A 108948-nucleotide genomic window follows, 5' to 3' on the forward strand; every position below is an offset into this window, starting at 1 on the left:
TGCCGGAGGCTGCTATTGCCTTAGGCGGGGAGCGCTTCGCTGCCGTGATACGGCAGACAACTCTTAGAGCGGCATAAAATTGCGTCATTTCAGATCGTTAATTAACTTCTCGAAAATAGATGATGTGTATTCAGCAGCATGGGAGCGAGTTCGTATCGCTAAGGGGGCGGGCCTTGAAAAGGGAACGCTGCAATGATTGCCAGACACAAGAACGTTTCAAGCCTGATCGCCATTTCCCGGCTGATGGGCCCGATGGCTGTCGCCGGGTGCGGCCTGGCCATTTGCGCGCCGGCGGCCGCCCAGACCATCTGCCTTCCGATTGCCGGGACGACCATCAATTGCCCAGGGGGCGGCGCCCCCGCCGACCCCGCCACGCCGGTGCTCAATCTTCCGCCGATAGCCGGTCCTGTCACGGTCGATCTGGGCGACGGCTTCCAGTCTCCGCAAACGGTAGTGCTTTCCACAGTCGGACCGGACGCCGACGTGACGATAAATGCCCTCGGTTCTGCGGTGATCAACACCCTCAATCAGCCGGGGCTGAACGTCAACTCAGCCGGAAATATCACCGCCCGGGTTAGTGAAATCACCACTACCGGGAACGGTTCGACCGGCGCCGTCCTGCGTGCCGTCGACGGCATCGTCTTTACCACGGACGATCTGGTTTCGACCGTAGGCAACAATGCGCCCGGCCTGGATATCCAGGGCAGCAACGTCACGTTGAACGGGAACATCATCCGCACTGCCGGGAGTGACTCGAACGGCGTACAACTGGTCTCGCTGGACGGACCTACCAACCTCAATGCGAACCTTATCGACACCCAGGGCGATCGCTCCACCGCGGCGCTCCTGCGTTCGGCAGGCGACGTCAACGTCAATGTCGGCGTGCTGCGCACCCAGGGCGGGCAGGCGCTCGGCCTGGACATCGCGACAGACCCAGCGGCCTGCGTGCTGCTCGGCACCGGTGGCTGCGACGTGACCGCCGCCGCCGATCAGATCACTACGAATGGCTTCGGCGGTATTGGCGCGCTGGTTTCGGCCGCGACCGGGACGACGAGTGTCAGCGTCGACGCTCTCCAGACCGGGGGTGACGAAGCAGCGGGCCTCGATCTGTCCACGAACCCAGTGGTGTGCGCTACGCTTGGCGCAGGCGCCTGCGATCAGGGCTTCGATGTCGGAACCCTGACCACGCAAGGCGATGGTTCGCCAGGAGCGCTGGTAACGGCGGCGGGCAACGTCACCGGGAACGTCAATGTCCTGACTACCAACGGCAATGACGCCGCCGGTCTGGATCTGACCTCCGCCCCCGGGGCATGCGTGCTGCTCGGCGCGGGAAATTGCGGGACGTCGTTCAACATCGGCCAACTGACCACGACCGGCGATGGCTCGACTGGCGTCCTCGCGCGGATCGCCGGTCCAACGACCGGCCGTATCGGCGTGCTCGGCACCAGCGGCGCGGGTTCGGACGGCGTCAATATCGTCGGCGACCCGACCGCCTGTGTCCTCATCGGCAGCGGCGCGTGTGACGTCGATCTTGCCGCAAATCAGGTCACGACCCAGGGCGATGGCGCCGCCGGCGTGCTGATCAACGCGCCAGCGAACATCCTCGCCAATCTCGGCCGCATCTCGACCGCCGGCGACGACGCGACAGGCCTGGGTATCGTCACCGATCCTGCCGCATGCCTGGTACTCGGGCCGGGATCGTGCGGCATCACTGTCGTGACCGGTCCGGTCGATACCGGCAGCGACAATTCGCCGGGGATCGAGATCGTCGGCAGTGACGATCCCATCGTCGTGACCCCCGGACCGGTTACCACGGCAGGCGACAATTCACCCGGCGTGGATGTGACAGGCAATGGGCCGATTACCGTGGTCACGACCGGGCCCGTCACCACGAGCGGCGACAATTCCCCCGCCATCGATATCAACGGCGGCGCCGGCCCGGTGATCGTCGATACCACGGCCGGCCCGGTCACGACCGGCGGCGCCAATTCCAACGGGGTCGACGTATCGACGACAACCGGCTCGCAGACCATCACCACCGGTCCGGTAACGGTGACCGGTCCGGGCTCGAGCGGCATCGTTGCGACCAGTCCGGGATGCAGCACGATCAACATCACCGCGACGGGTCCAGTGAGCGCGGCACAGGGTACGGGCATCCTCGCATCGAGCGCCTGTACCGTAAGCGTGACGACATTGGCTGGCGCTCCCGTCTCCGGGCAGGCAGCGGGTATCGATGTCACGTCGGGCACCGGTGCGACGATCACGATCGGCGACAGTCTTTCGAGCAGCGCCGGGCCGACGCTCGACGTCGATGGCGCTGCAGCTCAGGTGACGATTACGCCGACCGGCACCGTCAACGGTTATGTCGACCTCACCCCGGGTGACGACGTTGTCGTGAACAACGGCACGTTCAATGCAACCGCGAACAGTGACTTCGGCGCCGGAAACGACCGGTTCGTGAACACGCGCCGGTTCGCCGTGCGCACGGGTGCGACAGCGCCCGGAGCGATAACCCTGGCAGGGCTGGAAAGCTTCGAGAACAGCGGCACGGTGGATCTTGGCAACGGAATTGCCGGTGACACGCTGACATTGCCCGGCAATTTTGTCGGCACCGGCGCCAGCACGCTCGTCCTCGACGTGGCGACACCGGCGAGCGGCGCGGTGGCCGATCGCCTCGTGATCGGCGGAGCCGCCACCGGCAGCACGGCAATTGCGATCAATTCGCTCGGGCCCAATGCAGGTGTGCTGGTGAACAATCTGGTGCTGGTCGATGCGGGCACAGGTACCTCAGCGACGGCATTTTCGCTCGCCGGGGCGACCAGCCAGGGGCTGGTGGGTTACCGACTGGCCTATGATCCGGCTACCTCGAACTTCGCATTGTATGGGACGCCCAATATACAGGCCTACGAACTCATCAAGGCGAGCGAGGGCGCACGGCAGATTTTCTATCGTGGCAATGATGCCTGGAGTTCGCACATGCAGAGCCTGCGGGATGCGACCTCCGGAATGACGGATGAGTCGCCGCGCCGAGGCTCGGCGCTCTGGGGCCAGGCATTCGGCTCGCTCGACATCAGTCGTTCGCGTCAGGATGCCACGGCTTTCGGACAGGTCCAGGACTTCGCGCTCGACAACCGCCAGGACTTTTTCGGCGGACAGATCGGCTATGATTTCGGCGGGATCTCGGACAGCGACGCTGCAGTATTCGGCGTGACGGGAGGCTATTCCAGCTCGGCGCTGACCTTCCGCGGCAATGCCGATCGCTTCAACTATGATGCGGTCAACGGCGGCGCCTATGCGGGCTTCCATATCGGGCCGTTCTTCGCGAATGCGCTGGCCAAGTACGAACATTATTGGCTCGCCGCGCGCCTTCCCAGCGCGGCGATCAGCCAGAGGCTCGACGGCAATGCCTGGGGCGGAAAAGCAGAAGTCGGCTTGCGGCTTGGCGACCGCTTCTTCGTCGAGCCTGCAGTGGCAGTCGAATATGTCCGCACCGACCTCAGCGCGCTGACCGCCGGTCCATCGACCGTGGACTTCGAGGACGCGGAAGGCTTGCGCGGCAGCGCCGGTCTTCGGATCGGCACCAACCTTAGCTCGGGTGCCACCCGCACGGCACTATATATCGGCGGCAAGGCGGTGCATGAGTTCCGTGGCGGCGCTGGCTTGGACTTCGCCAATGGCGGCCAGACACTCGACCTCAACAACCAGCGGATCGGCACCTACGGCCAAGGCGTGATCGGCTTCAACATTGCATCCGGCAACCGCGTCAGCGGCTTCATCGAGGCAACCGGCGACTACAGCAAGGCGTACAAGGGCGGCGGTGGTCGCGCCGGACTAAGCCTTCGATTCTGACTTCCGCGAAGCTCGGGCACCAAGGCGATATTGTCGTCTTGAGCCCGAGCTACACCGAAGGGAGACAGGCCGGCGCGGAAATAAATTCATCTTCTCCTATGGCGATGAGTTCCCAACTAAGCTCGAGCCGTTGCTGGCGCAGAAACCGCCTTACCCTGTCAACCTATTTGCACCGGCTTTATCGGCATCCGGAGCGCTGTTTTTCGGCAATCGTTACGGCAATCCGATTTCCGACATGACTATGGGATGCGTATCTGCCGTTCGACGCGCGTGGCTCCCGAAGTTCCTTCCGCGACTGGCGGCCGAGCAAATGCCGGAAATTCCCTATCCGATCGCCGAGGCTGCGCTATCGCATTCTGTAGCGGACGACGTCGTACGGGCGTTCAAGCCGACGAGCTTCATCGCGCTGCGGCGAACCTTGTTGCGCGCTTGGGGAGAATTCTTGACGGAGCCAACGCGCCAGCGTCCCCCTCAGCGTAAGTCGATTGGGCTCACCTTATACCGAGGCGGTGGTCTTCATCAGTTCCCGGGGCGCCCCGGGGCACATAGGGCGACGGGCAGCCAGTTGGCCGCCAGCATATGCCGGCCGCCAGATTGCGTCATGCCGCATCGACGAGCACGATCTCGCTATCCTCGATCGCTGTTACCGTGAGCGTGTCGACATCGCTGATCGCTGCGCCGTCCCGTGCATTGACCCGTGTTCCGTTGATTTCAACGGTACCGATGGCCGGCACGAGGTAACCGCGGCGATCCGCGCCGAGCTTGTATTCCGCCGTCTCGCCCGCTTTCAGTGTCGCGCCGACGACCCGGGCATTCGTGCGGATCGGCAGCGCGTCATTGTCAGCGTCGAAGCCGCTTGCCAGTACCACGAACTGCCCGGACCGCTCGCCCCTGGGGAAAGGCCGCGCTCCCCAGCCGGGCTTTTCGCCGGTGCGCGTGGGCTGGATCCAGATCTGGAAAATCCGGGTCGTGATGTCCTCGCGATTATATTCGGAATGGGCGATGCCCGTCCCCGCGCTCATCACCTGAACGTCGCCGGCTTCGGTGCGACCCCTATTGCCGAGATTGTCCTCATGGGTGATGGCGCCCTCGCGAACGTAGGTAATGATCTCCATGTCGCGATGCGGGTGCGGCGGAAAGCCAGTATGCGGCGCGATGGCGTCATCGTTCCACACCCGCAGATTGCCCCACTCCATCCGATCCGGATCGTAGTAGTTGGCAAACGAGAAGTGATGCTTGGCATCGAGCCATCCGTGATTGGCACCGCCAAGGCTCGAAAAGGGTCGAAGTTCGATCATCGCTGTTACTCCGCTGGGCTGGGGAGGAGGTCTACCGCTGCCGTCGAAGCACTATGTAGAGGCGCTCGACTTGTTCGATCAGCTGGATAAAAAGCGATGAACTTTTCGAGAAAGCTGAAATGAATAACCCCGGCACCCCGACCTTCGATCAGCTGCGGATCTTCCTTGCCATCGTGGACACGGGAAGCTTCGCGGCTGCCGGCCGGCAAATGAATCGCGCCGTCTCGGTGATCAGCTATGGAATCTCCAATCTGGAGTTACAGCTGGGCGTGACGCTGTTCGAACGCGAAGGCACGCGCAAGCCGAAGCTGACGGAGGCAGGACGCGCCGTGCTGGCGGAGGCGCGCAGCGTTGCCCAAGGTCTCGATGGACTTCGCGCCAAGGTGAAAGGCTTGCTGGATGGCCTTGAGGCGGAAGTGCATCTTGCCGTCGATGTAATGCTGCCGGCCCGGAGGCTGGGCGAACTGCTTCGGGCGTTTGCAACGGAATTTCCGACCGTAACGCTTCGATTGCATGTCGAGGCACTTGGCGCCGTAACTGCGCTCGTACTGGATGGCCGTGCGGTCCTGGGCATTTCCGGACCGCTCTCTGCCGGCGTCGAGGGAATTGATGCCAAGCCGGCAGGTGCGGTGGAAATGGTACCGGTGGCGGCACCGGATCATCCGCTCGCGCGCATGGCGACGATCCCGCCCGGGACCGGGCGCGACTATGTGCAACTCGTCCTGACCGATCGTTCGCCACTTACAGAGGGGCGCGACTATTCGGTGGTCAGCCCGAGGACCTGGCGCTTGGCGGACCTTGGCGCCAAGCATTCTCTGCTGCGGGAGGGCATCGGTTGGGGCAATATGCCGCTTCCCCTCATCGAACCCGACCTGTTTTCGGGAACGCTGGTACGGCTCGCCTTGCCTGAGCAACCCGGCGGCATGTACCGCTTCTCCGGTATCTGGCGTCGGGATGCGCCGCCGGGGCCGGCGGCATCCTGGCTTCTCGAACAATTTGTATCGCGGGCCGGTGTGGATAGCGAAACCTCCGGGATGGTCGATCTCTAGACCTGCCAGGTATCGACGCTTCCGCTTCCGGCCTGACCAGCGCCGGTGTCCTCCTGCCCAACCATGTCTTGCAGCGGTGATTCCGATGCCTGGCTGCTACGCCCGGCGGATGCGGATCGCCGGGACGGGCGCTAGCGGGCGCAGGCCCGTCCCGGCGATCATCTCAGGCGGGGGCATACCTGAGGCTGGGCTCTAACGCCCGACACCGGTCCGGTGCCCGCGCGGTACGGTCAAAGCGAGAGCAGCGCGATGGCCTCGATCTGGGCCCTGCTGAACCCGTGCGCCGTCAGGCTCCCGGCAAGTTCCTCCGCAGGCCTGCGGCGTCTGCGGGTCATGCACACGAAGCGGCGGATGGCCTCGAGGCGCGCATCCGATAGAGGCAGCGGTGTCCGGGATCCGTAGAGAAGATACGAGAGGCGCCGAAGAGGGCTCACGCGTTCGTCGTCCGAAATCACACCGCAATCTTGCAATCCCGCATCCTGCAGCGCGATCGCCACCGTCGACCATTCGACCTGGGTAAGATTCAAATCCGGTGTTGCCATCTGTTCCTCCCGCATTTGCAGCGGCCCGATGCAACCAGACGCGCCGGGGGTAAATGCGTAAAGTCTCGACGAATGCGTTCGAGATTCTCGAACCCGTCTTGACCTGCGTCTTAAGCCAAGGCGTGGGCGCGAAATTGCACATTCCTAGCGCGATCGGCAAATTCCTGCGGCCGCGAGGCTTTTGGCCATTTCAACAAAATAGAACAATCCGAACGATTTTATTCGGCTGGTTGGGTTGCGGTGCTGCCGCCACCTTAGGGCTCACAACGGCGTACCACCGCCGAAAGGAGACTGTTCATGGCTACGCTACCTCTCGATGCGACCACCAGGTCGTCCAGTTCCGCTGCCGCGCTTCCGCTTATCGGCCGCATCGGCATCGCCGCCATTTTCCTTCTGAGCGGCATCTCGAAGCTTGCGGCCCCGGCCGCGACGATTGGGTATATCGGCTCGGTCGGCCTGCCTCTTCCCGAGGTCGGCCTCGCGATCGCACTTCTTGTCGAGCTCCTTGGCGGCGCGGCCCTTATCCTGGGCTACCGCACCCGTGCCGTCGCGGCGATCCTGGCGGTGTTCTCGATCGCTACCGCGCTCGCCTTCCACAGCGCGCTGGGTGACCAGAACCAGTTCATCCACTTCTTCAAGAACGTGGCGATCGCGGGCGGGCTGCTCAACATCGTCGCCTTTGGTGGCGGGGCACTGAGCCTCGATGCCCGCCGCAAATAAGCAGGGCCTGGAAACGCACGATCGACCGGGTGGCCCTCCGCCCGGTCGTTTCGTGCAATTCGCGTCCGCTACCTTCTATGGTGGGTGCGTCGCGCATGGCATCGCCGTCCGGGAGGAGACAGCAATGCCCATGATTTCAGACCCGAGCGAACCGCAGATTGACGCCGACGATCACGAAGATGCGTTGATCGACGAAGCGCTGGAAGAGAGCTTTCCAGCCAGCGATCCGCCCGCGCCGCCTGTTTTCGACTGATCAGAAGGTAATCTGCGTTCTCGCGCCAATCGTGCTTCCCGTGTCGGAGCCGGGCCGGGCACCGGCGTGATCGACGACGTGCAGCGGATATAGTTGATCATCACGCGCACGAATCCGTTCAGATACCAATTGGCACCCAGCGTCCGGCGTCGCCTTTTGCCCCCGCTCGCCAGATGGGCATAGCCGAGATGCTCATGGCGCGCGGCGATCTCGATCGCGCCCGGCCCGCCGGCGAAGAGCGGCCGCGACTATCATGGCTTGGATCCCCATGGGGCCTTCGGACGATCCGGACAGCGGCTCGGCCGGGGCAGATCCGCGACGGGGCGCCGGCACGGATCGATTGAACACGAACCGGATATGCAGTCAGGGGTGCCACTCGATTGTATGCGCGTATCATTCCTGGTGCTTTTCGAACCAACGCCCTGCTCCCCTGGCCGGGATGGGCGGCGCTACGGGTCAGAACCCGCCAAATCGCCGCGCCTTTCTACAATTTCGCGCGCGGCTGAGCCGCTAGGAGGACTTCAAGCAATCCGGTCCAGCCCGGATCCACAGGAGCCCTGAACCATGACCGACTCTTCTTCGACCAAGCCGACCGTCGTTCTCGTGCACGGCGCCTGGGCAGACGGCTCCAGCTGGCAGCGCGTCATCCCGCTTCTCCTGGCAAAGGACATTGCGGTTGTCGCGGTGCAGAATCCCAACACCTCGCTCGCCGATGACGTGGCCGCCACGCAGCGCGCGCTGAACGCGATCGACGGACCGGTCGTGCTTGTGGGGCATAGTTGGGGCGGTGCCGTCATCACCGAGGCAGGCAACGATCCCAAGGTGAAGGCACTTGTCTATGTCGCCGCTTTCGCCCCCAAAGCGGGTGAGACGGTCGGCGAGCTGGTCAACGCCCACCCATCGCCGCCGGGCCTGGCGCAGGTGCGTGACGACGGGACCGGCTTCCTCAAGCTGACCGCCGAGGGTTGGATCGGCGATGTCGGCCAGGACCTGCCCGAGGCCGAAGCGCGCCTTCTCGCCGTACTGCAGCCGCCGCTCGCCGCCAGCACTTTCGGCGACAAGATCACCAAAGCTGCGTGGGAGAGCCGCCCCAGCTGGTATATCGTCTCGGCGAACGACCGTATCGTCAGTGTGGCGCTCGAGCGTGCGCATGCTGCCGCGATGAATGCCAGGACGAGCGAACTCGAGGCGAGCCATCTCTCCCTGCTCTCGCAGCCCGAGGCCGTTACGGACGTGATCCTCGACGCCTACACCACCGTCGCCGCCGCGTGACCGAAAGAGCGGCGCGCGGGCGTCCGCGCGCCGCTCTTTTGCCGGTCTTGCGGAAGGCCGCCATTGAAGGATTCACCATGAAAACCTCTCTTCTCGCATCGGCGGCGCTGATGCTCGTGCTGTCCCCTGCGGCTTCCGCGCTGGCGCGGCCTGACAGACCCTCGCGTCCAACGCCGCAGGCCGCTACGAACGCCGCTGCCGTTTACAAGATGCGACTGGGTGCCTTCACCATCGTCGCGATCGGCGACGGCATCTTCGAGCTGCCGACGGATCAGCTGTTGGTCGATGCCAGACCCGGTGAAATCAGCGCGCTGCTCGCGGCAGCGAACCAACCCGTCGTGCAGCCAACCTCGGTCAACGCCTATCTCATCGATACCGGCAAGAAGCGCATTCTGGTCGACACCGGCGGCGGGAATTTCTTCGGTCCGGCGCTCGGAAAGTTCATGGCCGGCCTAACGGCTGCAGGCTACAAGCCCGAGGAGATCGACGAGATCCTGATCACGCACCTTCACCCCGATCATGTCGGCGGGCTTGCGATCGACGGGAAGAGGGTCTTCCCCCACGCGACGCTCCACATCGAGGAGAGCGAGCGGAACTTCTGGCTGGACAAGGCCAATGTCGACAAGGTCGATCCGTCTGTGAAGGCAAGCTTCGACGCAGCGGCCCTGTCGCTTGCCCCGTATCAGGCGGCCGGACGGTTGCAGACCTTCAGGCTTGGCGCCGCGCTCGCGCCCGGCGTCCATGCGGTCGCGCTCGCCGGCCACACGCCTGGCCACACCGCCTACAAGGTGGAGAGCGGCGGCAGGACATTGCTGATCTGGGGCGATGTCATGCACGTCGCACCGGTTCAGCTCATCGATCCGGCGATCACGATCCGGTTCGACTATCGGCCGGAAGAGGCATGGCACAGCCGCCAGCGGATTCTCGCCGAAGCGGCAAAGCGGCACTATCTCGTCGCGGGAGCCCATCTCGCATTCCCGGGCATCGGGACATTCCGCCAGGAGGCGCATCAATGGCGGTGGCTACCGGTGACGCGGTCCGGCAACAAGTGAAATGCCCGCCCGGTTGACGCGCTGAATTCCGCGCCCTGATATCATCAGGGCGCAGATTTCCGGAAAGTGATGCGGAGCGCTTGAACGGTCTGAGCCCACTCCTGGGAAATTGCGCTACCGGCAGCAGTTCGTCGTCAAAGTGCCAGGAGCGCGCGATCCTCGTCGCTCAATTTGCCGGCCATGCCGGGAACCTCGTCGAGTTGGCGCAGCGCGGTGAATCGGCCGCGTTCCTGACGATACCGTGCAATCTCGAAGCCATGTCCCGCGAGCGCGGGCAGGGAATCCAGTTCCTCGGGCGTCGCTTCGTTCACGCCCAGTTTCGCCACCATCGAGTTAGGCACCTTTCCGCCTGGGCTTCGGTTCGGGTTGCGGCGCCGGCTTCGCGCGCCCGCTGCCCGCCAGCGTGCTTTTCACTGCCTTGACCATCTTGGTGACCACATCCTCCTCAGCCGCCTCGGCTTCCGCCTTCGTCCTGTGCTTTACACCCCGGTCTTCCGCCGGGGGCGCATAGACGGAGAAGAGCTTGAGGGGCGTCGTCCCCTTGTTGATGATGTTGTGCTTCGTCCCCCGAGGGATGACGATCATGTGGTTGGCCGTCACCTTCGTGCTACGACCATCCAGGACGGCGCTGCCGCTGCCCTCGACGAAATAGGTCGTCTGGTCGGCGCGGTGGGTTTCCTCGCCGATATCCTCGCCTAGCTTCAGGCTCATCAGGACGATCTGGACATTCCTGTCGAGATACACCTCTTTCTGGAAGAAGCTGTTGGCTTTGGCCAGCGTCACCATGTCCTTGTTGAACGGGGCCATCGCTTGCTCCTTCCGCCTCAACGCCTGCCGCGCAGCGTGTGGAGAATGGCGAGGCCGACCACGCCGGCCAGCGCCGCCGAGGCCCAGGGCTTCTCGCGCGCGAATTGCTTCGCCTTGTCGAAGATCGGCGTGCCTTCGGTGGCGAGCGCATCGCGCGCCGCGCCGAAGACTTTCCGGGCCTTGCCGCTCAGCTGATCCGCGAGCCCTTCGCCCTGCAGCGATGGGTCGCCCGCGACGTCGCCGACTGTTTCCTTGACCTTGCCCGCGATGTCGCGGCCTTCTCCTCTCAGCATGTCTTCATTCATCGCTCGCCTCCAGCAACCGGTGCTTTGTGTGGACAACGAGCAAACAGCCGAAAAGACTCGCGGCCAGCCCCGCGCGCATGAATGCCCGGACGGATCGCCAGGCGGCTTGAATACGGCCTCGCAATGGTTGGCACCGACCAAAGCGGGACGCGTTAATACCCCGAAAATGGAGGTAAATCGGGTCATGCCTGACACCCGGGTCGTCGCGATCGGACTGTTGACGAGAAGCGATCTCGATCGCCTCGGCAGCACATTTCATAGCGCCATTCCCATCGACGGGGATGATGGAATCTTCGCGGATATTCTGCGGCAACTCGACCAGATTGAATCGAGCAATTCGGCAGGGGAATTGTTATCCGCCCCGATCTGAAGGCTTGAGGGCGCAAGTAATCGCCGCTCACCTGGCCTGTTCGGGCCATGTCCCCCATGCGCACGAAAAGGAGCACAGCGATCGCTGTGCTCCTCTGTCGCTGGTGAAGTTCAGCCCCGGACGAACGCAAGCAGGTCGGGGTTGATCACATCGGCATGGGTGGTCAGCATGCCGTGGGGATAGCCCTTATAGACCTTGAGCTGCGCATTCCTGACGAGCTTTGCCGAGAGCAGGCCGGAATCGGCGATGGGAACGACCTGGTCGTCGTCCCCATGGAGCACCAGCGTCGGCACGGTGATCGCCTTGAGATCCTCGGTCTGGTCGGTCTCGGAAAAGGCTTTGATGCCGAGATAATGCGCGTTGGCAGCGCCCATCATGCCCTGGCGCCACCAATTGTCGATCGTACCTTGAACAGGGGTCACACCCGGGCGGTTGAAGCCGTAGAAGGGGCCGCTGGCGACGTCGCGGAAGAATTGCGATCGGTTGGCGGCAAGCGCCGAGCGAAAGCCGTCGAACACCTCGATTGGGGTGCCGCCGGGATTCTTGTCCGACTTGACCATGATCGGCGGCACCGCGCTTACCAGGACCGCCTTGGCGACACGGCCTGCGCCGTATCGCGCGACATAGCGCGCGACTTCGCCGCCGCCGGTCGAGTGGCCGATATGCACGGCATTGCGAAGGTCGAGGGCGTCCGCAACTGCCGCGGCATCGCGCGCATAGGTGTCCATGTCGTGTCCGTTGGTGACCTGCGCGGAGCGGCCATGGCCGCGGCGGTCATGTGCGACGACGCGGTAGCCGTGCAGCAGGAAGAACAGCATCTGCGCGTCCCAGTCGTCCGAGGAAAGCGGCCAGCCGTGATGGAACACGATGGGCTGGGCATCCCTGGGGCCCCAGTCCTTGTAGAAGATTTCGGTTCCGTCCTTGGTCGTGATCGTACCCATGCGATGATCTCCATGCTCGATAGGGAAAAGGGGCGCGGCACTACCGGCTAGCGGCAGCCCGGCACCGGCGATGAGCCCTGTCGCCGTCATGGCGAACAGGAGCTCGCGACGGCTCGGGTCAATCCTGAGGGGCGAATCGTCTTGCACGCTGTGGCTCCTGTCGGGGGCGATAGGGCATCCGATCCGGCCCGTGAGGGGAGGTCAATGCCGCCGCCCATGCTAGTCTGCCGATCCGCCGCGATGCTCTACCATACGCAGGTATGCCCGGCCCTTCCGTTGGTTGAGCCGCCAGGGCCGGACAGTCGGCTTCCCTGCCGTCCCGGACGCGTGTGCCGGCGCGGTTCCGGCGGGCCTTATGCATCCCAAATGCTGCCCCGCCGAGACTTGCGTATGGTTTCGCGCTCCCGTGGGTCCCGTCAAAACGCCGCCCACAGGACAAGGGAGGCACGCATGATCGCCAAGGACATTCGCGACCCGGACGCCGTGACGGCGGTCCTGCCGCCGGTGACGGTCATGGCACACCAGGAAATCGACCACCGTGTCGCCAACGGGCTCCAGCTGGTTTCCGCACTGCTCGGCGCACAGGCGCGCGGCACCGACGATCCCGATATACGCGATGCGCTGACCGCCGCCATGCAGCGCGTCGCGGCGATCGCCGGCGTCCACCGGCAACTCTATCGATCCGGCGATGCGCACACCGTCGATATCGCCGCCTATCTGGCCGAGCTCGCCGCAGAACTCGAGGCGGCGTACACGACCGGTACCGCACGAAAGCGCATTTGCGTTCACACGCCCCGGCGGTCCGTTCCGGCCGGCTATGCCAGTGTGCTGGGAATCCTGATCACCGAGCTGGTGCTGAACGCATGCAAGCACGCTTATGCGCTCGAGGAGCCCGGCGAGATCGATGTCTGTCTCTTCTTCCCGGCGGCGTGCGAATTCTGGCTGGAGGTTCGCGACTATGGCGGTCCCGTGGGGGCTGTACAGGTCGTGAAGGCGGTGGGATTCGGCAGCCGGCTCATCGACGCGATGAGCCACAGGCTCCAGGGAACCTATGCCTATATTCCTGACAAGGTGGGCACGCGCTTCGTGCTGACGGGCAGGATACCGCCCTTATGAACGGCGGGAGGAAATCCGGAGAGCGCGTGCCGGGCCGGCTATCCCGTCTTCAGATGGGCCTCCACGGCCTGCGCGAACATCCGCACCTTGGGCGGTACCAGCCGTGCGCTCGGATGTACCGCCCAGACCGCGAACGTGTCGGCACTGGCATCCTCGAGCGAAATCTCGACGACCGCGCCGGTTCTCAGGTCCGGCTCGACGATCCAGCGGGAAAGCTGGGCAATCCCCAGTCCGCCGCGGCAGGCTTCGTAGACTCCTTCGACCGAACTGGCGTTGAAACGTCCGGTGACCCGCTGGCGTAACAGCCTCGCCTGCGGTCCCCGAAGCTCCCAGTGGCTCACGCCGGTCACGGTCAGGCATTCGTGCTGGGCGAGTTCAGTGGTCCGGCTGGGTGTGCCATGCTCGGCGAGATAGGCCGGCGTGGCGTAGAGGCCCAACGGATTGTCCGCCAGCCGACGGGCTACCAGGCTGCTGTCCCGCAGCTTCGCTATGCGGATCGCAAGATCGATGCCCTGGGCGACGATATCGACGATGTCGTCCGTCATCAGCAGTTCGACCCGCACCTCGGGATTGGCCCGGATGAAATCGGGGATGATCGGCGCGAGCACACGCCGCCCGAACGGAAAGGAGCTGGTGACCCGCAACAGGCCCGCGGCCCCCGCTCCCGCCGGCCGGAGCGCGGCGCGCGCATCCCGTTCCTCCTCCAGCATCGCGCGTGCATGGGGAAGGAAATTATCGCCCTCGGGCGTCAGCGAGAGCGTGCGCGTCGACCGGTGGAACAGCCGGACGCCCAGGTCCGTCTCGAGACCGGCCAGCCGCCGCGAAGCGGCCATCGCACCGATACCGAGGCGACGGCCCGCAGCGGCGAGGCTGCCATTCGCAACGGCCTCGACGAACACCGCGACATTCCCAAGATCCATAACGATACTCGTTATACCGACATAACCATTTGGCAGGATAATAACGAAAATAAAGATGATCTACATGTTTTGGCGATGAACGGCCCGCATCGAGGCGGACCGGTTTCCAGGAGGCGAAGATGAACGCCATGAGTGAAATCCAGTCTGCCGGCAGCGCGGTCGAGGACGGCCACCGGCTCAGCCGCGGGCTGACCTTTTCGATGGCCGTCGCCGCGGGCGTGGCCGTCGCCAATATCTATTACAACCAGCCGATGCTCGGCGTGATCGAGCGGGACCTGCCAGGCAGGCTGGGTGGGCTCATCCCCACCGCGACCCAGCTCGGATATGCAGCCGGCCTCTTCCTGTTGGTGCCGCTCGGCGATCTTCTCGAGCGCAAGCGGCTCATCGTGACGCAGTTCCTGCTGCTGGCCGCGGCGCTCGTCGCAGCCGCCTTCGCGCCGAGTGCCGGATTGATGCTGATGGCATCGCTGGTCGTGGGCGTCGCGTCGACCGTGGCGCAGCAGATCGTCCCGCTCGCCGCGCACCTCTCCGCACCCGAACGGCGCGGTGCGACCGTGGGGACGGTGATGTCCGGCGTGCTTTGCGGCATTCTCCTCAGCCGTACGCTCGCCGGCTTCGTCGCCACCCATGCCGGTTGGCGCGAGATGTTCCTGCTGGGCGTTCCGATGGCCCTTGGCGCCGCGGCGCTCATGGCGGTCAGGCTGCCGACCAGCCGGCCGGACAGCACGCTCGGCTATGGCGCGCTCCTGTCGTCTCTCACCCATCTCTGGCACGAATTCGGTGCCCTGCGCCTGGCGGCGATCACCCAGGCGCTGCTGTTCGCGGCTTTCACTGCCTTCTGGACTATCCTCGCGCTCCAGCTTCAGACGCCGCGTTATGCGCTCGGCGCGGACGTCGCCGGCCTGTTCGGTATTGTCGGGGCAGTCGGCATCCTGGCCGCTCCCCTGGCCGGCCGCGTCGCGGACCGCAGCGGGCCGCGCCCGGTCGTGGCGCTGGGCGCGCTGCTGACGGTCGCGGCCTGGCTTCTCTTCGGCTTCTGGCAATCGATCGCCGGGCTGATCGTCGGCGTCATCCTGCTCGACTTCGCCGTGCAAAGCGCGCTCGTTTCCAACCAGCACCTTGTCTATGCGCTGCGGCCCGCGGCCCGGGCGCGGCTCAACACGATCTTCATGGGCTCGATGTTTCTTGGTGGTGCCGGCGGGTCGGCGGCGGCGACCGCGGCGTGGAGCCTGGGTGGCTGGTCGGCGGTCTCGGTCATGGCAATCCTGGTATCGGGTATCGCCGCGGCGCTCCAGCTGCGCAGCCTGATCCGGGCGCGCTGATCCTGTCCCCTGCCTTGCTCTCCCGGGCCGGTACACAAGGGTTCGGGCGAGCGGAGCCTGACGTCACCATCCCTGTCCGCGGTCGCCCCGGCGACCTTCCATCAGAGTTTCTGTGAGCGCCAGCCGGCTGCGCATCCGCGGGGCCGTGTCGGACCGGACCCCCAACCAATGTTGGGGTAGCGGCATCCCAATGCGTTAGCCCGGACAACCCGCGGCTGATTTCGACCGGCGCCGCGCCCGCACAGAATGCTCGCATCATCCTGACCGGAGTGAGCGATGTTACAGCAAGTCCAAAGCGCCCAAGCCTTCGCCGAAGCCATGCCGTGGCGGGTCGAAGACGATGCGCGCACTTCCGACGCGGTACAGGCCCTTATCTCGAACGCGCGACGCTCGCTCGAGGAGGATCCGCATCTTGCGCGCAACCTTCTCGACAAGGCGCTCGCGCTGTTCACCCGGCCGATCCTCGTCGACGATATCCCCCATACGCTGCAGTCGAAGACGGCGGTGCCGCCGGCAACGCGCGGGGGCCTAGCCACCTGGCAATTGCGCAAGGCTACCGAGCATATCGAAAAGGCGCTGGGCGGCAGCATCCCCGTGGAGGAACTGGCGGACATCGCCAAGCTGAGCGTCGGCCATTTCTGCCGGGCGTTCAAGGTGAGCACGGGCGAGGCGCCGCATGCGTTCATCATCCGCGAACGGCTTCGGCGGGCCCAGTTCCTTATGCTGGAATCCGGGGAGTCGCTGTCGCGCATCGCGATCGCCTGCGGCTTCACCGACCAAGCGCACCTCACCCGGCTCTTTCGCCGGGAGGTCGGGACGACGCCGCTCGCATGGCGGCGCATCTGGCGAAAGGCATGATGGCGCCGGAAGAGGCGCGAATCCTCCTGGTCGCATCAGGAAGCTGCAAGAACGCCGGCACGCAGGCGGCGAGGATCGGCGCGGAAATCCTCCGCGCAACGCCGGATAACCTTTCGATTTCCGCGAACGAACCGGCGGATTTTATCCAACTATTCCTGCCCATAGCGTCGATCTAGCCATTGGGCATCGTGAAGGCACAACAGAAGGAACAAGGCATGACGATCACCGCTACACCGGCAGCCGGAACGAATCTGCTGTCCCCGACCGACCACACCCTTATCCTGATCGACTTCCAGTCGCAGATGGCGTTCGCGACCAAGTCGATCGACGGCGCGCTGCTGCGGAACAATGCCGCGCTGGTATCCCGCGCGGCCGCCGCCTTCTCGGTTCCGACGATCCTGACCACGGTCGCCGAGAAAAGCTTCTCGGGACCGATGTTCGACGAGATCAAGGAAGCTTTTCCGGGCCAGGCGATGCTGGACCGCACCACCATGAACACCTGGGAAGATGCGGCGGTGATCGCGGAGGTCAACCGGATCGGCAAGGGGCGGATCGTTTTCGCGGGCCTTTGGACCGGCGTCTGCATCGTCGGACCCGTCGCCTCCGCGATCGAGCAGGGCTTCGAGGCTTATTTCATCTCGGATGCTTGCGGCGACGTCTCGCCCGAGGCCCATGAACGCGCGGTCCAGCGCATGATCCAGCTCGGTGCCGTGCCGATGACCTCGCTCCAATATCTGCTCGAGCTGCAGCGCGACTGGGCGCGGGCCGACACCTATGATGCGACGACCGGCATCGCGAAGAAATGGGGCGGCGCCTATGGTCTTGGCGTCACCTACGCCAAGACGATGTTCGGCGCCTCCGAAGGCGGACACTGAGACGATGCGACCGTACCTGGTCTCGCTCGCGGCGGGCCTGCTCGTCGGCGTCATCTACGCGTTCCTCAAGGTACGGTCGCCCGCCCCGCCGGCGATCGCCCTGATCGGGCTGCTCGGCATCCTGCTCGGCGAACAGGCCGTGCCGCTTGCCCGCAGCCTGTGGGCGAGCAAGGCCCGGGCCGCGGCAATCCGCACCGGCTGCGCCGAGCATGTCTTCGGGCAGTTGCCGGGCAACGGCGATGGAGAGGGAAAGGCATGACCTTCACCAGGCGCGAGACCCTTCTCGGCGGCGCGGCGGCAACGCTCGCGCCGCTGCTTTCCGGCAATGCGAGAGCCCCGATGACCTCCAATGACCTGATCCTCGTCAACGCCCGCATCACCACGCTCGACCGGGAAAATCCCGAGGCCGAGGCTATCGCGATTCGCGACGGCAGGTTCCTGGCAGTCGGCAGCGAGCAGGAGGTCCGCGCCGCGGCGCCTGGAGCGCATGTGATCGACGCGCATGGCCGCCGCGTGATTCCCGGGCTGATCGACAGCCACATGCATGTCATTCGCGGCGGACTGAACTACAATATGGAGCTGCGCTGGGACGGGGTCCCGAGCCTGGCGGAGGCGATGGCGATGCTCAAGCGTCAGGTCGACAATACGCCCGCCCCGCAATGGGTGCGCATCGTCGGCGGCTTCACCGAGCACCAGTTCGCCGAGAAGCGCCTGCCGACGATCGCCGAGCTGAATGCCGTGGCACCGGACACGCCTGTCTTCATCCTCCATCTCTACGACCGCGCGCTGCTGAATGCCGCCGCGCTGCGCGTCGTCGGCTACACCAGGGACACGCCGAACCCGCCGGGCGGCGAGATCGTGCGCGATGCGGCCGGCAACCCGACCGGCCTCCTGCTCGCGCAGCCCAATGCCACGATCCTCTATGCGACGCTCGCCAAGGGGCCGAAGCTGCCGCCCGAATATCAGCTCAACTCGACCCGGCACTTCATGCGCGAGATGAACGCGCTCGGCGTGACTGGGGTGATCGATGCGGGCGGGGGGTTCCAGAACTATCCCGACGACTATCAGATCATTGAGAAGCTGCATGCCGACGGCCAGCTCACCCTGCGCATCAGCTACAATCTGTTCACCCAGAAGCCGAAGGAAGAGCTGGCGGACTTCTCGGGCTGGGTGAAGCAGGTGTCGCCGGGCCAGGGCGACGACAGCTATCGCCACAATGGCGCCGGCGAGATGCTGGTCTATTCGGCAGCCGATTTCGAGGATTTCCGCATGCCGCGGCCGGACATGCCGCCGACCATGGAAGCCGATCTCGAGCCCGTGGTGCGTCTCCTCGCCGAGCATCGCTGGCCCTGGCGGCTCCATGCCACCTACGACCAGACGATCGGGCGTGCGCTGGACGTGTTCGAAAAGGTGAATCGCGACATCCCGCTGGAGGGGATTCACTGGTTCTTCGACCATGCCGAGACGATCAGCGACCGCAATATCGACCGGATCGCCGCATTGGGCGGCGGCATCGCCGTCCAGCATCGCATGGCCTATCAGGGGGAGTATTTCGTCGAGCGATACGGCGCCCGCGCTGCCGAGCGCACGCCACCGATCGCCAGGATGCTCGCAGCCGGCTTGCCCGTGGGTGCGGGCACCGATGCGACCCGGGTCGCGAGTTACAATCCCTGGGTGTCGCTCAACTGGCTGGTGACCGGCCGCACCGTCGGCGGCCTGGGCCTCTATCCCGGCGCGAACCGGATGAGCCGGGAGAAGGCGCTGCGCATGTGGACGCACGAAAACACCTGGTTCTCCAGCGAGGAGGGCAAGAAAGGTCAGATCAAGGCGGGCCAGCTCGCCGACCTGGCCGTGCTGTCGGGCGACTATTTCAGCGTGCCCGAGAGCGAGATCCCACATCTGCGGTCGGTCCTGACCCTGCTCGGCGGCAAGGTGGTCTATGGCGAGGGCGACTATGCGCCTCTCGCGCCGGCGCTGCCACGACCCATGCCCGACTGGTCGCCCGTCGCGACCTTTGGCGGCTACCACCGCGATCGCGGGGCCGATGCGAAGCTCGCCCATGCCTGCGGCTGCGCCTCGGCATGCACTGTCCATGGCCATGACCATGCCGCGTCCCTGGGCGCGAACGTGCCCGCGGCCGACGTGCAGAGCTTCTGGGGCGCGCTTGGCTGCGGTTGCTGGGCGGTCTGACCGGACTTTGGAGGAGACTGACGATGAAGCGTTTCGCCTTCCTGCTTGCTGCGGCCCTGGTCGCCGCGAGCCCCGCCGCGCCCGGTCTCGCCCGGCAAGCGGCGGCGAGCGCCGACTATGCCGTCGGACCGCAATATGACACGACCCATGTCTATGTCGCGCCGGACGATTTCGACCGGTTCGTCGCGAGCTTGGTTGCGACCTTCGGCGGCACCGCGTCGAAGAAGGGCGCCTTCCAGGTGACGCCGGCCAGCAGCAAGACGCTGTCCCAGCTCGTGCTGACGCCGGCGGGGTCGCTCTCCGTCTTCGGCTTCCTGACCCCCGTCCCCTATCCGTTCGGCGAGGAGCGGACCGGCTATCTCGTCAACGACATCGACAAGGCGGTGGATTCCGCGCTCAGCTATGGCGCGACGCGGCGGGTGACGACCTTCCCCGATCCGATCGGCCGCGACGTCGTCGTGCAATGGCCGGGCGGCGTGAACATGCAACTCTACTGGCACACGACCAGACCTGCCTACGCCCCGGTCGCCACCGTGCCCGAGAACCGCATCTATCTGACCGCCGACGCGGCGCCCGCCTTCCTCAAGGCCTGGGGCGGCTATGCGCATGCCAGGATCGTCTCGGACGACAAGGCGGCACCCGGCATGGAGATCGGCGAGCCGGGCAGGACCTATCGCCGTATCCGTCTGACCTCGGGCTATGGCCGCATGACCGTGATCGTCTCGGACGGACAGCTGCCCTGGCCCTATGGCCGCGAGCTGACGGGATATGAGGTCGCCGATCTCGGCGCGACGCTTGCCAGGGCGCAGGCTGCCGGGGTCGAGATCCTGGTCCCTGCGCATGCCGAGCAGGGCCGTCAGGCCGCAATCGTGCGTTTCCCCGGCGGCTATATCGCCGAGATCCATGCGCCGGCGGCGAACTGAACCATGGCCGGCCCGCGCGATCCCCGTTTCGTCGATGCCGTCCTCGACTGGCGCCCGACCTGGTTTCTCGCCAGGCTGGCGCTCGTCGGCGCCTATCTGCTTGGCGGCCTGGTCAAGCTGAGCGACTGGCCCGCGGCCGTCGCGGAGCAGGCGCATTTCGGGACCAGCCCGCCTGCGCTCTGGGCCGCGCTCACCATCGGGGTCGAGCTGATCGGGCCGATCCTGATCCTGTCGGGACGCCTCGTCTGGCTGGGAGCCGGCATGCTCGGCATATTCACCGTCTTCGCCGCCTTCGTCGCCAACGACTTCTGGAACCTGCACGGCCAGGAGCGCTTCATGGCAACCAACGCCTTTTTCGAGCATATCGGTCTCCTCGGCGGCTTCGTTCTGGCTGCCCTGGTCGCAGAGCTCGAACAGCGGCGTGCATAGGCTCGCGCTCCTCAGTCTGCTGCTGGCGGAGCCGGCGGCGGCCCAGACCGAGGCCTGGGAACCGCCGGTGCTGACAATCACGCGGTACGACGAGGACTGGTCCAGCCTCTCGGATCCCGCAAGGCGGGACGAGCACTGGACGGGCAGATTCAAATATATCCCGGTCGCGGCCGATACCTATCTCACCACCGGCATCGAGCTGCGTCTGCGCAGCGAGATGTACCGCGACAATCTCTGGGGCGACGACCCCAATGACGGCTATGTCTGGCTACGGGCATTGCCATATGCCGACCTGCATGTCGGCCGCGGCCGCGCCTTCGTGCAGCCCATCCTCGCTTATGCGACCGGCATCGCGCCGGCTCCCGGGCCGGTCGACCAGACCCGCGTCGATCTGCTCCAGGCCTTTGCCGATATTCCGCTCGGCCCCGCGACGCTGCGGCTCGGCCGGCAGATGCTGTCGCTCGGATCGGAGCGGCTGGTCGGAACGCGCTACGGCCCGAACGTTCCGCTCGCCTTTGACGGGGTGCGCGGGATCGCCAGGCGCGGCAGCGCCGCGCTCAGCGTCTTCGCCGTCCGTCCGGTCGCGCCCGGAGCCCATAGCCTCGACGACCGGGGCTCGCCCGCCAAGGCGCTATGGGGCGGCTATGCGACGATACCAGGGCTCGATCTCTATTATCTCGGCTATCGCAATCGCGCGGCGCATTTCGGCGGCATAGCAGGCCGCGAGTTGCGCCACAGCATCGGCGCCCGCTGGTTCGGCACGGCCAGAGGATGGCACTGGAACGTCGAGGGCGTCGCCCAGTTCGGCCATTTCGCAGGCAAGAGGATCGCCGCCTGGACGATCGGCAGCGAGGTCGGCCATCGCTTCGAGCGGCTGCCGCTCCAGCTCGATGCGACGCTGCGGTTCAATATCGTCAGCGGCGACCGCGATGCCGGCGACGGCACGACCGGAACCTTCAATGCGCTGTTTCCCAAGGGCAAATATTTCGGCGAGCTGTCGCCGATCGGTCCGACCAACATCGTCAGCCTCAACCCGCGCATAGCGGCGACGCTGGGCCATGGGATCTCGGCCAGCATCGCCGGCATGGCCTATTGGCGCTACGCGCTTGCGGACGGGGTCTATGACATACCCGGCAACCTGATCCGCGCACCGGGCAGCGCACAGGCGCGCTTCATCGGCAAGGAAGCCGAGGCGACCCTCGCCTGGCAGGCGACCCCCGAGCTCGAGCTGTCGACCTCGCTTTCCGCCTTCGCGCCGGGCGCCTTCATCCGCGAGACCGGTACGGCGAAGACGATCGTCATGCTCGGACTCGAGACCAATTTCCGCTTCTAGAGGAGGTTTCCCCATGGCCACGCGATCGCCGACCCCATCGCCGCTCCCCGGCCTCCTGCTGTTCCTGTCCGCGACGACCGGGCTCGTCGATGCCGCCAGCGTTCTCGGCCTGGGCAAGGTCTTCACGGCGAACATGACCGGAAACATCGTGTTCCTGGGGTTCGCGGCGGCGGGCACGCCGGGATTCGCGGTGGCGCCCTTCGTCGTCGCGATATTGACCTTCATGCTGGGCGCGCTGATCGCCGGGCGCATCGGCAAGGCGCATGTCGATCGGCCGCTTGGTCAATGGCTGACGCGCGCCGCGCTGCTCGAGGCAGGCCTTTTGTGGATCGCCGCGGCGGTAGCGCTCGGCTTCGACGTGCCCGGCCAGGCGCCGCGCCTCTCGCTGTTCGCGATCATCGCGCTGACCGCCATCGCCATGGGCTTTCGCAACGCGACGGTACGCCAGCTCAAGGTGCCCGATCTCACCACCACGGTGCTAACGCTCACCATCACCGGGATCGCCGCGGACTCCCGGCTCGCGGGCGGTGCGGGCGCCGGCCTGGGGCGAAGGCTGGGCGCCATCGCCTCGATCTTCGCGGGTGCCGCGGTAGGCGCCGTGCTGGTGATGCGCACCGGCCTCGCCGCGCCGCTGGCTCTGGCAGGTGCGATGGTGTTGATCGGCACGCTCGCCTGTGCCCGCCATCCCAGTGCGGCGGTTCCCCGGCGCCCCTGAGCGCGCCAAGGGTACGGGCCCGGACGGTGCGACGGGTGCGATACCGACAAAAATTGCCGGACTTCGCCAATTCGGAAAGCGTGCCGGTCGGCCAAAGCTGCTTCATGCTGGCGGAGCGATGCCGGTCGCTCATATTGTGAGGACCTGATGATCGCGCTCGCCAACCATAGCGTCACGGCCAATGGCATCCGCCAGAACTATATCGACGCCGGCCAGGGCGCGCCGGTCGTGCTGCTCCACGGCTTTCCCGAAACCAACTATGCCTGGCGGCATCAGGTCCCGGAGCTTGGCGAGCTCTATCGGATCATCGCGCCCGACCTGCGCGGCTATGGCGAGACCGAGAAGCCGGCGGCCGGATATGACAAGCGCACCATGGCCAGGGACCTGGCGGCACTGCTCGATCATCTCGGAATCGACCGGATCGCCCTGGTCGGTCATGACCGCGGCGCGCGCGTGGCGACGCGCTTCGCCAAGGACTTTCCGGACCGGATCGATCGGCTGGTGGTGATGGACAATGTCCCGACGCGCATCGTCGCGCGGGATCTCAACGCCGAGATCGCCAAGGCCTATTGGTTTTTCCTGTTCCATCTCGTTCCCGATCTCCCCGAGACGCTGATCGCCGGGAAGGAGGAGCAGTGGCTTCGCTGGTTCTTCTCCGACTGGGCCTATGACCCCTCGGCGATCTCGGGCGAGGCGTTCGACACCTATGTCCGGGCCTATCGCGCGCCCGGCGCCGTGCGCGGTGCGATGGCGGACTACCGCGCCAATGCCGAGGATGTCGCGCAGGACAAGGCGGATGCCGACGTGAAGATCGCCTGCCCGACCCTGGCGCTCTGGGGCGCCGATTTCGGCGCCGTCGGCAAGATGTTCGACATGCCCAAAGTGTGGGCAGAGATGGCGGACGATCTGCGCGCCGTCGCGATCCCGCGTTGCGGGCACCTGCCGCACGAGGAGCGTCCCGAAGCGGTGAACGCCCTGCTCCTCGAATTCCTGCAGGGCTGGGAGGGCTGAACCCCCAACGCCGTTCGACTGCAATGCTCCCATGGAGGATTTTCCGATGAAGCTTTTTCCCCTCGCCGCCCTTATGCTCGCCACCACCACCGCCGGCGCCGCTCCCAGGCATCGGGCTGTACCGGCGGAGACCGCACAGGCGGCTCCGACCGTCGTGCTCGTCCATGGCGCCTGGGCGGACGCCTCGAGCTGGAACCGGGTGATCCCGCTGCTGCGCGCCAGGGGCATCCGCGTGCTGACGGTACAGAATCCGCTGACCAGCCTCGCCGACGATGTCGCGGCGACCCGGCGCGTGCTCGCCGACCTGAAGGGTCCGGTCGTGCTGGTGGGGCATAGCTGGGGCGGGACGGTGATCACCCAGGCCGGCAACGATCCCAAGGTCGCCGCGCTGGTCTATGTCTCGGCCTTCGCCAATGCCGAGGGCCAGACAGGGCAGGAACTGATCGCCGCCTATCCCAAGCCGCCCGCACTCTCGACGGTGGAGGCGGATTCGCAAGGCTATGTGCGCCAGAGCGAGCAGGGCATGATCGACAATTTCGCGCCGGACCTGCCGCGCGACGAGGCCAGCCTGCTGTTCGTCACCCAGGGCCCGCTGGCCGCCTCGACGTTCGGCGACAAGGTGACCAAGGCGGCATGGCGCGACCGCCCGACCTGGTTCATCGTGTCGGCGAACGACCGCGTGATCGCGCCGCAGATGGAGCGCGACTTCGCCGCGCGGATGAAGGCCAGGACCACCGTACTGGCGGCGAGCCATGTCGCGCTCCTGTCCAGGCCGCGCGAAGTCGCCGCGGTGATCGAGGACGCCGTGGCGACGGTTTCGAAGCAGCGTTAGTCCCGTGCTCGAAAGTGTCTCGCCCGCGCGGAGTGTCCGGGGGGAATCCGGTACTGCCGGATTCCTCGCCGACCTGCGCCGGCTGGTCGGGTCCGCGCATCTTCTGCGTGGTGCGCGCAGCATGCGCGGCTACACGACCGGCTTTCGTTTCGGCGGCGGCCCGGCCCTGGCGGTGGTCCGGCCGGGCTCGCTCGTCGAGCTCTGGCGGGTCGTCCAGCGCTGCGCCGCGGCGGGCGTGATCGTCATCATGCAGGCGGCGAATACCGGCCTGACCGGGGGCTCCACTCCCGACGGCGACGATTATGATCGTCCGGTCGTGATCGTCAGCACGCGCCGGCTCGCGGGCATCCGCCTGATCCGCGAAGGGCGCCAGGTGGTCTGCCATCCCGGCGCGACGCTCTACGCGCTCGAGGATCTGGTCGCCAGCGTCGGACGCCAGCCGCATTCGCGGATCGGCTCGTCCTGCATCGGCGCCTCCGTCCTGGGCGGCGTGTGCAACAATTCGGGCGGTGCGCTGATTCATCGCGGCCCCGCCTTCACCCAGATGGCGCTCTACGCCCGCATCGACGAGGCGGGCAGGGTCGAGCTCGTCAATCATCTCGGGATCGCATTGGGAGACACGCCCGAGGCCATGCTCGCGCGTCTCGATGCCGGTGATTTCGACGAGGACGCGATCGCCGACGATGCGCACCGGCATTGCTCCGATCCCGACTATCAGGACCATATCCGCGCGCTCGATGCGGATACGCCGGCACGGTTCAACAACGATCCGCGCCGGCTCTACGAGGCGTCGGGCAGCGGCGGGCATGTCGTCGTCTTCGCGGTGCGCCTCGATACCTTCCCGCTCGATGACGCGGTGGTGGATTTCTATGTCGGGACGAACGACCCGGCGGAGCTGGAAGCGATTCGCTCGCGCATGCTGGGCGAGTTCCCGGAGTTGCCGATCCAGGGCGAATATATCCATCGCTCCGCCTTCGAGCTGACCGAGCGCTACGGCAAGGATACCTTCCTTGCGATCAGATATCTCGGCGCGAAATGGTTGCCGCGCCTGTTCGCCGTGAAGGCCCGTATCGACGCGCTCGCCGTCCGGCTTCCTTTCGTGTCCGACAGTCTGACCGATCGGGTGATGCAAGGCGTCGCAGGGCTATTCCCCAGGCATCTGCCGGCGCGCCTCTATGCCTATAATGCGCGCTACGAGCATCATCTGATCCTGCGCATGGGCGGGGCGGGCGTGGTTCCCGCCCGCGCCTTGCTCGCCGGGATGTTTCCCTCGGCGAGCGGCGATTGCTTCGAATGCACCAGGGACGAGGGCGAGCGCGCCTTCCTGCATCGCTTCGCGGTGGCCGGCGCCTCGATACGCTACCGCGCGCTGCACCGGCGCGAGATCGAGGATATCGTGGCACTCGATATCGGCCTCCGCCGCAACGACCAGGACTGGAACGAGCAGCTGCCGCCCGAGCTCGCCGGGCAGATCGTAGGGGTGAGCTATTGCGCGCATTTCTTCTGCCGGGTGTTCCACCGCGACTATCTGGTGAAGCGGGGCCGCGACCCGGTGGCGTTCGAGCATGCGATGTGGAAGCTGCTCGACGCACGCGGGGCGGAATATCCCGCCGAGCATAATGTCGGGCACCTGTACCGCGCCAAGCCGGCGCTCCGGGCGCATTATCAGGCGCTGGACCCCACCAACACCTTCAATCCGGGAACCGGCCACACCTCGAAAAGAGCACATTGGCAATGACCGCCGGCGCTTCATACGGAGACGAGCATGACGCAGATCGTTCGCTTCACCAACGCCCGGGGCGCCGGCCTCGCCGCCAATCGCGGCGATGGCTACCGCGCCATATGGGCTGACCAGGACGCATGGCCCGGTGACTTGCCCGAGCTCATCGCTGTAGGTGCCGACCTGCCGGCGGTGATCGACCAGCTGCACGCCGGGGTCCCGCTCGACATCGACGCGGTGACGGTGCTGCCGCCGCTCCCGGCGCCGGGGAAGATCCTCGCGGTTGGGCTCAATTATGTCGATCACGCGAAGGAGGGGAATTTCGACATTCCCGCCTATCCGACGGTGTTCGGGCGTTTTGCCTCGGGACTGGTCGGGCACGGCGCGCCGATCATCAGCCCGAATGTCTCGGACCAGCTCGATTATGAGGCGGAGCTCGCAGTGATCATCGGCCTGCGCGGGCGCGCGATCCCCGAAGAGGAGGCGCTCCTGCATGTCGCGGGCTATTCGATCTTCAACGACGGCTCGATCCGCGACTATCAGTTCAAGTCCTCACAATGGACGCTGGGAAAGAATTTCGACCAGACCGGTGCCTTTGGCCCCTGCTTCGTGCCGGCCTCGGCTCTGCCTGCTGGCGCGGCCGACCTGCGAATCCAGGCGCGGCTGAACGGCGTGGTCGTGCAGGATTCCTCGACCGGCGAGATGATCTTCAGCGTCGCGAAGCTGGTGTCGCTGCTGAGCGAGGTGATGACCCTGGAGCCCGGCGACGTCATCATCACCGGGACACCGGCTGGCGTGGGCTTCGCGCGCATGCCGCCGCTCTGGATGAAGCCCGGCGATATCTGCGAGGTCGAGATCGAAGGGATCGGTATCCTGCGCAATCCGGTCGTCCAGCAGTCTGAACCTGCCGCCGGCCGGCGTCGCGAAGAAATTCTCGCCTATCGCTAGACGGTGATGATGCCACGCTTGGTGGCGATCGTAACCGCGTGGGTCCGGTCGGAGGCGCCGAGCTTGGAGAAGATCGCTTTCATATAGCCCTTGATCGTGTCCTCCGAGAGGGCGAGCCGGGCGGCGATCTGCTTATTGGAATTGCCCGCAGCGGCAAGGCTGAGCACTTCGCGTTCCCGGGCGCTGAGCCCGTCGCTGTCGATATGCAGCGCGATTTCGCGCGCGACCGCGGCATTCAGATGCCTGCCGCCCTTGTGGACGGCACGGATCGCATCGAGGAGCTCAGTACGCACGCTGCTCTTCAGCACATATCCCGCGGCGCCCATGCGGAGGGCTTGCGCCGCCTGGGCGTCGCCGGAAAAGGTGGTCAGCACGATCACCGCCGCGTTCGGAAATTCCCGGCGAAGCCGCACGAGCGTTTCGCCGCCATCAAGCACCGGCATCTGCAGATCCAGCAGCACGATATCCGGCCGCAGCGTCCGATATGCCTCGATCCCTTCCCGGCCATTTTCCGCTTCTCCGACGACCTCCATGTCGGCCTGCGCCGAAATGACCGCGTTGACGCCCTCTCGCAAAAGCTGGTGATCGTCGATCGTCAGGATACGAATGGCCACGGGGTCGGACATGTACGAACAGCTCCAGAGGCCGGCGCGCTATCAGCCGGGCGTTCATCGATCAGGGCCCGCGCCGGAGTCGCTGGTCCGCCAGATCGCCGGACCATGCATGACTTGCGGCGCGCAATCGCAGGATAATGGCCTGAATGGCGGGGGCTTGCCACACACTAAAGGGGGAATTGCCTGAACCATCCGATTCGGTGGAACATAGCTGCCGGCAAGTGCAAATCGACAAGGGTGTAGCCGCCATGCAAGATTCGGACATGGGCACGGTGCTGATCGTGGACGACGATCCCGTCATCAGGAAGACGCTCGAGGCGTTGCTGCATTCCGTCGGCGTGTACGCGCGAACCTTTGCCAGCGCGCAGGCGCTGCTGGAGTCGAGCCTTCCCAAAACCACCTCGTGCCTGGTCTCGGACGTCCGGATGCCGAGAATCGGCGGTCTGGAGTTGCTGGAACGCCTGCGCCTGCGCGGGCAAGTCCTTCCGGTCGTCTTCATGTCCGAACATGCGGATGTCACCACCACGGTTCGCGCGATGAAGGCGGGCGCGGTGGATTTTCTTGCCAAGCCGTTTCGCGAGCAGGAAATGCTCGATGCGGTGAACGAGGCATTGGACCAGGATCGCGAGCGCCGCGCGAGGGAAGGCCATCGCAGTGCCGAGCTCGAGCGGTTTGGCCGGCTGACGCTGCGCGAGCGCGAAGTAATGGCGGGGATTGTGCGCGGACTGATGAACAAGCAGATCGCCTGGGAGCTCGGCATCAGCGAGATTACCGTGAAGCTCCATCGCTCCAGCTTGATGAAGAAGGTCGGGATGCGGAATGTCCCGGACCTGGTGCGCCTGGCCCAGTCGGTCGATCGGTCCGTCGCGGCTTGATGGCGGGACGCCAGCCTGTCCGATCGAAATGGTTTTTGCTGGTCGCGATGCGGCGAGCCCAGCACATTCGATGCGTGGGGAAGCTGGCGGGGGTGCTCATTGCGTTGGGAGTGACTGCGGCGACTTATCCGGCTGTCACGATCCCGCCCTCAGCAGGCACCGCGGTCAACCGACCCGCAGCTTCGTCCGGCCCCCGCCTCGCCGATTTCAAGCATGATCGGTGGACGCAGGAGGACGGCGCCCCGACCGATATCCGGACGATCAATCAGACGCCGGACGGCTATCTCTGGCTGGCTGCGCCTTCCGGGTTGGTGCGTTTCGATGGAACTTCCTTCGAGACTATCCCGCCGCCAGTCAACTCGGCGATAAACGGTGCTCCAGCCGCATCCCTGCTCGTCACCCGCCGTGGTGAACTCTGGGCCGGCTTTGCCAATTATGGCGGAGTCGCCGTCTACCGAAACGGGCGATTGCTCGATCTTAGAATGCCAGATCCTCCCAGGATGGTCACCGACCTGTTCGAGGATCGCGATGGCTCGATCCTAGCCGTCTGGGGAGGAGCATCGAAGCGGCTGTTCCGCTTCGATGGACGTAGATGGGAGCAGATCGACAGGACGACGGGGCTTCCACCTGGCTATATCATGAATGTCGCGGTGGCGCGGGATGGCACGCTATGGGCCGCGATGGTCGGTATGGACCAACGCGTCGGGTTTGTCGCGCAGCTCGCTCCCGGAGCGCGGGCGTTCAAGGCACTGGACGATAGGTTCAAAAGGCCGGTTTTCCTGACAGATCCCACAGGTAATCTATGGATATCGGATCCGGGATCGCTGCGCCTTTTCCGGAAAGCCGATGGCAGTCTTCCCGCTCCGGGTCGAATAGAGACGCTGCCGGATCCCGTGATACAGCGCCGCCTGGTGTTCGATCGCTGGCATGGGCTGTGGGGAGGCCTGAGCCACGGAGGCGTTTTCAGGATTGCTCATTTCGGCACAACCGGGAGGCGTGGGGGCCAAGTGGACACCGTGCCACCCGGTGAAATTCTCGAGGGCGAGACGACGGCGTCCGCCCTCGCGGACCATGAGGGCGCGATCTGGGTTGTCGGGAATACCGGACTGCAGCGATTCCGCTTCCGGAACATCACGGCAAATCCGGGATTCCCGGGCGACGCGACCGACGGAATCAAATTGGCCAGGGCCAGTGACGGAAGCGTCTATGTTGCGGCGAACCGGCGACTCTACCGGATCGCTTCCGGCGAGCCGCCACGGGCGCTGACGGGGGTCACCCGCTTCTTTGGAATTTGTGCCGCCAATGCGGGCGGGGTCTGGGTTACCCATCCCTTAGGGCTTTCTCATCTCGAAGCGGATGGCAATCTCGCGCCCTCCGGCGCTTTGCCGACGATCACCAAAATGTGTGCCGAGGACGGGCAGGGCCGACTTTGGGTGCGGGGCATGCGAAACGATATATGGTGGCGGGATGCCGGCGGGTGGCATGCCGTGCGGGGAATTCCCACTACCTCCGATGGCGAGCTCGTCGAGTTTGCGCGTGACCGCTCGGGCAACATCGCCATGGCCCTCGACACCTCCACTGTCGCGATCATTTCCGGAAACCGGATCGTCCGGATGAATCTGGCACGCATCGGCGTGGGGGCCATTACCGCGATTGCGCCCGGACCCGGCGGCTTCCTGATATCGAGTGGATCTGGCTTGGGATGGATCGACGGCACGCGTGCGCGCAAGCTGGATTCGGCCGCGTTCCCATGGACGAGATCGCTGGAAACGGTGGTCGTCGACGACACCGGAAACACCTGGCTGCACGGCGAGGACGGGATTTCCCGCGTTGCGACGGCCGATCTGATACGGACCTTCCAGCATCCCAGCACGCCGCTGGCCCGGCGCCTCTTTGATTATCGCGACGGGGTGGTCGGCCACCTGCAACGCGTCGGGCTGAACGGGATTCGCGGCCTGCGGGGAGGCGATGGCCGCCTGTGGTTCGTGGGGACCGGTGGCTTGATGACCATCGACCCTTCCCGAATGTTCGATAGTCCCTTTCCTCCCCGTGTCGCGATCCGCAGCGCCACGACGCTCGCCAGCCATTTTGACGATCCCAGGGATCTGGAGCTTCCTGCTGGAACGCGCTCGATACGGCTCGTCTATGCCGCCATGGGGCTTGCCGATCCCGATCGGGTACAGGTGCGCTACCGACTGGAAGGCGTTGATCCGGACTGGGTCGATCCGGGCGGCCGCCGGGCGATCAGCTATTCCAACCTTGGACCAGGCACCTATCATTTTCGGGTGATCGCCGCGAGTGCATCCGGGGTCTGGAACCGGCAAGGCGCCGATCTTCCGATCCGCATACCGCCGCTGTTCGTGGAAAGCTGGCTGTTCAGGCTTCTCTGCCTTCTCGCTTTGGCGCTCCTCGTCTGGCTGCTGTTCCAGCTGCGTCTGCGCGTGGCGGCCGGCCAGATTCAGGCAAGGCTGGCCGAGCGGCACGACGAACGCGAGAGGATCGCCCGGGAACTCCATGATACGCTGCTTCAGTCGGTCCAGGCCCTAATCCTGCGCTTTCAGCTGGGTACGGAAAGCCTTCCGGAGGATCTTCCGGCCCGGCAGGATCTCGAGCGGACATTGACCCATGCCGAGCGGATATTGGCAGAGGGTCGCGAACGCGTACGCGACCTGAGGCCCGCATCGATCGCCGATACGCTGGAACCGGCGATTCTCAAGGCAGCCCAGGATCGCGGGTTCGTGCCGTCGGACAGCCTGTTCGTCACGACCTCCGGGCGCGCGCGTGCCGTCAACGCGATCGCAGCGAGCGAGATCGTGCGGATCTGCGAGGAAGCGCTGTTCAACATCGCACGGCACGCGCGCGCGACGGCGGTTGATATCATGATCGAATATCGTCCCCAGGCGCTGCAGATCACGATCCGCGATAATGGCGTCGGTATCGATCCCGCCGTGTTGCGCGAGGGGCGCCGCGAAGGCCATTTCGGATTGGAGGGCATGCGCGAACGTGCCCGCAAGCTGAAGGGCGACATGATGTTCGACGTGGCGGCGGGCGGAGGCGCGGAAGTGATTTTGATGGTCCCGGCCAGGATCGCCTATAACCGGCCCGCGCCCTGGTGGCGGCACAAGCCTTTCCGCGCGCGCTCCAAGCGATAGTTCGCTCCCGCGCGGCGCGGATGGAGATCCTGTCCGCGTCAGCGGTTCAAGGAGTAGTTCGCCGGAACCCAGGCATAGCGGCCCTGTCCGAGCGCGGCGACATGGCCGATGCCGGGAAAGGAGATATGCGCGCCGGCTACCCACCAGCCCTTTGCGGCGGCTTGGGCGAAGATGGCTTCGCGGGAATGGACGGCCTGGGTGACCGAGAGATCATATTTGAGCGCGATCCCCGGCCGGGGAAACTGGACCGGCGCCATGTGCACCGTGTCGCCCCAAATCACGAGGATCTGGCCTTCGCTCGAGACGATATAGAAGCTGTGGCCGGGCGTATGGCCGGGGGCCGGAACTGCGCGAATGCCGTCGGACAGCACCGGCGCACCGTCGAACGGCCGGAACCTGCCCTCCGCGATATAAGGCTTGAGCACCTGCTCCGCGCCATCGAACATCGGCCCCAGCACGGTAGGCACCTTGCTGCGGTTCGCACCGTCGAGCCAGAAGTCCGAGTCCGTGCGCGATACCCGGACCAGCGCCTTGGGGAAGACGGCCTTGCCGCCGAGCATCAGGCCGCCGACATGGTCGCGGTGCAGATGGGTGAGGTAGATCTCGTCGATCTGATCGGGGCTGTAGCCGGCAGCCCTCAGATTTCCGATCAGAAGCCCGCCATCCTTGCCGTAGAGATCCCCCGCACCGGTATCGATCAGGATCAGGCGCGCGCCGGTGTTGACCAGGAAGGCGTTGATCATGCCCTCCGTCGGCGAAGCGAGATATTGCCTGGCGAGAAGGGCGGCCACCTCATTGGGTTTCGCGTTCACCGCGAGTTGCCGTGCCTGGAACGGGTGGGTGCCGTCCAGTAGCGCCGTCACTTCGAACCTGCCCAGAAGGAAGCGGTAATAGCCCGGGGCCTGGGTGGCCGCACCATTGGTAGTCGGCACAGTTTGCCGCGGGGCGCTCTGGGGGAGCGCCCCGCCGGGAAGCAGCAAGAGGGCGGCAAGCGAAGCTGCGGCCGGGGCAAGGCGTGGCAAGCGTGACGGCATGCTATCCTCCACGGCACCGGCGCAGGTCGCGCGGGTGGCGATATCTGTGCGTTTCGGAGAAGCGCCGTGCCTCGAAGCCTGCCGGCATTCTTGGCCGATCCGAACGTCATTTGGACCGGATGCGCGCCTTCTGCAGGCAGCGTAGGCCGCTCGCATCGTTGAAAGGCAGTTTTACCTTGTCTGCGGGCCGCGAGTATCCGGTATGGATCAACCGCGGACAACATTCGCCCCCGTGCGCGCTGTGTTCGCATTGGGCTTTGCCGACGCCCTCGAGAAAATTCTTCGAGCGCTCCCCGTAATTGGCGATGCGCCGCGTCAATGCCTCCAACGCCGGAAAACCGGCGCTTGGGAGGGACTATGATGACGATCTCGAAAAAGGCCTTTTGTGCAGCGCTGCTCGCCAGCGCGTTCCCCGCCGGCATGGTCGTCCTGCCGGCCTGCGCGCAGGAAGCGCAGGTTGCGTTCGCGCTGCCTGCGCAGGACCTCGCCACCACGCTGCGCGAGATCGCCCGCCAGGGGAGCCGCGAGGTCCTGTTCGCGGACGAGGAGGTGCGTGGCCGGCGGTCGCCCGCGTTGCGGGGAAGCTTTACTGTCGAGGAGGCAGTACGGCTGGCCATCGGCGGCAGCGGCCTGGTCGTCGAGGAGCAGGCCGGGGCGCTGGTCATCCGGGGGCGTCGGCAGGCAATCGAGGCAGATGCCGGGGACACGGCGATCACGGTAACCGGCACGCGCATCCGCGGTACCAGCGGCTCGTCGCCGGTCGTCGTGATGACGCGCCGGGGACTGGAGGAACAGGGCGTGCCCGACATGGCAAGCGTCTCGCGGATCATCCCGCAGAATTTCACCGGAGGGCAAAACCCCGGGGTCGCGGGGGGCGGTGACCAGGGCGGCTACAACAACATCAACAACGCGACGACGCTCAACCTTCGCGGGCTAGGCTCGGACGCGACGCTGACGCTCATCAACGGTCACCGCCTTCCTTACGACGCCGTCAATCAGGGCGTCGACATCTCGATCATCCCGCTGGCGGCGCTCGACCGCATCGAAGTGATCACCGACGGCGCCTCGGCGCTCTACGGCTCGGATGCCGTGGGCGGCGTCGCCAACCTGATCCTGCGCCGCGACTATGACGGGTTCCAGACGAGTGCGCGTGTCGGCGCCTCCACCGAGGGCGGCAATGTCCAGCAGCAATATTCCGGGGTCGGTGGTGCGCGCTGGGCCGGCGGCGGCTTCATGGCAGCGCTCGACTATAGCAAGACGACCCCGATCTACGCCGACCAGCGCGACTACTCGCGCACCCTTCACCCCTCGCAGATGATCGGGACCGGCGGACGGCAGGTTAGCGGCGTCCTCGCAGGGCATCAGGACCTTGCGAGCTGGGTATCGCTGGAGCTGGACGCCCAGCTCGCCGATCGCCGCGCGCGCAAGACCAACGCATTCTCGGTGACCGACCCGGCAACCTATTTCGGGCAGGTCAACCTGCCGGTCGTGCGCTCCTATGCGATCACGCCGTCGCTGCATCTGCGGCCCGGCGGCGGCTGGGAGGCGACGCTCGAGGCGACGCAGGGGGAGAGCTCCACCGTCAGCACCGCGATGCGTTACACGGGCGGCGCCCTGCTGGTCGGCCGAACCGCCTATGACAACTATCTCACCAATTTCGAGGCGAGCGCCGAAGGACCCCTCGTCCGCCTGGCCGGCGGCGACGTGCGCCTCGCTTTGGGTGGCGGATATCGGCGCTTCCGGCTCGCGTTCAACGTCCGGGCGACCAGCGGCGGCGTCACCCAGGTGATGCGCGACGCAGTCGAGCGGCGCGAGAGCCGCTTCGCCTATGGCGAGCTGTCGGTGCCGCTGGTCGGCGCCGACAATCGCATGCCGCTCCTGGAGGCACTGCGCCTCAGCGCCGCCGTACGCTACGAGGACTATAAGGGCATCGACGCCGTCGCGACGCCGAAACTCGGCCTGGTCTATGCGCCGCATCCCGACATTACGCTCAAATATAGCTGGGGCCGCTCCTTCAAGATCCCGACCTTGCAGCAGGTCAACCAGTCGCGCGAAGCCATCCTGCTGGACGAGAGCGAGTTCTCGCCACAGCCCGTCCCGGCGCTGCCCGCAGGATCGACCGTGCTGCTCCTGGCGGGCGGCAATCCCGACCTGCGCGCCGAGCGGGCAACCAGCTCGACCCTGTCGATCGAGTTCAAGCCACGCTTCCTCAAGGGCCTGCGCATCGAGGCGAGCTGGTTCGACATCGACTATCGCGGCCGGATCGCCGAGGCGGTCAGCGATTTTACGACGGCGCTGACCAACCCGGTCGCCGCGGACTTCGTCGTCTTCGCCCCCAGCCCGGCCCTGCTGCAGGGGCTGATCGCGCAGGCGCCGCTGGGCCTCGATAACCAGAGCAGCGTGGCCTATGACCCGGCGCAGGTCGCGGCGGTGGTGGACTCAAGCCTGCGCAACACCGCACGCGAGCATGCCCGCGGCGTCGATCTCGCGATCGACTACAGCGCCACGCTCAAGGGCGGGAGTCAGCTCCAGCTTGCCGCGTCGGGCAGCTATCTCGACGGCAAACGCCAGCCGGTCGCCGGCCAGCCCTATGAGGGCCGTGCGGGCCTGATCTTCACCCCGCCGCATTTCCGGGCCCATGGCTCGGCAAGCTGGCAGGGCCGGGAATATCAGGTCTCGGCCTCGGTGAACTATGTCGGCAGTACGCTGGACAACCGCTTCCCCCAGCAAGAGACGATCGGTGCCTTCACCACGCTCGACCTGAGCGGGGCGTTCCGCCCGGCCATCGCGCATGGGCCGCTCGCCAACCTCGAGTTCCGGCTCAACCTGCAGAACCTGCTGGGCGAGGAGCCCGATCCGATCCGCAATTCGTCGGCGTCGTCGATTCCGTTCGATTCGACCAACCAGTCGCCGATCGGGCGCTTCGTCAGCTTCTCGGTGACAAAGCAATGGTGAGCCTTCGCATGACGCTCGCCGTCGCCGCCTCGCTCCTAGCGCCAGCGGCGGCATGGGCCTCCCCGGACTGCACCGACCTGGTGCCGTCGGGGGCAAGCTTCCCCGCCCGCAACCTCGTGCCGGAGGATCTGGTCCGCCTGCGCGACATCGGGCCGGTCGACCCCAACCAGCAAGACGAGGGGCTGTTCTCGGTATCGCCGGACGGCCGACACGCCGCGTTCCAGCTCCGGCGCGGCGATCCCGCCACCAACGGCTTCTGCCTGGCGATGCTGGTGGTGGACCTTCGTACCGGTGCCGTGCGCGTGGTCGATCGCGGCGGGGACTTCATCCGGCTTCGCTTCGATGCGCGCGGCGTCGCGAGCTTCCCGAGCGGGTTCGCCGACCCGATCACGCCGCGCTGGTCGCCCGACGGCAAATGGATCGTCCATCGCCGCCGCGACCGCGGCGCCGTGCAGCTATGGCGGGCCCGGACGGACGGTAGCGGCAGCGAAGCGATCACCGACAGCGTCGACGACGTGGACGACTTCCGGATCACCGCCGATGGCCTGGGGCTTGTCTACGCCACCAAGCCGGGCCTGCGCGACGCGTCGGCCGCGATCGACAAGGAAGGACTGTCGGGCTTCCACTATGACGACCGCTTCGTGCCGGCGGCGAGCAGTCGTCCGTTCCCACTCGCACCGATCGCGCGCGCGGCCTGGCATCTCGACTTGGCGAGCCGCGCGGTGCGAACGGCGACGCCCGAGGAAGCCGCGCTGCTCGACAAGGGCTCGATGCTGGAAGGCGGCTGGAGCGAGGCGACCTCCGCAGCGGGCGACCGCGCATGGCTGGAGGTGCAGGCCGGGACGCCTTATTCCTCGCGGGGGCGGCTGATCGTGACGACGCATGGGCGCACGCTGCCATGCGGCGCGGCCGAATGCGCCGACGCGAACCAGCCCTGGTGGGTCGAGGGCAAGGTCCGCTTCGTGCGCCGCGAAGGCTGGGCCAACAGCGTCACCGCGATCTATGAGTGGAAGCCGGGGACGTCCCGCGTGCGCCGCCTCTACGCGACCGAGGACCTGTTCCTCGGCTGCGTGCCGACGGGCACGACGCTCATTTGCCTGCGCGAGGGATCGCTCCAGCCCCGGCGGCTCGAGCAGCTCGACCCGGTCAGCGGGAAGCGGAGGCTGCTGTTCGACCCGAACCCCGAATTCGCGAATCTCAATCTGGGCCAGGTCGAACGCCTGCGCTCGCGCAACAGCTTCGGCATGGACTCCTTCGCCGACCTCGTCCTGCCGGTCGGCTATGTACCCGGGCGGCGCTATCCGCTGGTTGTCGTGCAATACAACTCGCGCGGGTTCCTGCGCGGGGGGACCGGCGACGACTATCCGATCCAGGCGTTTGCCAACCAGGGCTTCGCAGTGCTGAGCTTCAACCGGCCGCGCGACGTCGGCGTCAAGTCCACCACGGACAATCTCGAAGCGGACAGGATCAACCTCAAGGACTTCGCCGACCGGCGCAGCGTACTCGAGGCGATAGAGAGCCCGGTGCGGACGGCGATCGAGCGCGGGATCGCCGATCCCGCGCGGATCGGGATCACCGGACTGAGCGATGGCGCTTCGACCGTCCAGTATGCGATGCTGCACAGCAAGCTGTTCTCGGCCTTTGCGATGAGCAGCTGCTGCTGGGACACCAGCCTGCCGCTTCGGGTCGGGCCGATGGCGGCCCGGCAATTCTACCATATGGGCTATCCCAGGACGGTCGACGACGACGCGGCCGCTCGGGCCTTTTGGCGCGGGTTCTCCGTCTCCCGGAACGCACAGGACATCCACGCGCCGCTCCTCGCTCAGGTATCGGACGACGAAGTTTGGGTCGCGCTGCAGAGCGTCACCGCACTGCGCGAGCTGGACCGGCCTGTCGACCTCTACGTCTTTCCGGATGAGCACCACGTCAAATGGCAGCCAGCACACCGGCTCGCGGTCTACACTCGGGCGATCGACTGGTTCGACTTTTGGCTGAACGGCGTGAAGGCGCCCGGTCGGGAGGAGGAGGTCGATCGCTGGGAGGCGATGCGAAAGAGGATCGGCACCATGGAAAGGTAAGACCGCCGGGGCGCGAGCTACGGGTACCTAGGACGCGCTGGGGGACGGCGGCCAGCCTGGTCGGCCCTCCTCGATCGTGGTCGGCCCGGTCTAGCTACTACTTGGGGGCGATTGGCAAGGTGTCGGTGAAGGACATGCCGTGGAGCAAGCCGAGCCCGAACCATCTGTCGAGGATCCACCCCACCGCGATCAGCAAAGGGCCCCCGATCAAGGGCGGGGCGAGCACAATGTAGAGCTTGAAGCCGAGCTCGCCCCGCCGCGTCCGGTTCCACTCGCGCTTGAGATGCGGCCCCGACATCTCGACGATCTCTTTCGTCAGTCTGTCGATGTCGGTGCTCGTTGGTGGGGTAGCCGTGACGGCGGTTTCCAGCGCATCGACCTTTGGCATCACATCGGCCCATTCGCGATGGAAGATGGGGAACCAAGTCTTCCACCATTTCAGCTTAGGATTACGGCGAAGCCGGATGCGGACGATCGCGGCGTCGAATGCCAGCCACGCTTCCTGCAGTTTGTCATCGGTGATCGCCCGCGAAATGCGCTTGGACGCGGCGATCATTGTCGCAATATCGTCTCGCTGAGCGTTGATCCAAGCCTGCCGGAACTCGGTTATCTTGGTGCCGCGCACTACCACGACGCCAAGAATCGCCAACGCCGTCGCAATAGGCGCGGCGATCGTCAGCGCGAACTGATAAGCTGTCACAAATGCCTTACCCCTGAACCGGATTGCGACAAGAATAAAGATGATGAGCTTTATCGAGCGCGATCCTTGAGCATTCGTTCTTTTTGACGAGCGGGCGCCAGAGGCGCCCGCTCGTCTCTTGTCAGTCGTCGTGCAGGCCGGTGGGCTTCATCCACCCGAACTCGTGATCGGAAATGCCCATCACGGCTCCGCGGGTGTCGGCGCTGACGCTGCCGAGCTCGACGATCTTCGTTTCTTCGCAACGCATCTTGAGTCTCCTGTTTGCAGGTGCAGTCATTGGTGCTCGAGGCGGCCAGGCATTCCGGGGCGATGGGACGACCAGGCGGTCGCCCATGCTTCGACATTGACCAGTTCGAGCAGGCGCACATTCTGCTCGCTGGCGGTCGGTCGCCCGGGCCGGAGAGCCTCCTCGATCGCGCCCGGATCGAGAATTCCATGGGCAGCGAGCTGCCCGTCCATCAGCCGCTCGCGCAGTTCGTCGCGCCTGCGTCGGACGATCTCGCTGCAGAAAGGGTCCGGCGTTCCTTTGATCCTGCGCTCGACGATCGCGGCCGGAAGCCGGTCGGCAAAGGCGATCCGCGCCATCGCGCGGTCGCGTCCGCCCTCGCGCCACTGCCAGCTCGGGATCGCGAGACAGGCCTCGATGATCGGCTGCGACAGCAGAGGATTGATCACCGGCGCGATCCGGCTGCGATCGGACTCGAGCGTCGGATGCGCGCGCATCAGCCCGGCGATATGGACGGCCCTGCCGGGCAGCGCCCAGGGCGGAGTCTCGAGCCAGGGATGCGACAATTCGAGGCCGCGGAGCGAAGCGATGAGGTCGGGGTGCAGGAAGGACGGGCTCGGCTTCCACTGATAGGCGGGCGGCCGCCTCGCTATCGCCACCGCCGCGCGCGTCACCCTGAGCGGGCCCGCGCCGGTCTGGCGGCAGATGTCGCGCAGCGTGGCGAACGCCCCTGCACCGGGACCCTCGTGCAGGGCCCGGTCCGCCAGCGCCACGGCGGACTGCGAGAAGCCGAAGACATTGTCGCCGCCATTGCCGGTGAAGAAAGCATCCGCGCCGATGCGCGCGGCGGCCTCGCGGTGCGCTGTCTCATAGGGCTGCGCCTCCGCCCGCCCCAGCGGCCGCGGCAGATTTAGCCCGAGCGCATGGCCGAGGTCGACGGCGTCGAGGTCGTAGCGGGCATCGACCAGCGGCAGGCCGATGCTGGTGCAGACGGTCTGCGCGAAGCCGCGCTCGTCGCCCGCCGGATCGTCGGTGTACATGGTCATGCAGGTCGCGCTGCTGCCGCTCCGCGCGAGGCACGCGGCGACGATCGAGGAATCGAGGCCGCCCGACAGGCTGAGCAGCGGATGCCGGTAGAGCGACGCCCAGGCAGCGACGCACTGTTCGACCACCCTGCGCAGGCGCTCGGCAATGGCGGCGGTCTCCTCCCCGGCGTTCGACGCGACGAAATCCCAGGGCGACCAGCCCGGCAAGGGCCGTTCGGCGCCATCCTGCAGGGCGACGCAGCTTCCCGGGAACAGCGTGGTGATGCCGCCGAGCGCGGTCTCGATCGTGGGGAGGCCGCAGGAATAAAGCATTCGCCCGAGCGCATCCCAAGCGACCCCGTCGGGCGCACCGCCTGCCATCGTCAGCAGCTCGACGTCGGACGCGAGCAGCGCGACACCGCCCGCCTGCGCGCGGTAGCAGGGCAATGCCGCCGAGGGATCGCGCAGGATCTCGACGGCTTCGCCTTGCGTACGAACGACGAGATACCCGCCCCAATAGGATTTGAGCAGCCCCGCGGTCCCGCCTCGCGCCAACGCGCCGCGTTCGGCGTCGCCCAGCGCCTGGATGGCACGCGCCGGCCCGTGGCGGGGGAACAGCGTGCCCAGCACCACGCCGTCGCCATCGATCTCGAGGCAGCTACAGGCCTCGTTGACCAGCACCGCGCAGCGCGGCGTCGAGCGCGCGAGCCTCAGGCCGGTCTGGTCGGCGATGCGCTGCGCGCTTCCGGGGAGATCGGCGCCGGCCGAGACGAGGACGAGATAGCGCGGCCTCATGGCAGCACCAGGATCGGGGTGTAGAGCCGCACATTCTCCAGCTCGCCGACGATCACCGCATCGCCGCACTGGACCCAGCTGTGCGCGGCGAAGGGCTCGAGGCGCACCCCGAAGACCAGCGCCGCCTCCTGGCCGAGCCGCTGGCATAGCCGGCGCGCCGCGATCGCCCGGGGAAGGCACTGGTCGTCCGCGCGCAGCAGCATCGCACTGGTCACGAACGCACTTGCGACCCTGCGCTGCACCGCCTCGCCCTGTGCGTCGCTGCGGGCGGCTGGCAGCTCGCCGGCCAGGCGCGCGGCGATGCGGGCCATCGGCTGCAGCTTCAGCCAGCAGCGCGCCCGAAGCTGGCCGGCGATCGCGGCGATAACGTCCGTCGCCCGGCCGCCCCCCGCGTTGTCGAGGGCATAGTCCTGCGTCGCGGCGAGATGCCTGGTGGCGGCGATCCGGCTGCCTTCCCCGGCCACGATGGCCCCGCAGTCGATGAGCGGGGCCAGCTCCTCGGGAACGAGCGCCTCGCTCGCGGCCCAGCGCCGGAAGAGCCCGTCGGTGATTTCCGGCAGGCAGAAATAGCGATTGGACGCCAGGTCCAGGAACACGGCCCGGCCGGCGCATAGGCACCAGGACAGTCCGGGGCGGAGGGCGAGCGACATGGGGATGCGCCGGAAGGGCGCGTGCCCGTCGGGCACGCGCCAGGTCCGTCAGTCGTCGCTCAGTTCGATCTGCTTGCGGTGACCGAACTCCGTGTCGGCGGCGCCGACCGGAAGGCCCTTGGTGTCGGTGCTCACGACACCGAGCTCGATGGTCTGTTCGATATTCATGGCATTCCTCCATTCACGAGAAACGTCATGGCCATGACCAGACCCACTGTACCGGGCTCGGCACATATGAGTAGTTTATAATCCAATTATAATCCGATTGTTTTCGTCTAGGCTTCTTGTGCTATCGAAGCCGGGCGGGAAAAGCATGTCTTGGAACATGCGCCACCACCTTTGGCCGCGAGGCTTGGACATAGTGGTGGCCACCCGGCCGGGTTGGTCTATGTGACAGTTTTATTTCCCGATGATATACTGTCCATATCGGACTGAAAAAGCAGATTACTCCGAAATCGACTTAATCATCATCGCGGGGTTCGCGAGGCCGGTCGCTCCGGTTGCCGGCTTCCTCCCGGGAGCAGGGGTGCCGCTGCCGATATCCTAGGGAATGGGCGCGCCTGCCGGCGCCAGCACGATTTCGCCGGCCCGGCTGGTGTCCACGCTCCGGTTGAACAGCGCGCCAAGCCGCCTTGCCAGCAACTCTGTATCGTCGACCCGGAACCGCCCGGACACGCGCTGGCCGGCGAGCGACGCGTCGGCCAGCCGAATCGGACGGACAGCCCCATGGTTCGCGAGCGCGACCAACTCGGCGACGGGCGTCGCCTCGAACTCGCGCGCGTCGGATGGCGCCGACGTCGCGCCGGCGGGTGCCGCGGGCGTCGCCGGGACGTCCGGCTGCGCCACGAACGAGACGCCCTCGCCGGCCACCAGCTTGCGGATCGCCGGCTGCGGCGAAGCCGGCGCAAGGGGCAGCGCCACATCGACGGCACCCTGCAGGAGGCGGACATCGACCTTGCCGGAGCGCGTCAGTGCGACTTCGAAGATCGTACCGCGCGCCGTGACGCTGCCGCCGCCGGCGAAGACGATGAACGGACGCGGCTCATGCGCGACCTCGAAGCGCGCCTGCCCTTGCAGCAGCCTCAGGTTCCTCTGCCCGCTAGCGATATCGACATCGAGGACGGTCCCGTCGCCAACGCGCACGGTCGAGCCGTCGGCGAGCTGCACGACGCGCACCTCCCCGGCGATCGTCGAGATCCTGCGATGCTCGGTCGTGCCGGCAACAGTCTCGCGCTGGTCCGGCGCCGGTCCCGAATGATGCAGGGCCGTCCATCCGCCGATGCCGATCGCACAGGCGGCGACCGTCGCCAAGGCGATCGCCAGCACGCCGCGTCGCCGGGTCGGCGCCGGAGGCGAAACGGGCTCGTCCGGCTCCGCGAGCAGCTTCCCCATCGCGAAGATCTCGGAGGTGCGATTATACGCGGCCCGGTGCCGGGAATCCTCGGCGAGCCATGCCTCGAACTCGGCGCGGCTGTCCTCGGCGTCCGGGCTTCGCATGCGGGCGAACCAGTGCGCGGCCTCCTGGGCGAGCGCCTCGCCGCCATCTTCCGCCTGTCCGTCGGCGATGGTCATTGCCCCAGGTCCTTGCCGATCCGCACGAGCGCCTCGCCGACATGCCATTCCACGGTGCGGATGCTGATGCCGAGCTGAGTCGCAATATCCTTGTAGCCCAGGCCATCCGTCCGATGCAGCAGGAAGACCTGCCGCGTGCGCGGCGGCAGCGCGTCGACGGCGGCCCGATAGCGTTCCCGCATCTGTGCGAGCTCGATGGCATCCTCCTGGGTTGCGCGGGTCGCAGGCTCGTTCGCTTCGTCGATCGGCACGTGCGGCGTGCGGTTGGACACGCGGCGCGACCGGTCGATGAGCAGGTTGCGCACGATCCGGTTGAGGAACGCCTCGGGCTGGCGCAGCCCGTTACGGGCATCCGAGCCGAGCAGGCGCGCGAACGCATCCTGCACTAGGTCGTTCGCCTCTTCGCTAGAGCGCAGGCGTACATCGAGCCAGCGCCGCAGGCGGGGTGCCTGCTCGCGGTAGAGCATGTCGAAGCGTGCCTGGCCGTTGCCGCCGCCGCCGGGCGACTGGTCAGGGTCGTCGTCGGGCCGCCGCATCGCGCTACCGCGAGCAGCTGCCGCCGCGCGGGGCGCGGGCATGGAAAATCGATCGCACGAGAGCCTGTCTCGCGCCGGGCGGTGCCTCGGAGATTACCTCCGACCGTAATGGCCGGAAGCGCTTGATGCCTGGCGGTCAGTCCGCAGCGGGCTGCCGGCTCGAAACCACGCTGCACGGGCGATTCTGCGTCACTTCGCGGGCGTTCGCAACACCAGCCATGGCCATGTCGACCGCTCCCCTGCCGGCCGGGACATGGCGCCGCTTGTCGGGCGCGCCGCGGCACCCCGCAACCCGGCGATGCCGGGTGCTCCGCTGCGCTTCGCCCTTAGGTGCGGGCCACCGCTCCTGGCGTGCCCGGAGGCGTCGCTGCCGGTCCCGTCGGGCCGGCAGGAAGGAGCGTTTCCGATGTCCGATATCGATGCCAGGCTGGTTGCGCGCATAGGCGCCGCCGTGGCCGCACTGCCCGAACCCGAGCAGACGGTGTTCCTGCTCCATGCAATCAACGAACACGACTTCGCCACCGTCGCCGCACGGCTCGGCATCGGGGTGGACGAGGTCGAACGGCTGCTCGAGAGCGCGCTCGTGCGGCTCGGCCGCGATCTCGGCGCCGGTGGACGCTGATGGACGACCGCTCGGAAATGGCGCTTGATCGCGCTTCCGGCGGTTGCATCGCCGCCCCGGCGCTCTAGGATTCCTCCGATGCGCACGGATCTCGATCATCTGCCACCCTCCAAGCAGCGCGAGCTCGAACGCGTGGTCCAGATCCTGTTCGAGGAATTCCGCGACGCGACCGCGACCGCCACGGTCGACTGGAAACGCCAGGCGCGCATCCTCAAGGTCATCCTCTACGGTAGCTATGCGCGCGGCGGCTGGGTCGACGAGCCGCATACGGCGAAGGGCTACCAGTCCGACTTCGACCTGCTGATCATCGTTAATCACGAGAAGCTCACTGATCGCGCCGCCTTCTGGTCTACCGCCGAGGATAGGCTGAACCGGGAGCTGGCGGTCACCAAGACGCTACGCACGCCGGTCAACTTCATCGTGCATACCCTGCACGAGGTGAACGACGGGCTGGCGCACGGTCGCTACTTTTTCATGGACGTCGCCCGGGATGGGATCGCGCTGTACGAGAGCGAGGGCACGGAGTTGCACGAGCCTAAGCCGAAGACGCCGCAGCAGGCCCTGGCGATGGCGAACGAGTATTTCGCGGAATGGTTTCCCGCGGCAAAAAAGCGCTTCGACGGTGCCAAATTCCATATTGAACACGGAAATTTGAAGGACGCGGCGTTCGACCTCCATCAGACTGTCGAGCGTCTGTATCATTGCGTCCTGCTGGTCTGCACCTTCTACACACCGCACGTTCACAACCTGGGTTTCCTTCGCACCCAGGCGGAGCGGATCGACCCACGGCTAATCGACGCCTGGCCGCGCGACACCCGCGCAGATCGCGGACGCTTCGAGAAGCTCAAGGAAGCTTATGTGAAAGCGCGCTATTCAAAGCACTATCGCATTAGCGTCGAAGAGCTGGGGTGGCTGGGTGCGCGCATTGAGGAGCTTGGTCGCACCGTGCAGGTCATCTGCGAAGAGCAGATCACTGCGCTTGAACGAAGCGGGGCCGCCTAAGGCTGGCCGTAGCTTTAAACGCCAGTTCTGCGTTGCCTCGGGCAAGCGAGAGCGTCCTTCGTGAAGAGAGCTATTCCGCAGCGACGGCGAGATCGGCCCTTGCGGATGCGCGGAAGCCCAGTCCGGTGCCTGGATGCGCAGCGTGCTCGCCCTTGAGCGCGAGATAGGCGGCAGAAACGGGGACGAGCCGCTCGGCCGCCGGCGTAGTCTCGGCGCGCGCGCGCTGCAGCTTGGGCTCCCCCGCCGCCGGGGCGCCTAGCAGCTGCGCTCTGATCGCGCGCGCTAGCACCTCGGCGAGAAGCGACGGCACCGCGTTGCCGAGCTGCTTTTGCGCGTCGGTGACGGAGCCGAGCACTGCGAAATCGTCTGGGAAGGTTTGCAGTCGCGCCATCTCCCGCATGCTTAGGCGCCGGCTCTCCCAATGAAATGGCCCGGTGGCGGGCCCGGGCTGGGCTTGCAGCGTCCAGGCCGGCTGGTCCTTGGCGAGCTTGAGCAGGAATGACCAGTAGCGCCGCCGCCACCCAAAGAGCGGCTCGCCCTCGCCACGGTCGGTATGGTGGAGATAATTCTGACCCTCCGGGATCGAAGGCAGCAGCCCCGCCCATTTGCCCTTGAGCGCGAGCGAGGCGTCCTGCGGTGCCGGCAAGTCGTGCAACGCGTCCCAAGCGGTTATCCAGCGGCGGCGATTGTCGCCGGAATGCTCAACGTCTGGTCCAACATGGGTGGCCTCGGGAAAGCGGAAGGTCGACCCATCGCGCGCCGCTACCACGAAGAGGCGCCGGCGCAGCTGCGGAACGCCGTAATCGGCGGCGTTCAGCACCGCGATCTTAGGAATATAGGCAGTGCCGTAGCGCGCGTTGATTGCGGCCACCGCCTCGCAGATACGGGCCAGCCCCTCATCCTTGCCGCGGAAGCCGAGCCCTTCGACATTCTCGAGCAGGAAGGCGCGCGGGCGCGCCTCCTCCAGGATCCGAAGATAATGATCGATCGTGGTTGCGCGCGGATCATCGAGTCGCCGCGCTCCTCCCGTCGCCCAGAAGCCCGACTTGGAGAAGGGCTGGCACGGCGGGCCGCCAATCAAAATATCTGCCTCGCCTACTCTCAGTCCGCCAGCTTCCAGCAGTTCATCGGTGGGCACCTGGCCGACATCGCGCTCGATCACCGGCCAGGGGCGGTTGGCGCGAAGCGTCTCCGCGCAGCGCGCATCCATCTCAACCGCGACGGCGGTGTCGAAGCCCGCTGCCTCGAAGCCGAGATCGAGCCCGCCGGCTCCCGTGAACAAGCTAATAGCCTTCAGACGCTGCATCATGCGGTTCCTACACGGGCATAGGCCGCCTCGAAAGCCCGGCCGGCATCGCTTGTCCATCGATCGTCGATCAGCACGCGATTGTTGAGCTTTCCGGGACACCCTGCCCGACGGTCGAGCAGATAGGGGTCTGCATAGCGGAACTCCCACCCCTCCGTGATCGCGTGCAGGCATCCAGCGACGATGTTGAAATCGGTCGGCGCGTAGTAGCGTGAGCAAGGATCCGACTTGGAGGCGCGGGTGCGCTGAAAATCGATCTTGGCGAGGCCGGCGGCGCTGGTTTGGCGCAGCACGTTCTTGCATTCAATTAGCAGCGGCGGACCGTCGCGCCACCGCACCCTCAGGTCGGCACCGCCTTCCTCATCGAGCCGCTCGCAATGTGTGACGCCTGCGGTGTGGCTTAGCACGTCGCGAAGCTTCTCTTCGGCGACCCAGCCGCGCACCGCCATCTTGAGGCGCCGGGCCCCGGCGATCAGCTCGAGGATCTGGTCAGGCTCAAGCTCGAACTCGACTGCGAGCGGATGAATCGCCGCGCTGGGAACGGCGACGGTCGGGCTCGCGGCGGGCACGCCGCTCGCGATTAGCTCGGGGCGCACGGCGAGAAGGTGGCGATCGCCCGGCGAGAGGCCCTGCGCCGCGCGTTCGAAGCGGATAAGGTCGAGAAAGGCGGTCTTGGAGCCGCCGACCAGCGTCTCGTAGCTGAAAGTCCGTTCGCCCGGCTTGAGATCCTTGCGGCCGCGGCTTTCCCGCTCCCAGACATGCCAGCCGTCGCGCTTGATCGCCTGGGCGTGACGCTCCTTGAACTCTAGGCGGATGAAGAAGCGCGTCGGGTTGTGCACCTCGGGATCGGCGGCGACGAAGAAGCCCTCCTTGGGGTCGATGCCGATGAGCAGGGTTGTGTAGAGCCCGAGCGGGTCCTGAAACAGCTTGTGCAGCTGCTTGTCATCGGGGCCGTACTTGATCTGAAAGCTGCGCTCGTCCTCCGGCCGGTTGACCTTGGTGGGCGACTCATTGGCGAGAAACGCATAGGCGACGACCCCCATCCGCTCGCCTTGCGGGGTCTCGAAGTTGATCACAAACGGCGCCTCAGACGGATCGGGCGCGTGTAGGATGCGGCAGCCGGAGGCCCGCAAGCTGTCGAGCATGAAGTCGACCAGCGGTGCCCGCGCGGCGCGCTGGACTTGGTAACGGCGAAGTCCCAGAATCATAGCCGGGATAGTGGCCGAGGGCGCGGCTATAAGAAAGCGTGTATGCGCGGCCGAGGGGAGATATGCTGTTGAAGGCGGTGCTAGATACACGTCCGGGCTCGGGCTATTTCGACAGCGACGACCGTTATCATTTTCCGGGCCGCTATTTGAAGTCGGCACTCGGCGCGCTGGGCGAGTGGGTGGTGCTGTACGAGCCGCGGCGGGAAGGCGGCCGCGCCGCCTATGTCGCCGCGGCACGACTGGTTGAGGTCATGGCCGACCCCGAGCGGCCAGGCCATCATTTCGCGCGGCTGGTCGAGCGGCTGCCGTTTGACGCGCCGGTGCCGCTACGCGGGCCGCTCGGCTACCGCGAGGCGACGCTGCGCGCCGTCGAGGATCCCAAGGCGGTCGGCCGCGCGCTCCAGGGGCGCTCAATCCGTCCGCTTTCCGACGAAGACTTTGCCGAGATCGTCAACGCGGGCCTCGGCATGACGTTGGCGTTCGACAACCGCCGCCGCCTCGGCCTGGATCGAGTCGAGGATCCGCCAATCGCCGCGTTGCTCGACGGCCCGGTGATCGCGCCGCGCCTCGAGCGCGTGCTGGCGAGCAGGATCGTGCGCGACGCAGCGTTCCGGCTAGCGGTGCTCGAGGCGTATTCGGACACCTGCGCGGCGACCGGCATGCGCATCATCAATGGCGGCGGGCGGGCCGAAGCGCAGGCCGCTCATATTGTGCCCGTGGCGGAAGGCGGCCCCGACCTTGTTCAGAACGGCATCGCGCTCTCCGGCACCATGCATTGGCTGTTCGACCGCCACCTCATCTCGATCGGCGAGGATTGGCGACTGCTCGTCTCGCATAACAAGGTGCCCGCCGAGCTGCGCGGTTTGATGGCCGGCCACGCCGGGACCATTCGCCTGCCGCGCGACCGCAATCTATGGCCGGACCCGCGCTTCGTCGCGCATCACCGGGAACGCTTCGTCTCAGCTGATTGATCGCAGGCAGGGCCAAGCAGAAAGGCCGCCAGGCGCCGGCGAACCGCCTCAGGCTCCCGCGTCTCGCATTCCCAAATGGTCAAGGCGTCCCAGCCAAGCGCTACGAGCTGCGTCGCGGCCGCGCGATCGCGCGCCGCGTTGCGCTCGAGTTTGGGCAGCCAATAGTCGAGCCGGGTTTTAGGCTTGCGCGCCAGCCGGCAGCCATCATGCTGATGCCAAAAGCAGCCGTGCACCCGCACCACCTTTCGGTGCCGCGGAAACACGATGTCGGGGGTGCCGGGAAGGTCGCGACGATGAAGCCGGAACCGCAGACCAAGCGCGTGCGCGATCCGACGCACGAGGATCTCGGGCTTGGTGTCCGCCCTGCGGATCTTACGCATATGCGCGCTGCGCGCTTCCGGGGAGAGTGGGTCGGCGGTCACGTTCGCCATATGGGGATCAATTGCTCGACGGAAAGCAGGCCGGCTACCGGCGATACGTCTGCCGGAGTCGCGCCTCGTCGATCGCGATCACCTCCTTGATCCAGGCCGGCGGGATGATCTCATGGAAGATCAGGCCGAAATCGACCCGTTGCGTTCCAGGGGCGTAGCTCGGATCATGTAGCCAATAGGCCCAGTGCTGGAGCGCGCGGTAGACCAAGCCTGGTGTGTCTCCCTCAAGCCGCCATCTGTCGCCGAGAGCCAGCGCCCGCTCACCAGGCACGGAGACCTTGAACAGGATCGGCGAACGCCCCTCCTGCAGCAATCGCGTGCCGCTCTTTCCCAGAAGATGAAATGCGACCGCTTGATCAAACTCGGAGCCTTCCACGAGATAGTGATTGAAGGATTCCAGCAGCGCGGCACGCGATATCGTCAAGTGCGCCTGGCCTTCGCGCAGGCCAAACTGGCCGTTGGCGAAGTCGCGTGCAGCGGCCTCGAGATTCGAACTCGCCGCCGCCCAGCCAGGATGCGCCGACAGGCGTGCCGCGAGGCGATTGATGCGAGTCGTCGGATCGAGCGGGAGCAGGCCCAACGTCATCACCGAATCAATCTCGGCGGGCGTCAGCCGTGAGCCATGATAGCCGATGACGTGCTGCGACTCGAGCCAAGCGCGGGTTGCCTGGACAAGCCGCTGCTCATCCGTGTTGGCCAAGATAATCTCGAGCGCATCCTCGACATAATCGATCTGCTCTGGCGCGAGCGGCGCTCGTCTCGGCTTCGCGACTATATCGTCCAGCGCCGCGGTCAGTCTCGGCCCCCATTCTGCGATGTCGTCGAAGTCGAAGGCGATCACGCGCTCGGCTCTGCGCTAGTCTGCGCCCTCTTCATCCGGCGATGCCGGACACGGTGGCAGTTCGCACAAAGGCACTCGACGTCGGCGAGCTTGGTCATGTGCCCCTGAACCATCTGCGCCACCCCGGTGGCGCGATGATGCACTTCGATGCAGGCCTCGCCGTCAGGGGCCCCGAACACGGCGACCGGGTCCATCTTGCACTCCTCGCAGAACAGCTTGCCGTGCTGCTCCCGCATCTGCGCCTTCTTCGCCTTGGCGACCCCGGCATGCCGCTCACGCTTTAGATGGCTGAGGCGTCGGGCGTCGCCCTCGGCCCATTCGCGGTCCTCAACGCTTAGCAAGGCCAGCCCAGCCGCCACCGCCGCGCCCTTCTCGACAATCTGCCAGCCCGCTCCCTCCAGCAGCTCGAGGCAAACCGAGCCCAGGCCTCCGGTGAAGCTCGCGGGCTCGACGGGAAACCCCAGCGCCGCGGAGGCGGCCAGGCCGAAGACCGCCTTCGGCGCAAGCAGTGCGCCGTCGTCGGCGACGAGGTCATAGTCCAGCGACTCGTCGAAGCCGTGCGCCGCCGCGCCGCCCCGAAGCTGCTCGATCGCCGCCCAGATGTTAGCGTCGCTCACCTTGCGAAGGTCTGCCGCGGGCAGCCGCAGCGCCGAACGCGGCGTGCCGGCGGCCGGCTTGGCACCGATGACCGAAGCAAGCTCGCCGATCGAGCCCGTCGCCACCTCAATGCGCAGCCGCTTGTTGCGATTGCCCTTGTTCGGCGCGCTGCCGGGCGCTCTTCCAACGCGCTGCATTCGCTTGCCCATGAGCGAGAACAGCGTTCTCGCATCGGCGGGCACGTCCTCTGGAAAGAGGATCTGCCGGTCCGCCACCGGCAATTGCTGAGCCGGCACGCTGTCGACCCAGGCGCCTGTGATCACTCGACCACATTTCTCCAGCCGCTGCAGGAGAAGGCGGAGCGCGACTGAATAGTCTTGGTTCTGCGAGTTCGCCGTGCCGCTGGTGCCGCCCCGGCTGTGCAGGACGATTGCGCTGGGCTCAAGCTCCGCCGCCGCGTCGAGTGCCTGGCCGTCATCGCCCTTGATGTGGAACCTCATGCCTCACCTGATAAGGGAGCCGCTATAGAATCCGAAGCTTGTTTGTAGGAGCGCCAGAACATGACAACGCCGCCGCTATCAGGTCTCGTCCTTGACGAGACCTTGTTCGCACCGTTGATGGGGCTGGCGCTCGGCACGGGCTCGTCCCGCGTCGTGCTCGAATGCGTGGGGCATCCCGAACTCGTGATTAAGATCAGCTACCGGCACGCCCATGGTGCCAATTGGGCCGAGTGAAATCTTTGGCGTCAGATCCAGGAGGAGGATGCGCTGTCGCCATTCTTTGGCGCGTGCGTGGCGATGGGCGCGTCTGGCAAGCATCTGATCATGGAGCGTCTCGGCGACCTCAACGACATGCAAGCAGCCGCGCGCCGGGCACCGCCGTGGATTACCGACAAGAAGCGCTCAGCCTTCGGCATCAACGCCGCCGGAGAGATCAAGCTACGAGACTACAACCTCTTGGCGCTCGGTCCTTTCCTCTCGAGATTCCCGCCCGAGCAGCAACCGCGCTAACGCGAGCTACACCCCCGATCGCGGCCTTGGCAAATTCTCGCCAATCTCGCGCAGCACGTGACGTGCCTCCTCGTGAAGTGACTGGAGCTTCCGATCCGCGCTTAGCGCGCTGTCAAAATGGGTGGCATAGGTCGCAATGTCGGGCGTCGACAACGCCGTTCGCTACCGCCATCGCCTGGCGACCGCCGGCGACCCAACGCGTCAACAGCAATGTCATGCACAGGCAATTGCTGTCGACTACCTTGCACGTCGGCTGCACCGCCCTCTACTAGCATTATTCGCCAGCCCGGTTCCGATATTGCTGCGTTTGGCCGAGGCGCGCCGAATGGCAATTGGCGGCCGGGCCACTACATATCGTTTCATGACCGATCCATTCTTTGAACAGATCAACGACGGCGAGTGGAACGCCTGCGTCGGCAAGCAAGGCGACGAACTCAACTATGTCGACGGCTATCTCGAGGCGGCCCGCATCCTCGCGGACACGCTGATCGAGAAAAGGCTGATGGGCAGCCGCGACACGCTGGCGATGCCGATCCTCTACAATGTGCGCCACGGACTTGAACTCGCCCTCAAATATGCTCTTCGCGCGCTGGTCGATCTCGAGATGGCCCGGCCGCGCGACGGCAGGCCTGATCACAATATTCACAGATACTGGAGGCATCTTCGCGACCAGCAGATCGGCGATCGCGGGAGCCGGGAGCTGATCGAGTCGCTCGAGCCCTTCGTTGCTAGCCTGTCCCTGATCGACGAGGACGGCCAAGCGCTGCGCTACTTCGAGAACCAAGACAACCAACGCAATCTGGGATCGCTCTCGGTGGTCAACCTGCCGCTCATTCGGGCGAGCGTTGAGCAGCTGGGAGATATCCTGCGCCGTCTGACCGATCGCGTCGAGCGCCTGGCGGAAGAGCGGCCGACTGGCACGCATACCAGACGCTGCTCGCGCACGGATCTACGCGAGATTGTTCAGATCCTCGGCAAGCATGCGAGCTGGGGCAACGTGGGCTTCGACGCGCGCAAGGCCGAGGCGCAGGCGCGGTTCGGGCTTAGCGGCTCGGCCTTCTCGCGCGCGGTCGACGCGATCCGTGGCTCGCGGCAGCTGGCGGCGGAGGCCGGTATCGAAACGCCGCTTGGGCATTTGATCGACGATGAGAAGCTGGCGCAGCTCGCTTCTCGATGGCTCGAGGCCAATCCGCCCGCGGCCGCGGACGCGGAGCCCGAGATCATCCGCGCCGCGGATATTCGATTCGAGGACATCATGGAGCATGTCGATCAAGTGAAGACGCTCGTCGAGGATGCGCTCGCCTTGCTCACGCTTGAGGACCGAGCCGATGTTCAGGCGATCTTCTACCTAGGACGCAACGGGAGCTTCGGCGAGCATTATCCGCGCGAGTTGGAGTTCGCGCTGCGCGAGCATCAGGCACGGAAAGACGCCTTCACTCAGGCGCGCCATGTCCTCGTCAAGACCAACTTCCTGGACGGGTTGATCCGTGGACTGCGCGTGGCGGGACGCCCATCGCTGGCGGAGAGGGTTGCCGCGCTTCGCGAGGAGGCACGAGGCTGCGTCGGGACCGGGCAGACGGATAGAGGAAGGCATGCGGCCGAAGCCGGTTAGCGCATGTAGATGCTGCAACCTCGCTCTCGCAAATAATTCGGTCGGGCAGGTGTGCCGTCGACCCTTGAGGCACTGAAAGTTAACGACAGCACCAAAGAGCCGCCGGTGGCAGATCTAGTCCGCGCGCCGAAGCGCGACGGTCAGGAGCCTGCAGGTGTTGCGAGATACCTATAATGGCGGCCGCTCCGGCGCGCTGTCGCGCTGAAAGCGCAGGGCCCCGGACGTGGACCGTCGCTTGATGCAGACGCGTCTAGTGGCCCTCATCTGCAGTTGGGACCGAAGCTGCATGCTCGCGTTGGCGCGGAAATGCCTGAACCTTACATCAGGTCGAAGTCGAGCTGTCGGCGGGACTGCGACGCCTCGTTGCTCATGCCCCAGCGCCGTGACACGAGCGCGGCGATTAGCTGCTCCTTTTCTGTCGGTAGGTCCTGACGGCAAAACACGTAGACGCGCCAGAGCCTGAGATGGCGCTTGAAGATGTCGCGGTGGTCCTTGTGAATGCGGTCGCGCATGCTGACCTGGCCATGTCTACGCAGCACACGTTGCCGCACCGAGGTCGCGCCGGGTGCCTTGCGCGTCGCATAGATGATGATGTCCTCCTGCGCGACCCCGGTTTCGAGGGCGATGTCGCGCTCTACCTGCAGCCTACGCGCCGGGTCGAGTAGGCCGAGCGATTCGAGCTTGGCCTGCCGATCAGTGTAGTTCTCGTCGGTCAGCCCATCGGCGGGAAGCACATGCGAGCGAAACGTCGGCCGATGTAGCTTGCGGCTCAAATAGGAGTGGATCAAGCCGCGCGCGGTCTCGGGCCCCTCGCGCAGCAGCCGCTCGAGCAGCGCGCCATCGGTCAAGCGCTCGACTTGCGCCTCATCAAAGCGCTCCGGGCTTTCCTCCATCGCCAGGGCCAGCGCCTTGCCGATCATCGCGCCTGCGGCAAGCTTCGCCGGGTGAGTATAGACCTTGAGGAAGAGCGCGTAGCGCTCGGCTAGGATCGACAACACCGCATGATCGGCATCGAGCCGGAACCCATGGTTACCGTAGAGCTTGGGCAAGATCTCGCGCCCGCGCGATGCGGGTCCGGTGATTCGATCGAGCGCGAACCAGCGATAGATAGCGCTGTCGATCCGGTGATCGAGTCCGCAGTGCAGTGCATCACGGTCGATATAGTCGAGCACATCGGCACCGGTTGGCCCCTCGATCAGCGAAGCGATCCATTCCGCCGCTGACTCTCCAGTGTTCCCGAACAAAAGGTCGATCACGAGGCGTCCGTGCGGCACTGCTTGAAGGATTTCAGTGAGTTCGGCGTTGGGCGCGCCGAACAGCCGCTGCAGTCGTGCATGATTGTCATCGTGGCGCGCGAAGAAGCCCAGTTCGTCCTCAAGCGTGTGCCCGAACGGCGCATGGGCAATGTCGTGGAGCAGGCCGTAGAGGCGCGCCGCGCGTCGCTGCTCGGGCTCGAAGGCGCGGCCTTCGCGCATTTCGATCGACCGAAGGATCTTCTCCACGACGTGCATGACGCCGATGACATGCGCGAAGCGGCTATGCTCGGCGCCGGCGTAGATGAGGTGTGTCGTGCCGAGCTGACGGATGTGCCGCAGCCGCTGGAACTCCCGGGTGTTGATGACGCTGCGCTCGAGATCGGTCAGTTGGATGTCGCCGTGGAGATTGTCGCGCATGACGCGCGGGAAAAGGATCGTCTTCTCGGCGTTGAAATTGGGTACGATCTCACTTTCCAGCTCTGCGCGTAGCTTGGCGATGGTCTTGAGCGCGTCGGCAATCTCAATTCGCTTAAAGTCCTCGACCTCGATCATCCGCATGACCAAGTCGATGATCCTCGAATCCACTGTGGAATTGATATCGCGAATGTTGCGCGGAGCCGCTTCGAGCATCAGCGCCTTGAGGCGCCCCGCCGACTCCCCTAGCGCGACTTCCCAAGGATAGCTGTTGGTGAGCATGCGGTAGCAGATCACGCCGACCGCGAAGACGTCGTGCGAGGGATTGAAGGATGAGGGGTCTTCGAACTTCGCCGGCGGACAATAGCGCGACGCGCCGATCTGCCAGAAAGTCATGTCTTGGATCGGTAGAAACTCGGCCTTGCATTGGCCTAGGTCGAGGATGGTGAGAACGTCGCCCGAGGCGGTGACCAGCGCGTTATCGTCCTTGATATCACGATGCAGCAGCCCCAATGAGTGCAGATATTGCAGGCCCTCAAGCAGCTTCTCGGCGATCAACAGCACCCGCGGTCCGCCGAAATGGGTCTGCTCGCGCGTGTTGCGGCGAACCCAGGTCCCGATTGGATCGCCTTCGGCGAAGCTCATGACAATGAAGGGCCGTCCGTCCTCGGTTCCGCTGTCGACGAACGCTGGGAATGCAGGATGCGACACGCGCTGCATCGCAGCCTTCTCGTTCTCGAACCGCTGCGGTCCACCTTCCGCGGCGTTCTTGCGCAGCCATTTTAGCGCAAAAAGCGGCAGCTCCTCGCCACGCTGGACAAGATAGGTGTTTCCGTAAGCGCCGCGTCCGAGCCAGCGCTTGACCGTGTAGCCGCCGACTTGCTGCGGCCGTGGCTCGTCCTCCAAGAGACGTTCTTCCACAAGCATGCCCCCTTCACCGCCGATAGCCGTCGCCGCGATGGCTAGGTATCAACGGATAACGCTCGGCGCGACTATAGAAGTGATCCAGTCAAGGAAGCAACCGGGGCAAATGTTACAAAATACCGTGGCTGAGCAATCCTCAATAGGAATACCATTATTGCTGCCATTCTGGAGAATTATTCATGCGGATGTTCAAGGGCGACAGCACGGCGATCGACGAACGGCGGTGGCGGCTCCGGGGGCGCCTCAAGCGATCGGCCCGAAAGCTGGTCGATGGCTTGGGGCAGCTGTTCTACGTGGCCGCTATCTTTTTGGTCGGAGTGTCGGGCTGGGCGGCCGGCATCAACGTCATGGCGTCCGGCTGGAAGTCCGATGCCGCGGCATGGGTGCAGGCCGCCGGGTCGATAGCGGCGATCGCCGGAGCGGCCTGGCTCGCACAAAGCGAAGGGCGAAGGCTGCGACGGGCGCGCCGCGAGCAAAATGAGGAGGCTGCGTGGTACGTTCGCTTCGCTATCGTCCAAGCGCAGTTTGAGAGCCAGATCATCGCCGCTGAACTGGTCAACCGCACGGCCCCGATAGAGCAGAGCGAAGTGCGAGCCTGGCGGCAACAGGCGGTCACAAGCGCGATTGGGCTCAACGCGCTTGTCGGCAGAACCGATCACGTCCACCCGGCAGTGACCCACGTCATCTCCAACGCTAAAGTCCTGATCGATGATCTCATTGATGACTTGGCTGATTTGGCGCGACTTATAGAGAAGGACGAGCCGCCGACTCAGGAGCTTGTCGGACGAATCGTGTCGCCGCACTTGGCACTGCTAGAGGTCATAGACCAATATGACGCACGCATGCGCGGCATCCGGCTCGCCCTCGACGAAGGCGGCGATGCCTTGCCGATCAAGCGCTGGGCTTCCTGGGATCCGGAATATGTCGGCGAGCCGGCGGAGGAGCGTTAGTACCGCGCGCGGTCATTTTCGACGCGCGTATCGGCTGGGAGCGGCGGAGCGCAGCTGCCCATGAGGATCGATGACAAGAATCTTGCGCACGCCACGCTCCGCGGCGCGCGCGTGCGCAAGGTGCATCAGGTCGCTGGCAGGCAGCTCGAAGCCGCTGAACGCAAGCGGCGCGAGCTGCTCATCCGCAACGGGACCAACCACTTCCATGTCGAGCGAGGCCAGCGCTGTCGAGCCATGTGGCGCGCATCCGACGTGAACGAAGAAGAAAGCCTCGCCATCGTCGATCTTGGTCGGGTCGTAAATTAGCTCAGCCATGCCGTCTCGCCCTTCAAAGAACGAACATAGAACATTTCGGCCGCCGCGCAAAGCGATATGCGCGCTCTGGAGCGCTCAGACGCGGGCGCGATAGTCCGCCTGAAGCTGGACCGCCCGCTTGAGATGGGAGCGCACGCTGGAGCTCAACCGCTCAAACTCCGCTGTTTTCGTGAGCGCGTGGATTGTGTCGCGAGGATCCGCCTGTAGCTCGCTTCCGCCCAGCAGCTTCTCGACGCGGCGCAGGCGCGACAGGACGTCGCCCGCCGAGGCCGCGGTGAGGCCGCGCTCTTCCCCAAGCCACCGCCGAAACACGTCGTCGCCGTCCGTCACGCCGCGGGTCCTCTCGTACAGGGTGATGGTCTCTCCCACCCGGCGGGCGAGATCGACCGGCACTGCGTTGGCGACCATCGTGTCGATATCCGTCCTGGTGCCCTTGAACGCGAACTTGCTCGCGAAGGTTTGGATGCGAGCTCGCTCGAAAGGCGTCAACTGCCGAATGCCTTCGAGCGTGTCGGACGCATCATTCTCGTGAAGCCGATATTTTGGAGGAATGGGGCGGTTGGTCGACCGGATCGTGGCGGCCGGCTCGTCGACCGAGTAGATCGCTTTGCGCCCCCAGTTGCGCGGGTGTCGATAATAGACATCGATGCCGAGCTCATCGCCGAGATAGTCGCGGACGGACGTTCGATCCTCGCGGCGCACATCCTCAAGATGGCGCGTGAGGAAGCCGTCCTCCTCGCCGAGGCAGCCGACGCAAAAGAACCGCTTGCGAATTTGCGGCACGCCGAAGAACGAAGCGTCCAGGACGACCTCGGTCATCCCATAACCTGCGCTGGCGAAGGTCGGACGCGCGTGGCTGTAGGCGGTGCTGCCCACGACAGACGGAACATTCTCCATGACGAACCACTGAGGCCGCACCGCGCGGACAATCTCGGCGAAGATCATGGTCAGATCTGCGCGGCCAGTCTCGCGCCGCTGCCCAGCGGCGGAGAAGTCCTGGCATGGTGGTCCACCGATGATGATATCGGGACTCTCACGATTCACCCGGTAGGTGGCGTCAACCAGATCCGAGAGATCAACCGCGCTCGCCTCATGCCCGAAATTATCGTTGTAGACCTCGCGCGCGGCATCCCATTTCTCCGCGGCCATCGCGACCTCGAAGCCGGCGGCCTCGAATCCGGCGGACATTCCGCCGCATCCGGCGAACAAATCTGCGACGCGCATGGTGTTCCAACCCCTTGATGGAGCCGGGGTCTACATCGTCGACGACAACGGCGTCAATAAATTGACGCCGAAGCCTCATTCCTCCTTGGGAGGCGCTGGAAGGGCCTTCGCCGGAGCCAGAAGCTGCGCGGGCGCGCCGTCCGTGGCGATCTGCGCAGGCGGGTCCAGGAGATGATCGAGCTTCGTCATCGTGACGCGCAGCCGCTCGTCCTTCTCCGCAATCTTTCGCAGCAGGCCCCAAACCTCATCGCCCGCGAAGCGCTGGACAAGCTCGATCCGGGTGTCGTCGACATCGGCATCTGCGCGCGTGAGCATCGCCGCCAGCATGTCGACATACGCGGCGCGCCCCTCGCGGAACACCTCGTTCCAGCTCTTGACGGTGGTTCGCGTGTCTGTAGTTCGGAAGGCCGGGTTCCCCGGATTTCCAACCAGCAGGCCCGTGATCGTCGCGTCGGGATGGTTGGCCTGAACGAAATGCAGATAGTCGCTGAGCTGCCTGTCGTTCTCCGCGTTCAGCTCTGGCTGCCATGGCGACTTCAGCTCGACAATCTCGATTGTCCGCTCGTCGACGCTGGTCAGAAAGATGACATCGGCCCGCTCCGCCTCGGTCATGCCCTTGATGATGCGGCCGGTGCGCCAGGTCTTGTCGTCGAGCAGGTCCGCGGCCTTCTCCACCGAGGTCTTCAGCTGCTGGTTGGCGGTGAGCAGCTCCCCGCGCGGCTGCAGGATCCAGGGGAAAACCTCGACGAGCTTCTGCAGCCGCGTCTCCGAGGTGCGGTTCTTCAGCTCCTGCAGCATCGTGAGCGCATACGCGCGCTGAGCGAAGGTGAGCGCCAGGTTCATCGCCTCGGGCACGGCGTGCTGATCCAGCCGCAGAACGAACGCTGCCAGCTGCTCAGGCGACGCGCCCGCCTTGAGGAAGTCGTCCCAAACCTCCTTGATGAGCTTGCGCGCAGGCAGGTTGGTCCAAGCCTTGGACACCGCGATCAGCAAGTCTCCACGGGCCTTGTCGACCGCGGACTTGGGTAGGTCGCGCGTCGCGTCGGCGACAAGCTGGTCCACCGCCTCGTTCTCCGCCGCCGAGAAGACAGGAATCTGCTTGGCGGCGCGCAGCGCGCCCGACTTGTCGCGAGTTTCCTTGCCGTGCTTGCCAGCCCGATGCTTGGTGTACGCGTCAAGCCATTTGGAGACCTTGTCCTTGCCCCAGGCGGCGAGCGGCTTCGCGGCGGCGGCATCCCAGTCGATGCTGGTCCGGTCGGTCGACACCAAATCCTCATCGAGCTCGTCGAGCCAATCCGCCTCGACGACGGCGTAGAGGTAGCGTTGGAAAACCTCCTTGCCCGTCGACTTGAAAAAGAAGGGACGATCCTGCGCGATCTTGCCATGGACGAACACGCCGACACCCGCCTCGTCCGTGGTCGGGCCCGCCTTCTCGAAGAAGCCCGCCCAATAGCGCACGTCCTTGCCGTCGATCTTCTCGGTCAGCGTCGAGCCGGGCTCGGGCGGGATGCGCAGCTCGAACTCCGGCAGCGCCTCCGCCTCCTCGATCTTCTTCCCGTCGACATGAACCTCGAAATCGGAGCGTGCGAGGACCACGGTGAAGCGCCGCGACAGGCCCGACACCGTCGCCGCCCGGTTGGGGAGCGCGTTCGGCGTTAGCCGGGTCATGAGCACGAGGGTGCCGTGGCCGACTCCGCGCACCTTGCCGAGAAACTCCACGACGCGCGCCCGTATCTGCTCGTCGCCGCCGCTCGGATCGGCCGCCGCGTCGACATCATCGGCCGGGAAGTTCGGCTCATATCGTCCAGTCGCGCCCGCCTTCTTGAGGCCGTCGAGCTCGAGGGTGAACCAGTTCAGCTTGCCCTCGGCGTAGGTCGCGACATCGACGCGGCCGGCGATGCCGAAGGGCGCGAGCTTGCCGATCCCCTTGCGGCCCATCGGCGGACGTCCGCCCCGAGAGCGATCCTTCGGGTTTGCGCGCTTGGCCTTGCCGATCACGAGATAGCGCGCGTTGATCGTCGCAAGCGTCATGCCGTCGCCATCATCGGCGACCGCGATGTATGCGTCGGATCCCTCGGCGGCCTCCCGCACATCAACCCAGACATGCCTCGCGTCCGCGTCCCAGCTGTTCGCGACAAGCTCCGCCAGCACGTTCGCCGGCTTGTTCTGATAGAGCTTGATGCCGAGATGCTCGATGACGTTGTGATCAAACAGCAGCGCCGGCCGTGGCGGGGGCCCGTTCGGCTGATCCTCCGACGTTGCGGCGTCCTGCAAGTCAGACATATCAGGCGGCGGCCTTGAATTCTGGATTGGGCAGCAATTCGGCAAATTGCTCGGCGCTCAACGACTGCACGTCATAGGTGACGTCCAGGTGCTGCATCACCTCTATAATTCGCATAATGCTGCCTTTTCCTGTGCCCTTCGCGCCTTTGCGCACCGCGTTATTCGTAGGATCCCAATAGATTCGGTGCAAGAGCCGGACGAATTCGACTGAGCCGGCTAATCCGAGATCGGCGGTTCGACTCATGACCTGCTCCTCTATCTTTGTCTGCTCGGATGCGCCGCCAAGCAGGACGCGCGCGAACGCGCCGAAGCGTGAGACGGCGACCACGCCGCCGCGGACTAGGTGTCGATGGCTGTGATCCTGGTTGCGCCCTGCGATCTTCTCCACAACGTGGCGCGAGCGCGCGCCAATCGTGTAGAGCCCTTTTTCGAAGGGGAAGGTTGCCGGCGAGAACCAGAGCGAAAGCCAAGGCCAGACGTTGGGCTCGCCAAGCAGCTTGCGGATATTCTCGGGTCCTACATTGCCCGCGACATACATCGCCAAGTCAAACTTGTTGTCGAAGGCATTCTTCGACAATTTGCCGACCCCAAGGTCGACGGTGAGCTTGTCATTGTGCAGCAGCGTCATCGGCGGGGGCTCAGCGGTCCGACGCTCGCCATCCGTCTGCCGCCCAAGATACGCCGAGAACAGCTTCATTCCCTCGGCGTTGAACGCCCGGATCGAGTGCGCGCTCATGTTTGGCTCTCCGCCGCGGCGGCAAGCCGCTCGTTGGTCTTGGTGGTCAGCTTATACTCGCCTGCGAAGGCGACCGTCGCCTCGCGAACCCAGGTGTCCGCGGCGGCGTGCAGGCCGCCCGGCGCGTCGTGATTGGGGGGCGGCTCGCCGTGAAAGCGGCGAACATGCTCAAGCCATTTCTTGCCCCACGGTGTCAGCTGCAGATCGTCCCGCAGGCAAAGCCGGAACAGGACCTCGCGAAATACCTGTGGGACGATCGCGCCCGCCAGCGCCGGATCATGGGTGAGGTAGTTAGCGTGATCCGCCATGTCCCGATTGACGAGCACAACGGGACCTCCCGCGTCCTCCTCGGCCCAGTCCATGATCCAGGGCAGCTCGCCGAGTTCCTCCGCGCGCACGACGATGAGTTCGGAGCGATCCGCCGGTGGCGTGTCGCCTTCGGAGGTCACCTTGTCCGCCTCGGCCAGCAACCTGCGGTTCGCCTTGCCAACAATCTTGAGGCGGAAGCTGATGCCCGCCGGCCCGTCGAAGCCGTCAAGCTGCAGTTCGGTCAGCGGGGAGGCCTTTCCAAGCAGGTCCTTAACCGCGCCGACCTCGCGCCGAACGTACGATGCCGTCGACAATCGCCACGCCTCGATCACGACGTCGGCCGCTAGCCACTCGGCGTGGTCGTGCGGATGCTCCTCGGGCAGCTCGAGACGCTCGAGACGCGCCGTCACCGGCCCCTCCTCGGCCTGATCTACGGCGAAGGCGACCGCGTGCTGCGGAATGCGCACACGATCGGTGAAGTTGAAGCGGCGCTGGAGCTTACGCGGCATCGTCGACCTCATCCTCAATGTCGACCGAAACAAACAGGTCTCGGGAAGCCAGGAAGCCGGTCACTTTGAGCTGGAATCCCGGCCTCGCGTTCTGAATGACCAGCTGCGACGGCTCCGCAACATACTCACCGTCTCCCTTCGCTTCGATCTCTATCGTGCTGGAGGTGAGGTCGAAATCTTCCTTGCTCCATCTCGGTTTGCCGCGGCGCCGATCATAGGCGACCGAAATCTTCGCATGCAGCGGATGCTCCCCGCCGGTCCGCTTGATCGAGAAGCCGCCCGCCGCCTGCGCAAGGTCGAAGCCTTCCTTGTCGGCTTTAGGGATCTCGATCTTATCCTTTTCGTCCTTGGCCTCGTCTTTCGCCTCCTTCTCGGGCGGCTTGCGGGTCCAGAAGAAGTCTTTGAGGGCGTCCTTGATAGAGGCGGGTCCCTCGGAGTGCGCCGCGATCGCGTGAAGGTCTCGCAGGGCCATACGCACGGTCCGCATGGTGTCGCCTGCACCCTTGTAGGCATTCTTCACGCGATCGGCGATCCAGCGGGAATGCGCCGGCCCCTCGGAGTCGCCAAGGAAGCGGGAGGCTGCGCCCTCGTCTGCGACGAGCAACGCGACCGCCGACTTGCCGATAATCTTCGGGCTCTCGGGCACGCTCACGCGCCCGCGCACATAGGTTTCTCGCGCCTGGTCGGCGCTCGCGGCGCGGCGAAGATAGAGGCGAACGGTTCCAACCTGATCGCCCTCCGCGGCGGGCCGCACCGCGATGGGCAGCTCGACCGCGACGATCTCGTTCTCCGCCCATGCCGCTCGCATCGTCTCAACGGTCGAGGCATCGAAATCCGTCGCGCAAAGCCCGTCCTTCACCAACGATGCCTTGGGCTTCAGAAGAGCGGGAGGCACCTCGGACGTGACGATGCGGCTAAGCTCCAAGGCGGCCGATAGGTGCGGCAGCAGCTGTGCGGCCGCGTCCGCGATCGTGTCGCGGTCTAAGACCAGATCGTCGATCTCCACGATCAGCCGCCCGGACAAAATCTGGTGGAAGCAATGCTCGATCGCAGCCGCGGCAAGAGCGTCGGCGGTCAGGGCTTTGGACGGAAACGGCACGATCATCGAAAGCCCGGGCTCGCCTGCACGTGTCAGGCCGAAGTCTGCGATGAAGGGATCCGCCTCCGCGCCCTTGAAAGGGCGCGGCCACTCGGTCAGGTCGGCTGGCGAGTAGAGGCCGTAGGCATCGAACTGCCCTTCCTCGCCAAGCAGGCGATGGAACTTCAGCGCCGCCTGGCCATACAGCAGTGTCTCACCGTCGCTCGCGCGCTGCGTGACGCCGAACACGAACCGCAGCTGCGATCCGGCGGCGATGGTGCTTTTGCCGACCCCATGCCTTCCGCCCGATGCGCCGGCCTTCCCAGAGTCGCCGTAGCGCTTCCAGAACCGGATGAAGCCGCTGTCGTCATCCTCATCGGAGTCGTGCGCGCCGAGCAAGCCGGTGGTGCCGAAATCCTCGATCGCTAGGAAGGGCACGGGGCCTGTCGCGTCCAGCGTCGCCGCCGCTGCGCTGTCGCATGCCTCGAGGTGCGCCCTGAGCCCGGGGATGTATCGGTTGTGGAAGCGGTCCCGATCCACCGCGCCGAAGCGAAACTTCAGGCGAACGGCATCGATGCCGGCGCGCGCGGCATCGCCGCTGTTCTGGCTGACCTCGCGGACCAGCGACTGCGCAAGATCACGATTCTCATCGACAAAGAACTCGTCGTGCTTGGGGTTAGAGGCGACGCTCCACGCTCCGAGGCGATTGAAGTTCCACATCTCAGAGCTTGAACTCAATCTTGTTCTTGGTCGGCGTCTCGCTGAACCGGCGCTGCATCGCGTCCACCTCTCTCGAGAGAGCAGCGGTGATCTTCTTGATGTCCGCCTCGTCAAACTCATATGCCGAACGGTTCGAGAGGTTGCCGACCAAGCGGATGGACTTGAGCGCGTTCGCGACCCGCTTTTCCGCGATTCGGACGAATTTCGCACGACGATCGTCCGCTGCTGCAGTGAGTTTTTGAGCCGCCATATCGCTCCCTTTCGCGCCAGGGGCGTAACGACGTTTCGTGAATACGTCAATTGAGCGGATAAATTATCAAAAATATTTAGCCAATTTGGCGCAATTTTCTTCCCACACGATCGCTAGTTGGATCAGGGGTTGCGTAATATGCACGATGGGTAAGCTGAGAAGCGGTATATTTGGACGAACATCGTGCGCTTCACCGCATTCTCAGACATTAATTGCGGCAGCGACGGCGAGGCTCGAGGGACCATGCGATGACGTTGACATCCTATCGAATTAACGGAGCTTTTCGGCCGTCTATCCGATGGAAAGACGCATCGCATGCGCGAGAATCGTGGCTACCGACCTAACTCTTCGGCGATGATACCGTGCCAGTGCCGCGGTCAGCTCGGCGCGCTCCACGCTGGCCGCGATAGTCGCCAAGCCAATCAGTTCTTCAGTCACGGATTCTAGTGCGGCTACCTCGGCGCGCCGGAACGTCGCAAGCTGGTCGTTGAGCGCCCTTACAGCAAAGCCGAGTTCAATATTGCCGGCGCGATGCGCAATCTCATGGAAGAGTACAGCCGTCGAAGACGCGATGTCCTCGCGGGCGATTCGACGTGCAACCCCTTCCAGCATAAACCCAGTCGTAAGTCTCTTCGCGGCAATGCCCAGCACGAGTCCATTCCAGTTATATAAATCGCGTAACTCCGCTTCTGTCAGCAGCGGAACACGGAATCCATTGTGGTTGGGCGCCTCGACGAGCCGCTCGCCAGTGAGCCGGTGCAGCGCGTCGCGAATGGGCGTGATGCTGGAAGCGATCTGCTTGCCGATCAGGGCAGGCTCGATCGGGCTGCCGGGCGGCAGTTCGCCTTCCGCGAGCATGCGCTTGAGCTCGTTGTAGACCCGCTCGAAGGTGGCGCCGGGACTCATGGCCTATCCTCCGGTGCGCTGCCCGGCGACGTGTGCCTCGATTAGCGCCTGCTGGTCTGGGCGCAGCGCGTCGACCGCGCCGATTGCGTGGCTGAGTACGTCATGGAGCAGGATCGACGGGCATTGGCCTTCATAGTTGCCAAGGTTGGGCCGGTGCTGGCGGTAGCCGACCAACGCCGAGAGCTCGGGCGGGAAGTGACGCGCAGTCTCCGGCGGATAGGCGAGCCACTGGTTCTCGTAGGGCTTGAGCCAGCCTAGGCAGTAGCTGACGATCGCGCCGCGACGCGTGGCGAAGCTGCGGTTGCCGCCGGCGCCGTGCAACGTCGAGCCGAGGAACACCAGCGCGTCGCCGGGATCGAGTGCGATCGCGATCGGCGTGGCGTCGAGATCCGGGTCGAGCGCCTTGGCGCCGTGGCTGTCGGGCCAGAGAAGCGTGGTGCCGTTCATCTCGCGATACGGCGTGAACGGCCACATCACGTTGACGAGATATTCGATCGTGCCGGTGGGTCCGCGCCACATATCCTGGTCGCGGTGCGGCAGCTGCGGGAGCGCACCGGGGTGGAGCGCGATCGCTTGGGTCAGGTTGAGCTGGATGCAATCGCACCACGGGCCGAGGACATCCTCGGTGATGCCGAGGATCTCGGGATGCATGACCAGCTGGGCGGCATGGGGGCTACGGGCGAGCAGGCGCCCGAATCTCTTGGTGCGCTCGCCATAGAAGCCGCCTTGGCAGAACGGCGTGTCGGTGAAGGCCTGCGCAAGGTCCTCGTCGAGCGCCTTGATCGTCGTGCCGGGGAGAGCGTTGCGAAGGACCCAATAACCGTGCTCGAGTAGCTGCTGGGTCGGATCGGGGGCCGCATGCGCGATGGGCTGGACCATGGTGGCCATCACGCTGCCTCCTGCTCGAGCTCGGCCGGGGCGTGGATGCCGTTGGCCCTGAGCAGCGCGGGCGTGTCCGGGGTGATCTCGATCCGGAGCGCGCCGAGCGTCATGCGGCCGATCGTCCGCGGCGGCCCGAGCAACGCGGCGTGCCAGCCGAACTGGAGGATCTGGTCGAGCCATCCCTGCTCGGCGACGCCGGTATAGGTCGTGATGCCGTTGTCGAGCGCATAATGGGCGAGCGCCGTGACCAGCGCGTCGCGCCAGCGCCGGCGCTCGGCCGCGTGGAGGCCGCGGTCGAGGCAGAAGCGGGTGATCTCCCAGGTGTCGGGGCCCGACGGCGCGGGTGCGTCGCATAGCTCGGTGAACATGTCGCCGAGGATATGCGGCCGGGTCGTCGGCAGCAGCCGTGCCGAGGCGAGGTGGCTTCGCTCGGTGTCGGCGAGGATCAAATAGCGGGCGTGCTGGTCGTCATACTGGTCGATCTCGAACCGGTCGGCGAGGATCGGCAGGTCCCAGCCGAGCAGGTCGACGAACACCCGCTTCCTGGCTTCGAACATTGCGCGCATCACCGCATCGCTGGCGGCGCTGTCGTCGTCCTGAGTGAACAGCATCTTCGGGCTCCCCTGGTCGTGGAAGCCCGATGCTGTGCCCGGTGGCCGGCGGTGACCATTCCCCAGAAATGGGGAGTTTCAACGGATCATCGCATCGGTGAAGGTGAGCGCCCCGTCATAGAGGGCGTGGATTGCCAGCTGGGTCCGGTTGAGGACCCCGTAGCGGCGCCGCGCCTCCTTCATGTGCTGGATCGCCGTGTCATGCCCGATGCCAAGGATCTGCGAGGTCTCCCAGTCCGACTTGCCGCGCGCCGCCCAGTAGATGCAGTCGCGCTGGCGGTCGCTGAGCCGTGGGCGCTCGAGATCGAGACGGCGCATGCCCGAGAGGCGGCGCGCGGCCTCGAACGCGGCCGTGCCGACGAACTGCGCGAGCGGAACCCATTCGACGCGGTAGGTCCGGCCCTGGACGGTTGCGAACGAGCACGAGCCTTCCGACTCGCCCGGCATGTGCGCAGGCACGGTGTAGCCCTCCCCGAGGCCGGCGCGCTTCGACCGGGCGATGATCTCCTCGTCTCGCCGGCTGAACTCGATAAGCTCGCGCAGCATCGTCCAGGGAAAGCCGAGATTGCGCAGGTGGCTCGCCCGGTGCACCGGGTCCGAGCGGCCAAGCCCCTCGGCGTCGAAAAACGCTTCCCAATCCGCCGGGTAGTTGTGGATTCGGATCGCGGGCTGTGTGCTGCGCACCATATCGACATGATGGGTCAGCGCGAAATAGCGGAAGCCCATCTCGCGCGTGATCGCGTCCACGAGGCCGCCGAGCTCGCGGATGCTTGCGGCGGCCTCGACCGCAAGCGCGAATTGTTGTGCTGTCGCAAGAACCATGAGCAACGCCATACCGATGAAGGACGCGCCCCAAGCCGCAGCGTCCATGACCAAGACTTGCCCTGTTCGCGTGCGGCGCTTTCCCGTCGCCGCCACGGTCGGATCGATAAGGCCCTGTATTTAGCCCGATCCTTGCCGCGGGGCAAATTCGCCTGGCAGCAACCCTCGCTAAGTCGCTCGGCTGCAAGCCCAATGCCTCGCCGGATCGGCGATGAGGCACGCGCCTGACACCCGTCCGGACTGGCGGGACAGCGCGCCCTACCGCGCGCTGGCTGGGATCGACCGCGCCGGCCTGGCCTGGGAATGGCTGCGCCGCGATCCAGACTATGCCGAGGTGAGCGCACGGTTGCGGCGCGCCGGCGGGACGGCCCCACATCTCGAGATGGAGGCGGATGCCCGGGCATTCGGCTTATGCTTTCGCCGAGGATGCCACGCGCCCTGCACCTGAGGCGCGCCTGCTCTGGCATGCGGACCTCGATCCCTTCGTACTTCGGGTCCGGGCGTCCCCCGCCGAAGGATCGGATCCCGACGCGATCGATCTCGCCCGTCTGATGCGGTGGGCGACGATCGTGCGTGGCGGCGGGCGCGAGCATGTCGCCTTGTCCGACGGCTGGCACCGCATCCGCATCGACGTGGTCGAAGGCACGCTGGTCGAGGACGGGCCAGCCCGACTCGACTATCTCTTGTCAGGCCTCACAACCGTCGATGCCCATGTCCTGACCCTGCGTCGCATGCTCGGGCTTTGGCGCACCGGGCGCTTCGGCGGAACGCTATACCCGGCTGAACCCAGCCTGCCGCAGCGACTGGAGACACTGCGCGTCGGCGATGCGATCGCGGCAGGCGCATCCTATCGCGAAATGGCGAGCGCATTGTACGGGAAGGAGCTCGTCCGTGCCGAATGGAAGGGGCGGTCCGACTTCCTGATGTCGCGAGTCCGGCGTCGTGCGGCCGAGGCTCGGGCGATGGCGGCCGGAGGGTGGAGGGCCCTCCTGCGGAGGTGAGAAGGCTCGCCAGTACGATCGATCCGAGGGTAGCTCAGCCCCGAGACCTTGTTCGCCCCGGGCCTGTTCGCGCGCTCCCGGCAACTCGAGCTCTTCAGCCCCCGCCCTCGACGTTGATCGGGGGCGCAAGGGGATTGACGTTCTCAGGCTTCAGGCCGTCGTCGGCGGACCGCTGTTTGCCAGCCACCGCCTCGCCGTCCCTGGTTTCCTGTGCCTCCGCTGCCGCGCCGTCCGGCTTTACGCCGGGGATGCGCTCGTGATCGTCGCTCATGTCAAACCTCGTGCTGAAAGTATGCGAAGCCTCAACGCCCTAGAGGTGGCCGGGTCCCACGATCATCCTGAGCTGCAGGTCGAAAGCGTCCCAAGCCAGGACTAGCTGCCAGGTAGTGCGCCGCCCGCTGGCTTTCCGGCGCGATGGATGTGTCGGTGTCGTGACAAGCGCCGGCCAGTCCGTCGTCCCCGCTGGACCCGAGTCGGCGCTCTCGCGCCGGGTCTGGACGGACCTTACTCCCATTTGCGCTACGATCGGGAGGATTGTCAGGCGCAGCCGGTCAGCGCGGCGTGCGCGGCGCGAAGACTGAGCAGCCGCGCCGCGGCCTCGGATATTGTCGCTGGTTTTGATGCGCTCATGGTGTTGCCGCGCAGGTCCGATCGGATATGGTCGGCCACGGCGCAGAGGTCGCGCACGCCCGGTTCGCGGGCATGCGCGATGCAATCGATGACGGCGCTCGGGATGGTTCGTCCCGTGAACATGGATCTCCCCTGGATTCTGACATGGTGGGCGGCATCGGCGGTCCGCCGGGATCATGGCGCGTCGAGGCTCTTGAGCGCGTCGAGCACCTCGCCGACCGGGACCGGCCCCGACAGCTCCGGCGGCTTGCGCAGTGTCGGGCGCGACCGCACCGCGTATTTGTCCGACGCCCAGGACGCGAGGATCGCGCGCTTGACCTCGGGCTCGAGCTGCGGGTGGCTTGCCAGTTCGTGCGGGCCGCCGAGCGACCCGAGATAATGGACGGACATGGTCCTTCCTTTCGGTTCGGATGTTGGCGATTCGCATCGGCCCACCCCGGCGTCGGGCGCCGGAGTGGGCCTGCGTGGCTCAGGCCGCGTCGCGCGCGGCGTCAGGCCCTTCGAGGCGATCATTGGCGGGCGCAGTGTTCGTGCCGTTGATCGCGATCTTGCGGGGCTTCATCGCCTCGGGCACCTCGCGCTTGAGCACGATGCGCAGCAGGCCGTTGTCGAAGTCGGCGCTCTCGACGATCACGAAGTCAGCGAGCTGGAAACGCCGCTCGAACGCCCGCGTCGCGATCCCGCGGTGTAGGAACCGGCCGGTATCGCTTTCCTCGGGCTTGCGGCCGCTGACGGTCAACTGGTTGCTCTGCGCGACGATCTCGATCTCGTCGGGGCTAAAGCCGGCAACCGCCAGGGTGATGCGGTAGCGGTCCTCGCCTTCCTGCTCGATGTCGAACGGCGGCCAGGTCTCGGTCTCGGCGCGCGCCGAGGTCTCGAGAAGATCGAACAGCCGATCGAAGCCGACGGTCGAGCGGCGGTAGGGCGAGAAGTCGAAATTGGTCCTCATATCCAAATCCTCCAATGAGCAATTTGAGCACGAGGCGCACCGGGAGAGCCGGTGCCCTCGGGGTTCACCGGACCGAAAGTCGCATCCGGCGGCGCTGAGATGGTTTTTGCCATCCGCCGGTCAAGAGGAGCGGTTGGAATTTTTTTTGTCGGTGCTTCATCGCGCTTCGCCGAGGGGCTCCGCCGGCTTGCGATAGCCTTGGCACCCGCCTCGGGGCGAGTTGCCAGGACGGCACGATGCCGTTGCCGGGCGGATCGGGCTTCTTTCCCGCGCGTTTTTACGAGCCAGGTCCCTTTCAAGCTGATGAGGAGAGCGCCGATGGCGCAGCATAAATGGTCGCAGGACGTCACCGAGCATTCGGACGCGCTCGACCTGGACAAGGGCGTGTTCACCAAGGACGATCCGAAGGAGATCGCCCGGTCGCTGAAGCGCTCGGCCGAGCAGAGCAAGCGCCGCAAGGGAACGCCGCTCCAGTCGGCGATGGGCATGCTGACCTTCTACATCAACCGCGCCGGCGACAATCTCGGCAAGGCGGACAGGGCCAGGCTCGAAAAGGCAAAGGACGAGCTGCGCGCACTGTTCGACAAGGAAGAGGACGCCTGACGCGTCCGCGTCGGGGGGACACGGCCCCAGTCGATCCGGATCCGAACGGTCTTCGCTGCTGCCTGGCCAGTGCGAGGTTCCGCCGCCTCGAACCCGCGATGCGCGAAATCAGCCGGTCAGGCGCTCGACGGGAAAGCACAGGCTCAGGCGCAGTCCGGCTTCGTCCCACGCCAGCGTGAGGGTCCCGCGCAGGCTCCGCGCCGCTGCCGCCTCGAGCACGCCGCCAAAGCCTGCGCCCGAAGGCGGGCCCTTCACCCGCGGACCGCCGCGCGCCATATTTGGCAGCATTGGTGGTGAGCTCCTGGAGGAGCAGCGCGATCGAGGTGAGCGCGGTGCCGGACAGCCGCACGTCGTCACTGCTGATCGATACGCGTTCGTCGTCGAGTTCGTGCGGTGCCACGATGCCTCGCAAACGCCTTGTGTCCGTACCGTGTCGGAAGGGACACGTGTCGCGGCAAGTCGCAGCGTTGTCTGCGGGACACCCTTTCCTATCTAAGCCCTTGTAACGACGCGAAGGCCTGGAGAAAATGGCAAACGGCTGGGCGCCCGACGGCGCCGTGCAGGATCAGATCGACGACACGGTGATGGATGCGGTGCTGCGTGCCCGCGGCATGATGCCCGCCGGGGACGGCAGCGAGGAATGCGACGATTGCGGCGAGGACATCCCGGCGGCGCGCCGCGCGGCGCTGCCAGGAGCACGGACCTGCGTGCGCTGTCAGGCCCGGCGCGATGCTACCGTTCGCAGCGTCGGAATCAACCGGCGCGGCAGCAAGGACAGCCAGCTGCGCTAAGGTTGGGGTCGTGCCGCGACCGGGTGCCTCCCCTCGCGCTGGCCTCGCGCACGCCGACACCGGTGCATCCTCGTCATGGCTTCCGGAACGGAACGCTGGCGTCGGACGACAAGTCATGGGTGGCGGCGTCCCATCGGAAGTCGAACTGACAGCGGTCGTGGCCTCGGCAGGTATTTCCTCGCGGTTCCGCCTGGGTCGTGAACTCATGAACGACCGTCGGCGAGGGCTGACACATTGGTGGTTAGCTGCCGTTCACAAGCCACCCGGGCACGTCGGGTAAGCGCCCCAATATCCGCCGCTGAAGCGCCCAAGTCGGTTGCCCGAAACCGGTCACCCGCTCGCCTATGATCGGCTCCTATGCCGTCCACGGCGAGGAGAACATTAAAGGAACCAATCGACTATGGGATCGTTCGAGTGGATGGCACCACAAGATGGTGTGCATGCTTGGGGTCATATCATGGCGAAGAACGAGCAGACGAGCCCGAAGGCCGGGAAAGCAGCATCGAAGGTTTTGAAAGACAGTCGCACTGGCAAGGATTCCAAGACTGCTGCCGGCTCAGCGCTCACCCAGCGTCCCGATAAAAAGAAGTCAAAGTGATCCCCTGAGGCCGCAAGGGATGGTACGCCGACATGTAGTGCGCGACGAAGACCGCCGTACAACTGGAAAACTTTGATCCGGGCCCGGCTTGCACGGTCACTTGAATACCCGACAACGACACTTGCGCCCCCTAAATCGAGCTCATGCAGGTATTCATTTCTTCACTCATTGGCGGGTTCGGCCAATTTCGAGAAGCTGCGAAACGTGCGGTTGCGGTCCTGCGCCATACGCCCGCCATGGCCGAGGACTTCGGCGCCCGCACTACGTCGCCTCAGGTCGCATGCCTTCAAGGCGTCCGGCAATCCGACCTCATCCTGCTCATCCTCGGCGAGGGCTACGGACAAATCCAACCCGGTTCGGGATTGTCGGCGACCCACGAAGAATATCGCGAGGCGCGGGGCAGCAGGCAAGTCCTCGCCTTCATCCAGCAAGGCGTGACGCCCGAACCGCGACAGGCCGAGTTCATCGCTGAGGTCGAAGGTTGGGAAAGTGGCCTGTACCGAGCCGGCTTCACTGACGCCGACGACCTCAACGCGGCGGTCGTGCGGGCCCTGCATGACGTGGCCATGAGCGATGCCATCGGCGTTGCTGACCCAGAGGAGATGGCCCGGCGCGCACTTGGGCTGATTCCACCCGAAAATCGAAACATGGTGGCGAGCGCGACGATCGAAGTGGCGGTCGCGTCAGGACCGCGGCAGCAAGTCCTGCGTCCCGTGGAGATCGAGGATCGGGCGCTATCGCAGCAATTGCTGCAGGCCGGCCTCTTCGGCAGCGACCGGCTGTTCGACCAGAGCCTCGGCAACGACGTCCGTCTGGACAATGGCGCGTTGGTGATCCGTCAGGACCGGGGAGCGTCCTTCATGCTGACCGAGGACGGGTCGATCCTGATCCGCCAGCTGCTCGACGAGCCGCGCAACGGGCGTGGCTGGGAGATGGCAGGTCATATGGTGATCCTGCAGGAAGCCGTGCAGGCACGCCTGACGACAGCCCTTTTGTTCGCATCGATGGTCCTCGAGCAGATCGACCTGACTGAACGTGTGACCGACGTAGCTGTGGCAGCGTCGATCTCCGGCGCCGAATACAGGGCGTGGCGCACCAGTGCCCAGAATGAAGCGAGTCCGGGCTCGGTCACAATCGGTATGGGCGGCGGCGAGCGCAGGCCGGTCATCAAGACCGTGCGCCGCGCGGCGTTGCGCGTGGATCGCGGGCGCCTCGTCGAGGATTTGCTGGTACCGCTGCGCCGTCAATTTCCTTCGGGCTGACGCTAGCGCGCCGATACTGATCAGAGATTTAAGCGCACGGCACTCGGTCTGATACCTCGGTCTGAGGTAGCTCCAATGCGGCGAGTGCGCGCCGCAGAAGCGCGGGACCTCGCCGGCAATGACCTCGTCGTGGCGTTCGTGACGCTTCGGGCCTGTCTTGCTCAGATGGATATAGCCGGTCAGATACTGGTCCCCCGAGATCAAGCGAACATCGCAGGCGCGACTCAGCATGGCGCCGGCCGAAGCCTTCTACTGCAGCCAACCCGAAGATCCGCGGCCCGTCCAAGAAGCGTTGCAAACGGCGTAATTGCCGACTTGGATGCCTTGATATTTAGCGTCCGAATTTGGCGCTTTGCCGACGACCGCTTCACGAGTCTACGACCCGGGTCGCCTCGCAGCGCGATGCCCGAAGGTGCGCGGGAAGGTTGTGCGCACACTGCGGCTGCAGGCAGCCACACGGTTCGCGCGTCCTGGTCGGCCCGCACAGGCACACTTGCCTTGGACCGGGGGGGCGCGGCGGCGGCTGGCCCACAGGCCCGCGCGCACGCCGCCGCGCCTGCGGTGTCGGCAAGAGTGCGTCCCTTTGGTCTTGCATCGCGTCGCTGCGACCGCGCTCTACGCCGCTTCGCGCCGCCGGGCCGCGTGCCGCATCCCGGCCTTACGGTGACGATCACTGCGCATCTTGTGAGCGGACGGCGCGCTGGCGCCGGCGTTTGGCTGGTCCCGGGCAGCGGGATGGTCGGCGCGCCCTTCTAGGCCCGCTCGGGCGGGGCGCAACCCGGGCGCAGCCCGGGTCCTCCACTCACGTTCCGGCCTGCGGTGCGCCCCGCCCCTGGCCGCGGGCCTTCCAGGGCTTCCTCGCCGCCCACCCCGCTTTCCGGGGCCGGGTGCGGATTTTTGTGAGGAGGATGGGTCGTGGGCAAGGATCGCGGGCGTCGCACGCGCGGAGAGGTGGACGGGGGCGCGGCTCGCGCCTCGCTCTATGACGAGGTGACCGCGCGGGTCATCGCCGAGCTGGAGGCCGGGCGCTTCCCATGGGTGCAGCCTTGGGACAACGCCGCCGCCGCGCCGGGCCTGCCGCGCAACGCCGCCTCGAACCGCGCCTATTCCGGGATCAACGTTCTGATCCTGTGGGGCGAGGTGATCGCGCGCGGCTATCCTTCGCAGGGCTGGCTGACCTTCCGGCAGGCGCTCGACGCGGGCGGGTGCGTCCGCAAGGGCCAGCACGGTGTCGGCATAGTCTATGCCGACCGGTTCACCCCTGAGGCGGAAAAGGAGCGCGCTGCCGTCGAGGGCGGCGAGGCGCGCGCGGTGCCGTTTCTCAAGCGCTTCACCGTGTTCAACGTCGCCCAGTGCGACGGGCTGCCCGAGCGGATGTTGGCCGGGGCTGCGTCACTGCCGCCGCGCAAGATCGTGCCGGTTGCCGAGGCGCTGATAGCAGCTTGCCGAGCCGATTTCCGGATCGGCGGGGCCGAGGCCTATTATGCGCCGGGGCAAGACTATGTGCAGGTGCCGCCGCAGCCCGCGTTCCAGCATCAGATCGACTATTACCGCACCGCGCTGCACGAGCTGGGCCACTGGACCGGGCACGCGACCCGCCTCGCGCGCGACCTGTCCAACCCGTTCGGCAGCGCGGGCTACGCCCGCGAGGAACTGGTCGCCGAGCTTGCCTCGGCCTTCCTGTGCGCGGTGCTCGGGATCGTGCCGAGCGTCCGCCATGCCGATTATCTCGGGTCGTGGCTTGCGGTGCTGCGCGCCGACAATCGCGCGATCTTCCGCGCCGCCAGCCTCGCCACCAAGGCCGCCGACTATCTGCTGGCCTTCCAGTCCGAGGCCCCGGCGATGGAGGCGGCCGCATGAGCCTCCTCACCCCCGAACTGCGCGCAGGCTTGCGCGCGCAATATCATAGCGATGCCGAGGGCAAGCGCCCGCTGGTCAAGCTGTTCCACCCGCTGTCCGTCGCGACATGGCTGGCGAGCGAGCTTGCCGAGGACGGCGACGCGCTGTTCGGGCTGGCCGATCTCGGCTTCGGCTGTCCCGAGCTCGGCTGGTTCTCGCTTTCCGAGATCGAGGCGCTGCACCTGCCCTTCGGGCTGCGGATCGAGCGCGACCTGCATTTTACGACCGATCTCAGCCTCGCCGACTGGGCGGCATGGGCGCGCAAGGCAGGGTCGATCCTCTGGGCCGAGGCGCTGCTCCGGCGCGCGCACGATACCGCCAGTGACCTGACCAACCGGTTTCCGCCCGGCTGAGCGCGCGAAAGGCGCGTGGCGCGCCGTCCCGCCGCATCCCCAAGCCGGTCCCGCCCGCTGTCCAAGTCGAACGGGACCGGCGCTCACAAGGAGCAGTACCGTGAAACTCGAATTCATCCCGCTCGACAAGCTCTATGTCGATAAGGAGAACATGCGCTTCGCCAAGCGCCCGCCCGATGTCGCCGACATCCTGCCGAGCGTGCGCAAGCGCGGCACCCTCCAGACCCTGATCGTCCGCCCCGGCGCCGAAGAGCGCTTCGGCATCCTCGCGGGCGCACGCCGCTTCCGCGCCGGCGAGATCGTCGCGGGGGAGCGCACCGCCGAGGGCGAGCAACCACCCGAACCCTATCTCTTCCCCTGCGCCGTCCTCGAAGACGGCGACGATGCCGCCGCCGTCGAGGCGTCGCTGATCGAGAACATGGCGCGGCTCGACCCGGACGAGGTGACCCGCGGGGAAAGCTTCGTCCGGCTGGTCCGGAGGGCCGGTCGCCCGACGAAATCGCCGACACCTTCGCGCTGCCGGTGCTCGCGGTGCGGCGCACGTTGGCGATGCCGATGCCTTCTGGACCGCGCAGAATGCCGCGATCGAGGCGCGGCGGGTGGCCTATCTGGATGCGGACTGGAGCGCCGTCGATATCATCGGCCCCACCGAGCAATATCGGGGCTGGGAGCAGGTGAAGGCGCCTAAGCGCAAGGGCGGGCGCGTCTATATCGACGTCCGCGCCAATGGCGAGGTCGTGTTCCACGAAGGCTATCTTTCCGCCAAGGAAGCGAAGCGGATCGAGCGCGGCGAGATGCCCGCGACAGGCGAGCCCAAGCCGGTGCGGCCCGAAGTCAGCGGGCCGCTGCAGACCTATATCGACCTGCATTGCCATGGCGCGTCGAGGCCGAGCCGCAACAGGCGCGCAACGACGCCGTCGCCGAGTCGGTCGAGACGTGCCGGGGCGAGACGGTATTCGATGCCAAGCGCAGCAGGCTGTTGGCGGTCCTCGGCTTCGATCCCGAGGCGCCGACGCTGTGCGACGGGCACGACGAGCACGGCGTCGTCGGGGTGTTCCTGACCCTGCTCGACCTGCCCGACACCAAGGTCATGGACGTGATCGCGGTGCTGATGGGCGAGACGCTCGCGGCCGGAAGCGCAGCGGTCGAGGCGGTCGGCGGCGAGCTTGACTTGCGCATGGCGGAATGGTGGCAGGCCGATGATGCGTTCCTGGAGCTGGTCCGCGACAGGGAAGTGCTCGCCCATGTCGTCGCCGACGTGGCCGGCCCGACCGTCGCCGATGCCAATGCCGGCGAGACCGGCAAGACGCTGCGCCGGATCGTCGCCGACCATCTGGCGGGCGCCAGAGGGCGCGCCAAGGTCGAGGCGGCGCTCGCCGCGCATGCGCCCGAGCCCCACCGGAACCCCACCCCGCGCCGCAGCCGCTCGCCGCGTGACCCTCACGGGGCGGCGTCCCGCCGCCCCGCTTTTCTCAGCCATGGCACCAGTCCGGCTTGGCTTTCCTGCGCGCCACCAGCGCGCGATCCCCTTCTCGACCAACATTGCCGCTAGGTCCCGGCCGCCGAGGCCGACGTGCGCGACGGTGCGGTCGTAGCTGCGCCCGACGCGCTCGATCTCGACCGTCCGTCCCTTGAGCAGCGCGATCGCGGCATGCGTCGCCTGCTGTCCACGCAGCAACTCGGCCCGGCATTTGGCATTGCCGGGCTGACTTCCGGGCGCGTCGATCCCGGCGAAGCGGATGCCCTCGCCGCTCTCCAGCCGGAAGGTGTCGCCGTCGGTCACCCAGGCGACGACGCCCGCTTGCGGGGCAGGCACGGCGGCGATCAGCATCAGCGCCGCGACGGCGCATGCGTCAATGCCCGCCACGCCGGATCACCAGCTTGGTCTCGCCGCACAGCGCGCAACTGTCCTTGCGGCGCTCGAATCCGCCCTGGCCGGCGAGCTCGCGGGTCTTGTGGTTGGCGTGCAGCCGGACGCTCAGGCCGAGCCGTTCGGCGATGCAGTCGTCGCAGTCCGGCTCGGGCGCCAGCCGCTCGATCAGTGCCCGGACCTGGTCCAGAACTGTCATGTCGTTCCCTTTTTTCGGCAACGATAGCGCGCCATGTCGTGCGGCGCATCCCGGTCGCCGGGACCCCAGGACGGCGGCGGGACGCGCGGCGGAGTGGCGATCGCGTCCGTTCCCTGCTGCGCGCAGCCGCATGCGGCCTCTTCGAGGATGGCCGACTGGCGCCGCGCGGCCTGGGCCAGCAACGGCGTCGCCAGCTTTCTTCCCCGGCTCGGCGCTGCGCGCCTGCGCCTTCCTCGCGAGGCAAGAAAGCCGGCTTTGGCCGCCCTTCGCGTTCGCTGCGGCCCGGCCCTACGGGCCCGGGTGCATGCCGGCCGCTTGCGGTGCCCGGGCGTCGCCATCGAGGCCGCACTGGCGCGGCGTCGAAGCACAAGGAGACGCATCATGGCCACCATCGGCAGCTTCACCCGCGACGACTCGGGCGTGTTCACCGGCACCATCCGGACCCTGACACTCAACGCCAAGGCGAGCATCAAGCCTTCGGCCAAAGACAATGACAAGGCCCCCGACTACCGGGTTACCACCGCGCAGGGCGTCGAGTTCGGCGCCGGCTGGACCAAGACTTCGCGCGAGGACCGGCCCTATGTCTCGGTGAAGCTCGACGATCCGTCGCTGCCCGCGCCGATCTACGCGACCCTGGTTGAAGGCGAGAACGGCACGCACAACCTGATTTGGTCGCGCTGAGCCCTTGCGTCCCGCGCCGCCCGGCGCGGGACGCACTCCCAGGGGGTGTCGAAATCGCACCCTGCCGTTTTCGGCACTCCCCGCCGGGTGCCTGCAGGGTCATCCCCGGTGCCATTCGAGGCACCCAGGGACATGCGGCGTGGACAGCGACGACATCCAGCGGGCGACCAGCGCAAGGCGCGGTTCGCCCTTCCTCAATACCGAGCAGGCGGCCGCTTATCTCGCGCTTTCCAGCCGTCAGCTAAAGCGGATGCGCGTGCGCGGCACCGGACCGGTGTTCCGCCGGCACAGCCGCTACGTCCAATATCATATCGACGATCTCGACGCCTGGAGCCGCGAGAACAGCGCCCGGGACATCGGGCGGTGACTCCGAGGCGCTCACCCGGCGACGCACCGCTGCTGGACTGGGGCGAGGCCCATCACAGTCATCTATTGGAACGACTGCGGCGGCTACGGCTGGCCATCCTCGGCGGCGCTGGGCTCGCGCTGCTGGTGGCGCCGCCGGTCTATAGACCGGCCCCGCGCCTGCTCTGGAATGCGTCACCAAGCGCACCGATCGGCCTTTATTGGGTGTGGCCGGGCGACGCGCCCGCACGCGGCGAGATGGCGATCGCCCGGGTGCCTCGGCGCTGGCGCACGCTCGCTGCCGAACGCCATTATCTTCCTGCCAATGTTCCGCTGGTGAAGCGTGTTGCGGCCCTGCGCGACGACCTTGTCTGCGCCTCCGGCCCCCAGGTCTCGGTCAACGGTGTTCGCGTCGCGGCGCGCCTTGCGCGCGATCCGAGCGGCCGCGTCCTGCCCTGGTGGGAGGGGTGTCGCCGGCTTGGCCCGAGCGAATATCTGCTGCTGATGGACGCGCCTGGCTCGTTCGACGGGCGCTATTTCGGGATCAGCGCGCGCGCCGATCTGGTCGGCCGGGCGAGGCTGATATGGCGCCGCTGATCCTCGCCGCTTTGCTCGTCGCGGGTTCGCCGGGGCAGGACGAAACTTCGCGCTGGGCCGCGGAGATCGATGCGGCGGCCGGTCGCTGCGGCGTGCCGCAGGACTGGATCGCGCGGGTGATGCAGGCAGAAAGCGGGGGCCGGACCCTGCTCGACGGTCGCCCGATCCGCAGTACCAAAGGCGCGATGGGGCTGATGCAGCTGATGCCGGCGACCTGGGGCGAACTGCGTCGCGACCTGCATCTCGGCGTCGACCCGGACCTGCCCGCCGACAATATCGTCGCGGGTGCCTGCTACCTGCGGCGGATGTACGACCGCTTCGGCTATCCCGGCCTGTTCGGCGCGTACAATGCGGGACCGGCGCGCTACGCCGCCTGGCTCGCCGGGGACGCGCGGCTGCCGGTCGAGACCATCGGCTATCTGCAGCGCGTCACCGGCGCTGCCCGGGCACCGATCGCGGTGGTGGCCGTGAGGCCCGAGAAACTGTTTCTTGTCCGCCGGGAAGCGCCTCCGGCTTTGAACCAGCCCCCTGCTCCAGGCCAGGCTCCGGCGATGTTCGTGCTCCGCCGCGAGGCGCCGTGACATGGCAAGGGTAGGCTCGTCGTGAAGTCCCAGCATGACGGGCGGCAAAGCGGCCCTCAAGGCCCATGGGTACCCCCCAATTTGCTGCGCAAATCGGCTCCCCCATGTCCGCTTCGCGGCGCCTCCGCTTACGCTCCGGCGGCCCTGACCGCCGCTCCGTCGTCCGTCTCGAAGGCTGTGTCCTCGATGGTGAGAACCGCAAGCGGAGACTGATCATGGCACAGATGGTGTCCATCTCGAACGCAGCGGATCGCGTGATGGCGGCTCTTGTCTCGGGGCTGGAGATCGAATTCGGCAGGGTTGCGGGCGCCGCGCTGGCGGAACGCTTTCTCGAAGCGGAGCAAGCCGATTTCCACTGGCATGCGAGGGTTCAGGAGCGTTGGATCGGCGGCCATTCCGGGAGTGAAGAGAGCGAAATCGAGCTCGACCGGGTGCGCATTCTCGGACGGATCGACGGGCGCTGGTTCGTCGCGGTGATGCTCGTCAACGGCGATGGCGATGCGCATGGGATGCTCGGCAAGCGCAGTTTCAGACGCGCGGAACAGGCGCGAAGGGCGTTCGCGGATGCCTGAAGGGCTCTCCATTGGGGGCCGGGATGCGCTGTCGGACAGGCAGCGCGTCCCGGCTTTCTTTTTGCGCCGGGTGGAAGGCAGGCGGGAGAAACAGGGAAAACAAGATAAAGGCAGTGTCTCGCGACCCTGCTCAAGTGACTGTCTGCACATCCGTTTTTCGCGAGACTCGTGGCCAGAGCCGCGAGACAGGCTCCGCGCGAGTGGCGGAAATCCGGCGCTTTTCACGACCTTTCGCGAGACTCCGCGAGGCTGGCGATGAGCGAAGACGAATTCACGCCGAAGCTCGGCAAGCCGGGCACCAGGGACGGCAAGCGCCTTGTCAAATATGGCGGCCGGGTACTTGCGGCGGCGCGGCTCGCAAGCGGCAAGACCGGCGTGCGCGCCCGACGCTTCGACGGCAGCCGTATCGCCCGAGGCGCGAGCATCGGCAGGCTGCTTTCGAGCCGGGACCGGTTTGCCAGCGCCCGCGCGCGCCGCGCAATGGTAAAGGTGCGACTGGTGCGGATGGCCGGCAACGGACTTGGGGCATCGCGCGCGCACCTGCGCTACATCCAGCGTGACGGGGTGACGCGAGAGGGCACTCCCGGCGAGCTCTATGGGCGCGACATGGACGCAGCCGACGGCAAGGCGTTCCTCGACCGGTGCGCCGACGACCGCCACCAGTTCCGCTTCATCGTCTCGGCAGAGGACGGAGCGGAATATCCCGACCTCAAGCCCTACGTCCGCCGCCTGATGGCGCAGGCCGAGCAGGACCTCGGCACGCGCCTCGACTGGGCCGCCGTCGACCATTTCAACACCGACCAGCCGCACACCCACATCATGCTGCGGGGGGTCGACGACCAGGGGCAGAACCTGGTCATCGCGCGCGAATATATCGCGCACGGGATTCGCGAGCGCGCCGCCGAACTCGCCACGCTCGACCTCGGCCCGCGTACCGACCGCGAGATCCAGGACCGGCTGCGCCACGATATCGAGCAGGAGCGGCCGACCACGATCGACCGGCGGCTGCTGCGGCGGATGGACGCCGACCGGATCACTAGCCCCGCGCACAACGATCCGTTCCAGCAGGCGGTCGCGACCGGGCGCCTGCGCAAGCTCGCTATGATGGGCTTGGCCGAGGACGTGGGGAACGGCCGCTGGCGGCTCGCGGACAGGCTGGAGGAGACGCTGCGCCGGATGGGCGAGCGCGGTGATATCATTCGCCTGATGCAGCGCGAGCTGACGGCCCGCCGGCTCGAGCGGGCGCAGGCCGACCGGGTGATCGAGTGGGAGCTGGCGGCGCCAGTTATCGGGCGCGTCATTCGGCGCGGCTTCTCGGACGAGCATCGCGACCGCCATTATCTGATCGTCGACGGGATCGATGGGCGCGCGCATTATCTCGACATCGGGCGTGCGAGCGCGAGTGAGCCGACCCCCGAGGGCGCGATCGTCCGCGTGTCGCCGCGATCGGCCAAGGTCCGCGAGGTCGACCGGACCATTGCCGCGATCGCCGCGGCGCATGGCGGACGCTATTCGGTGGAGCGCCATCTCGAGCACGACCCGCGTGCGAGCCGTGCGTTCGCCGACGCGCATGTCCGCCGCCTCGAGGCGATGCGCCGCGCCGGTGCGGTCGAGCGCCTGCCCGATGACAGCTGGGCCATTTCGGACGACCATGTCGAGCGGGCCGCCGCCTATGAGGCGCGGCAGCTCCGCGACCGTCCCGTCGAGATCGAGACCCTGTCGGCGGTTCCGCTGGACCGGCTGCCCGCAGCAGAAGCCGCGACCTGGCTCGACCACAGCTTGGCCGGCGAGGAGCGGATCGTGGCACGCCATGCCGGCTTCGGGCGCGAGGTGCGCACCGCGCTCGCTGCGCGCCGGCAATGGCTCGTCGAGCAGCAACTCGCCGATGCCGAGGGCGAAGGTGTCGTCAGGCTGCGGCGCGGGGTGATCGCAGCGCTTCAGCGGCGCGAGCTCCTCCGCCTCGCGGGCACGTTGCGCGAGGAGCTCGGCAAGGCGTTCATTGAACCTGCTCAAGGGCAGAGGATCGAAGGCAGACTAACACGACAGGTCGAGCTGGCGGGAGGGTGCTATGGCTTGGTGGAGCGAAGTCGAGAATTCACGCTGGTGCCGTGGCGGCCTGTGCTCGCGCGTCAGTTGGGCAAGCCGGTCGCTGGGATCATGCGGGACGAGGGGATCAACTGGCACGTTGGTCGAGGTCGCACGGGGCCGCAAATTTCCTGATCTGAAGGGCCGCTTAGCGCCTCAATTGTCACCGTTCAGGCGCGGTCACAGCGCTCCCGGAAGCTGCCATCTGTCATTCTATGATAGGATCGCCGCTTTCAGCTCGTGGCAGCCGCGATTACACTGGGGTGTAGCCCTCGAGCATATCGTTGAGCGTGCGCAGGACACGCTTCGCATCGTACGGTTTGCCGATGAACTTCGCACCAACCGGCAGTTCGCCAGCCTTCGGCACCCTGTTACTCGAAACTACGACGATGACGGCGTCCGGGTGGAGACGATGCGTAATCGCTGCAAGAGCGCAGCCATCGATGTCACCCGGCATCTGTATATCGGTAATCAAGCCTGCGATTTCCTGTCGCTCGGCCAGGATTTGCGCGCCGTCGTCGCCATTCTCGACTTCGATGACGTGAAAGCCAGCCTCCTCAAGCATGTCGACTGCAACCATGCGCAATAGCGATTCATCTTCGGCGACGAGGATGGATCGGGTCTTGGAAAAAGGCTCCGTCATAGAACGCTCCTTTTGGCTCGGTCTGAACGGAGCAAGAGAATTTGCTTCAGCGTGAAGCGGTCAAAGTCAGCACAAGCCCGGTCGGCCGAAAGTCCAGATCGACCTTGCCCCTGAATTCGCCTGCGAGGTTTCGCGTGATGATACGTGAGCCAAAACCCTTATGGCTTGGGACAACAACGTTGGGCCCGCCGTGTTCGGTCCATCGGAAGACGAATTCTCCATCTTCCGACGTCCACGCGATATCGACCGTCCCGGTCGGATTCGAGAGCGCACCATATTTGACGGCGTTCGTGGCCAGCTCGTGTATCGCGAGGGCAAGCGCCAACGCCTCCTTGGCGGACAGGACAAGCTCCGGCCCGCGATAGATTGTGCGACCGACCGGCGTGTGAGGCAACAGCGTCTTCTCCACAACGTCGGTGATCCACGCCGACTGCCAGACGGTCTGGACCAGCAGCGCCTGGGCTTCGCCCAGCGCCAGCAAGCGAGAGGTAAAGGAATCAACGCTGCCGCTATCGGCGGCGGTAAAGGTCTGCGCGGCGATCGCACCGACCAGGGCGAGTAAGTTTTTCACCCGGTGATTCAGCTCGTCACCAAGCAGTTCGCGTTGCAACTGCGCGGTTCTCATCACGGTGATGTCCCTGGAGATGGACAGCAGATGGCTCGGGCAGGGCCCGCCGGCACCGAAGATTGGCGTCACGGTTACGTCCCACCACCTCGGACTTTTTTGGAATGTGTTGGCTAGGCCGACGAAGTTTCCGGTCCCGCCGGCCTTAGCGGTAGCAAGCGCATCGATCGCCGCCGCGTAATGCTCGTCTTCCCAGAACGACGACCAGGGGCAACCCCTCACGGCTTCGAAATCGTCGATCTCCATGGTTCCCATGCCATTGCGGTTCATGAAAACCAGGTCGCCATCCAGCGACAAGACCTTGATGCAATCGCTGCTCGCATTGAGCACGCTCTCAAGAAAACCGGCGGATTCGATATCGATGTCTGCGGGAAGGATGGCGTCGGCGTTGCCACGTGGCGGTATGGATTCAGCCACCAGAAACGCCGATCACGACGCAAAGTGCGATGCCGGGAGCGCGAGCCAATAGACGTCTCATGCTCGCAGCCCTCATGACGAGCGATTCCCCATCTCCAACTACTAGAATAATTTCAAGGAGATGCAATGGAAGTGGATAGATAAAGCCGCATGCAAGCTGATCGGCGAGCAGCTGATGAACGTCGTCAAGGCGTCGATCGACAAGATGGGGCTGAGATTAGTGCTCGCGCTCGGCCTCGCGCTGTTCCGAGCGCGCAATGGTGCGGGTGCGATCATAACCGCCTATTAGGAGGAGGAAAAGCGCGGCTTCGTTCGCCTGAACCTGCTCGCGCTGGCGATAACCGGCGGTGCCGTGCTGGTGGCGGTGCTCGCGATGGTGGCGATCGCGGCGCTCCGCTCTTGAGGACCTGCTGCCGATGCCGGGGTGGGCAGCGTTGATTGCGAAGCTCGTATCCTATCTGCTCCTCGCCTGCGCGGAGCCGCGGGCGCCGCAACGCTCTATGGCTTCGGGCCTTCGCGCGAGAAGGCCAGCTGGGTATGGCTCACTCCCGGATCGGCGATCAGTGCCTTGTTCTGGCCATTGCTGACGATCGGGTTCGGCATCTACGCCGCCAATAGTATCTCCTTCAACGCGGCGTCACTCGTCTTGCCGCCAACTTTCTTGAGCACACGCTTCATCTGATCGTTGGCCGACCAGAAGTCCTTGAGCTCGCCGGTATAGATGTCCTCGAGATCCTCAGGCTGGTTTGCACGTTCGTAGCCGATCGCGACACCAAGACACAAAGAGCCGCGCCTGAGATATCCTACAGCGGTGTCCCTGTAAGCCCGCTGATCATTCCCGGTCCCCAATAATCGGCTGTGAACGACCAGGTGGCGACGATGATGAAGGCGCTCGCGGCGAACAGCATCGTCGTGGCTACTATATTGAACAGCGTGCCGGGCGCGGTGCCGCGGGCGCGAATGAACATCTCTGCGACCGCAAGGTTCGGGAGGTAGAAGAAGAACACCATGATGGCGTCAAACCATCCCGTGAAGTCGCTGGCATGTCCGAGCCGACCGGCTACCAGGAACCAGAAGCCGTATTCCATGCGGTAGAGCCAGGAGCCGACGGTCAGCGCGAACAGCCGGATCGCCCAGGCACGGTGCTTCTGGACGCGGCCTGCGCGCGCGTGAACGTAGGTTAGGACCGCGCCGAGCACCATAAAGGCGCCATAGAGCCCGAACCCCATGCTCATCACAGGTCCGCCGATCGTTCCCTTCGACAGGATGAAGCCAAGCCCTCCAAGACCGGCAGAGACCACATAGAGCCGGCCGAGCCAGCGGTGCACCGCTGGTGCCGCGCGGCGAATCGCGCCAATCAGCTGGATCGGCCCGAGCAACAGGAGGATGCCGCCGGTGAGGAAGTGCGAGCCGATCGCGATCGTCGCCAGCGGGGTGTTTGTGTCATGCAGCGCCGGCAGCGACTCGTTCCAGCGCTGGGCAGTGCCGCTCAGGGCCGTGCCGCCGAAGAAGGCGAGGATATAGGCACCGAAAATGAAGGCACTGACCCAGCTCGCCGCGACAAGCAGGCCGGCGCTCCAATGCAAGGCCGTAGCGTGGAGCGTGTGCGATCGCACGTCGATGTTACCGGTAGGTAGAGTGGTCGCCATGAGATCCCCCGATCTTGCACCGCACCATAACCACGACGATTTGCCCGGCGAAAGCTCCTTCCGCTCGCACGTTCGGTTTTCCGACGGAATCCCGGTTTTCCGACGGAATCCGCGGCAGCGCCCGCGGGGCCCGCAGCACAATCGGCAAATTAGGGCGAAGGATCGTCGCCCGCGCGAGGTGTTCCAGCAAATTGCCTTGGGACGTCTGCATGCCAATCAAGCGCAACGCGCCGACAACCCGGTCATCAAACATTGGCCCCGGCCTGATCACGGCAGCAGCGGACAACGATCCCAACGGCATCGCGACCTTATTCCCAAGCCGGTGCGCAGTTCGGCTTTCATTGCTCTGGACGATGGTCCTGACTTATCCGCTGATGACCGCGGTCCAGCTGGTCAGCGCGCGGATCGGGCGCGTGACGGGGCATGGCCTGGCCTGGCCTGGAACATGCGGCACGTCCTGCTACGATGGGTCGTGACGAGTTTCTTCGCGGCGTTGTTCGTCGCCAACACGACCAACATCGGCGCCGACCTGGCCGCGATGGGTGACGCCGCCCAACTGGTCACGGGCATGGGCGAGCATATTTTCACCATGGCCTTCGCGGTCGGGTCGCTGCTCTTGCAGTTGTTCGTCCCATATCATCGCTATGCGTCGGTTCTGAAATGGCTGACGCCGGTACTGCGGCCTATGTCGCGCTGGTCTTCATGGTCAAGGTCGATTGGGCGGAAGCGGGCAAGGGCACGTTCGTGCTGACGATCGCCGGAGCAACCGCGCTGACTACCATCGTGGCGATCTTCGGCACCACCATCAGCCCCTATCTCTTTTTCTGGCAAAGCAGCCAGGAAGTCGAGGAAATCTATCGGAACGACGACAAGCACGCGCTGGAGGGACACGCCTGACGAGGCGCCAGCCGAATTCGGCCGCATCCGCATCGACAGGTTCGCCGGTATGGCAGTCTCCAATCTGGTTGCGATTGCAATCATGATCGGCACCGCTGCGACGCTGCACGCATCGGGACAAACCGAAATCCAGACGGCCGCCGATGCCGCCAAGGCGCTCCAGCCCGTCGCAGGCGAGTTCGCATTCCTGCTGTTCGCGCTCGGGATTATTGGCACCGGGCTTCGCGGTGCCTGTTCTCACCGGCTCGACCGCCTATGCGATCGGCGAAGTACGCGGATGGAGGACCGGGCTTGAGAAGAAGCCTCGCGAGGCGGGCAGCTTCTATGGCGTAATCATCGTGTCCACGCTGCTCCGCATCGGCATCGATTGGGTCCCCGATCGACCCGATCAAGGCGCTGTTCTGGAGCGCGGCGATCAATGGCGTGGTCGCGGCACCGATCATGGCGCGGATGATGATGGTGGTGTCACGAAAGTCGGCGATGGGCGAATTCACCGCTTCGTTGCCGCTGCGCTTGTTCGGCTGGATAGCGACCGGGGTGATGGCAGTTGCCGCCGTCGCAATGTTCGTGATCTGAGGTCGTTCGCGACCCCGCCGGTTATCGGTCTGCGGGCGCTCCGCACGGCCAACAGTCCGCGGCGGCAGGAAGCTAAGCTATTGCCTGACGATCATGTTTTCGACCAATCTTTGCCGTCGGCGTGCACGCGGTGGTGCGTGAAGAGCTGCGTCCTGCTAGAGCGGCATCATGCCGCTTTCCCGTGACATCGATACCGTCGGCCTGGCCGCCATCCTGAAGACCGCGCTAGACGCGGTCGTCGTAATGCGCTTCGACGGCACGATCGCGGGCTGGAACCAGGTCGCGGAGCGCACCTTCGGATGGACATTCGAGGAAGCGCTGGGGCGGCGCATGGGCGACCTGATCGTGCCGCGCCGCTTCCATGAGGCACATGAGGCGGGGCTCGCCCGCTTTCTGACGACAGGGGAAGCGGTGGTGCTCGACAAGCATCTCGAACTCGAGGCGCTCCACCGCGACGGGCAGGAGCTGCCAGTCGAGCTTTCGATCACGCGTGCCACGTCGGCCGGCGAGCCGGTCTTTCTCGGTTTCCTGCGCGACATCAGCGAGCGACGTGCGGCGGAGCGGCGCCAACAACTGATGATCGGCGAGTTGAACCACCGGGTGAAGAACCTGCTTGGCGTGGTCGCGGGCATCGCGCACCAGACTGCCCGCGCGTCCGAGTCGCTGGAACAGTTCCAAGAGGCATTTGTCGGGCGGCTGCAATCGCTGGGACGCGCCCATGAGATACTGAGCGCCGCAACCTGGGAACGGGCATCCCTCCTCGATCTGGCGCATGCCCTGCTCGGCACCTTCGGCAACGCGGAGGATCGGCGAGCCCGGATCGACGGACCTGACCTGCTGCTCTCGCCCCGGCAGTTCCTCAGCATCAGCATGATTCTGCACGAGTTGCTTACCAATGCCGTCAAATACGGCGCACTTGCCTCGTCCGAGGGTGAAATCGACATAACCTGGACGGTGACCGCAGAGCGCGTCATGCTCCACTGGTCCGAACGCGCGGGACATCCGGTCCCGCCTCCTACACGACAAGGTTTCGGGAGCAAGATGATCGCGCTGAGCGTTAAACACGATCTGAAAGGCGCGGCGTCTACCGATTATACGAGCGACGGGTTGGCGTTCACGGTGACATTCGATTTGGATTGAACAGGATCTGGTCATGCCGTCCGAATTTATAATTCCACGTTTTGCGGTTGATCGAAAGAAGGTCCCGCCTCCATTTGCCACGTCTGCGGTATCCGGTCGCGAAGCCGCTTATCTCCAGACGCGCGTCTTGATCATCGAGGACGAGATGATGATCGCCTGGATGTTGGAAAGTTTCCTGTCCGAAGCGGGGTTCACCGACATCGTAATGGCCGCCGATGGCGAAGAGGCAGGTCGAGCGGCGTCCGAGCTGGCGCCAGGCCTGGTCATTTCCGACCTCAATCTCGGTGCAGGCACCAACGGGCTGGAGGCGTCGGCACTCATCTGCCAGCAGAGCGCCATTCCGGTACTTTTCGTGACCGCCTATGCTGACGATGGGACGCGTGGGCTTGTCGCAGCCCAATTCCCCCGGGCCGAATTGCTGCGCAAGCCGGTCGACCGCGAGACGCTGATCGGCGCGGTGCGCCGCGCGCTGCAGACTATGCAGAGCCATTAGTCGATCCGGTTAGACCGCCAGAAGCGCGCGCCCCTCATCAGTGACTTGTCCGCGAGGCCCGGCACCTCGTCGAGCTGCCTGAACGTCGTGAAGCGACCGCGCTCCTCACGATAGCGCACGATCTCGAAGGCATGACCGGAAAGCGACGCCGGCGCGTCGTGCGCTTCCGTGCTCGCTCTGCTGACATTAAGCTATGCGCGCGAGGCTTTGCAGCCCATGCGGATTTATTGCCTGACTTGCGTGCGGGCTTGACCGCGTTCCGCTGTTCGATGCCTTTGATGCTCGAACGTGCCAGGACGGATTGTTCGACGCCACCGATGCTCAGAGCTTGGCGGGGCTTCGTAAGGTGCCGTTTTCCTTCCACTATCGTTACAGATGCACGGCGGGAACCAAGTTCGGGAGTTCCGGCATAAGATTACAGATTGGAAACAGGAGACCTTTATTGGAATTGTCGCAACTTTCCCGTTGGCCGAGCTGATGTATTTAATGGGAACAACTCATAGCGTTCTAGACCAATAGCTCATTGTGAGCGTTATTTATCCGCCCAACCCCTTCCCGTCGCCGCGCCATTACCCTTGCTTCTTTAGTTACCTAAGGACACCGCTAGCAAAGTGTGTAGTCCAGCAGCAGTGATAGATAGGTAGTCGTAACCTAGTGCCATCCGCTGATGGGGCGCTGCGCTCGCAAGAGCGTCGACAGATGCGTCTGATTCAACGCGGCTCTGTATGCTTAAGAGCGAAATCACTCGCTTCATTCGTACCCCGCGGCGAATCGCTCAAGATTCGGCCTGGATGCGAGGGACGCGGGTGCTGGCCCGTGAAGGGGATACCGGCCCAGAACACTCCGCGGAATGTCACCGCGGTTAGTTCAAGCCGAAGCGAGCGTCAGCTTCTCGAGGTTTGACCATTCGTAGCAGCCAGACAGCTAACGACCCAATATCGGTCACGGGGTCGATTGTCCCCAGCGAGGTACCTGGAGTCACCAGCGAGGACCTGACGCGTAACCCGGAATCTCGCGACCTTTAGTGCCGAGCCCGCTGCAGTGAATCGCGCGGGCGGAGGCTCGCATGACACCGACGAAGCTCCTTCTAGGCCAGATGCTGGTAGTCGCCGCGATCGTCGTGGCGGGTATCTGGTTCGCGACCCAGTGGGCGGCGGCGGCGCTTGCCTATCAGCCGGAGCTCGGCGCACCCTGGTTCCGGCTCGGCGGCACCCCGGTCTACGCGCCTTGGTCGCTCTTTCCCTGGTGGTTCCATTTCGACGCCTACGCGCCAGTCGTCTTCGACGAGGCCGGTGCGATCGCTGCAGTGGGCGGGCTCGCAGGATGCGGGGCAGCGGTGACCGGCTCGGTGTGGCGGGCTCGCCAGCGCCGCAACGTAACAACCTATGGATCGGCGCGTTGGGCGAGCCCGCGTGACATCCGCGCCGCAGGCCTGACGGCCGACGCTGGCGTGTTCCTCGGCCGCGCCGCCGCGCACTATCTCCGGCATGACGGGCCCGAGCATGTCATGGCCTTCGCGCCAACCCGCTCGGGTAAGGGTGTCGGCCTAGTGGTCCCGACCCTGCTCGGATGGACCGGCTCGACTGTCGTCCACGACATCAAGGGCGAGAATTGGCAGCTGACCGCCGGCTGGCGGTCGCGCTACTCGCACTGCTTGCTCTTCAATCCGACCGACGCGCGTTCGGCGCGGTACAATCCGTTGCTCGAGGTGCGTCGCGGTGCCGATGAAGTCCGCGACGTCCAGAACATCGCCGACATCCTGGTCGATCCCGAAGGGGCGCTCGAGCGCAGGAGCCATTGGGAGAAGACCAGCCACTCGCTGTTGGTCGGCGCGATCCTCCATATTCTCTATGCCGAGGAGGAGAAGACGCTCGCCCGCGTCGCGACCTTCCTGTCCGACCCCGAGCGCCCGTTCGTAGCGACGCTGCGCGCGATGATGACGACCAACCATCTCGGCACCGACGCGTTGCCGCTGGTGCATCCCGTCGTCGCCTCGGCGGCGCGCGAGGTGCTCAACAAGTCCGACAACGAGCGCTCGGGCGTGCTGTCGACCGCGATGTCGTTCCTCGGCCTCTACCGCGATCCGACCGTCGCCGCGGTCACGGCAGCCTCCGACTGGCGCGTCGAGGATCTTGTCGCGGCACCGCACCCGGTATCGCTCTACCTGGTCGTCCCGCCCTCGGACATCAGTCGCACCAAGCCGCTGATCCGCCTCGTGCTCAACCAGATCGGCCGGCGCCTCACCGAGCAGCTCCACGCCGCCGGCGTACCCGGGCGCCACAAGCTGCTGATGATGCTGGACGAGTTCCCGGCGCTGGGACGCCTCGACTTCTTCGAGACCAGCCTCGCCTTCCTCGCCGGCTATGGCGTGCGTGCATTCCTGATCGCGCAGAGCCTGAACCAGATCGAGAAGGCCTATGGCGAGCACAACGCCATCCTCGACAACTGCCATGTCCGCGTCGCTTTCGCGACCAACGACGAGCGGACCGCCAAGCGGATCTCCGACGCGCTCGGCACCGCGACCGAGCAGCGCGCCATGCGCAACTATGCCGGCCACCGCCTCGCGCCCTGGCTCGCACACGTCATGGTCAGTCGCCAGGAGACTGCGCGCGCACTGCTGACGCCCGGCGAGGTCATGCAGCTGCCGCCGACCGACGAGGTCGTGCTGGTAGCGGGCTATCCGCCGGTCCGCGCCCGGAAGCTGCGCTACTTCGAGGATGCGCAGTTCAAGGCGCGGGTGCTGCCGCCTCCCGCTCTCGGAAGCGGCGGGGCAGCCGACCTGCCGCCCCAGCGTGCTCATGACTGGCGGGATCGTGTCCGCCCCGTCGATACGCGGCTCGCCGAGGCTGCGGCGGAAGACGAGGAGGAGACCGGCGGCCTCGAGCAGGCGCGCCATCCCGCCCAGGAAATAGTGGCCGTGACACCCATCGATCTGGCGCCCGCCGATCCGCTCGGGCTGAGCGAGGACGAAGGCGACCCTGCCGCCGACAAACGCGCGTTGGACCAGGCCACGGCTGGCACCGCCCGGCGTGCCTATGCCCTCGACATGACCGACAGGCGGCCCGGCAATCTCGAGCTGGACTTCTGAGATGGCCGAGCGCGTCCGCCACCAGCTCTTCCTGCCGAGGCCGGTCAGCGACCGTCTCGAGACGCTTGCCGCAGCACCCGGCGCGACCAAGTCCGCCATCCTCGCCGATGCGGTGACCGCTTGGCTCAACCGCCGCGGCGCCTCCGAGCTCGAGGATCGCTTCGCGCTCCGCCTCGACCGGATGTCCAATGCGCTGGGCCGCATCGAGCGCGACGGCCATGTCGTGCTCGAGACGCTCGCATTGTTCATTAGGTTCGAACTCTCGATCCAGGCACCGCTCGCCGAGAACGACGTGGCCGGCCGCGCGCTCGCGCGCGAGCGCTTCGAGGCGTTCGTGACGCAGGTCGGCCGCGCCGTCGCGACCGGCAGGCGCACGCTCTTTCCCGCGGAGGAGGAGCGATGAGCGAGATCCTCTCGTCCGAACGCCGGCGCGCGATGCTGCGCACCGCGATGGGCCCCGACATCGCTTCGGCTCTCGCCGACAGCCAAGTGATCGAGGTCATGGTCAATCCAGACGGCTCGCTGCGCCTCGACCGGCTCGGCGAAGGCCGGATCGACACGGGTGTCGTCCTCGATGCACCACAGGTCGAGCGGATCGTCCGGCTGGTGGCGAGCCATGCTCGCGCCGAGGTCCATGCCGGGCAACCGATCATCTCGGCCGAGCTGCCGCCGCATCTCGACGGCCGGGCCGGAGAGCGCTTCGAAGGCGTGCTGCCGCCGGTCTCGACCGGGCCCTGCTTCTCGATCCGCAAGCCCGCCCAGCGCCTCTATACGCTGGACGACTATGCGGCGGACGGGATCATGTCCGCCGCGATGACGGAAGCGCTGCGGGCGGCGGTCACCCAGCGGTTCAACATCCTCATCGCCGGCGGGACGAGCTCGGGCAAGACGACGCTCGCCAACGCGCTCCTTGCCGAGATGCGCTGGGTGGACGCCCGCGTCATCCTGATCGAGGACACGCGCGAGCTGCAGAGCCCGGCGCCGGACACGGTGGCGCTGCGCACCCGCCCGGGGATCGTGTCGATGACCGACCTAGTGCGCTCGACGCTCCGTCTCCGACCGGACCGGATCATCATCGGCGAGGTCCGCGGCCCCGAGGCGCTCGACATGCTCAAGGCCTGGAACACCGGGCACCCCGGTGGGATCGCGACCGTCCATGCCAACTCTGCCGAGGCCGCGCTCTATCGCATCGAGCAGCTCGTCCAGGAGGCGGTCGTCACCGTGCCCCGCCGCCTCGTCGCCGAGGCGATCGACCTTGTCGTCTTCATCGCCGGACGCGGCGCCCACCGCTCGGTCGACGCGATCGCGCGCGTCGTCGGCGTCGATCCCGACACCGGCGCCTACGCGCTCGCCCCCTTCCACCTTCCCACCAGCCAAGGAGCCTGACCATGAAGACCATAGACCTGCCCACCAAGCCGCGCCTGCTGGCCGGCGCCGCAATCGCCGTCCTCGCCGCCGGCCAGGCCTGGGCCTCCGGAACCGGCATGCCGTGGGAGGAACCGCTCCAGCAGGTGCTGGAGTCGGTCCAGGGCCCGGTCGCCAAGATCGTCGCGGTGATCATCATCATCGTGACCGGCCTGACACTGGCCTTCGGCGAGACGGCCGGCGGATTCCGACGCCTCATCCAGATCATCTTCGGCCTGTCGATCGCGTTCGCGGCCTCGAGCTTCTTCCTGTCCTTCTTCTCGTTCGGCGGCGGGGCGCTGCTGGCATGATCGGGGACGGCCAGCATCTCGACGGGTTCGAGGCGCCGCTCCACCGGTCGCTCGCCGAGCCGATCCTGCTCGGCGGCGCGCCGCGCGCGATCGCGATCGTCAACGGCACCGTTGCCGCCGCGCTGGGCCTCGGACTCCAGCAATGGATCGCAGGCGTGCTGGTCTGGGCCTTGGGCCATACGGTCGCGGTGTTCGCGGCGAAGCGCGACCCGGACTTCGCGGCGGTGCTGGCGCGCCACCTGCGGCAGCGGGGATATCTCGCATGCTGAACCTGCGTGAATATCGCAGCCGCGCCGACCGCCTGGCCGATCATCTCCCCTGGGCCGCGCTGGTCGCGCCCGGCGTGGTGCTCAACAAGGACGGCAGCTTCCAGCGCACGCTGCGCTTCCGCGGCCCCGACCTCGAATCGGCGACCGAGGCCGAGCTGGTCTCGGCCTGCGCGCGCGCCAACAATGTCCTGAAGCGCTTCGGCTCGGGCTGGGCGCTCCACATCGAGGCCGAGCGTCGCGAGGCGCCGGGCTATCCGGCGAGCAGCTTCCCGGACGCGGCATCCTGGCTTGTCGACGAGGAGCGTCGTGCGTCGTTCGAGGCGGCGGGTGCCCATTTCGAGAGCCGCTACCATCTCACCCTGACCTTCCTGCCGCCACCCGACCAAGCCGACAGCGCCGGCCGCGCGCTGGTCGAGCGTGCCGATGCGCCGCAGGGTCGCGACTGGCGCCAGGCGCTTGCCGGGTTCGTCGCGGAGACCGATCGCGCGCTCGACCTGTTCTCGGGCTTCATGCCGGAGATCGCGGCGCTCGACGACGCTGAGACGCTGGCATTCCTACATGGTACCATCTCGACGCGACGCCACGGTGTGCGCGTGCCCGAGACGCCGATGTATCTCGACGGGCTGCTCGCCGACACACCGCTTACCGGCGGGCTCGAGCCGATACTCGGGTCGCTGCACCTGCGCACGCTGACCATCCTCGGCTTCCCCGGCCTCAGCCGGCCCGGGATCCTCGACGCGCTCAACCATCAGGATTTCGGCTATCGCTGGGTCACGCGGTTCATTGCGCTCGACAAGACCGACGCCACCAGGGCGCTGACCCGGCTGCGCCGCCAATGGTTCAACAAGCGCAAGTCGGTCACCGCGATGCTGCGCGAGGTGATCTACAACCAGCCGGTCCAGCTGCTCGACAGCGACGCCGACAACAAGACCGCCGACGCCGATCTCGCGCTCCAGGCGCTGGGCGGCGACCATGTCGCCTTCGGCTACCTCACTACGACGATCACCGTCGCCGACGAGGATCGGGCCCGCGTCGAGGAAAAGGTCCGCGCGGTCGAGCGGATCGTCAACGGGCTCGGCTTCACCTGCATCCGCGAGGGGCTGAACGCGGTCGAGGCCTGGCTCTCGAGCCTGCCCGGGCAGGCCTATGCCAATGTCCGGCAGCCGCTCGTCCATACGCTCAATCTCGCGCACCTGATGCCGCTGTCGAGCGTCTGGGCGGGACCGGCGCGCAACCGGCACCTCGACGGGCCGCCGCTCCTCCATGCCGAGACCAGTGGATCGACTCCGTTTCGGCTCTCGACCCATGTCGGCGATGTCGGGCACATGATGATCGTCGGCCCGACCGGTGCCGGCAAGTCGGTCCTGCTCGCGCTGATCGCGCTCCAGTTTCGCCGCTATCCGGGGAGCCAGCTCTACCTCTTCGACATGGGCCGCTCGGCGCGCGCGGCCACGCTGGCGATGGGCGGTGTGCATCACGGGCTCGGGCTCGGCGGCGACGCCGGCGATACGATCGCGTTCCAGCCGCTCGCCGGGATTGCCGACGCCGGCGAGCGTGCCTGGGCGGCAGAATGGATCGCCGCGCTGCTCGCACACGAGAAGGTCGTGGTCACCCCCGAGGTGAAGGAAGCCGTCTGGTCGGCGCTCACCAGCCTTGCGAGCGCACCTGCCGAGGAGCGAACGCTCACCGGCCTGGCGATGCTGCTCCAGTCGACCGCACTCCGCTCCGCGCTGGCGCCTTATACGCTGGAAGGCGCCTTCGGCCGGCTGCTCGATGCGGCCGAGGACGATCTGCGCATGGCGGATGTCCAATGCTTTGAGACCGAGGCGCTGATGGGCACCGGCAGCGTGGTCGCGCCGGTCCTGACCTATCTGTTCCACCGGCTCGAGGCACGGTTCACCGGGCGTCCGACGCTGCTCATCCTCGACGAGGCGTGGAAGTTCCTCGACCATCCCCTGTTCGCCGCGCGTATCCGCGAGTGGCTGAAGACGCTGCGCAAGAAGAATGTCGCGGTGATCTTCGCGAGCCAGAGCCTCGCCGACATCGCCGACAGCGGCATCGCGCCGGCCATCATCGAGAGCTGCCCGCAGCGCGTCCTGCTGCCCAATGCCGCGGCGATCGAGCCGCAAGGACGCGCGGCCTATCAGCGGTTCGGGCTCAACGACCGGCAGATCGAGCTCGTCAGCCGCGCGACGCCCAAGCGGCATTATTACCTCCAGTCCGCCGCTGGCAACCGCCTCTTCGAGCTGGGCCTCGGGCCCATCGCGCTCGCGCTGTGCGGCGCCTCCGATCCCGCCACCCAGGCGCGCATCGACGCGCTGCTCGCCGCGCACGGGCCAGCCGGATTCGCCGCGCGCTTCCTGGAGCAGGCCGGTCTCGACTGGGCCGCGGCGCTGCTCGCCCAATTCCCCGATTCCCAAGCGAAGGAGTAGAAGTGATGCGTATCCTCACCCGCAAGAACCTGATCGCAACGGCGCTGGGCCTGGGCGCCCTGGGCTCGCTGACGATGGGCTTCGCGACCAGCGCGCACGCGCAGATCACGGTGTTCGACCCGACCAACTACAGCCAGACCGTCCTGACCGCGGCGCGCACGCTCCAGCAGGTCAACAACCAGATCCAGTCGCTCCAGAACGAGGCGCAGATGCTGCTCCGGCTGGACAGGAACCTGAAGGGCATCGCCTTTCCGCAGCTCCAGGCACTGCTCGACAAGCTCGACGGCATCGACCGGCTCATGAAGCAGGCCCAGAGCGTCGACTTCGAGGTGGACCAGCTCGAGGCCAGGCTGAAGTCGCTCTATCCGCGCAGCTTCGATCCCGGCTCGACACGCGATCAGCGGCTGCAGGCGGCCCGGGCGCGCTACGACGCGAGCACCGATGCGCTGCGCCGGACGATGACCGTCCAGAGCGGCATCGTGCAGCAGGCGCGTGAGGATGCCGAGGCGCTGGCCGAGATCGCGGCGCGCAGCCAGGGTGCGGAAGGCGCGCTCGCCGTCGGCCAGGCCACCAACCAGTTGCTCGCGCTCACCGCCAAGCAGGGCATGGCGCTCCAGCAGATGATGGCCGCGCAGTTCCGCGCCGACGCGCTCGAGAAGCAGCGCCAGCTGACCGAGTCCGAGGCATCGCGGGCCGCGACGCGCAGGTTCCTCGGCACCGGCACCGCCTACACGCCCCAGCGATAGCGAGACCGGCCGCGGCGGAACGAGCCCCCTGCCGCCGCGGTCGCAGTCCGCGGGGCCCGGCCACCCGCTCCCCCTGGCCGGGCCCCGCGGCACCCAGATCCAAGGAAGAACCCGTGAACGACCTCAACGTGATCGACCGGTTCATGGCCGACTTCATCCGCTATATCGATAGCGGGTTCGGCCTGCTCGGGCCCGATGTCGGCTTCCTGACATCCGTGCTGATCGGCATCGACATCACGCTCGCCGGCCTGTTCTGGGCGATGGGCGGCGAGGACGACATGATCGGCCGCTTCATCAAGAAGATCCTCTATATCGGCGTGTTCGCGCTGATCCTGAATCGCTTCTCCACGCTCGCCGATATCATCTTCCGCTCCTTCTCGCAGGCAGGGCTGACCGGCGGCGGGGGCACGCTTTCCGCCGACGATTTGCTGCGCCCGGGCCGTCTCGCGGGCACCGGCTTCCAGGCGGCCTGGCCTTTGCTCGACCAGGCCAGCGACCTGCTCGGCTTCACGACCTTCTTCGAGAACTTCATGACGATCATGGTGCTCCTGATCGCCTGGGTGATCGTGATCGTCGCCTTCTTCATCCTCGCCGTGCAGATGTTCGTCTGCATCCTCGAGTTCAAGCTGACGACGCTCGCCGGGTTCATCCTCGTGCCGTTCGCGCTGTGGAACCGCACCAGCTTCCTCGCCGAGCGCGTGCTCGGCAACGTCATCTCCTCGGGCATCAAGGTGATGGTGCTGGCGGTGATCGTCGGCATCGGCTCGGGCTTCTTCACCGAGTTCGCCTCCGCGCTCCAAGGCAAGGAGCCCGATATCGGCCAGGCGATGAGCTTGGTGCTCGCCAGCCTCGCATTGTTCGGTCTCGGCATCTTCGGGCCGGGCATCGCTTCCGGGCTCCTCTCCGGCGCGCCGCAGCTCGGCGCCGGCTCGGCGGTTGCAACCACGGCGCTCGCGGCAGGCGGCTTCGCGGTCGCCGGCGGCGCGGGCATGGCTGCGGCGAAGGGGCTTGCCGGTGCCGGGCTCGGCGCGATCCGCGCCGGCACCTCGATGGGGTCGGCAGCCTCGACCGCGTACAAGCTCGGCCAGGAAACCTCCGGCTCGAAGTCGGTCGCCGCCGGTATGGGCGGTGTCGCGACCGCCGCCCGCGGCGCACTCGCGCAGCGCATGGGCGGAGGGCTCCGCGCGGCGGCCGCCGACGCCCATCGTGCCGCCTGGAATGCCGGCACGATGGGCGCGCAGGCGAACCCCGGGGGAGCGCCGGCTCCTGCGTCTAACGCCATGCCGGGTTGGGCGCGCGACCTCCAGAACACGCAATCCCGCCGTCACCATCGCCAAGCGGCGATCCACGCCTTCCAGGGTTCGGATCGCGGCGGCGGCGGCGCGACCCCCGACATCAAGGAGAAGAACTGATGCGCTTCAAACGTGCCGTCCAGCGCTACGGGCGCACGGACGAACCCGAGACACCGTACCGCCGCGCGGGCCAGCTCTGGGACGAGCGGATCGGCTCCGCCCGGGCCCAGGCGAGCAACTGGCGGCTGATGGCGTTCGGGGGGCTGACGCTCACCACCGGCCTGTCGGGCGCGCTGGTCTGGCAGTCGATGCAGAGCCGCATCGTCCCCTATGTCGTCGCGGTCGACAGCCTCGGCCAGGCACAGGCAGTGTCCCCCGCCGCCGCCGAGTACCGACCGACCGACCCCCAGCTCGCCTGGTTCCTCGCGCGCTTCGTCACCGACATCCGGGGCCGGTCGCTCGACGCGGTGCTGATGCGGGAGAACTGGCTCCAGGCCTATGACTTCGCGTCGAAGCGCGGCGCCATCTTCCTCGGCGAATATGCCCGCTCGGCGAACCCGTTCGCCGATGTCGGCGACAGGACCGTCTCAGTCCAGGTGACCAGTGTGGTCCGTGCGTCCGCATCCAGCTTCCAGGTGAAATGGGCCGAGCGCGCCTATGAGCGCGGGAGCCTCGCCGGTACCTCGCGTTGGACCGCGATCGTCACCGTAGCGCTCAAGCCGCCGCGCGACGCGGACACGCTGCGCAGGAACCCGCTCGGCCTCTATGTCGATGCGATCGACTGGAGCCGCGAGTTCGAGACGCCTGCCGACCATGCGCCGGGCACGGCGCCGACGCCCGTGCCGGATCCCGGCGTGCCCAGCGGATCGCCGCTCGATCCCCGCCTCGGCCAGCCCTCCCAAGCCCAACTGGAGAACCGCCCATGAACCGCATCCTGCTTGCGGCGAGCGCGCTCGTCGCTGTGCCCGCTTTCGCGCAAACCTCGCCGCCCCAGCCGCCTCAGGCCGCCACGGCGAGTCCTAGCTCGCCGCCGGTCGCGACTACCATCGCTCCCCCGTCGGTAGTGCCTCCCGTGGCGCCCCGTCGCCACAAGCCGTCGCCGGCCGAGCTTCGGGTTCGCACGGCGAATGCGAAAGCGATCCAGGAGCCTGCGGCCCCGGCCTTCGTCAACGCCGTGCAGGTCTACCCCTATGGCGAGGGCGTCCTGTACCGCCTGTTCGCCGCGCCCGAACGGGTCAGCGACATCGCCCTGCAGCCCGGAGAGGCGATCGTCTCGGTGGCGGCGGGCGACACGGCGCGCTGGACCGTCGGCGACACGACCAGCGGCTCCGGCGAGAGCAGGCGCGTCCATATCCTCGTGAAGCCGTTCGCCGCCGGGCTCTCCACCAACCTCGTCATCACGACCGATCGGCGCGCCTATCATCTGCAGCTCGACAGCACGCCGGCCACCGCCATGGTCGCCTTGTCCTGGACCTATCCGCAGGACGAGATGATCGCGATCCGCCGCCAGCAGGCGTCGGCGGAAGCGGCAAGGCCGGTCGCTTCGGGCCTCGCCGTCGAGCGGCTGAACTTCGCCTATGCGGTGACCGGCGACAGGCCGGCCTGGCGGCCGCTGCGCGCGTTCGACGACGGGCGGCAGACGTTCGTCGAATTCCCGGCGAGCGTCGGCGTCGGCGAGGCGCCCCCGCTGTTCGTCATCGGCGACCGGGGCGATGCCCAGCTCGTGAACTACCGGATGAGCGGCCGCTTCTATGTGGTCGACCGGCTGTTCGATGCCGCAGAGCTTCGCCTCGGCGGAAAGAAGCAGGCCGTGGTGCGCATCAACCGCGCCGGCGCCGACCGGAGCCGGCGGCAGCGGAGGGCATCATGAGCGAGACCGCGCCCGACGCCGCGACCTTGCCCAAGGTCGATCCCGAGACGCTGGTGCTGCGCGGCCGCCCGAACCGGATCATCCGCTTCCGTCGCGGCGCGATCATCGCGATCGCAGCGCTGGGATCGACGGCGATCGTCGGGGTCACCTGGGTCGCGCTCAAGCCCGCGACCTTCCGGATCGTCGCCGGTGCCGAGGACCAGAAGGACCTCGCCAACCATGCGCCCGACGACGCACTGGCCGGCGCACCGAAAAGCTATGGCGACGTGCCCAGGCTCGGGCCGCCGCTCCCCGGCGATCTCGGGCGTCCGATCCTGCGCCGGCAGGAGATGCTTGGCGGATCGCCGGCTGGGAGCTCCTCGGATCAGTCCATGCAGGCGGCCGAAGCCGAGCGACAGCGGCTTCTCGCCGAGCGCAAGGCGGCCCGCGAATCCGGAATCATGATGCAGCTCGGCGCCACCGAGCATGCGGTGAATGCGGCTCCGCCCGCCTCTGCGCCGGCCGCCGTTCCGGCACGGGAAGCGCCATCGGCGACGATCGCGATCGACCCGGTGCGGGATCCGGGCAACCAGCAGCGCAAGGCCGACTTCCTCGCCGGCAAGAACGAGACCGGCGATATCAACCCGCACGCGCTGGTGGCGCCCGTATCGCCCTACACGCTTAGCGCCGGCAGCATCATCGCCGCCAGCCTGATCACCGGGCTCAATTCTGACCTGCCCGGGCTCGTCACCGCGCAGGTGACCGAGAATGCCTATGATAGCGCCACCGGCCATATCCTGCTGGTTCCGCAGGGCGCCCGGCTGATCGGCAGCTACGACAGCGTCGTGGCCTATGGGCAAAGCCGGGCTCTGGTCGTCTGGCAGCGGATCGTCCTGCCGAACGGCTACTCGATCCGGATCGACAATGTGCCCGCGACCGACATGGCCGGCTATGCCGGCCTTGCGGACAAGGTCGATGCCCACACCTGGCAGCTGCTCAAGGGCGTGGCGCTGTCGACGCTGCTCGGCGTCGGCACCGAGCTGAGCTTGGGCGACAGCGAAAGCGATCTCGTCCGCGCGATCCGCGAATCCGCACAACAGGGCACGTCGCGCGCCGGCGACCAGATCGTCACCAAGAACCTCAACGTCCAGCCGACCATCAAGGTGCGGCCCGGCTGGCCACTCCGCGTCGTGGTGCACAAGGACATCGTCCTCGCGCCATGGCCCGGCCAGGAGCAATAACATGCCCGACCTCAAGCTCGCGCAACTTCCCGACCGCACGCCGGTCAAGCTCGGCATCTCGGTGATGCCGGACCTGCACCAGGCGCTCAACGACTACGCCGCGCTCTATGCCCAGGCCTATGGCCGGGAGGAACCGGTCGCAGATCTCATCCCGGCGATGCTCACGGCCTTCCTCGAGAGCGATCGTGCCTTCAGCAAGGGGAGGTCGAAATGAGCCGGCGTGCCCTGGAGCCCGATGAGGCGACGCTCGAGCCGATCAGCGTGCGGATTTCCACCGCCGTCAGGATCACCGGCATCTGTCGCTCCACGATCTACGAGCTCATCGGCGACGGGACGATAGAGACCGTGAAGATCGGGCGATCGACCTTCATCCTCTATCCCAGCCTGAAGCGGCTGTTCGAGCGGAGTTGAAGACGGGCCGGGCACCCGCTCCAGCGGGGTGCCCGGCGCTATTGATCGCTATCGACCGGCGGAACATGCGCATACAGATGCGCGGCCCGCCGCACGAAGGCGGCACGATCGCGGCGAGCCTGTAGAACCCTCGGGGTTCGCTCCTGCCAGTCGGCCACGGCCGACACGAGCGCGCCGTTTCTGCCCAGGATCCCGTCCGCCAGCTTCACGACTACCAGATTCGGCGTAGCTTCCGGGCGGATCTCGAGCAGGTCGGCGAGCGCCTTTTCCTCACTACCGGCCCCGAGACGCGAAGCCAGGATCGCGAGCGCGATCCCAGCAGACCTCCCGACGCCGTGATAGCAATGAACCAGCAGCGAGCCTGCTTGGTGCGCCTGCGCGAAGGCGAGCGCGTCGATGACTTGCTCCCGTGTCGCAACTCGAATTCCGAGGCTGTCGTCATCGACATCCTCGAATTGCAGCACCAAGTGCGCTGGCATCGGCTGCGCCGAAAAGCGCAACCGATCCGGTAGTCGGCACCCTGGATCCTCGAGGGTGATGACGGCGCCGTAGCGGCGCTTGTGCTTCCTGGCCTGAGCGAGGCTTGAGACCGCGAGGCTCCCCGGCTCCGGCGCTTTTATGGGCGTGGACATGCCTGCTCCATGATGCAGTTCTGTAGTGGCCTTCGCATCGATTATCGCGATCGCGCACCGCGCCGGGCGAAGTCGACAGTCACCACCTTGCTGTGTCCGGTCGGCTTGGCGCCATCGTCGCCCAGGCGAAGCTGGTCGAGATAGTCTGACCAATGCTGCATCATGCGCACGCGCTCCTCCCAATATTGCCCGCGCGCATAGGCGCGTCGCACGCCGTTATTCTCCATGTGGGCGAGCTGCCGTTCGATCGCGTCGGGGTTCCATAGTCCCATCTCGTTGAGCAGCGTCGCCGCCATCGCCCGGAAGCCATGCGCGGTCATCTCGCTGCCGCTGTAACCCATACGCCGGAGCGCGAAGGTGACGGTGTTCTCCGACATGGGGCGTTTCCAGGTATGAGAGGCCGGGAACACAAAGGGGCTGTGGCCGGTCAGCGGACGTATCTCGTCGAGCAGGTCGAGCACCTGCCGCGACAGCGGCACCTGATGCGGCCAGCGCATCTTCATCTTCTCCGCAGGAATCGACCACACCGCGCGCTCTAGGTCGAACTCGCTCCATTCGGCCCGGCGCAACTCCCCGGGGCGCACGAAGACGTGGGGCGTCATCCGCAGTGCGAGCTTGGTGATCGCGTATCCGGGGCAATCGTCGATGTCCCGGAGCAGCTTGCCCACTTCCTTCGGCCGCGTGATCGCGGCGAAGTGCTTGGTCTTGGGAACGATGATCGCGCCGCGCAGGTCGCGGGCGACATCAACCTTCGCTCGCCCCGTGGCGATGCCGTAGCGAAACACACGGCTGATGACGCTGCGCATCCGTCGCGCGCTCTCATAGCGGCCGGTAGCCTCGATCTTGCGCAGCACAGCCAGCACTTCCTGCACCTCGATCTCGTGGAGCGGGAGATGGCCGAGAAACGGATAGACCTTCTCCAGCAGCCAGCGCACCTTGCTGAGCGTCACCTCGGCCCGCTCCTCGCGGGTGATCTTGACGAACCACTCCTCGGCGACGCCCTTGAAGGTGATGTTCTCGTCGATCTGAGCGCGGAGCTTCCTACGCTGCTTCTCGACAAAGGGATCGACGCCGTCGGCCACCATCTTTCGCGCGGAATCGCGCTTGTCGCGCGCCTCGGCGAGACTGACTTCCGGCCAGACGCCGAGGGCGAGCGCCCGTTGCTTGCCAAGGAATCGGTAGCTCAGGCGCCAGTACTTGGCGCCGTTGGGCATCACTAGGAGGTAGAGTGATCGACCGTCGCCGAGCTTGTAAGCCTTCGCCCGGGGCTGGGCGTTCCTGATCGCGAGTGCGGTAAGAGCCATGTTGGTATCTCCGTCCGAAAACGGGTGGATCTCGGGCCGAAATAGACCAACAAAAGCGTTGGTATCTCGGCGGACCCGCCCAAATCTCGTCGGAAAGATATTTGGAAAAAGGCTTTTTACCCAGCCACTTACGCGACGCCTCTGGACGTCAATGGACTGGGAAAATGGTGCCCAGAAGAGGACTCGAACCTCCACGCCCTTGCGAGCGCCAGCACCTGAAGCTGGTGCGTCTACCAATTCCGCCATCTGGGCACGGGGTAGGCGAGCGCCTCTACGGACGGGCCCGATTGCTGTCAACCGCCACGAAGATGATTTTGGAGAATGGACGCCTTTTTTCTCGCCGCGCAGCAACGTGCTCAGCCGGCGCAGCCCCGTACAAGCGCGTTCACGCGGCGATGCGGCACGCTGCTACGACACCGCAGGACCAAGGCCCGCTACGCTATCCCATGACGGCTCCGCCAACGCCGCGCTTTTGGGGAGATATGGCGCGCCTATGGGGGGACTCGAATCCGTGCCGCGCCCCATTTGCCTGTTTTTTCTACATTTTTCCACGCGCCTGATCCCGCTACCCCGGTCGATATCCGCGCCGTTCGAACCTGGTCGAAGCCAGCGATCGCCGACGCTCAGGGGCAGGCTGGAAGGCGAGCGCTCACCCTGCTACTCCATAGGCGTAGGGCAAGCCCTCGGCGATCGAGCCAGGCGGGGCGTGATGGGCATGGCGGCAATTCCATAGGGCGGGGGCTGAAGTGGATTGGCAGTTTTCTGCGACCCCGAGCGGGTTCGAACGCCCCGCCCTATTGCTTCGACGCCTGGCGATCTGCCTGGCGGCCCTTCTGTCCATCGCTTCCGTCAACGCGCAAGTCATGCCGGCGGGTTTCGGCGCGTACAAGCATCTGCGCTGGGGTGCTGAAGAGGGCGCGCCGGATAACGTGCAACAGATCGCGCAGACGCCGGACGGCTATCTCTGGCTCGCCGGCGACGCCTTGTACCGGTTCGACGGCGCGACCTTCGAACGGATCGACTGGCCCGCCGGCACCTCCAGGAAACCCGCATTGCCCTCGGGATTGATGGTCGATCGGCAGGGCCAGCTCTGGGTCGGGCTTCGCGGCAATGGCGGCCTGGCGGTATATCACGACGGCGTGCTGAAGGCGGTGCCGATACCCGATCCGCCCTTCGCCCTCGTGCATCTCGCACAGGCTCCCGACGGAACGATCTGGGCCGCGACTTCCCCCTTCAACAACCGCCTGTACCGGCTGCGGGCGGGACGATGGGAGCAGGTGGACGATGCGCTGAAGCTGCCGCCCGGCGCCGTCATGGGACTGTTGGCCGCGTCGGATGGGGGCGTGTGGGTTTCGCTCACCCATGAGAGCGGCAGGGATGGCGCGATCGCCTATCTGGCGCCCCATGCGACCAGCTTTCGGGGGATGCCGTTCCGCCTCTCCGGAAGGCCGCGCATCGCCTTCGACCCAAGCGGCGCGCTGTGGACCGCGGACGCAAGCGGCGTGCGCAAGCTGGTCGATGCGCGCGGCAAGATCATCGAACCCGCCATCCAATTTCCAGCCATTCCAGGCATCCGCACTGCTTCCATCGCCTTCGATCGAAGCGGCGGCCTGTGGGGCACGACGTCCTCGGTCGGCATATTCCACCTGGAAGCCGCGGCGAGGGCGTCGCTCAGCTCTCAGACCGGCGCATATCAATTCAATGCGGCAAATGGCCTGGCCTCCGACTTCACCTATGCGACGTTCGTCGATCGCGAAGGCAGCGTGTGGATCGGATCTGAAAATGGCATCGATCAGTTTCGCCGTGCCGCGGCAACCCAGGAACTGGCCATCCCTACCGACGCGATCGCAGGACTGGCGATCGCAAGCGCGAAGGACGGCAGCGTCTATATCGAATCGCATCGTACGCTGTTCCAGGTCCTGCCGCACGGCACGCCGCGGGCGATCCTGAAGCTCGACGGCGACGAAGACCTGGCGATGTGCGCGGCGCACGACGACGGCATATGGATCGTCCAGCCGTCGCGGACACTGCGCATCCGCGGCGATCGCTCGGAGGTATTGCCATCCTATCCTGGGCGAGCGCTTCCCACCGGCTGCGTCGAGGATCGGCTGGGACGATTATGGGTGGGGCTTTTCGACGGCAAGTTGAACTGGCGTGACTCGAAGGGCTGGAATGCCGCCGGCGGGGCGCTCGCGCAGTTGCGGATCTTTGACATGATCGCGACGCCCACGGGCGATCTCGCCTTCACCGGCTCGGGCGCCGTCGCGATCCTCAGCGGCAATCGGCTCGCCGTGACCAGGCTGGAGTCCAGCATAGGCCCGGCGAGGATGATCGCGCGCGGCACGCGCGACATCCTGTTGAGCGGCACCGGCGGGCTATTGCGGGTGCGCGACGGCCAGTTCGCGCGCCTGGACGAGCGCCGCTTCCCCTGGGTCGCGATGCTGCGCACTCTGGTGCAGACCCCACGCGGTGAGACCTGGATGATAGGCCGCAACAGCATCTCCAGAGTCGCCACCGCGGATCTCGACCAGGCGTTCGAAGACCCGAATGCGCCGCTGAAACGCACCGTGTTCGATGCGCAGGACGGGCTGACCAGCACCATGCAGCATGGCGGCTTCACCGGGATCCAGGCTGTGATGGGCGGCGATGGACGGCTATGGTTCCTCAACCGCCAGGGCGCGGCATTTTTCGATCCCGCCACGCTCGAGCGAAACCGTCTCGCCCCGCCGGTAGCGATCCGCTCGTTCGCGGGTGGCGGCCGGACTTGGCGCGACCCCGGCGCGCTCGATCTTAAACCCGGCACGCATGCGATCGACATCGCCTATGCCGGGCTGAGCCTCGCGATGCCGCAGCGCGTGCGGTTCCGGTACCGGCTGGAAGGCGTGGATGATGCCTGGGTCGATGCGGGCGCGCGGCGCTTCGCATCCTATGCCAATCTCGGGCCCGGCCGATATCGCTTCCGTGTGATCGCCGCGAACAACGATGGCGTCTGGAACAACAATGGCGCCGCCTTGCAGTTCGTGATCCGTCCGACCTTCCTGCAGAGCTGGCCCTTCAAGCTGCTCTGCGCCCTGGCGTTGCTGCTGCTCGTCTGGCTCGCCTACTCGATGCGGGTACGCGCCATCGCCCACCGCATTCGCCTGCGCATGGCCGAGCGCATCGAGGAGCGCGAGCGCATCGCGCGCGAGCTGCACGACACGCTGCTGCAGTCGATCCAGTCGCTCACGCTGCGCTTCCAGCTGGCCGTGGACGACCTGCCGCTGAAACAGGTCGGCCGGCCCGCGCTGATCGAAGCGATCGACACGGCGGACCGCGTGATTGCCGAAGGCCGCGACCGCGTGCACGACCTGCGCTCGCGCCAGGACGGCGACATCGAACAGATCGTCACTGACCTGATCGCGCGGCAGGGCTTCGGCTCCGACGTCGAAGTGTCGTTGACGAGTATCGGCACGCCCCATGCGATGGACTCGCTGGATGAAATCACCCGCATCGCCGGCGAGGCGTTGTTCAACATCCGCCGCCATGCGCAGGCGACCCGGGTGACCGTCGAGATCCGGCACGCCGCGAGCTTCGTCCTGCGCATCGCGGATGACGGGATCGGCATCGATCCCCAATATGCCGCGATCGGCAAGCAGGGGCATTTCGGCCTGGCGGGCATGCGGGAGCGCGCGCGCAAACTGCATGGCGGGCTCGTCGTCCGCCCCCTACCCGATCGCGGCACCGAACTGATGCTGACGGTGCCGGGTAGAATAGCGTACAAGGCGGGCGAGCGCAGCCTGTTCGCGCGCCTGTGGAGCTCCTGATGACCAGTGCTTCCCCGATCCGAGTGCTGATCGTCGACGACCATCCGATGGTGCGCGACGGCGTTGCCCTGCTCCTGGAACGACAGGACGACATGGAGGCGGTCGGAGAGGCGTCGGACGGTGCCGAGGCGATATCCAAGTTTCGCGAGCTCGCGCCCGACGTCACGCTGATGGACCTGCAGATGCAGGGCATGGGCGGGATCGACGCGATCCAGGAGATTCGCCGCCTGTCGCGCGACGCCAGGATCCTGGTGCTCACCACCTATCCCGGCGACGCGAATGCGATCCGTGCGATCCGTGCCGGCGCCTCGGGCTATATCCTGAAGAACGGCATCCGCGGCGAGTTGGTCGATTCCATCCGATCCGTCCATGCCGGCCGCCGCGCCGTCTGCTCGGAGACCGCCCACGCGCTTGCGGAGCACGCGCTGGACGAACCCCTGACCGAGCGCGAGATCGCCATCCTGCGCCTGGTGGCGGAGGGGCATCCCAACAAGCAGATCGCCTGGCGGCTGCAATTCTCGGTCGATACGATCAAGGCGCAGCTTAAGACGATCTTCGAGAAGCTCGGCGTGCATGACCGCACCCACGCCGTGACCGTGGCGACACGGCGCGGCTATATCGAGCGCTGAGCGCGGTCCCCAGGTCGAGCATCCGCCTCCGGACCATGCCGGTGGCGATCAGGGATGGATCGACGAGAAGACGATCTCGGCAAAGCCGGCCGTCGTCTCCACGCGGTTCCAGTCGCGCTGCAGTTCGCAGGCCAGCTGGATCCAGGTGATCGGGCGGGCACCGGCCTGGAGGATCCGCTCGAGGCCGGCCTGGTGCGCCAGCAGCGACGTTCCGCCCACGGCATCCACCACGGGATAGACGTCATAGCCTTCGCGCAGTGCATCCAGCGCGGGGAAGGCCAGGCAGACTTCGGTCCACAGCGCGACCATGATCAGCTTGCCTCGGCCGGTGGCCTTCACCGCCGCCACGAAGTCATCGTCTTCCCAGGCATTGATCGAGGTCCGGTCGATCGCCTCCACGCCGTCCAGCACTTCCTGGAGCTGATGGATG

General features: G+C 66.1%; 116 protein-coding genes, 1 tRNA gene and 1 pseudogene (1 of these 118 cut by a window edge). 69 read left to right on the forward strand and 49 right to left on the reverse strand.

Annotation, left to right across the window (positions count from 1 at the left end; all coding sequences use genetic code 11):
* The first annotated feature begins 192 nt into the window (after positions 1-192).
* Complete coding sequence (locus AC1RPL_RS08035) at positions 193-3849, forward strand: autotransporter domain-containing protein (RefSeq protein ID WP_493068722.1); 3657 nt, start codon at positions 193-195, stop codon at positions 3847-3849.
* A gap of 599 nt (positions 3850-4448) precedes the next feature.
* Here the strand turns inward: AC1RPL_RS08035 and AC1RPL_RS08040 are convergent.
* Positions 4449-5147: a pirin family protein gene (locus tag AC1RPL_RS08040; protein WP_493068723.1), complete on the reverse strand. Its 699-nt coding sequence runs from the start codon at positions 5145-5147 to the stop codon at positions 4449-4451.
* Positions 5148-5266: 119 nt separating this feature from the next.
* On the opposite strand from AC1RPL_RS08040, the gene AC1RPL_RS08045 reads away from it, so the two are divergent.
* The gene (locus AC1RPL_RS08045; RefSeq protein ID WP_493068724.1) at positions 5267-6196 is read left to right on the forward strand and encodes a LysR family transcriptional regulator; all 930 of its coding nucleotides are present in this window, start codon (positions 5267-5269) and stop codon (positions 6194-6196) included.
* A 230-nt stretch (positions 6197-6426) separates the two neighbouring features.
* On the opposite strand, the gene AC1RPL_RS08050 is transcribed toward AC1RPL_RS08045, so the two are convergent.
* Positions 6427-6738, reverse strand: a complete 312-nt coding sequence (locus tag AC1RPL_RS08050) for a hypothetical protein (protein ID WP_493068725.1) — start codon at positions 6736-6738, stop codon at positions 6427-6429.
* Positions 6739-7035: 297 nt separating this feature from the next.
* Between AC1RPL_RS08050 and AC1RPL_RS08055 the strand changes: the two genes are divergently transcribed.
* Both AC1RPL_RS08055 and AC1RPL_RS08060 read left to right on the forward strand, forming a co-directional pair.
* Entirely contained in the window at positions 7036-7458 is a 423-nt protein-coding gene (locus AC1RPL_RS08055; RefSeq protein WP_493068726.1) for a DoxX family protein, read from the forward strand.
* Positions 7459-7582: 124 nt separating this feature from the next.
* Positions 7583-7711, forward strand: coding sequence for a hypothetical protein (locus tag AC1RPL_RS08060; RefSeq protein ID WP_493068727.1), 129 nt, complete (start codon positions 7583-7585; stop codon positions 7709-7711).
* A gap of 86 nt (positions 7712-7797) precedes the next feature.
* Here the strand turns inward: AC1RPL_RS08060 and AC1RPL_RS08065 are convergent.
* Positions 7798-7926, reverse strand: a pseudogene (locus AC1RPL_RS08065) (porin); the annotation flags it as partial.
* 349 nt (positions 7927-8275) lie between these two features.
* On the opposite strand from AC1RPL_RS08065, the gene AC1RPL_RS08070 reads away from it, so the two are divergent.
* Complete coding sequence (locus AC1RPL_RS08070; protein WP_493068728.1) at positions 8276-8983, forward strand: alpha/beta fold hydrolase; 708 nt, start codon at positions 8276-8278, stop codon at positions 8981-8983.
* A complete protein-coding gene (locus AC1RPL_RS08075; protein WP_493068729.1) occupies positions 8980-10035 on the forward strand; it encodes an MBL fold metallo-hydrolase in 1056 nt (351 codons plus the stop codon). The genes AC1RPL_RS08070 and AC1RPL_RS08075 overlap by 4 nt, the downstream gene beginning before the upstream one ends.
* A 134-nt stretch (positions 10036-10169) precedes the next feature.
* Here AC1RPL_RS08075 and AC1RPL_RS08080 read toward each other — a convergent pair whose 3' ends face one another.
* From AC1RPL_RS08080 to AC1RPL_RS08090, 3 genes are read right to left on the reverse strand one after another with little or no spacing between them, the layout of a single operon-like run.
* The gene (locus AC1RPL_RS08080) at positions 10170-10364 is read right to left on the reverse strand and encodes a ComEA family DNA-binding protein (RefSeq protein ID WP_493068730.1); all 195 of its coding nucleotides are present in this window, start codon (positions 10362-10364) and stop codon (positions 10170-10172) included.
* Positions 10365-10368: 4 nt separating this feature from the next.
* Entirely contained in the window at positions 10369-10842 is a 474-nt protein-coding gene (locus tag AC1RPL_RS08085; protein ID WP_493068731.1) for a cupin domain-containing protein, read from the reverse strand.
* 17 nt (positions 10843-10859) lie between these two features.
* Positions 10860-11135 (reverse strand): CsbD family protein, encoded by a 276-nt coding sequence (locus AC1RPL_RS08090; protein WP_493068732.1) that lies wholly within the window; start codon positions 11133-11135, stop codon positions 10860-10862.
* Here AC1RPL_RS08090 and AC1RPL_RS08095 point away from each other — a divergent pair.
* Positions 11134-11517: a hypothetical protein gene (locus tag AC1RPL_RS08095; protein WP_493068733.1), complete on the forward strand. Its 384-nt coding sequence runs from the start codon at positions 11134-11136 to the stop codon at positions 11515-11517. The two genes, AC1RPL_RS08090 and AC1RPL_RS08095, sit on opposite strands and share 2 nt — an antisense overlap.
* A gap of 110 nt (positions 11518-11627) precedes the next feature.
* Here the strand turns inward: AC1RPL_RS08095 and AC1RPL_RS08100 are convergent, their stop codons facing one another.
* Positions 11628-12458, reverse strand: a complete 831-nt coding sequence (locus AC1RPL_RS08100; RefSeq protein WP_493068734.1) for an alpha/beta fold hydrolase — start codon at positions 12456-12458, stop codon at positions 11628-11630.
* A 450-nt stretch (positions 12459-12908) separates the two neighbouring features.
* On the opposite strand from AC1RPL_RS08100, the gene AC1RPL_RS08105 reads away from it, so the two are divergent.
* Positions 12909-13574 carry a sensor histidine kinase gene (locus AC1RPL_RS08105; RefSeq protein WP_493068735.1) on the forward strand — a complete coding sequence of 222 codons (666 nt, stop codon included), beginning with the start codon at positions 12909-12911 and terminating at the stop codon, positions 13572-13574.
* A 38-nt stretch (positions 13575-13612) separates the two neighbouring features.
* Here the strand turns inward: AC1RPL_RS08105 and AC1RPL_RS08110 are convergent, their stop codons facing one another.
* On the reverse strand, positions 13613-14494 hold the full coding sequence (locus AC1RPL_RS08110; protein WP_493068736.1) for a LysR family transcriptional regulator: 882 nt from the start codon (positions 14492-14494) through the stop codon (positions 13613-13615).
* Positions 14495-14622: 128 nt separating this feature from the next.
* Between AC1RPL_RS08110 and AC1RPL_RS08115 the strand changes: the two genes are divergently transcribed.
* From AC1RPL_RS08115 to AC1RPL_RS08180, 14 genes are all read left to right on the forward strand, one after another.
* Positions 14623-15816, forward strand: coding sequence for an MFS transporter (locus AC1RPL_RS08115; RefSeq protein ID WP_493069104.1), 1194 nt, complete (start codon positions 14623-14625; stop codon positions 15814-15816).
* Between the two features lie 276 nt (positions 15817-16092).
* The gene (locus AC1RPL_RS08120) at positions 16093-16674 is read left to right on the forward strand and encodes a helix-turn-helix domain-containing protein (RefSeq protein WP_493068737.1); all 582 of its coding nucleotides are present in this window, start codon (positions 16093-16095) and stop codon (positions 16672-16674) included.
* Positions 16647-16850 (forward strand): hypothetical protein, encoded by a 204-nt coding sequence (locus AC1RPL_RS08125; RefSeq protein ID WP_493068738.1) that lies wholly within the window; start codon positions 16647-16649, stop codon positions 16848-16850. Before AC1RPL_RS08120 ends, AC1RPL_RS08125 begins: the two co-directional genes overlap by 28 nt.
* A gap of 39 nt (positions 16851-16889) precedes the next feature.
* Complete coding sequence (locus AC1RPL_RS08130) at positions 16890-17549, forward strand: hydrolase (RefSeq protein ID WP_493068739.1); 660 nt, start codon at positions 16890-16892, stop codon at positions 17547-17549.
* A gap of 4 nt (positions 17550-17553) precedes the next feature.
* Positions 17554-17808, forward strand: coding sequence for a DUF1427 family protein (locus tag AC1RPL_RS08135; protein WP_493068740.1), 255 nt, complete (start codon positions 17554-17556; stop codon positions 17806-17808).
* 80 nt (positions 17809-17888) lie between these two features.
* On the forward strand, positions 17889-19739 hold the full coding sequence (locus AC1RPL_RS08140) for an amidohydrolase (protein WP_493069105.1): 1851 nt from the start codon (positions 17889-17891) through the stop codon (positions 19737-19739).
* A gap of 23 nt (positions 19740-19762) precedes the next feature.
* A complete protein-coding gene (locus AC1RPL_RS08145) occupies positions 19763-20662 on the forward strand; it encodes a VOC family protein (protein ID WP_493068741.1) in 900 nt (299 codons plus the stop codon).
* A gap of 3 nt (positions 20663-20665) precedes the next feature.
* A complete protein-coding gene (locus AC1RPL_RS08150; RefSeq protein WP_493068742.1) occupies positions 20666-21091 on the forward strand; it encodes a DoxX family protein in 426 nt (141 codons plus the stop codon).
* Positions 21084-22424, forward strand: a complete 1341-nt coding sequence (locus AC1RPL_RS08155) for an alginate export family protein (RefSeq protein ID WP_493068743.1) — start codon at positions 21084-21086, stop codon at positions 22422-22424. Before AC1RPL_RS08150 ends, AC1RPL_RS08155 begins: the two co-directional genes overlap by 8 nt.
* Before the next feature lie 13 nt (positions 22425-22437).
* A complete protein-coding gene (locus AC1RPL_RS08160; RefSeq protein WP_493068744.1) occupies positions 22438-23139 on the forward strand; it encodes a YoaK family protein in 702 nt (233 codons plus the stop codon).
* A 147-nt stretch (positions 23140-23286) separates the two neighbouring features.
* Positions 23287-24150, forward strand: coding sequence for an alpha/beta fold hydrolase (locus AC1RPL_RS08165; protein WP_493068745.1), 864 nt, complete (start codon positions 23287-23289; stop codon positions 24148-24150).
* A 46-nt stretch (positions 24151-24196) separates the two neighbouring features.
* Complete coding sequence (locus AC1RPL_RS08170; RefSeq protein WP_493068746.1) at positions 24197-24982, forward strand: alpha/beta fold hydrolase; 786 nt, start codon at positions 24197-24199, stop codon at positions 24980-24982.
* Between the two features lie 4 nt (positions 24983-24986).
* Positions 24987-26720, forward strand: coding sequence for a D-lactate dehydrogenase (gene dld / locus AC1RPL_RS08175; protein WP_493068747.1), 1734 nt, complete (start codon positions 24987-24989; stop codon positions 26718-26720).
* Between the two features lie 27 nt (positions 26721-26747).
* Positions 26748-27650 (forward strand): fumarylacetoacetate hydrolase family protein, encoded by a 903-nt coding sequence (locus AC1RPL_RS08180; RefSeq protein ID WP_493068748.1) that lies wholly within the window; start codon positions 26748-26750, stop codon positions 27648-27650.
* Here AC1RPL_RS08180 and AC1RPL_RS08185 read toward each other — a convergent pair.
* Complete coding sequence (locus AC1RPL_RS08185) at positions 27647-28276, reverse strand: response regulator transcription factor (protein WP_493068749.1); 630 nt, start codon at positions 28274-28276, stop codon at positions 27647-27649. The two genes, AC1RPL_RS08180 and AC1RPL_RS08185, sit on opposite strands and share 4 nt — an antisense overlap.
* Before the next feature lie 251 nt (positions 28277-28527).
* Between AC1RPL_RS08185 and AC1RPL_RS08190 the strand changes: the two genes are divergently transcribed.
* Together AC1RPL_RS08190 and AC1RPL_RS08195 are read left to right on the forward strand one after the other, a co-directional pair.
* On the forward strand, positions 28528-29139 hold the full coding sequence (locus AC1RPL_RS08190; RefSeq protein ID WP_493068750.1) for a response regulator transcription factor: 612 nt from the start codon (positions 28528-28530) through the stop codon (positions 29137-29139).
* A gap of 74 nt (positions 29140-29213) precedes the next feature.
* The gene (locus AC1RPL_RS08195; RefSeq protein WP_493068751.1) at positions 29214-32291 is read left to right on the forward strand and encodes a sensor histidine kinase; all 3078 of its coding nucleotides are present in this window, start codon (positions 29214-29216) and stop codon (positions 32289-32291) included.
* A gap of 38 nt (positions 32292-32329) precedes the next feature.
* Here the strand turns inward: AC1RPL_RS08195 and AC1RPL_RS08200 are convergent, their stop codons facing one another.
* On the reverse strand, positions 32330-33223 hold the full coding sequence (locus tag AC1RPL_RS08200; RefSeq protein ID WP_493068752.1) for an MBL fold metallo-hydrolase: 894 nt from the start codon (positions 33221-33223) through the stop codon (positions 32330-32332).
* 462 nt (positions 33224-33685) lie between these two features.
* Here AC1RPL_RS08200 and AC1RPL_RS08205 point away from each other — a divergent pair, with 462 nt between their 5' ends.
* Entirely contained in the window at positions 33686-36280 is a 2595-nt protein-coding gene (locus tag AC1RPL_RS08205) for a TonB-dependent receptor (protein WP_493068753.1), read from the forward strand.
* 8 nt (positions 36281-36288) lie between these two features.
* A complete protein-coding gene (locus AC1RPL_RS08210; RefSeq protein WP_493068754.1) occupies positions 36289-38358 on the forward strand; it encodes an Atxe2 family lasso peptide isopeptidase in 2070 nt (689 codons plus the stop codon).
* Positions 38359-38455: 97 nt separating this feature from the next.
* Here AC1RPL_RS08210 and AC1RPL_RS08215 read toward each other — a convergent pair whose 3' ends face one another.
* The 6 genes from AC1RPL_RS08215 to AC1RPL_RS08240 all read right to left on the reverse strand — a co-directional run bounded on the left by AC1RPL_RS08215 (position 38456) and on the right by AC1RPL_RS08240 (position 43862).
* On the reverse strand, positions 38456-39058 hold the full coding sequence (locus tag AC1RPL_RS08215; RefSeq protein ID WP_493068755.1) for a hypothetical protein: 603 nt from the start codon (positions 39056-39058) through the stop codon (positions 38456-38458).
* Between the two features lie 121 nt (positions 39059-39179).
* The gene (locus tag AC1RPL_RS08220) at positions 39180-39305 is read right to left on the reverse strand and encodes a hypothetical protein (RefSeq protein WP_493068756.1); all 126 of its coding nucleotides are present in this window, start codon (positions 39303-39305) and stop codon (positions 39180-39182) included.
* A gap of 26 nt (positions 39306-39331) precedes the next feature.
* The gene (locus AC1RPL_RS08225; RefSeq protein ID WP_493068757.1) at positions 39332-41104 is read right to left on the reverse strand and encodes an asparagine synthase-related protein; all 1773 of its coding nucleotides are present in this window, start codon (positions 41102-41104) and stop codon (positions 39332-39334) included.
* A complete protein-coding gene (locus AC1RPL_RS08230; protein ID WP_493068758.1) occupies positions 41101-41700 on the reverse strand; it encodes a lasso peptide biosynthesis B2 protein in 600 nt (199 codons plus the stop codon). Before AC1RPL_RS08230 ends, AC1RPL_RS08225 begins: the two co-directional genes overlap by 4 nt.
* Before the next feature lie 597 nt (positions 41701-42297).
* Positions 42298-43326 (reverse strand): FecR family protein, encoded by a 1029-nt coding sequence (locus AC1RPL_RS08235; protein WP_493068759.1) that lies wholly within the window; start codon positions 43324-43326, stop codon positions 42298-42300.
* Positions 43323-43862 (reverse strand): RNA polymerase sigma factor, encoded by a 540-nt coding sequence (locus AC1RPL_RS08240; RefSeq protein WP_493068760.1) that lies wholly within the window; start codon positions 43860-43862, stop codon positions 43323-43325. The genes AC1RPL_RS08235 and AC1RPL_RS08240 overlap by 4 nt, the downstream gene beginning before the upstream one ends.
* Positions 43863-44268: 406 nt before the next feature.
* Between AC1RPL_RS08240 and AC1RPL_RS08245 the strand changes: the two genes are divergently transcribed.
* The gene (locus tag AC1RPL_RS08245) at positions 44269-44484 is read left to right on the forward strand and encodes a sigma factor-like helix-turn-helix DNA-binding protein (protein ID WP_493068761.1); all 216 of its coding nucleotides are present in this window, start codon (positions 44269-44271) and stop codon (positions 44482-44484) included.
* Positions 44485-44562: 78 nt separating this feature from the next.
* Complete coding sequence (locus tag AC1RPL_RS08250; RefSeq protein WP_493068762.1) at positions 44563-45486, forward strand: HEPN domain-containing protein; 924 nt, start codon at positions 44563-44565, stop codon at positions 45484-45486.
* A gap of 70 nt (positions 45487-45556) precedes the next feature.
* Here AC1RPL_RS08250 and AC1RPL_RS08255 read toward each other — a convergent pair whose 3' ends face one another.
* Both AC1RPL_RS08255 and AC1RPL_RS08260 read right to left on the reverse strand, forming a co-directional pair.
* Positions 45557-46768: a DNA cytosine methyltransferase gene (locus tag AC1RPL_RS08255; protein ID WP_493068763.1), complete on the reverse strand. Its 1212-nt coding sequence runs from the start codon at positions 46766-46768 to the stop codon at positions 45557-45559.
* Positions 46769-46791: 23 nt separating this feature from the next.
* The gene (locus AC1RPL_RS08260; protein ID WP_493068764.1) at positions 46792-48000 is read right to left on the reverse strand and encodes a hypothetical protein; all 1209 of its coding nucleotides are present in this window, start codon (positions 47998-48000) and stop codon (positions 46792-46794) included.
* Positions 48001-48077: 77 nt separating this feature from the next.
* Here AC1RPL_RS08260 and AC1RPL_RS08265 point away from each other — a divergent pair, with 77 nt between their 5' ends.
* Positions 48078-48971 (forward strand): HNH endonuclease, encoded by an 894-nt coding sequence (locus AC1RPL_RS08265; RefSeq protein ID WP_493068765.1) that lies wholly within the window; start codon positions 48078-48080, stop codon positions 48969-48971.
* Here AC1RPL_RS08265 and AC1RPL_RS08270 read toward each other — a convergent pair.
* The 3 genes from AC1RPL_RS08270 to AC1RPL_RS08280 are packed head-to-tail and all read right to left on the reverse strand — an operon-like array spanning position 48941 to position 51340.
* Positions 48941-49402, reverse strand: a complete 462-nt coding sequence (locus AC1RPL_RS08270; protein ID WP_493068766.1) for a very short patch repair endonuclease — start codon at positions 49400-49402, stop codon at positions 48941-48943. The two genes, AC1RPL_RS08265 and AC1RPL_RS08270, sit on opposite strands and share 31 nt — an antisense overlap.
* A 34-nt stretch (positions 49403-49436) precedes the next feature.
* Positions 49437-50243, reverse strand: coding sequence for a hypothetical protein (locus AC1RPL_RS08275; protein ID WP_493068767.1), 807 nt, complete (start codon positions 50241-50243; stop codon positions 49437-49439).
* On the reverse strand, positions 50240-51340 hold the full coding sequence (locus AC1RPL_RS08280) for an HNH endonuclease (protein WP_493068768.1): 1101 nt from the start codon (positions 51338-51340) through the stop codon (positions 50240-50242). Before AC1RPL_RS08280 ends, AC1RPL_RS08275 begins: the two co-directional genes overlap by 4 nt.
* Before the next feature lie 60 nt (positions 51341-51400).
* On the opposite strand from AC1RPL_RS08280, the gene AC1RPL_RS08285 reads away from it, so the two are divergent.
* The 3 genes from AC1RPL_RS08285 to AC1RPL_RS08295 all read left to right on the forward strand — a co-directional run bounded on the left by AC1RPL_RS08285 (position 51401) and on the right by AC1RPL_RS08295 (position 53462).
* Positions 51401-51574: a hypothetical protein gene (locus AC1RPL_RS08285; RefSeq protein ID WP_493068769.1), complete on the forward strand. Its 174-nt coding sequence runs from the start codon at positions 51401-51403 to the stop codon at positions 51572-51574.
* Positions 51575-51637: 63 nt separating this feature from the next.
* A complete protein-coding gene (locus tag AC1RPL_RS08290) occupies positions 51638-51850 on the forward strand; it encodes a hypothetical protein (RefSeq protein WP_493068770.1) in 213 nt (70 codons plus the stop codon).
* 361 nt (positions 51851-52211) lie between these two features.
* Positions 52212-53462 carry a hypothetical protein gene (locus AC1RPL_RS08295; protein ID WP_493068771.1) on the forward strand — a complete coding sequence of 417 codons (1251 nt, stop codon included), beginning with the start codon at positions 52212-52214 and terminating at the stop codon, positions 53460-53462.
* A gap of 317 nt (positions 53463-53779) precedes the next feature.
* Here the strand turns inward: AC1RPL_RS08295 and AC1RPL_RS08300 are convergent, their stop codons facing one another.
* On the reverse strand, positions 53780-56053 hold the full coding sequence (locus AC1RPL_RS08300; RefSeq protein WP_493068772.1) for a protein kinase domain-containing protein: 2274 nt from the start codon (positions 56051-56053) through the stop codon (positions 53780-53782).
* A gap of 182 nt (positions 56054-56235) precedes the next feature.
* Between AC1RPL_RS08300 and AC1RPL_RS08305 the strand changes: the two genes are divergently transcribed.
* A complete protein-coding gene (locus AC1RPL_RS08305; RefSeq protein ID WP_493068773.1) occupies positions 56236-57006 on the forward strand; it encodes a hypothetical protein in 771 nt (256 codons plus the stop codon).
* 12 nt (positions 57007-57018) lie between these two features.
* On the opposite strand, the gene AC1RPL_RS08310 is transcribed toward AC1RPL_RS08305, so the two are convergent.
* The 11 genes from AC1RPL_RS08310 to AC1RPL_RS08360 form a co-directional block, all read right to left on the reverse strand.
* Positions 57019-57321, reverse strand: coding sequence for a hypothetical protein (locus AC1RPL_RS08310; protein ID WP_493068774.1), 303 nt, complete (start codon positions 57319-57321; stop codon positions 57019-57021).
* 75 nt (positions 57322-57396) lie between these two features.
* Positions 57397-58545, reverse strand: a complete 1149-nt coding sequence (locus AC1RPL_RS08315; protein ID WP_493068775.1) for a DNA cytosine methyltransferase — start codon at positions 58543-58545, stop codon at positions 57397-57399.
* A 75-nt stretch (positions 58546-58620) separates the two neighbouring features.
* Positions 58621-60873, reverse strand: a complete 2253-nt coding sequence (locus AC1RPL_RS08320) for an ATP-binding protein (protein ID WP_493068776.1) — start codon at positions 60871-60873, stop codon at positions 58621-58623.
* A complete protein-coding gene (locus AC1RPL_RS08325) occupies positions 60830-61564 on the reverse strand; it encodes a hypothetical protein (RefSeq protein ID WP_493068777.1) in 735 nt (244 codons plus the stop codon). The genes AC1RPL_RS08320 and AC1RPL_RS08325 overlap by 44 nt, the downstream gene beginning before the upstream one ends.
* The gene (locus tag AC1RPL_RS08330) at positions 61561-62382 is read right to left on the reverse strand and encodes a hypothetical protein (protein ID WP_493068778.1); all 822 of its coding nucleotides are present in this window, start codon (positions 62380-62382) and stop codon (positions 61561-61563) included. The genes AC1RPL_RS08325 and AC1RPL_RS08330 overlap by 4 nt, the downstream gene beginning before the upstream one ends.
* Entirely contained in the window at positions 62372-64180 is a 1809-nt protein-coding gene (locus tag AC1RPL_RS08335) for a hypothetical protein (RefSeq protein ID WP_493068779.1), read from the reverse strand. The genes AC1RPL_RS08330 and AC1RPL_RS08335 overlap by 11 nt, the downstream gene beginning before the upstream one ends.
* A gap of 1 nt (position 64181) precedes the next feature.
* Entirely contained in the window at positions 64182-64430 is a 249-nt protein-coding gene (locus AC1RPL_RS08340) for a hypothetical protein (protein WP_493068780.1), read from the reverse strand.
* 291 nt (positions 64431-64721) lie between these two features.
* Positions 64722-65336 carry a GntR family transcriptional regulator gene (locus tag AC1RPL_RS08345; RefSeq protein ID WP_493068781.1) on the reverse strand — a complete coding sequence of 205 codons (615 nt, stop codon included), beginning with the start codon at positions 65334-65336 and terminating at the stop codon, positions 64722-64724.
* 3 nt (positions 65337-65339) lie between these two features.
* Entirely contained in the window at positions 65340-66224 is an 885-nt protein-coding gene (locus AC1RPL_RS08350) for a phytanoyl-CoA dioxygenase family protein (RefSeq protein ID WP_493068782.1), read from the reverse strand.
* Positions 66224-66829 (reverse strand): acyl-homoserine-lactone synthase, encoded by a 606-nt coding sequence (locus tag AC1RPL_RS08355; protein ID WP_493068783.1) that lies wholly within the window; start codon positions 66827-66829, stop codon positions 66224-66226. Before AC1RPL_RS08355 ends, AC1RPL_RS08350 begins: the two co-directional genes overlap by 1 nt.
* 78 nt (positions 66830-66907) lie before the next feature.
* Positions 66908-67663 (reverse strand): LuxR family transcriptional regulator, encoded by a 756-nt coding sequence (locus AC1RPL_RS08360; RefSeq protein ID WP_493068784.1) that lies wholly within the window; start codon positions 67661-67663, stop codon positions 66908-66910.
* Between the two features lie 199 nt (positions 67664-67862).
* Here AC1RPL_RS08360 and AC1RPL_RS08365 point away from each other — a divergent pair, with 199 nt between their 5' ends.
* Together AC1RPL_RS08365 and AC1RPL_RS08370 are read left to right on the forward strand one after the other, a co-directional pair.
* Positions 67863-68099 carry a transcriptional regulator domain-containing protein gene (locus AC1RPL_RS08365; protein ID WP_493068785.1) on the forward strand — a complete coding sequence of 79 codons (237 nt, stop codon included), beginning with the start codon at positions 67863-67865 and terminating at the stop codon, positions 68097-68099.
* Positions 68044-68652, forward strand: a complete 609-nt coding sequence (locus AC1RPL_RS08370; protein WP_493068786.1) for a DNA -binding domain-containing protein — start codon at positions 68044-68046, stop codon at positions 68650-68652. The genes AC1RPL_RS08365 and AC1RPL_RS08370 overlap by 56 nt, the downstream gene beginning before the upstream one ends.
* A gap of 94 nt (positions 68653-68746) precedes the next feature.
* On the opposite strand, the gene AC1RPL_RS08375 is transcribed toward AC1RPL_RS08370, so the two are convergent.
* From AC1RPL_RS08375 to AC1RPL_RS08390, 4 genes are all read right to left on the reverse strand, one after another.
* Positions 68747-68923 carry a hypothetical protein gene (locus AC1RPL_RS08375; protein WP_493068787.1) on the reverse strand — a complete coding sequence of 59 codons (177 nt, stop codon included), beginning with the start codon at positions 68921-68923 and terminating at the stop codon, positions 68747-68749.
* Between the two features lie 266 nt (positions 68924-69189).
* The gene (locus AC1RPL_RS08380; protein WP_493068788.1) at positions 69190-69405 is read right to left on the reverse strand and encodes a hypothetical protein; all 216 of its coding nucleotides are present in this window, start codon (positions 69403-69405) and stop codon (positions 69190-69192) included.
* A gap of 51 nt (positions 69406-69456) precedes the next feature.
* The gene (locus AC1RPL_RS08385; RefSeq protein WP_493068789.1) at positions 69457-69672 is read right to left on the reverse strand and encodes a hypothetical protein; all 216 of its coding nucleotides are present in this window, start codon (positions 69670-69672) and stop codon (positions 69457-69459) included.
* Positions 69673-69751: 79 nt separating this feature from the next.
* Complete coding sequence (locus tag AC1RPL_RS08390) at positions 69752-70231, reverse strand: Hsp20 family protein (RefSeq protein ID WP_493068790.1); 480 nt, start codon at positions 70229-70231, stop codon at positions 69752-69754.
* 318 nt (positions 70232-70549) lie between these two features.
* On the opposite strand from AC1RPL_RS08390, the gene AC1RPL_RS08395 reads away from it, so the two are divergent.
* Positions 70550-70834, forward strand: a complete 285-nt coding sequence (locus tag AC1RPL_RS08395; protein ID WP_493068791.1) for a DUF3175 domain-containing protein — start codon at positions 70550-70552, stop codon at positions 70832-70834.
* A 108-nt stretch (positions 70835-70942) separates the two neighbouring features.
* Here AC1RPL_RS08395 and AC1RPL_RS08400 read toward each other — a convergent pair whose 3' ends face one another.
* A complete protein-coding gene (locus tag AC1RPL_RS08400; protein ID WP_493068792.1) occupies positions 70943-71122 on the reverse strand; it encodes a hypothetical protein in 180 nt (59 codons plus the stop codon).
* 239 nt (positions 71123-71361) lie between these two features.
* On the opposite strand from AC1RPL_RS08400, the gene AC1RPL_RS08405 reads away from it, so the two are divergent.
* The 6 genes from AC1RPL_RS08405 (at position 71362) to AC1RPL_RS08430 (ending at position 76425) form a co-directional block, all read left to right on the forward strand.
* Positions 71362-71625: a DksA/TraR family C4-type zinc finger protein gene (locus AC1RPL_RS08405; protein WP_493068793.1), complete on the forward strand. Its 264-nt coding sequence runs from the start codon at positions 71362-71364 to the stop codon at positions 71623-71625.
* Positions 71626-72082: 457 nt separating this feature from the next.
* The gene (locus AC1RPL_RS08410) at positions 72083-72223 is read left to right on the forward strand and encodes a hypothetical protein (RefSeq protein ID WP_493068794.1); all 141 of its coding nucleotides are present in this window, start codon (positions 72083-72085) and stop codon (positions 72221-72223) included.
* Positions 72224-72366: 143 nt separating this feature from the next.
* Entirely contained in the window at positions 72367-73485 is a 1119-nt protein-coding gene (locus tag AC1RPL_RS08415; protein WP_493068795.1) for a DUF4062 domain-containing protein, read from the forward strand.
* 915 nt (positions 73486-74400) lie between these two features.
* Positions 74401-75345 (forward strand): ArdC family protein, encoded by a 945-nt coding sequence (locus AC1RPL_RS08420; RefSeq protein WP_493068796.1) that lies wholly within the window; start codon positions 74401-74403, stop codon positions 75343-75345.
* Entirely contained in the window at positions 75342-75737 is a 396-nt protein-coding gene (locus AC1RPL_RS08425; RefSeq protein WP_493068797.1) for a DUF2958 domain-containing protein, read from the forward strand. Before AC1RPL_RS08420 ends, AC1RPL_RS08425 begins: the two co-directional genes overlap by 4 nt.
* Positions 75738-75837: 100 nt before the next feature.
* Positions 75838-76425: a ParB/RepB/Spo0J family partition protein gene (locus AC1RPL_RS08430; RefSeq protein ID WP_493068798.1), complete on the forward strand. Its 588-nt coding sequence runs from the start codon at positions 75838-75840 to the stop codon at positions 76423-76425.
* Between the two features lie 165 nt (positions 76426-76590).
* Here the strand turns inward: AC1RPL_RS08430 and AC1RPL_RS08435 are convergent, their stop codons facing one another.
* Positions 76591-77568: a thermonuclease family protein gene (locus AC1RPL_RS08435; RefSeq protein WP_493068799.1), complete on the reverse strand. Its 978-nt coding sequence runs from the start codon at positions 77566-77568 to the stop codon at positions 76591-76593.
* Between the two features lie 22 nt (positions 77569-77590).
* Positions 77591-77806 carry a hypothetical protein gene (locus AC1RPL_RS08440; protein WP_493068800.1) on the reverse strand — a complete coding sequence of 72 codons (216 nt, stop codon included), beginning with the start codon at positions 77804-77806 and terminating at the stop codon, positions 77591-77593.
* 381 nt (positions 77807-78187) lie between these two features.
* Here AC1RPL_RS08440 and AC1RPL_RS08445 point away from each other — a divergent pair, with 381 nt between their 5' ends.
* From AC1RPL_RS08445 to rlxS, 6 genes are all read left to right on the forward strand, one after another.
* Positions 78188-78487: a DUF736 domain-containing protein gene (locus tag AC1RPL_RS08445; RefSeq protein WP_493068801.1), complete on the forward strand. Its 300-nt coding sequence runs from the start codon at positions 78188-78190 to the stop codon at positions 78485-78487.
* A 139-nt stretch (positions 78488-78626) separates the two neighbouring features.
* Positions 78627-78854, forward strand: a complete 228-nt coding sequence (locus AC1RPL_RS08450) for a helix-turn-helix domain-containing protein (RefSeq protein WP_493068802.1) — start codon at positions 78627-78629, stop codon at positions 78852-78854.
* Positions 78851-79429, forward strand: coding sequence for a S26 family signal peptidase (locus AC1RPL_RS08455; protein WP_493068803.1), 579 nt, complete (start codon positions 78851-78853; stop codon positions 79427-79429). Before AC1RPL_RS08450 ends, AC1RPL_RS08455 begins: the two co-directional genes overlap by 4 nt.
* Positions 79417-80010, forward strand: a complete 594-nt coding sequence (locus AC1RPL_RS08460) for a lytic transglycosylase domain-containing protein (RefSeq protein WP_493068804.1) — start codon at positions 79417-79419, stop codon at positions 80008-80010. The genes AC1RPL_RS08455 and AC1RPL_RS08460 overlap by 13 nt, the downstream gene beginning before the upstream one ends.
* Before the next feature lie 215 nt (positions 80011-80225).
* Complete coding sequence (locus AC1RPL_RS08465) at positions 80226-80582, forward strand: hypothetical protein (protein WP_493068805.1); 357 nt, start codon at positions 80226-80228, stop codon at positions 80580-80582.
* 255 nt (positions 80583-80837) lie between these two features.
* Complete coding sequence (gene rlxS / locus AC1RPL_RS08470; protein ID WP_493068806.1) at positions 80838-82802, forward strand: relaxase/mobilization nuclease RlxS; 1965 nt, start codon at positions 80838-80840, stop codon at positions 82800-82802.
* A gap of 118 nt (positions 82803-82920) precedes the next feature.
* Here rlxS and AC1RPL_RS08475 read toward each other — a convergent pair whose 3' ends face one another.
* From AC1RPL_RS08475 to AC1RPL_RS08490, 4 genes are all read right to left on the reverse strand, one after another.
* On the reverse strand, positions 82921-83310 hold the full coding sequence (locus tag AC1RPL_RS08475; RefSeq protein WP_493068807.1) for a response regulator: 390 nt from the start codon (positions 83308-83310) through the stop codon (positions 82921-82923).
* A gap of 46 nt (positions 83311-83356) precedes the next feature.
* Positions 83357-84352, reverse strand: coding sequence for an HWE histidine kinase domain-containing protein (locus tag AC1RPL_RS08480; RefSeq protein ID WP_493068808.1), 996 nt, complete (start codon positions 84350-84352; stop codon positions 83357-83359).
* Positions 84353-84955: 603 nt separating this feature from the next.
* Positions 84956-85135: a hypothetical protein gene (locus tag AC1RPL_RS08485; protein ID WP_493068809.1), complete on the reverse strand. Its 180-nt coding sequence runs from the start codon at positions 85133-85135 to the stop codon at positions 84956-84958.
* 20 nt (positions 85136-85155) lie between these two features.
* A complete protein-coding gene (locus tag AC1RPL_RS08490) occupies positions 85156-86001 on the reverse strand; it encodes a DUF2306 domain-containing protein (protein WP_493068810.1) in 846 nt (281 codons plus the stop codon).
* A 209-nt stretch (positions 86002-86210) separates the two neighbouring features.
* Between AC1RPL_RS08490 and AC1RPL_RS08495 the strand changes: the two genes are divergently transcribed.
* The 6 genes from AC1RPL_RS08495 to AC1RPL_RS08520 all read left to right on the forward strand — a co-directional run bounded on the left by AC1RPL_RS08495 (position 86211) and on the right by AC1RPL_RS08520 (position 89107).
* Entirely contained in the window at positions 86211-86477 is a 267-nt protein-coding gene (locus AC1RPL_RS08495; RefSeq protein ID WP_493068811.1) for a divalent metal cation transporter, read from the forward strand.
* Between the two features lie 184 nt (positions 86478-86661).
* On the forward strand, positions 86662-86898 hold the full coding sequence (locus tag AC1RPL_RS08500; RefSeq protein WP_493068812.1) for a divalent metal cation transporter: 237 nt from the start codon (positions 86662-86664) through the stop codon (positions 86896-86898).
* Positions 86899-86929: 31 nt separating this feature from the next.
* Positions 86930-87193, forward strand: coding sequence for a divalent metal cation transporter (locus AC1RPL_RS08505; RefSeq protein ID WP_493069106.1), 264 nt, complete (start codon positions 86930-86932; stop codon positions 87191-87193).
* 119 nt (positions 87194-87312) lie between these two features.
* On the forward strand, positions 87313-87474 hold the full coding sequence (locus tag AC1RPL_RS08510; RefSeq protein WP_493069107.1) for a divalent metal cation transporter: 162 nt from the start codon (positions 87313-87315) through the stop codon (positions 87472-87474).
* 168 nt (positions 87475-87642) lie between these two features.
* Positions 87643-88614 (forward strand): sensor histidine kinase, encoded by a 972-nt coding sequence (locus AC1RPL_RS08515; RefSeq protein ID WP_493068813.1) that lies wholly within the window; start codon positions 87643-87645, stop codon positions 88612-88614.
* Positions 88615-88627: 13 nt separating this feature from the next.
* Entirely contained in the window at positions 88628-89107 is a 480-nt protein-coding gene (locus AC1RPL_RS08520) for a response regulator (protein ID WP_493068814.1), read from the forward strand.
* On the opposite strand, the gene AC1RPL_RS08525 is transcribed toward AC1RPL_RS08520, so the two are convergent.
* The gene (locus AC1RPL_RS08525; RefSeq protein ID WP_493069108.1) at positions 89104-89229 is read right to left on the reverse strand and encodes a helix-hairpin-helix domain-containing protein; all 126 of its coding nucleotides are present in this window, start codon (positions 89227-89229) and stop codon (positions 89104-89106) included. The two genes, AC1RPL_RS08520 and AC1RPL_RS08525, sit on opposite strands and share 4 nt — an antisense overlap.
* A 944-nt stretch (positions 89230-90173) precedes the next feature.
* Between AC1RPL_RS08525 and AC1RPL_RS08530 the strand changes: the two genes are divergently transcribed.
* From AC1RPL_RS08530 to AC1RPL_RS08590, 13 genes are all read left to right on the forward strand, one after another.
* Positions 90174-92195: a conjugal transfer protein TraG gene (locus AC1RPL_RS08530; RefSeq protein WP_493068815.1), complete on the forward strand. Its 2022-nt coding sequence runs from the start codon at positions 90174-90176 to the stop codon at positions 92193-92195.
* A 1-nt stretch (position 92196) separates the two neighbouring features.
* Positions 92197-92598 carry a CopG family transcriptional regulator gene (locus tag AC1RPL_RS08535; RefSeq protein WP_493068816.1) on the forward strand — a complete coding sequence of 134 codons (402 nt, stop codon included), beginning with the start codon at positions 92197-92199 and terminating at the stop codon, positions 92596-92598.
* Positions 92595-93581: a P-type conjugative transfer ATPase TrbB gene (trbB, locus tag AC1RPL_RS08540; protein ID WP_493068817.1), complete on the forward strand. Its 987-nt coding sequence runs from the start codon at positions 92595-92597 to the stop codon at positions 93579-93581. The genes AC1RPL_RS08535 and trbB overlap by 4 nt, the downstream gene beginning before the upstream one ends.
* Positions 93582-93583: 2 nt before the next feature.
* Positions 93584-93910, forward strand: coding sequence for a TrbC/VirB2 family type IV secretion system protein (locus AC1RPL_RS08545; RefSeq protein WP_493068818.1), 327 nt, complete (start codon positions 93584-93586; stop codon positions 93908-93910).
* Positions 93907-94179, forward strand: coding sequence for a VirB3 family type IV secretion system protein (locus tag AC1RPL_RS08550; RefSeq protein WP_493068819.1), 273 nt, complete (start codon positions 93907-93909; stop codon positions 94177-94179). The genes AC1RPL_RS08545 and AC1RPL_RS08550 overlap by 4 nt, the downstream gene beginning before the upstream one ends.
* Entirely contained in the window at positions 94173-96611 is a 2439-nt protein-coding gene (gene trbE / locus AC1RPL_RS08555) for a conjugal transfer protein TrbE (protein ID WP_493068820.1), read from the forward strand. The genes AC1RPL_RS08550 and trbE overlap by 7 nt, the downstream gene beginning before the upstream one ends.
* Positions 96612-96616: 5 nt before the next feature.
* The gene (trbJ, locus tag AC1RPL_RS08560; RefSeq protein WP_493068821.1) at positions 96617-97357 is read left to right on the forward strand and encodes a P-type conjugative transfer protein TrbJ; all 741 of its coding nucleotides are present in this window, start codon (positions 96617-96619) and stop codon (positions 97355-97357) included.
* Between the two features lie 113 nt (positions 97358-97470).
* Positions 97471-98769 (forward strand): P-type conjugative transfer protein TrbL, encoded by a 1299-nt coding sequence (gene trbL / locus AC1RPL_RS08565; RefSeq protein WP_493068822.1) that lies wholly within the window; start codon positions 97471-97473, stop codon positions 98767-98769.
* A complete protein-coding gene (gene trbF, locus AC1RPL_RS08570) occupies positions 98769-99575 on the forward strand; it encodes a conjugal transfer protein TrbF (protein WP_493068823.1) in 807 nt (268 codons plus the stop codon). The genes trbL and trbF overlap by 1 nt, the downstream gene beginning before the upstream one ends.
* Entirely contained in the window at positions 99572-100519 is a 948-nt protein-coding gene (trbG, locus tag AC1RPL_RS08575) for a P-type conjugative transfer protein TrbG (protein WP_493068824.1), read from the forward strand. The genes trbF and trbG overlap by 4 nt, the downstream gene beginning before the upstream one ends.
* The gene (locus AC1RPL_RS08580) at positions 100516-101739 is read left to right on the forward strand and encodes a TraB/TrbI/VirB10 family type IV secretion system protein (protein WP_493068825.1); all 1224 of its coding nucleotides are present in this window, start codon (positions 100516-100518) and stop codon (positions 101737-101739) included. The genes trbG and AC1RPL_RS08580 overlap by 4 nt, the downstream gene beginning before the upstream one ends.
* A gap of 1 nt (position 101740) precedes the next feature.
* Complete coding sequence (locus tag AC1RPL_RS08585) at positions 101741-101953, forward strand: DUF2274 domain-containing protein (RefSeq protein WP_286711897.1); 213 nt, start codon at positions 101741-101743, stop codon at positions 101951-101953.
* Positions 101950-102150, forward strand: a complete 201-nt coding sequence (locus AC1RPL_RS08590; protein WP_286711896.1) for a MerR family transcriptional regulator — start codon at positions 101950-101952, stop codon at positions 102148-102150. Before AC1RPL_RS08585 ends, AC1RPL_RS08590 begins: the two co-directional genes overlap by 4 nt.
* A gap of 38 nt (positions 102151-102188) precedes the next feature.
* Here the strand turns inward: AC1RPL_RS08590 and AC1RPL_RS08595 are convergent, their stop codons facing one another.
* The 3 genes from AC1RPL_RS08595 to AC1RPL_RS08605 all read right to left on the reverse strand — a co-directional run bounded on the left by AC1RPL_RS08595 (position 102189) and on the right by AC1RPL_RS08605 (position 104338).
* Complete coding sequence (locus AC1RPL_RS08595; protein ID WP_493068826.1) at positions 102189-102782, reverse strand: tyrosine phosphatase family protein; 594 nt, start codon at positions 102780-102782, stop codon at positions 102189-102191.
* Between the two features lie 41 nt (positions 102783-102823).
* A complete protein-coding gene (locus AC1RPL_RS08600) occupies positions 102824-104086 on the reverse strand; it encodes a tyrosine-type recombinase/integrase (RefSeq protein WP_493068827.1) in 1263 nt (420 codons plus the stop codon).
* A 165-nt stretch (positions 104087-104251) separates the two neighbouring features.
* Positions 104252-104338, reverse strand: a tRNA-Leu gene (locus tag AC1RPL_RS08605).
* Between the two features lie 545 nt (positions 104339-104883).
* Between AC1RPL_RS08605 and AC1RPL_RS08610 the strand changes: the two genes are divergently transcribed.
* Positions 104884-107889, forward strand: coding sequence for a sensor histidine kinase (locus tag AC1RPL_RS08610; RefSeq protein WP_493068828.1), 3006 nt, complete (start codon positions 104884-104886; stop codon positions 107887-107889).
* Entirely contained in the window at positions 107889-108518 is a 630-nt protein-coding gene (locus AC1RPL_RS08615) for a response regulator (RefSeq protein ID WP_493068829.1), read from the forward strand. The genes AC1RPL_RS08610 and AC1RPL_RS08615 overlap by 1 nt, the downstream gene beginning before the upstream one ends.
* A 48-nt stretch (positions 108519-108566) precedes the next feature.
* Here the strand turns inward: AC1RPL_RS08615 and AC1RPL_RS08620 are convergent, their stop codons facing one another.
* Positions 108567-108948, reverse strand: partial view of a hydrolase gene (locus AC1RPL_RS08620; protein WP_493068830.1) — the 3' portion only. Its footprint extends 230 nt past the window's final position; the window shows 382 of its 612 coding nt (coding positions 231-612); its start codon lies off the right edge, out of view; its stop codon occupies positions 108567-108569.

The sequence above is a fragment of the Sphingomonas sp. GW821-FHT12D09 genome, assembly GCF_058807215.1.

What these genes read in the sequence shown, in the direction of transcription:
- AC1RPL_RS08035 (WP_493068722.1), top strand. Translation starts at nt 193, where the DNA reads ATGATTGCCAGACACAAGAACGTTTCAAGCCTGATCGCCATTTCCCGG.
- AC1RPL_RS08040 (WP_493068723.1), bottom strand. Translation starts at nt 5,147, where the DNA reads ATGATCGAACTTCGACCCTTTTCGAGCCTTGGCGGTGCCAATCACGGA.
- AC1RPL_RS08045 (WP_493068724.1), top strand. Translation starts at nt 5,267, where the DNA reads ATGAATAACCCCGGCACCCCGACCTTCGATCAGCTGCGGATCTTCCTT.
- AC1RPL_RS08050 (WP_493068725.1), bottom strand. Translation starts at nt 6,738, where the DNA reads ATGGCAACACCGGATTTGAATCTTACCCAGGTCGAATGGTCGACGGTG.
- AC1RPL_RS08055 (WP_493068726.1), top strand. Translation starts at nt 7,036, where the DNA reads ATGGCTACGCTACCTCTCGATGCGACCACCAGGTCGTCCAGTTCCGCT.
- AC1RPL_RS08060 (WP_493068727.1), top strand. Translation starts at nt 7,583, where the DNA reads ATGCCCATGATTTCAGACCCGAGCGAACCGCAGATTGACGCCGACGAT.
- AC1RPL_RS08070 (WP_493068728.1), top strand. Translation starts at nt 8,276, where the DNA reads ATGACCGACTCTTCTTCGACCAAGCCGACCGTCGTTCTCGTGCACGGC.
- AC1RPL_RS08080 (WP_493068730.1), bottom strand. Translation starts at nt 10,364, where the DNA reads ATGGTGGCGAAACTGGGCGTGAACGAAGCGACGCCCGAGGAACTGGAT.
- AC1RPL_RS08085 (WP_493068731.1), bottom strand. Translation starts at nt 10,842, where the DNA reads ATGGCCCCGTTCAACAAGGACATGGTGACGCTGGCCAAAGCCAACAGC.
- AC1RPL_RS08095 (WP_493068733.1), top strand. Translation starts at nt 11,134, where the DNA reads ATGTCTTCATTCATCGCTCGCCTCCAGCAACCGGTGCTTTGTGTGGAC.
- AC1RPL_RS08090 (WP_493068732.1), bottom strand. Translation starts at nt 11,135, where the DNA reads ATGCTGAGAGGAGAAGGCCGCGACATCGCGGGCAAGGTCAAGGAAACA.
- AC1RPL_RS08100 (WP_493068734.1), bottom strand. Translation starts at nt 12,458, where the DNA reads ATGGGTACGATCACGACCAAGGACGGAACCGAAATCTTCTACAAGGAC.
- AC1RPL_RS08105 (WP_493068735.1), top strand. Translation starts at nt 12,909, where the DNA reads ATGATCGCCAAGGACATTCGCGACCCGGACGCCGTGACGGCGGTCCTG.
- AC1RPL_RS08110 (WP_493068736.1), bottom strand. Translation starts at nt 14,494, where the DNA reads ATGGATCTTGGGAATGTCGCGGTGTTCGTCGAGGCCGTTGCGAATGGC.
- AC1RPL_RS08115 (WP_493069104.1), top strand. Translation starts at nt 14,623, where the DNA reads ATGAGTGAAATCCAGTCTGCCGGCAGCGCGGTCGAGGACGGCCACCGG.
- AC1RPL_RS08120 (WP_493068737.1), top strand. Translation starts at nt 16,093, where the DNA reads ATGTTACAGCAAGTCCAAAGCGCCCAAGCCTTCGCCGAAGCCATGCCG.
- AC1RPL_RS08125 (WP_493068738.1), top strand. Translation starts at nt 16,647, where the DNA reads ATGGCGGCGCATCTGGCGAAAGGCATGATGGCGCCGGAAGAGGCGCGA.
- AC1RPL_RS08130 (WP_493068739.1), top strand. Translation starts at nt 16,890, where the DNA reads ATGACGATCACCGCTACACCGGCAGCCGGAACGAATCTGCTGTCCCCG.
- AC1RPL_RS08135 (WP_493068740.1), top strand. Translation starts at nt 17,554, where the DNA reads ATGCGACCGTACCTGGTCTCGCTCGCGGCGGGCCTGCTCGTCGGCGTC.
- AC1RPL_RS08140 (WP_493069105.1), top strand. Translation starts at nt 17,889, where the DNA reads ATGACCTCCAATGACCTGATCCTCGTCAACGCCCGCATCACCACGCTC.
- AC1RPL_RS08145 (WP_493068741.1), top strand. Translation starts at nt 19,763, where the DNA reads ATGAAGCGTTTCGCCTTCCTGCTTGCTGCGGCCCTGGTCGCCGCGAGC.
- AC1RPL_RS08150 (WP_493068742.1), top strand. Translation starts at nt 20,666, where the DNA reads ATGGCCGGCCCGCGCGATCCCCGTTTCGTCGATGCCGTCCTCGACTGG.
- AC1RPL_RS08160 (WP_493068744.1), top strand. Translation starts at nt 22,438, where the DNA reads ATGGCCACGCGATCGCCGACCCCATCGCCGCTCCCCGGCCTCCTGCTG.
- AC1RPL_RS08165 (WP_493068745.1), top strand. Translation starts at nt 23,287, where the DNA reads ATGATCGCGCTCGCCAACCATAGCGTCACGGCCAATGGCATCCGCCAG.
- AC1RPL_RS08170 (WP_493068746.1), top strand. Translation starts at nt 24,197, where the DNA reads ATGAAGCTTTTTCCCCTCGCCGCCCTTATGCTCGCCACCACCACCGCC.
- AC1RPL_RS08180 (WP_493068748.1), top strand. Translation starts at nt 26,748, where the DNA reads ATGACGCAGATCGTTCGCTTCACCAACGCCCGGGGCGCCGGCCTCGCC.
- AC1RPL_RS08185 (WP_493068749.1), bottom strand. Translation starts at nt 28,276, where the DNA reads ATGTCCGACCCCGTGGCCATTCGTATCCTGACGATCGACGATCACCAG.
- AC1RPL_RS08190 (WP_493068750.1), top strand. Translation starts at nt 28,528, where the DNA reads ATGGGCACGGTGCTGATCGTGGACGACGATCCCGTCATCAGGAAGACG.
- AC1RPL_RS08205 (WP_493068753.1), top strand. Translation starts at nt 33,686, where the DNA reads ATGACGATCTCGAAAAAGGCCTTTTGTGCAGCGCTGCTCGCCAGCGCG.
- AC1RPL_RS08210 (WP_493068754.1), top strand. Translation starts at nt 36,289, where the DNA reads ATGACGCTCGCCGTCGCCGCCTCGCTCCTAGCGCCAGCGGCGGCATGG.
- AC1RPL_RS08220 (WP_493068756.1), bottom strand. Translation starts at nt 39,305, where the DNA reads ATGCGTTGCGAAGAAACGAAGATCGTCGAGCTCGGCAGCGTCAGCGCC.
- AC1RPL_RS08225 (WP_493068757.1), bottom strand. Translation starts at nt 41,104, where the DNA reads ATGAGGCCGCGCTATCTCGTCCTCGTCTCGGCCGGCGCCGATCTCCCC.
- AC1RPL_RS08235 (WP_493068759.1), bottom strand. Translation starts at nt 43,326, where the DNA reads ATGACCATCGCCGACGGACAGGCGGAAGATGGCGGCGAGGCGCTCGCC.
- AC1RPL_RS08240 (WP_493068760.1), bottom strand. Translation starts at nt 43,862, where the DNA reads ATGCGGCGGCCCGACGACGACCCTGACCAGTCGCCCGGCGGCGGCGGC.
- AC1RPL_RS08245 (WP_493068761.1), top strand. Translation starts at nt 44,269, where the DNA reads ATGTCCGATATCGATGCCAGGCTGGTTGCGCGCATAGGCGCCGCCGTG.
- AC1RPL_RS08250 (WP_493068762.1), top strand. Translation starts at nt 44,563, where the DNA reads ATGCGCACGGATCTCGATCATCTGCCACCCTCCAAGCAGCGCGAGCTC.
- AC1RPL_RS08260 (WP_493068764.1), bottom strand. Translation starts at nt 48,000, where the DNA reads ATGATTCTGGGACTTCGCCGTTACCAAGTCCAGCGCGCCGCGCGGGCA.
- AC1RPL_RS08270 (WP_493068766.1), bottom strand. Translation starts at nt 49,402, where the DNA reads ATGGCGAACGTGACCGCCGACCCACTCTCCCCGGAAGCGCGCAGCGCG.
- AC1RPL_RS08280 (WP_493068768.1), bottom strand. Translation starts at nt 51,340, where the DNA reads ATGAGGTTCCACATCAAGGGCGATGACGGCCAGGCACTCGACGCGGCG.
- AC1RPL_RS08285 (WP_493068769.1), top strand. Translation starts at nt 51,401, where the DNA reads ATGACAACGCCGCCGCTATCAGGTCTCGTCCTTGACGAGACCTTGTTC.
- AC1RPL_RS08290 (WP_493068770.1), top strand. Translation starts at nt 51,638, where the DNA reads ATGGGCGCGTCTGGCAAGCATCTGATCATGGAGCGTCTCGGCGACCTC.
- AC1RPL_RS08295 (WP_493068771.1), top strand. Translation starts at nt 52,212, where the DNA reads ATGACCGATCCATTCTTTGAACAGATCAACGACGGCGAGTGGAACGCC.
- AC1RPL_RS08305 (WP_493068773.1), top strand. Translation starts at nt 56,236, where the DNA reads ATGCGGATGTTCAAGGGCGACAGCACGGCGATCGACGAACGGCGGTGG.
- AC1RPL_RS08310 (WP_493068774.1), bottom strand. Translation starts at nt 57,321, where the DNA reads ATGGCTGAGCTAATTTACGACCCGACCAAGATCGACGATGGCGAGGCT.
- AC1RPL_RS08315 (WP_493068775.1), bottom strand. Translation starts at nt 58,545, where the DNA reads ATGCGCGTCGCAGATTTGTTCGCCGGATGCGGCGGAATGTCCGCCGGA.
- AC1RPL_RS08325 (WP_493068777.1), bottom strand. Translation starts at nt 61,564, where the DNA reads ATGAGCGCGCACTCGATCCGGGCGTTCAACGCCGAGGGAATGAAGCTG.
- AC1RPL_RS08330 (WP_493068778.1), bottom strand. Translation starts at nt 62,382, where the DNA reads ATGCCGCGTAAGCTCCAGCGCCGCTTCAACTTCACCGATCGTGTGCGC.
- AC1RPL_RS08335 (WP_493068779.1), bottom strand. Translation starts at nt 64,180, where the DNA reads ATGTGGAACTTCAATCGCCTCGGAGCGTGGAGCGTCGCCTCTAACCCC.
- AC1RPL_RS08340 (WP_493068780.1), bottom strand. Translation starts at nt 64,430, where the DNA reads ATGGCGGCTCAAAAACTCACTGCAGCAGCGGACGATCGTCGTGCGAAA.
- AC1RPL_RS08345 (WP_493068781.1), bottom strand. Translation starts at nt 65,336, where the DNA reads ATGAGTCCCGGCGCCACCTTCGAGCGGGTCTACAACGAGCTCAAGCGC.
- AC1RPL_RS08350 (WP_493068782.1), bottom strand. Translation starts at nt 66,224, where the DNA reads ATGGCCACCATGGTCCAGCCCATCGCGCATGCGGCCCCCGATCCGACC.
- AC1RPL_RS08355 (WP_493068783.1), bottom strand. Translation starts at nt 66,829, where the DNA reads ATGCTGTTCACTCAGGACGACGACAGCGCCGCCAGCGATGCGGTGATG.
- AC1RPL_RS08360 (WP_493068784.1), bottom strand. Translation starts at nt 67,663, where the DNA reads ATGGCGTTGCTCATGGTTCTTGCGACAGCACAACAATTCGCGCTTGCG.
- AC1RPL_RS08365 (WP_493068785.1), top strand. Translation starts at nt 67,863, where the DNA reads ATGAGGCACGCGCCTGACACCCGTCCGGACTGGCGGGACAGCGCGCCC.
- AC1RPL_RS08370 (WP_493068786.1), top strand. Translation starts at nt 68,044, where the DNA reads ATGCCCGGGCATTCGGCTTATGCTTTCGCCGAGGATGCCACGCGCCCT.
- AC1RPL_RS08375 (WP_493068787.1), bottom strand. Translation starts at nt 68,923, where the DNA reads ATGAGCGACGATCACGAGCGCATCCCCGGCGTAAAGCCGGACGGCGCG.
- AC1RPL_RS08380 (WP_493068788.1), bottom strand. Translation starts at nt 69,405, where the DNA reads ATGTTCACGGGACGAACCATCCCGAGCGCCGTCATCGATTGCATCGCG.
- AC1RPL_RS08385 (WP_493068789.1), bottom strand. Translation starts at nt 69,672, where the DNA reads ATGTCCGTCCATTATCTCGGGTCGCTCGGCGGCCCGCACGAACTGGCA.
- AC1RPL_RS08390 (WP_493068790.1), bottom strand. Translation starts at nt 70,231, where the DNA reads ATGAGGACCAATTTCGACTTCTCGCCCTACCGCCGCTCGACCGTCGGC.
- AC1RPL_RS08395 (WP_493068791.1), top strand. Translation starts at nt 70,550, where the DNA reads ATGGCGCAGCATAAATGGTCGCAGGACGTCACCGAGCATTCGGACGCG.
- AC1RPL_RS08400 (WP_493068792.1), bottom strand. Translation starts at nt 71,122, where the DNA reads ATGCTGCCAAATATGGCGCGCGGCGGTCCGCGGGTGAAGGGCCCGCCT.
- AC1RPL_RS08405 (WP_493068793.1), top strand. Translation starts at nt 71,362, where the DNA reads ATGGCAAACGGCTGGGCGCCCGACGGCGCCGTGCAGGATCAGATCGAC.
- AC1RPL_RS08410 (WP_493068794.1), top strand. Translation starts at nt 72,083, where the DNA reads ATGGCGAAGAACGAGCAGACGAGCCCGAAGGCCGGGAAAGCAGCATCG.
- AC1RPL_RS08415 (WP_493068795.1), top strand. Translation starts at nt 72,367, where the DNA reads ATGCAGGTATTCATTTCTTCACTCATTGGCGGGTTCGGCCAATTTCGA.
- AC1RPL_RS08425 (WP_493068797.1), top strand. Translation starts at nt 75,342, where the DNA reads ATGAGCCTCCTCACCCCCGAACTGCGCGCAGGCTTGCGCGCGCAATAT.
- AC1RPL_RS08435 (WP_493068799.1), bottom strand. Translation starts at nt 77,568, where the DNA reads ATGCTGATCGCCGCCGTGCCTGCCCCGCAAGCGGGCGTCGTCGCCTGG.
- AC1RPL_RS08440 (WP_493068800.1), bottom strand. Translation starts at nt 77,806, where the DNA reads ATGACAGTTCTGGACCAGGTCCGGGCACTGATCGAGCGGCTGGCGCCC.
- AC1RPL_RS08445 (WP_493068801.1), top strand. Translation starts at nt 78,188, where the DNA reads ATGGCCACCATCGGCAGCTTCACCCGCGACGACTCGGGCGTGTTCACC.
- AC1RPL_RS08460 (WP_493068804.1), top strand. Translation starts at nt 79,417, where the DNA reads ATGGCGCCGCTGATCCTCGCCGCTTTGCTCGTCGCGGGTTCGCCGGGG.
- AC1RPL_RS08465 (WP_493068805.1), top strand. Translation starts at nt 80,226, where the DNA reads ATGGCACAGATGGTGTCCATCTCGAACGCAGCGGATCGCGTGATGGCG.
- rlxS (WP_493068806.1), top strand. Translation starts at nt 80,838, where the DNA reads ATGAGCGAAGACGAATTCACGCCGAAGCTCGGCAAGCCGGGCACCAGG.
- AC1RPL_RS08475 (WP_493068807.1), bottom strand. Translation starts at nt 83,310, where the DNA reads ATGACGGAGCCTTTTTCCAAGACCCGATCCATCCTCGTCGCCGAAGAT.
- AC1RPL_RS08490 (WP_493068810.1), bottom strand. Translation starts at nt 86,001, where the DNA reads ATGGCGACCACTCTACCTACCGGTAACATCGACGTGCGATCGCACACG.
- AC1RPL_RS08495 (WP_493068811.1), top strand. Translation starts at nt 86,211, where the DNA reads ATGCCAATCAAGCGCAACGCGCCGACAACCCGGTCATCAAACATTGGC.
- AC1RPL_RS08500 (WP_493068812.1), top strand. Translation starts at nt 86,662, where the DNA reads ATGGCTGACGCCGGTACTGCGGCCTATGTCGCGCTGGTCTTCATGGTC.
- AC1RPL_RS08515 (WP_493068813.1), top strand. Translation starts at nt 87,643, where the DNA reads ATGCCGCTTTCCCGTGACATCGATACCGTCGGCCTGGCCGCCATCCTG.
- AC1RPL_RS08520 (WP_493068814.1), top strand. Translation starts at nt 88,628, where the DNA reads ATGCCGTCCGAATTTATAATTCCACGTTTTGCGGTTGATCGAAAGAAG.
- AC1RPL_RS08530 (WP_493068815.1), top strand. Translation starts at nt 90,174, where the DNA reads ATGACACCGACGAAGCTCCTTCTAGGCCAGATGCTGGTAGTCGCCGCG.
- AC1RPL_RS08535 (WP_493068816.1), top strand. Translation starts at nt 92,197, where the DNA reads ATGGCCGAGCGCGTCCGCCACCAGCTCTTCCTGCCGAGGCCGGTCAGC.
- trbB (WP_493068817.1), top strand. Translation starts at nt 92,595, where the DNA reads ATGAGCGAGATCCTCTCGTCCGAACGCCGGCGCGCGATGCTGCGCACC.
- AC1RPL_RS08545 (WP_493068818.1), top strand. Translation starts at nt 93,584, where the DNA reads ATGAAGACCATAGACCTGCCCACCAAGCCGCGCCTGCTGGCCGGCGCC.
- AC1RPL_RS08550 (WP_493068819.1), top strand. Translation starts at nt 93,907, where the DNA reads ATGATCGGGGACGGCCAGCATCTCGACGGGTTCGAGGCGCCGCTCCAC.
- trbE (WP_493068820.1), top strand. Translation starts at nt 94,173, where the DNA reads ATGCTGAACCTGCGTGAATATCGCAGCCGCGCCGACCGCCTGGCCGAT.
- trbJ (WP_493068821.1), top strand. Translation starts at nt 96,617, where the DNA reads ATGCGTATCCTCACCCGCAAGAACCTGATCGCAACGGCGCTGGGCCTG.
- trbF (WP_493068823.1), top strand. Translation starts at nt 98,769, where the DNA reads ATGCGCTTCAAACGTGCCGTCCAGCGCTACGGGCGCACGGACGAACCC.
- trbG (WP_493068824.1), top strand. Translation starts at nt 99,572, where the DNA reads ATGAACCGCATCCTGCTTGCGGCGAGCGCGCTCGTCGCTGTGCCCGCT.
- AC1RPL_RS08580 (WP_493068825.1), top strand. Translation starts at nt 100,516, where the DNA reads ATGAGCGAGACCGCGCCCGACGCCGCGACCTTGCCCAAGGTCGATCCC.
- AC1RPL_RS08585 (WP_286711897.1), top strand. Translation starts at nt 101,741, where the DNA reads ATGCCCGACCTCAAGCTCGCGCAACTTCCCGACCGCACGCCGGTCAAG.
- AC1RPL_RS08590 (WP_286711896.1), top strand. Translation starts at nt 101,950, where the DNA reads ATGAGCCGGCGTGCCCTGGAGCCCGATGAGGCGACGCTCGAGCCGATC.
- AC1RPL_RS08595 (WP_493068826.1), bottom strand. Translation starts at nt 102,782, where the DNA reads ATGTCCACGCCCATAAAAGCGCCGGAGCCGGGGAGCCTCGCGGTCTCA.
- AC1RPL_RS08600 (WP_493068827.1), bottom strand. Translation starts at nt 104,086, where the DNA reads ATGGCTCTTACCGCACTCGCGATCAGGAACGCCCAGCCCCGGGCGAAG.
- AC1RPL_RS08615 (WP_493068829.1), top strand. Translation starts at nt 107,889, where the DNA reads ATGACCAGTGCTTCCCCGATCCGAGTGCTGATCGTCGACGACCATCCG.